At 39.1% G+C, this 115,343-nt stretch carries 109 protein-coding genes, 1 pseudogene, 1 riboswitch and 1 other annotated feature (2 of these 112 only partly in view); of the genes and pseudogenes, 43 read left to right on the forward strand and 67 right to left on the reverse strand.

Annotated elements, in window-relative coordinates; genetic code table 11:
- A protein-coding gene (locus tag ACWM35_RS09140) for a spore germination protein (RefSeq protein WP_454818158.1) crosses the window boundary here: on the reverse strand, positions 1-996 show its 5' portion. Its footprint begins 627 nt before the window's first position; only the first 996 of its 1,623 coding nucleotides appear in the window; its start codon is at positions 994-996; its stop codon lies beyond the left edge, outside the window.
- A 245-nt stretch (positions 997-1,241) separates the two neighbouring features.
- Between ACWM35_RS09140 and ACWM35_RS09145 the strand changes: the two genes are divergently transcribed.
- The 5 genes from ACWM35_RS09145 (at position 1,242) to ACWM35_RS09165 (ending at position 6,359) form a co-directional block, all read left to right on the forward strand.
- Complete coding sequence (locus ACWM35_RS09145) at positions 1,242-2,141, forward strand: putative selenate ABC transporter substrate-binding protein (protein ID WP_454817542.1); 900 nt, start codon at positions 1,242-1,244, stop codon at positions 2,139-2,141.
- A gap of 13 nt (positions 2,142-2,154) precedes the next feature.
- Complete coding sequence (locus ACWM35_RS09150) at positions 2,155-2,907, forward strand: phosphonate ABC transporter ATP-binding protein (protein WP_454817544.1); 753 nt, start codon at positions 2,155-2,157, stop codon at positions 2,905-2,907.
- 1 nt (position 2,908) lies between these two features.
- A complete protein-coding gene (locus ACWM35_RS09155) occupies positions 2,909-4,546 on the forward strand; it encodes a PhnE/PtxC family ABC transporter permease (RefSeq protein WP_454817546.1) in 1,638 nt (545 codons plus the stop codon).
- Between the two features lie 240 nt (positions 4,547-4,786).
- Complete coding sequence (locus tag ACWM35_RS09160) at positions 4,787-5,953, forward strand: MFS transporter (RefSeq protein WP_454817547.1); 1,167 nt, start codon at positions 4,787-4,789, stop codon at positions 5,951-5,953.
- A gap of 64 nt (positions 5,954-6,017) precedes the next feature.
- Positions 6,018-6,359, forward strand: a complete 342-nt coding sequence (locus tag ACWM35_RS09165; protein ID WP_454817549.1) for a hypothetical protein — start codon at positions 6,018-6,020, stop codon at positions 6,357-6,359.
- A 44-nt stretch (positions 6,360-6,403) separates the two neighbouring features.
- On the opposite strand, the gene ACWM35_RS09170 is transcribed toward ACWM35_RS09165, so the two are convergent.
- Positions 6,404-7,873, reverse strand: coding sequence for a protein adenylyltransferase SelO (locus tag ACWM35_RS09170; RefSeq protein WP_454817551.1), 1,470 nt, complete (start codon positions 7,871-7,873; stop codon positions 6,404-6,406).
- 184 nt (positions 7,874-8,057) lie between these two features.
- On the opposite strand from ACWM35_RS09170, the gene ACWM35_RS09175 reads away from it, so the two are divergent.
- Positions 8,058-8,675: a DUF47 domain-containing protein gene (locus tag ACWM35_RS09175; protein ID WP_454817553.1), complete on the forward strand. Its 618-nt coding sequence runs from the start codon at positions 8,058-8,060 to the stop codon at positions 8,673-8,675.
- Between the two features lie 55 nt (positions 8,676-8,730).
- On the opposite strand, the gene ACWM35_RS09180 is transcribed toward ACWM35_RS09175, so the two are convergent.
- The 5 genes from ACWM35_RS09180 to ACWM35_RS09200 form a co-directional block, all read right to left on the reverse strand.
- A complete protein-coding gene (locus ACWM35_RS09180) occupies positions 8,731-10,209 on the reverse strand; it encodes a SulP family inorganic anion transporter (RefSeq protein WP_454817555.1) in 1,479 nt (492 codons plus the stop codon).
- 215 nt (positions 10,210-10,424) lie between these two features.
- Complete coding sequence (locus ACWM35_RS09185; RefSeq protein ID WP_454817557.1) at positions 10,425-11,144, reverse strand: YebC/PmpR family DNA-binding transcriptional regulator; 720 nt, start codon at positions 11,142-11,144, stop codon at positions 10,425-10,427.
- 184 nt (positions 11,145-11,328) lie between these two features.
- A complete protein-coding gene (locus ACWM35_RS09190) occupies positions 11,329-12,126 on the reverse strand; it encodes a hypothetical protein (RefSeq protein ID WP_454817558.1) in 798 nt (265 codons plus the stop codon).
- Between the two features lie 108 nt (positions 12,127-12,234).
- Positions 12,235-13,590 carry an arsenic transporter gene (locus ACWM35_RS09195; protein ID WP_454817560.1) on the reverse strand — a complete coding sequence of 452 codons (1,356 nt, stop codon included), beginning with the start codon at positions 13,588-13,590 and terminating at the stop codon, positions 12,235-12,237.
- Between the two features lie 236 nt (positions 13,591-13,826).
- Positions 13,827-14,990, reverse strand: a complete 1,164-nt coding sequence (locus tag ACWM35_RS09200; protein ID WP_454817562.1) for a hypothetical protein — start codon at positions 14,988-14,990, stop codon at positions 13,827-13,829.
- A 332-nt stretch (positions 14,991-15,322) separates the two neighbouring features.
- Between ACWM35_RS09200 and ACWM35_RS09205 the strand changes: the two genes are divergently transcribed.
- From ACWM35_RS09205 to ACWM35_RS09270, 14 genes are all read left to right on the forward strand, one after another.
- Positions 15,323-16,402 (forward strand): CotH kinase family protein, encoded by a 1,080-nt coding sequence (locus ACWM35_RS09205; RefSeq protein WP_454817564.1) that lies wholly within the window; start codon positions 15,323-15,325, stop codon positions 16,400-16,402.
- Positions 16,403-16,549: 147 nt separating this feature from the next.
- Positions 16,550-17,092 (forward strand): hypothetical protein, encoded by a 543-nt coding sequence (locus ACWM35_RS09210; protein ID WP_454817566.1) that lies wholly within the window; start codon positions 16,550-16,552, stop codon positions 17,090-17,092.
- A gap of 64 nt (positions 17,093-17,156) precedes the next feature.
- A complete protein-coding gene (locus ACWM35_RS09215; RefSeq protein WP_454817568.1) occupies positions 17,157-18,203 on the forward strand; it encodes a hypothetical protein in 1,047 nt (348 codons plus the stop codon).
- Positions 18,204-18,387: 184 nt separating this feature from the next.
- Positions 18,388-19,059 carry a DUF2642 domain-containing protein gene (locus tag ACWM35_RS09220; RefSeq protein ID WP_454817570.1) on the forward strand — a complete coding sequence of 224 codons (672 nt, stop codon included), beginning with the start codon at positions 18,388-18,390 and terminating at the stop codon, positions 19,057-19,059.
- Between the two features lie 181 nt (positions 19,060-19,240).
- Entirely contained in the window at positions 19,241-20,431 is a 1,191-nt protein-coding gene (locus tag ACWM35_RS09225; RefSeq protein WP_454817571.1) for a M14 family metallopeptidase, read from the forward strand.
- Positions 20,432-20,594: 163 nt separating this feature from the next.
- On the forward strand, positions 20,595-20,987 hold the full coding sequence (locus ACWM35_RS09230) for a thiol-disulfide oxidoreductase DCC family protein (protein WP_454817573.1): 393 nt from the start codon (positions 20,595-20,597) through the stop codon (positions 20,985-20,987).
- A gap of 573 nt (positions 20,988-21,560) precedes the next feature.
- A complete protein-coding gene (gene treP / locus ACWM35_RS09235; RefSeq protein ID WP_454817575.1) occupies positions 21,561-22,985 on the forward strand; it encodes a PTS system trehalose-specific EIIBC component in 1,425 nt (474 codons plus the stop codon).
- A gap of 72 nt (positions 22,986-23,057) precedes the next feature.
- Positions 23,058-24,725: an alpha,alpha-phosphotrehalase gene (gene treC / locus ACWM35_RS09240; protein WP_454817577.1), complete on the forward strand. Its 1,668-nt coding sequence runs from the start codon at positions 23,058-23,060 to the stop codon at positions 24,723-24,725.
- Between the two features lie 12 nt (positions 24,726-24,737).
- Positions 24,738-25,454 (forward strand): trehalose operon repressor, encoded by a 717-nt coding sequence (gene treR, locus ACWM35_RS09245; RefSeq protein WP_454817579.1) that lies wholly within the window; start codon positions 24,738-24,740, stop codon positions 25,452-25,454.
- Positions 25,455-25,614: 160 nt separating this feature from the next.
- Positions 25,615-25,806, forward strand: a complete 192-nt coding sequence (locus ACWM35_RS09250; RefSeq protein WP_454817581.1) for a Spo0E family sporulation regulatory protein-aspartic acid phosphatase — start codon at positions 25,615-25,617, stop codon at positions 25,804-25,806.
- Positions 25,807-25,899: 93 nt separating this feature from the next.
- Positions 25,900-27,168, forward strand: coding sequence for an S-adenosylmethionine decarboxylase related protein (locus tag ACWM35_RS09255; RefSeq protein ID WP_454817583.1), 1,269 nt, complete (start codon positions 25,900-25,902; stop codon positions 27,166-27,168).
- 146 nt (positions 27,169-27,314) lie between these two features.
- Positions 27,315-27,932 (forward strand): RraA family protein, encoded by a 618-nt coding sequence (locus tag ACWM35_RS09260; RefSeq protein WP_454817585.1) that lies wholly within the window; start codon positions 27,315-27,317, stop codon positions 27,930-27,932.
- A 182-nt stretch (positions 27,933-28,114) separates the two neighbouring features.
- Positions 28,115-28,519, forward strand: a complete 405-nt coding sequence (locus ACWM35_RS09265) for a hypothetical protein (RefSeq protein ID WP_454817587.1) — start codon at positions 28,115-28,117, stop codon at positions 28,517-28,519.
- 136 nt (positions 28,520-28,655) lie between these two features.
- On the forward strand, positions 28,656-29,567 hold the full coding sequence (locus ACWM35_RS09270) for a DMT family transporter (RefSeq protein WP_454817589.1): 912 nt from the start codon (positions 28,656-28,658) through the stop codon (positions 29,565-29,567).
- A 35-nt stretch (positions 29,568-29,602) separates the two neighbouring features.
- Here the strand turns inward: ACWM35_RS09270 and ACWM35_RS09275 are convergent, their stop codons facing one another.
- Positions 29,603-29,833, reverse strand: a complete 231-nt coding sequence (locus ACWM35_RS09275; RefSeq protein ID WP_454817590.1) for a hypothetical protein — start codon at positions 29,831-29,833, stop codon at positions 29,603-29,605.
- 81 nt (positions 29,834-29,914) lie between these two features.
- The gene (locus ACWM35_RS09280) at positions 29,915-30,376 is read right to left on the reverse strand and encodes a flavin reductase family protein (RefSeq protein WP_454817592.1); all 462 of its coding nucleotides are present in this window, start codon (positions 30,374-30,376) and stop codon (positions 29,915-29,917) included.
- A 195-nt stretch (positions 30,377-30,571) separates the two neighbouring features.
- Between ACWM35_RS09280 and ACWM35_RS09285 the strand changes: the two genes are divergently transcribed.
- From ACWM35_RS09285 to ACWM35_RS09295, 3 genes are all read left to right on the forward strand, one after another.
- Positions 30,572-32,227: an FAD-binding dehydrogenase gene (locus ACWM35_RS09285; protein ID WP_454817594.1), complete on the forward strand. Its 1,656-nt coding sequence runs from the start codon at positions 30,572-30,574 to the stop codon at positions 32,225-32,227.
- A 114-nt stretch (positions 32,228-32,341) separates the two neighbouring features.
- The gene (locus ACWM35_RS09290) at positions 32,342-32,485 is read left to right on the forward strand and encodes a hypothetical protein (protein WP_454817596.1); all 144 of its coding nucleotides are present in this window, start codon (positions 32,342-32,344) and stop codon (positions 32,483-32,485) included.
- A gap of 114 nt (positions 32,486-32,599) precedes the next feature.
- Positions 32,600-33,235, forward strand: a complete 636-nt coding sequence (locus ACWM35_RS09295) for an FMN-dependent NADH-azoreductase (RefSeq protein ID WP_454817598.1) — start codon at positions 32,600-32,602, stop codon at positions 33,233-33,235.
- Positions 33,236-33,422: 187 nt separating this feature from the next.
- Here the strand turns inward: ACWM35_RS09295 and ACWM35_RS09300 are convergent, their stop codons facing one another.
- Positions 33,423-35,012, reverse strand: coding sequence for an amidohydrolase (locus ACWM35_RS09300; protein ID WP_454817600.1), 1,590 nt, complete (start codon positions 35,010-35,012; stop codon positions 33,423-33,425).
- Between the two features lie 183 nt (positions 35,013-35,195).
- On the opposite strand from ACWM35_RS09300, the gene ACWM35_RS09305 reads away from it, so the two are divergent.
- Positions 35,196-35,918 carry a toast rack family protein gene (locus ACWM35_RS09305; RefSeq protein WP_454817602.1) on the forward strand — a complete coding sequence of 241 codons (723 nt, stop codon included), beginning with the start codon at positions 35,196-35,198 and terminating at the stop codon, positions 35,916-35,918.
- Positions 35,919-35,963: 45 nt separating this feature from the next.
- On the opposite strand, the gene ilvA is transcribed toward ACWM35_RS09305, so the two are convergent.
- Positions 35,964-37,235 (reverse strand): threonine ammonia-lyase IlvA, encoded by a 1,272-nt coding sequence (ilvA, locus tag ACWM35_RS09310; RefSeq protein WP_454817604.1) that lies wholly within the window; start codon positions 37,233-37,235, stop codon positions 35,964-35,966.
- A gap of 85 nt (positions 37,236-37,320) precedes the next feature.
- Positions 37,321-37,569: a binding site (T-box leader), on the reverse strand.
- Positions 37,570-37,790: 221 nt separating this feature from the next.
- Between ilvA and ACWM35_RS09315 the strand changes: the two genes are divergently transcribed.
- Entirely contained in the window at positions 37,791-38,408 is a 618-nt protein-coding gene (locus ACWM35_RS09315; RefSeq protein ID WP_454818160.1) for a YitT family protein, read from the forward strand.
- Between the two features lie 8 nt (positions 38,409-38,416).
- Here the strand turns inward: ACWM35_RS09315 and cysC are convergent, their stop codons facing one another.
- Genes cysC through ACWM35_RS09340 form a run of 5 tightly spaced genes read right to left on the reverse strand, consistent with a single transcriptional unit; the run spans position 38,417 to position 42,227 of the window.
- A complete protein-coding gene (gene cysC / locus ACWM35_RS09320) occupies positions 38,417-39,016 on the reverse strand; it encodes an adenylyl-sulfate kinase (RefSeq protein ID WP_454817606.1) in 600 nt (199 codons plus the stop codon).
- 3 nt (positions 39,017-39,019) lie between these two features.
- Positions 39,020-40,210: a sulfate adenylyltransferase gene (sat, locus tag ACWM35_RS09325; protein ID WP_454817608.1), complete on the reverse strand. Its 1,191-nt coding sequence runs from the start codon at positions 40,208-40,210 to the stop codon at positions 39,020-39,022.
- A 21-nt stretch (positions 40,211-40,231) separates the two neighbouring features.
- Complete coding sequence (locus ACWM35_RS09330) at positions 40,232-40,936, reverse strand: phosphoadenylyl-sulfate reductase (protein ID WP_454817610.1); 705 nt, start codon at positions 40,934-40,936, stop codon at positions 40,232-40,234.
- On the reverse strand, positions 40,930-41,475 hold the full coding sequence (locus ACWM35_RS09335; RefSeq protein WP_454817612.1) for a histidine phosphatase family protein: 546 nt from the start codon (positions 41,473-41,475) through the stop codon (positions 40,930-40,932). Before ACWM35_RS09335 ends, ACWM35_RS09330 begins: the two co-directional genes overlap by 7 nt.
- Positions 41,460-42,227: a phosphosulfolactate synthase gene (locus ACWM35_RS09340; RefSeq protein ID WP_454817614.1), complete on the reverse strand. Its 768-nt coding sequence runs from the start codon at positions 42,225-42,227 to the stop codon at positions 41,460-41,462. Before ACWM35_RS09340 ends, ACWM35_RS09335 begins: the two co-directional genes overlap by 16 nt.
- Positions 42,228-42,416: 189 nt before the next feature.
- On the opposite strand from ACWM35_RS09340, the gene ACWM35_RS09345 reads away from it, so the two are divergent.
- The 3 genes from ACWM35_RS09345 (at position 42,417) to ACWM35_RS09355 (ending at position 44,381) form a co-directional block, all read left to right on the forward strand.
- Positions 42,417-43,643 (forward strand): MFS transporter, encoded by a 1,227-nt coding sequence (locus ACWM35_RS09345; protein WP_454818162.1) that lies wholly within the window; start codon positions 42,417-42,419, stop codon positions 43,641-43,643.
- Positions 43,644-43,695: 52 nt separating this feature from the next.
- Positions 43,696-43,983 carry a hypothetical protein gene (locus ACWM35_RS09350; protein ID WP_454817616.1) on the forward strand — a complete coding sequence of 96 codons (288 nt, stop codon included), beginning with the start codon at positions 43,696-43,698 and terminating at the stop codon, positions 43,981-43,983.
- Positions 43,984-44,108: 125 nt separating this feature from the next.
- Positions 44,109-44,381, forward strand: a complete 273-nt coding sequence (locus ACWM35_RS09355) for a YqhV family protein (protein WP_454817617.1) — start codon at positions 44,109-44,111, stop codon at positions 44,379-44,381.
- A 33-nt stretch (positions 44,382-44,414) separates the two neighbouring features.
- Here the strand turns inward: ACWM35_RS09355 and ACWM35_RS09360 are convergent, their stop codons facing one another.
- Positions 44,415-45,890: a spore germination protein gene (locus ACWM35_RS09360; protein WP_454817619.1), complete on the reverse strand. Its 1,476-nt coding sequence runs from the start codon at positions 45,888-45,890 to the stop codon at positions 44,415-44,417.
- Positions 45,891-46,053: 163 nt separating this feature from the next.
- Positions 46,054-48,048 (reverse strand): acetoacetate--CoA ligase, encoded by a 1,995-nt coding sequence (locus ACWM35_RS09365; protein ID WP_454817621.1) that lies wholly within the window; start codon positions 48,046-48,048, stop codon positions 46,054-46,056.
- A 310-nt stretch (positions 48,049-48,358) separates the two neighbouring features.
- On the opposite strand from ACWM35_RS09365, the gene ACWM35_RS09370 reads away from it, so the two are divergent.
- Positions 48,359-48,877: a gamma carbonic anhydrase family protein gene (locus tag ACWM35_RS09370; protein WP_454817623.1), complete on the forward strand. Its 519-nt coding sequence runs from the start codon at positions 48,359-48,361 to the stop codon at positions 48,875-48,877.
- 81 nt (positions 48,878-48,958) lie between these two features.
- On the opposite strand, the gene ACWM35_RS09375 is transcribed toward ACWM35_RS09370, so the two are convergent.
- The 3 genes from ACWM35_RS09375 to ACWM35_RS09385 form a co-directional block, all read right to left on the reverse strand.
- Positions 48,959-50,437 (reverse strand): sensor domain-containing diguanylate cyclase, encoded by a 1,479-nt coding sequence (locus ACWM35_RS09375; RefSeq protein WP_454817625.1) that lies wholly within the window; start codon positions 50,435-50,437, stop codon positions 48,959-48,961.
- Positions 50,438-50,722: 285 nt separating this feature from the next.
- Entirely contained in the window at positions 50,723-52,060 is a 1,338-nt protein-coding gene (locus ACWM35_RS09380; protein ID WP_454817627.1) for an MDR family MFS transporter, read from the reverse strand.
- 66 nt (positions 52,061-52,126) lie between these two features.
- Positions 52,127-53,011 (reverse strand): proline iminopeptidase-family hydrolase, encoded by an 885-nt coding sequence (locus ACWM35_RS09385; protein ID WP_454817629.1) that lies wholly within the window; start codon positions 53,009-53,011, stop codon positions 52,127-52,129.
- Between the two features lie 154 nt (positions 53,012-53,165).
- Between ACWM35_RS09385 and ACWM35_RS09390 the strand changes: the two genes are divergently transcribed.
- Complete coding sequence (locus ACWM35_RS09390) at positions 53,166-53,300, forward strand: hypothetical protein (RefSeq protein WP_454817631.1); 135 nt, start codon at positions 53,166-53,168, stop codon at positions 53,298-53,300.
- Positions 53,301-53,340: 40 nt separating this feature from the next.
- On the opposite strand, the gene ACWM35_RS09395 is transcribed toward ACWM35_RS09390, so the two are convergent.
- Positions 53,341-54,060, reverse strand: coding sequence for a TerC family protein (locus tag ACWM35_RS09395; RefSeq protein ID WP_454817633.1), 720 nt, complete (start codon positions 54,058-54,060; stop codon positions 53,341-53,343).
- Between the two features lie 172 nt (positions 54,061-54,232).
- Between ACWM35_RS09395 and ACWM35_RS09400 the strand changes: the two genes are divergently transcribed.
- Positions 54,233-54,475 (forward strand): glutaredoxin family protein, encoded by a 243-nt coding sequence (locus ACWM35_RS09400; protein WP_454817635.1) that lies wholly within the window; start codon positions 54,233-54,235, stop codon positions 54,473-54,475.
- A 39-nt stretch (positions 54,476-54,514) separates the two neighbouring features.
- Here ACWM35_RS09400 and queE read toward each other — a convergent pair whose 3' ends face one another.
- The 3 genes from queE to queC are packed head-to-tail and all read right to left on the reverse strand — an operon-like array spanning position 54,515 to position 56,382.
- Positions 54,515-55,243 (reverse strand): 7-carboxy-7-deazaguanine synthase QueE, encoded by a 729-nt coding sequence (gene queE / locus ACWM35_RS09405; protein ID WP_454817637.1) that lies wholly within the window; start codon positions 55,241-55,243, stop codon positions 54,515-54,517.
- On the reverse strand, positions 55,236-55,718 hold the full coding sequence (queD, locus tag ACWM35_RS09410; RefSeq protein WP_454817639.1) for a 6-carboxytetrahydropterin synthase QueD: 483 nt from the start codon (positions 55,716-55,718) through the stop codon (positions 55,236-55,238). The genes queE and queD overlap by 8 nt, the downstream gene beginning before the upstream one ends.
- A 4-nt stretch (positions 55,719-55,722) precedes the next feature.
- Positions 55,723-56,382, reverse strand: a complete 660-nt coding sequence (gene queC, locus ACWM35_RS09415) for a 7-cyano-7-deazaguanine synthase QueC (protein ID WP_454817641.1) — start codon at positions 56,380-56,382, stop codon at positions 55,723-55,725.
- A 55-nt stretch (positions 56,383-56,437) separates the two neighbouring features.
- Positions 56,438-56,480: riboswitch (PreQ1 riboswitch) on the reverse strand.
- 153 nt (positions 56,481-56,633) lie between these two features.
- On the opposite strand from queC, the gene ACWM35_RS09420 reads away from it, so the two are divergent.
- The 3 genes from ACWM35_RS09420 to ACWM35_RS09430 all read left to right on the forward strand — a co-directional run bounded on the left by ACWM35_RS09420 (position 56,634) and on the right by ACWM35_RS09430 (position 57,828).
- Positions 56,634-57,017, forward strand: a complete 384-nt coding sequence (locus tag ACWM35_RS09420) for a GtrA family protein (protein WP_454817643.1) — start codon at positions 56,634-56,636, stop codon at positions 57,015-57,017.
- A 93-nt stretch (positions 57,018-57,110) separates the two neighbouring features.
- Positions 57,111-57,293 carry a YolD-like family protein gene (locus tag ACWM35_RS09425; protein ID WP_454817645.1) on the forward strand — a complete coding sequence of 61 codons (183 nt, stop codon included), beginning with the start codon at positions 57,111-57,113 and terminating at the stop codon, positions 57,291-57,293.
- Positions 57,294-57,357: 64 nt separating this feature from the next.
- Positions 57,358-57,828, forward strand: coding sequence for a divergent PAP2 family protein (locus ACWM35_RS09430; protein WP_454817647.1), 471 nt, complete (start codon positions 57,358-57,360; stop codon positions 57,826-57,828).
- Positions 57,829-57,830: 2 nt separating this feature from the next.
- On the opposite strand, the gene ACWM35_RS09435 is transcribed toward ACWM35_RS09430, so the two are convergent.
- From ACWM35_RS09435 to ACWM35_RS09455, 5 genes are all read right to left on the reverse strand, one after another.
- Positions 57,831-59,039 (reverse strand): MFS transporter, encoded by a 1,209-nt coding sequence (locus ACWM35_RS09435; RefSeq protein WP_454817649.1) that lies wholly within the window; start codon positions 59,037-59,039, stop codon positions 57,831-57,833.
- 147 nt (positions 59,040-59,186) lie between these two features.
- Positions 59,187-59,513, reverse strand: a complete 327-nt coding sequence (locus ACWM35_RS09440) for an antibiotic biosynthesis monooxygenase family protein (RefSeq protein ID WP_454817651.1) — start codon at positions 59,511-59,513, stop codon at positions 59,187-59,189.
- A 95-nt stretch (positions 59,514-59,608) separates the two neighbouring features.
- Positions 59,609-60,598 (reverse strand): quinone oxidoreductase family protein, encoded by a 990-nt coding sequence (locus tag ACWM35_RS09445; protein ID WP_454817653.1) that lies wholly within the window; start codon positions 60,596-60,598, stop codon positions 59,609-59,611.
- Positions 60,599-60,820: 222 nt separating this feature from the next.
- Positions 60,821-62,284 carry an Msr family ABC-F type ribosomal protection protein gene (locus ACWM35_RS09450; protein WP_454817655.1) on the reverse strand — a complete coding sequence of 488 codons (1,464 nt, stop codon included), beginning with the start codon at positions 62,282-62,284 and terminating at the stop codon, positions 60,821-60,823.
- 287 nt (positions 62,285-62,571) lie between these two features.
- Entirely contained in the window at positions 62,572-62,616 is a 45-nt protein-coding gene (locus ACWM35_RS09455) for an erythromycin resistance leader peptide (RefSeq protein ID WP_142301762.1), read from the reverse strand.
- 160 nt (positions 62,617-62,776) lie between these two features.
- Here ACWM35_RS09455 and ACWM35_RS09460 point away from each other — a divergent pair, with 160 nt between their 5' ends.
- Positions 62,777-63,157, forward strand: coding sequence for a hypothetical protein (locus ACWM35_RS09460; RefSeq protein WP_454817657.1), 381 nt, complete (start codon positions 62,777-62,779; stop codon positions 63,155-63,157).
- Positions 63,158-63,200: 43 nt separating this feature from the next.
- Here the strand turns inward: ACWM35_RS09460 and ACWM35_RS09465 are convergent, their stop codons facing one another.
- Positions 63,201-65,009, reverse strand: a complete 1,809-nt coding sequence (locus ACWM35_RS09465; protein WP_454817659.1) for a PAS domain S-box protein — start codon at positions 65,007-65,009, stop codon at positions 63,201-63,203.
- A gap of 278 nt (positions 65,010-65,287) precedes the next feature.
- Here ACWM35_RS09465 and ACWM35_RS09470 point away from each other — a divergent pair, with 278 nt between their 5' ends.
- From ACWM35_RS09470 to ACWM35_RS09480, 3 genes are all read left to right on the forward strand, one after another.
- Positions 65,288-66,124, forward strand: coding sequence for an RMD1 family protein (locus tag ACWM35_RS09470; protein WP_454817660.1), 837 nt, complete (start codon positions 65,288-65,290; stop codon positions 66,122-66,124).
- Positions 66,125-66,275: 151 nt separating this feature from the next.
- Positions 66,276-66,623 (forward strand): PadR family transcriptional regulator, encoded by a 348-nt coding sequence (locus tag ACWM35_RS09475; RefSeq protein WP_454817662.1) that lies wholly within the window; start codon positions 66,276-66,278, stop codon positions 66,621-66,623.
- Positions 66,610-67,614 carry a hypothetical protein gene (locus ACWM35_RS09480; RefSeq protein WP_454817664.1) on the forward strand — a complete coding sequence of 335 codons (1,005 nt, stop codon included), beginning with the start codon at positions 66,610-66,612 and terminating at the stop codon, positions 67,612-67,614. Before ACWM35_RS09475 ends, ACWM35_RS09480 begins: the two co-directional genes overlap by 14 nt.
- Before the next feature lie 111 nt (positions 67,615-67,725).
- Here the strand turns inward: ACWM35_RS09480 and ACWM35_RS09485 are convergent, their stop codons facing one another.
- From ACWM35_RS09485 to ACWM35_RS09500, 4 genes are all read right to left on the reverse strand, one after another.
- A complete protein-coding gene (locus ACWM35_RS09485) occupies positions 67,726-68,520 on the reverse strand; it encodes a VOC family protein (RefSeq protein ID WP_454817666.1) in 795 nt (264 codons plus the stop codon).
- Positions 68,521-68,661: 141 nt separating this feature from the next.
- Positions 68,662-69,141, reverse strand: a complete 480-nt coding sequence (locus ACWM35_RS09490) for a hypothetical protein (RefSeq protein WP_454817668.1) — start codon at positions 69,139-69,141, stop codon at positions 68,662-68,664.
- A 590-nt stretch (positions 69,142-69,731) separates the two neighbouring features.
- Positions 69,732-70,700: a ribose-phosphate diphosphokinase gene (locus tag ACWM35_RS09495; RefSeq protein ID WP_454817670.1), complete on the reverse strand. Its 969-nt coding sequence runs from the start codon at positions 70,698-70,700 to the stop codon at positions 69,732-69,734.
- Positions 70,701-70,814: 114 nt separating this feature from the next.
- Positions 70,815-73,190 (reverse strand): polyprenyl synthetase family protein, encoded by a 2,376-nt coding sequence (locus ACWM35_RS09500; protein WP_454817673.1) that lies wholly within the window; start codon positions 73,188-73,190, stop codon positions 70,815-70,817.
- Between the two features lie 194 nt (positions 73,191-73,384).
- Here ACWM35_RS09500 and ACWM35_RS09505 point away from each other — a divergent pair, with 194 nt between their 5' ends.
- Positions 73,385-74,002: a DUF47 domain-containing protein gene (locus ACWM35_RS09505; protein WP_454817675.1), complete on the forward strand. Its 618-nt coding sequence runs from the start codon at positions 73,385-73,387 to the stop codon at positions 74,000-74,002.
- 218 nt (positions 74,003-74,220) lie between these two features.
- Positions 74,221-74,544 carry a hypothetical protein gene (locus ACWM35_RS09510; RefSeq protein ID WP_454817677.1) on the forward strand — a complete coding sequence of 108 codons (324 nt, stop codon included), beginning with the start codon at positions 74,221-74,223 and terminating at the stop codon, positions 74,542-74,544.
- 44 nt (positions 74,545-74,588) lie between these two features.
- Here ACWM35_RS09510 and ACWM35_RS09515 read toward each other — a convergent pair whose 3' ends face one another.
- The 7 genes from ACWM35_RS09515 to ACWM35_RS09545 form a co-directional block, all read right to left on the reverse strand.
- Complete coding sequence (locus tag ACWM35_RS09515; RefSeq protein WP_454817679.1) at positions 74,589-75,050, reverse strand: hypothetical protein; 462 nt, start codon at positions 75,048-75,050, stop codon at positions 74,589-74,591.
- 239 nt (positions 75,051-75,289) lie between these two features.
- Complete coding sequence (fabF, locus tag ACWM35_RS09520; RefSeq protein WP_454817681.1) at positions 75,290-76,519, reverse strand: beta-ketoacyl-ACP synthase II; 1,230 nt, start codon at positions 76,517-76,519, stop codon at positions 75,290-75,292.
- A gap of 21 nt (positions 76,520-76,540) precedes the next feature.
- A complete protein-coding gene (locus ACWM35_RS09525; protein WP_454817683.1) occupies positions 76,541-76,975 on the reverse strand; it encodes a PaaI family thioesterase in 435 nt (144 codons plus the stop codon).
- Between the two features lie 55 nt (positions 76,976-77,030).
- Positions 77,031-77,612: a TetR/AcrR family transcriptional regulator gene (locus ACWM35_RS09530; protein ID WP_454817685.1), complete on the reverse strand. Its 582-nt coding sequence runs from the start codon at positions 77,610-77,612 to the stop codon at positions 77,031-77,033.
- 125 nt (positions 77,613-77,737) lie between these two features.
- Entirely contained in the window at positions 77,738-78,349 is a 612-nt protein-coding gene (wrbA, locus tag ACWM35_RS09535; protein ID WP_454817687.1) for an NAD(P)H:quinone oxidoreductase, read from the reverse strand.
- Positions 78,350-78,506: 157 nt separating this feature from the next.
- Entirely contained in the window at positions 78,507-80,276 is a 1,770-nt protein-coding gene (locus ACWM35_RS09540; protein ID WP_454817689.1) for an acyltransferase family protein, read from the reverse strand.
- A gap of 223 nt (positions 80,277-80,499) precedes the next feature.
- Complete coding sequence (locus ACWM35_RS09545; protein WP_454817691.1) at positions 80,500-80,937, reverse strand: universal stress protein; 438 nt, start codon at positions 80,935-80,937, stop codon at positions 80,500-80,502.
- Positions 80,938-81,247: 310 nt separating this feature from the next.
- Here ACWM35_RS09545 and ACWM35_RS09550 point away from each other — a divergent pair, with 310 nt between their 5' ends.
- Complete coding sequence (locus tag ACWM35_RS09550) at positions 81,248-81,958, forward strand: gamma-glutamyl-gamma-aminobutyrate hydrolase family protein (protein ID WP_454817693.1); 711 nt, start codon at positions 81,248-81,250, stop codon at positions 81,956-81,958.
- 41 nt (positions 81,959-81,999) lie between these two features.
- Here the strand turns inward: ACWM35_RS09550 and ACWM35_RS09555 are convergent, their stop codons facing one another.
- The 5 genes and pseudogenes from ACWM35_RS09555 to ACWM35_RS09575 all read right to left on the reverse strand — a co-directional run bounded on the left by ACWM35_RS09555 (position 82,000) and on the right by ACWM35_RS09575 (position 87,683).
- Positions 82,000-83,802: an ABC transporter ATP-binding protein gene (locus ACWM35_RS09555; RefSeq protein WP_454818164.1), complete on the reverse strand. Its 1,803-nt coding sequence runs from the start codon at positions 83,800-83,802 to the stop codon at positions 82,000-82,002.
- A 28-nt stretch (positions 83,803-83,830) separates the two neighbouring features.
- Positions 83,831-85,572: pseudogene (locus ACWM35_RS09560) on the reverse strand (ABC transporter ATP-binding protein).
- Positions 85,573-85,586: 14 nt separating this feature from the next.
- Entirely contained in the window at positions 85,587-86,051 is a 465-nt protein-coding gene (locus ACWM35_RS09565) for a PadR family transcriptional regulator (RefSeq protein ID WP_454817695.1), read from the reverse strand.
- 225 nt (positions 86,052-86,276) lie between these two features.
- On the reverse strand, positions 86,277-86,507 hold the full coding sequence (locus ACWM35_RS09570) for a hypothetical protein (protein WP_454817697.1): 231 nt from the start codon (positions 86,505-86,507) through the stop codon (positions 86,277-86,279).
- Positions 86,508-87,008: 501 nt separating this feature from the next.
- Positions 87,009-87,683: a phosphatase PAP2 family protein gene (locus ACWM35_RS09575; protein WP_454817699.1), complete on the reverse strand. Its 675-nt coding sequence runs from the start codon at positions 87,681-87,683 to the stop codon at positions 87,009-87,011.
- A gap of 165 nt (positions 87,684-87,848) precedes the next feature.
- On the opposite strand from ACWM35_RS09575, the gene ACWM35_RS09580 reads away from it, so the two are divergent.
- Positions 87,849-89,339 (forward strand): MHYT domain-containing protein, encoded by a 1,491-nt coding sequence (locus tag ACWM35_RS09580; RefSeq protein ID WP_454817700.1) that lies wholly within the window; start codon positions 87,849-87,851, stop codon positions 89,337-89,339.
- A gap of 5 nt (positions 89,340-89,344) precedes the next feature.
- On the opposite strand, the gene ACWM35_RS09585 is transcribed toward ACWM35_RS09580, so the two are convergent.
- From ACWM35_RS09585 to ACWM35_RS09670, 18 genes are all read right to left on the reverse strand, one after another.
- On the reverse strand, positions 89,345-89,764 hold the full coding sequence (locus ACWM35_RS09585) for a hypothetical protein (RefSeq protein ID WP_454817702.1): 420 nt from the start codon (positions 89,762-89,764) through the stop codon (positions 89,345-89,347).
- Positions 89,765-89,899: 135 nt separating this feature from the next.
- Positions 89,900-91,138: a serine/threonine transporter SstT gene (sstT, locus tag ACWM35_RS09590; protein WP_454817704.1), complete on the reverse strand. Its 1,239-nt coding sequence runs from the start codon at positions 91,136-91,138 to the stop codon at positions 89,900-89,902.
- 299 nt (positions 91,139-91,437) lie between these two features.
- On the reverse strand, positions 91,438-92,181 hold the full coding sequence (locus tag ACWM35_RS09595; RefSeq protein ID WP_454817706.1) for an SDR family NAD(P)-dependent oxidoreductase: 744 nt from the start codon (positions 92,179-92,181) through the stop codon (positions 91,438-91,440).
- Between the two features lie 36 nt (positions 92,182-92,217).
- Positions 92,218-93,294: a phosphotransferase family protein gene (locus tag ACWM35_RS09600; protein WP_454817708.1), complete on the reverse strand. Its 1,077-nt coding sequence runs from the start codon at positions 93,292-93,294 to the stop codon at positions 92,218-92,220.
- Positions 93,295-93,392: 98 nt separating this feature from the next.
- Complete coding sequence (locus ACWM35_RS09605; protein ID WP_454817710.1) at positions 93,393-94,625, reverse strand: acyl-CoA dehydrogenase; 1,233 nt, start codon at positions 94,623-94,625, stop codon at positions 93,393-93,395.
- Positions 94,626-94,655: 30 nt separating this feature from the next.
- Entirely contained in the window at positions 94,656-95,636 is a 981-nt protein-coding gene (locus tag ACWM35_RS09610; RefSeq protein ID WP_454817712.1) for an NADPH:quinone oxidoreductase family protein, read from the reverse strand.
- Between the two features lie 29 nt (positions 95,637-95,665).
- Complete coding sequence (locus tag ACWM35_RS09615) at positions 95,666-96,448, reverse strand: enoyl-CoA hydratase (protein WP_454817713.1); 783 nt, start codon at positions 96,446-96,448, stop codon at positions 95,666-95,668.
- 60 nt (positions 96,449-96,508) lie between these two features.
- Complete coding sequence (locus tag ACWM35_RS09620) at positions 96,509-97,684, reverse strand: thiolase family protein (RefSeq protein WP_454817715.1); 1,176 nt, start codon at positions 97,682-97,684, stop codon at positions 96,509-96,511.
- 41 nt (positions 97,685-97,725) lie between these two features.
- Complete coding sequence (locus ACWM35_RS09625; RefSeq protein WP_454817717.1) at positions 97,726-99,288, reverse strand: acyl-CoA carboxylase subunit beta; 1,563 nt, start codon at positions 99,286-99,288, stop codon at positions 97,726-97,728.
- 1 nt (position 99,289) lies between these two features.
- On the reverse strand, positions 99,290-100,960 hold the full coding sequence (locus ACWM35_RS09630) for an AMP-binding protein (protein WP_454817719.1): 1,671 nt from the start codon (positions 100,958-100,960) through the stop codon (positions 99,290-99,292).
- Positions 100,961-101,555: 595 nt separating this feature from the next.
- Positions 101,556-103,280, reverse strand: a complete 1,725-nt coding sequence (locus tag ACWM35_RS09635; protein ID WP_454817721.1) for an AMP-binding protein — start codon at positions 103,278-103,280, stop codon at positions 101,556-101,558.
- Positions 103,281-103,305: 25 nt separating this feature from the next.
- Complete coding sequence (locus tag ACWM35_RS09640) at positions 103,306-104,862, reverse strand: acyl-CoA carboxylase subunit beta (RefSeq protein ID WP_454817723.1); 1,557 nt, start codon at positions 104,860-104,862, stop codon at positions 103,306-103,308.
- A 38-nt stretch (positions 104,863-104,900) separates the two neighbouring features.
- A complete protein-coding gene (locus ACWM35_RS09645; protein WP_454817725.1) occupies positions 104,901-105,866 on the reverse strand; it encodes an ABC transporter ATP-binding protein in 966 nt (321 codons plus the stop codon).
- Positions 105,859-106,863, reverse strand: coding sequence for an ABC transporter ATP-binding protein (locus ACWM35_RS09650; RefSeq protein WP_454817727.1), 1,005 nt, complete (start codon positions 106,861-106,863; stop codon positions 105,859-105,861). Before ACWM35_RS09650 ends, ACWM35_RS09645 begins: the two co-directional genes overlap by 8 nt.
- A gap of 11 nt (positions 106,864-106,874) precedes the next feature.
- Positions 106,875-107,714, reverse strand: coding sequence for an ABC transporter permease (locus ACWM35_RS09655; protein WP_454817729.1), 840 nt, complete (start codon positions 107,712-107,714; stop codon positions 106,875-106,877).
- 15 nt (positions 107,715-107,729) lie between these two features.
- Positions 107,730-108,677, reverse strand: a complete 948-nt coding sequence (locus tag ACWM35_RS09660) for an ABC transporter permease (protein ID WP_454817731.1) — start codon at positions 108,675-108,677, stop codon at positions 107,730-107,732.
- Positions 108,678-108,702: 25 nt separating this feature from the next.
- On the reverse strand, positions 108,703-110,259 hold the full coding sequence (locus ACWM35_RS09665) for an ABC transporter substrate-binding protein (protein WP_454817733.1): 1,557 nt from the start codon (positions 110,257-110,259) through the stop codon (positions 108,703-108,705).
- A gap of 41 nt (positions 110,260-110,300) precedes the next feature.
- Complete coding sequence (locus ACWM35_RS09670; protein ID WP_454817735.1) at positions 110,301-110,513, reverse strand: acetyl-CoA carboxylase biotin carboxyl carrier protein subunit; 213 nt, start codon at positions 110,511-110,513, stop codon at positions 110,301-110,303.
- A gap of 197 nt (positions 110,514-110,710) precedes the next feature.
- Between ACWM35_RS09670 and ACWM35_RS09675 the strand changes: the two genes are divergently transcribed.
- Positions 110,711-112,747 (forward strand): helix-turn-helix domain-containing protein, encoded by a 2,037-nt coding sequence (locus ACWM35_RS09675; protein ID WP_454817737.1) that lies wholly within the window; start codon positions 110,711-110,713, stop codon positions 112,745-112,747.
- Positions 112,748-113,306: 559 nt separating this feature from the next.
- Here the strand turns inward: ACWM35_RS09675 and ACWM35_RS09680 are convergent.
- Together ACWM35_RS09680 and ACWM35_RS09685 are read right to left on the reverse strand one after the other, a co-directional pair.
- A complete protein-coding gene (locus ACWM35_RS09680; protein WP_454817739.1) occupies positions 113,307-113,450 on the reverse strand; it encodes a hypothetical protein in 144 nt (47 codons plus the stop codon).
- A 69-nt stretch (positions 113,451-113,519) separates the two neighbouring features.
- Positions 113,520-115,343, reverse strand: the 3' portion of a protein-coding gene (locus tag ACWM35_RS09685; protein ID WP_454817741.1) for an ATP-binding cassette domain-containing protein. Its footprint extends 1,347 nt past the window's final position; only the last 1,824 of its 3,171 coding nucleotides appear in the window; the start codon falls outside the window, past its right edge; its stop codon occupies positions 113,520-113,522.

Consider the following 115,343-nt stretch of genomic DNA (forward strand, 5'->3'; position numbering starts at 1 on the left):
TTCAGTTGGCAGCAGCTCAGGGTTAAAGGAAATGAATGAAACGTAAAGAGACGGAAATATAAGTGAAAATACCAGGGCCAACATACGGGCTATCCGAGCAAAGCTCCCCATCAAAAACCTCGACGAATAATCCTCTGTTGTTTGATAAAATTGATTGAAAACAACGGGGACCATCAGAGCAAAAGGCGATCCATCAACAAGAATGGCCACTCTTCCCTCTACTAAATTAGCTACAGTTCTATCTGGCCTCTCTGTACTTTGCGTTTGAGGAAATGGTGAAAACGGGTTATCCTCAATAAACTGTTCTAAATAGCCGACATCCATTATGGCATCAATATCAATTTCTGAGAGTCTTTTTTCGACTTCCTGAATCACTGTCTCACTGGCGATCCCCTTAATATAACAAAATGCTACAGTTGATTTTGTTATCCGGCCGATTTTCAATGTTTTCACTTGGAAATCAGCCGTTGGAAGGCGATATCTAAGCAAGGCGATATTCGTAGAGATATTCTCGATAAATCCTTCACGAGGTCCTAATATTACTTGTTCCGTCTCTGGCTGAGCGATGGATCGCTTCTCCACGCTTCTCGTTCCTATGTGGATGGTTTCACTGATCCCATCGATTAATATGACAGATTCACCTCTTAACAGGAACTCAATTAATTGTTCGATACTTTCTTCAAGCCTTGCTTGACTATGATAAAGCGTTTCATTAATAAGAATGTCCATGATTTGATCAAGAGGGATATCTCTTCCGCTTAAATGCTCAGGTATATACATCAATGGCTTTAAAACATCCTTATTAATGGTTTCCTGATTAATTAAATTGGAAAAATAGATAATGGCAGCATGGAATTTTCCGAAAATCTTAAAGTGCTTAATGGCAAGGTCATCATTTTGGCCTAGGATACCTTTAATTAATTCCTCTTTATCTTTAAGTGAACTAGAAGTAGGTGTGTCCCCTTGTTCCTCCAGCACTTTACTTGGAATTAACATTTTGGGTTTTTTGGTATTTTTCTTACTTAACAAGGACACAGTCCCACCTCCTTACCTTTAACATTTACCAATTTTTTCATTCTATTCCTAATATCCCTATGATTTAAAGCTATTCCCCCAATTATTAACTATAGGTAAAATCGATTAAGTATCATCGTGCGAATAGATAAAATGAATTTATAAAAACAGTTCACTTTTCTATAATCAATTAGATGAGTACAAAATCCTTGAGGTGAGAAATTTATATGAAGAATTGGTTTACTGCTATTATTTTATTTATGCTTGTTATCTCTTTAGCCGCTTGTGGCCAAACAGAAGAAAAAACCACGGGTGGTGAAAAAGAAATAAAGACTGACGCCGTTCTAAAAATTGGGGCGCTGCCAGATCAGAATGCTGCTTTTATTGAAAAAGGGATGACAGCAGTTGCTGAGCATCTTAGTGAAAAAACAGGATTAAAAGTAGAGTTTGTCCCATCTGTGGATAATGCTGCATTAGTAACGGGATTTGGGCGTGGTGAGCTTCATTTAGTTTGGTTTGGTGGGTTAACTAGTGTTCAAGCAAGAAACCTTGTACCAGATGCAGAGTCTATTGTTCAAAGACCACGTGACGCTGAGTTCCAATCGGTATTTATTACCCAAGAAGGATCAGGGATTAAATCACTTGAGGATTTAAAAGGCAAAACCTTTACCTTTGGAAGTGAAACATCCACATCTGGACGGTTAATGCCTCATTATTTCATGATTGAAAACGGTATTGACCCTAGCAAGGATTTAAATGGTAAGGCGAATTTTTCTGGTAATCATGACACAACTTATAAATTAGTAGAATCTGGATCATTTCAAGCAGGTGCGTTAAATATCTCAGTTTGGGAAGCGGCTGTAAAAGAAGGAAAAGTAGATGCAAGCAAAGTCAAAGCTTTTTATACTACTCCTGCTTATTACGACTATAACTGGACGATAAATAGCAATATTGATAAGGAATTTGGTAAAGGAACAGCTGAAAAACTAAAAGATGCCCTTCTCTCTATGCCAGGTGGAAAACAAGAAATCGCCGAACTGTTCCAAACAGATAAGTTTATCGAAACAAAAAATGAAAACTATGGAAAAATCGAGAAAGTTGCAAAAGAATTAGAGATTATTAAGTAGTAGGTGTGGAGACATGTCTTCAAAAAGAATGATTGAAGCAAAAAACATAATAAAGTACTTTGAGAGGAAGATAGCTTTATCTTCCCTTTCTTTTTCTATTAAACAAGGCGAAATAGTGGCGCTTATTGGACCCAGCGGCGCCGGAAAAACAACTTTATTAAATATAATTGCCGGTTTAATCCCCCTTGAACAGGGAGAATTATTGATTGACGAAAAGCCCCTTTCCAGCTATAAGAAAGGGAAACAATTTGCGAAAAAAGTCGGTGTGATCCGCCAGCAATTTGATTTAATTGGGCCGTTAGCGGTTATCCATAATGTCCTTGCTGGCAAATTGTCTGAATGGAATCTTTTTAAATCGCTTTTTTCTCTGTTAGTTCCTCAAGAAAAAGAAGTGGCTGTTGCAGCATTAAAAAGGGTTGGTCTTGAAGATAAGATTTTTGAGTTGACCAAAAATCTTTCTGGGGGTGAGCAGCAGCGGGTGGCAATGGCACGCTTAATGGTGCAAAGTCCAGAGATCATCTTGGCCGATGAACCGGTCGCCTCCCTTGACCCGGCAAGGGCTGAAGATGTTTTAGCAATGTTGACAAAAATTGTGTTAGAGGAGCATCAGACATTAATCGCCTCCCTTCATTCGGTAGAATATGCTCGAAAGTATTTTACAAGAATCATTGCCCTTAAGAACGGAGAAATCTTATTTGATTTACCAACGGAAAAAGTGACAGATCCACTTTTAGCTGAATTGTATCAACTAAAGGAGCAGGATTAGAATGAAAACGCACATCCCCTTTTTCCGTTTACACAATCGTTTCATTCTTACAGTATTGTTGTTAGCTGTTTTCGGATGGAGCCTGTTTTCGGTTTCGTGGAGCTCGGACCTTTTTTCATCAGGTGGCATACCTACGATGCTGCAAATATTTGAAGGGTTAATAAAGCCGGATTTATCAGCGAACACTTTTATGGTTGGTCTTAAAGCTTCAGGTATCACCCTTGCCTATGCGATTACCGGAATGTCCTTAGCGGTTGTTTATGCCTTCATTGTTGGTATATTAGCCTCTGGTGTCTTAACTACCGAAAAATTTTCACGAACCATTTCCAAAATCTTTTTCCGTGGCTTATTAGGTTTTACGCGATCGATTCATGAACTGATTTGGGCATGGCTGTTCGTAGCAGCAATTGGATTATCTCCATTTGCGGCCATTTTTGCCCTAGCAATTCCCTATGGTGGAATACTTGGAAGAATTTTTGCAGATATGTTAACCGACGTTCCCGAGCAGCCGATCCTCGCGTTACGATCAGCGGGTGCTTCCCGATTACAAACCTTAATTTATGGCTATCTTCCACTTGTATGGGCAGATATGATCAGTTATACGATGTATCGTTTTGAATGTGCGATTCGTTCCAGTGCAATCATGAGTTTTGTTGGACTGGGCGGCTTAGGTTTTCAAATTCAACTATCATTGTCTGACCTTAAATATAACCAAGTTTGGACATATGTATTTTTTCTAATCGTGATTGTGATATTAGTTGATGTATGGAGTAAATTTGTTCGTGAGGGCTTAACCAGTCATAATCAAAGAAAAAGTATTAAGTCAGGATGGAGTTCCACCCTCCTTGCAATCCTATTAATCGCCAGTTCCTGGTTACACATTACCTTCGGTGAAAAAGCAAACTTATTTGCCTTATTAACAGAACAAAATCTGGAGTATGCAAAAAGGTTTTTCGCTGGACTGATAGGGATTGATCAGGAAAATCCTGCATTTTTCGATGCAGGCAGCTGGGCTTCTGCCCTGAGGTTAACGTATGAGACCTTGATTATGAGTATCATGGCGATTGGTTTTGCAGCGGTTACTGCATTTTTTACTGTGATTCCTGCAACTGGAAATATCGCCAATGGGAGTTTGACTTTATCAAAAAAATGGTATAACTGGTTTTTATACGGTTTGGTTCGAATTTTATATGTTTTTTCCCGCGCAGTCCCAGAATTAGTCTGGGCAATGATGATAATATTTATTTTTAAGCCAGGAATACTGCCAGGAGCACTCGCCTTAGCTCTTCATAACTTTGGGATACTTGGTAAGCTTTGGGCAGAAGCAATTGAAGATATGGATCCAAGACCGATCCGTAACCTAGCAACTGCAGGTGCGGCGAAAATAGAAATTTTGTTTTACGGGATTCTTCCAATCGTTTTACCGAGATTCCTAACCTATTTGCTTTATCGATGGGAAGTCATCATGCGAACAACAATTGTTGTAGGCTTTGTAGGTGCTGGGGGCCTCGGAATGGAGTTTAAATTGGCGATGAGCTACTTTAAATATACGGAAATCACATTGCTATTAATCTGCTACATGATTCTCGTCATCCTTGCAGACCTAGCTTCAGAAACGACAAGAAAAGCAGTAAAATAGTGAGCACGCTTTCCTCTTGGATGTGTGCTTTTTTCTTGCTGATTAATTGCTAGCAGGCGCTAGAAAGTTGCTATTCATTCCGTATAATCAATATATCTTTGTCGAATCATCGCGATTTTATGACTTAAATGCTTGTATTAGCAAGATGTTTTCTATTATCCTAAGCATAGTGGTTGAAATTGTTAAAGATATTTTATAGAAAGATTTGAACTGGTTCGAATCATTAGGAGTGGAAATTCTTTGGAAACAAAACGAGCATTACCCATTTTATTTTTGGTCATGTTTTTAGTGATGATTGGCTTTGGAATCATAATTCCTGTCCTGCCTTTTTATGCTGAAAAGATGGGGGCTAATCCTACACAACTTGGATTACTAATGGCTGTTTATTCTCTGATGCAGCTCATCTTCGCCCCGATTTGGGGGCGTTTATCAGATCGGATAGGACGTAAGCCAGTTATGATGATTGGTATTGCTGGTTTAGCATTATCATTCTTTCTTCAGGCGCTAGCATCCCAGCTTTGGGTCCTATTTGCTGCCCGGATTATTGGAGGAATGCTTTCTGCAGCGAACATGCCTACAGCGATGGCCTATGTTGCTGACATTACGACACCTGAAAATCGAGGGAAAGGCATGGGGATAGTAGGTGCTGCTGTAGGCCTTGGATTCGTTTTTGGTCCAGCGATTGGCGGGGTTTTCTCTAAATCAAGCATGAGCATGCCGTTTTATTTAGCTGGAGCATCTTCATTGATTACGTTAATTTTAGTATTTTTCCTATTAAAAGAATCCTTGCAAAAAGGTGATGAAGGGATTGATCCAAGTAATAACCCATCACGGTGGGCAGCATTCACTGGACCATCTACCATTCTGTTTTTATTGCAGCTCTTTATCTCTTTATCCCTTTCTGGTTTAGAGGCCACCTTTGCTTATTTTGCTGCTAAGAGAGCTGGATTAGGAGCAACACAGCTTGGTTACATATTTATGATCATGGGCTTTGCTGGAGCAATGGTGCAAGGCGGCTTAGTCGGAAAGCTAACAAAGAAATATGGTGAAGGCGCCGTCATTCAAGGAGGAATTATTGTATCGATTATTGGCTTTAGCTTAATACTGTTAGTGGATAGTTTTGCTACAGCTGCCATTTATTTATCCATCTTTGGGATTGGGAATGGTGTCATTCGTCCAAGTGTTTCCTCCCTGCTGACGAAAACATCTACTTCTGGCCATGGGAATGCTACAGGTCTTCTATCTTCGTTTGATTCCCTTGGTAGAATTATTGGACCGCCACTAGGCGGCTGGCTGTTTTCATTATCGATGGGACTGCCTTATATATCTGGTGCGATTATTTCCGTCCTTGCTTTCATTCTTTATCAGGTTTATCGTTCACAGGCAAAACTCTTTAAAACAAATTAGCATTAGGGTTATTGGACATGCATAAGATAGGTTACGAAGATGTAAAAAAAGGAGCCAATAATGGATGAAGACAATTTCTCATTTTTCAACATTTTTAATCCTTTGTTTCTTAATCGCTCTAGTTGCCTATCTTGATTCGCCCTATTCTTTCATTCATAAAAACTATTCCTATATGACAAGTGAACAAACCGCAGCACAACCTGTAGATGTGGAGCCTCCTACTGAAGTGCCCGTTTTAGAACAAAGACTTGTCCATACGGAAAAAACAAATGGATATATCGTCGAGACGTATCAGGAATATGAGGTTTATTACGATGAAGAAGGTACGATCATTAAAAGTGTTCCAACATCGAAAACGGAAACGGTAAAATATTGGGATAAGGACTTAATAAAAGATGAAAGATAAAACAGCTGGCAATGAATCATTGCCAGCTGTTTTATGCATATAGATTATGTTCCGCAATAGGTACGATAAGGTTGACTGGATGGTTCAGGTTGTTTACAGTATTCATCCTTATCATCCGTGTAGGTGTAGGGGCTTGATAGCACGTTTAGAAGTCTTTCCATTACGTGATAGTCCCCGTGTTCTACAGCAGCCTCTAGTGCCTCTTCTACCCGGTGATTTCGAGGAATAACCACAGGATTACTTTTTCTCATTAACTCATGGGAAGACACTTCCGCTTCTGGTTGTCTACTTAGCCTCTCTTGCCATAGCTTCTTCCATTCGGTAAATTCAGTTGTGCCAAACAAGTCACTGCCCTCCTGCCTATCATAAGTTAACGCGGTGAAGGTATTGGTATAATCCGCCTGATACTTCTGCATGATCTTAAGTAGCTGATCAATCAGTGTTCGATCGTCCTCTTCTCTCGTATATAATCCTAATTTTCCTTTCATTCCCTCAAGCCAATTATTTTTATAAATGTGAGCAAAATCGGAGAGTTTATCTTGGGCTAATGTTACAGCCTTTTCTTCATTATCATCCAATAGTGGCAAAAGAGCTTCAGCTAAACGTGCAAGATTCCATACACCAATATTCGGCTGATTACCGTAGGCATAACGGCCTTCGCGGTCAATGGAACTAAAAACGGTCGCTGGATCATACGTATCCATAAAAGCACACGGCCCGTAATCGATCGTTTCACCGCTAATGGTCATATTATCGGTATTCATGACTCCATGAATAAAGCCAATGAGCTGCCACTTAGCAATCAGCATGGCCTGACGCTTGATTACTTCCTGGAGCAGTGTAAGGTAAGGGTTCTCCTCCCCTTCAATTTCTGGAAAATGGCGTTTAATGGTATAGTCAGCAAGAATTCTTAAATCGTCACCCTTCCCCCATTGTGCCGCAAATTGAAAGGTTCCTACACGTAAATGACTGGATGACACACGGGTCAAAATAGCACCAGGTAATTCAGTTTCTCGGATGATTGTTTCACCTGTAGACACAACAGCCAAACTGCGGCTAGTGGGAATCCCAAGGCCATGCATCGCTTCACTAATAATATATTCACGAAGCATGGGACCCAGTGCAGCCCGTCCATCTCCCCCACGGGAGTACGGCGTTCTACCTGGTCCCTTGAGTTGAATATCAAAACGGCCACCATTTGGTGTAATCTGTTCACCAAGCAATATCGCACGCCCATCCCCTAACATGTTGAAATACCCAAATTGATGTCCAGCATAGGCTTGAGCAAGTGGGGCAGCACCCTCAGGTACTTGGTTACCAGCCAGTACAGCTACTCCCTGATCACTTTGAAGCGACTGGAGGTTGATCCCAAGTGAGTTTGCCAATGGTTCATTGAGTATGATTAATTTTGGGGACTTTACGGGAGTTGGATTGACTTTTGAAAAAAAAGATTTAGGCAGTCGTGCATAACTATTATCGAAATTCCATCCCGGTTTTAATCTTTGATTCGTCATCGTATCTCCTCTTCTTTATGAATGTTTCACTGCGCACATTAGTTTTTCCTCGAACATTTGATAATACCCTACCACAATTAGGCTCCAATATCATTCAATAAGAATTTTATCATTGTTTTTGGAAATATTAAGGTTGGTTTTATCATTCCAATTTTATACTTAGTGTATCACTGGAGGTAATTGTATGGCGATGCGAAAGAATGATAAATTTGCAGAGTATTTAATTAATATTTCTTTGAATTTAAAAGAAAGTGCCAATTATTTTGCAGATTACAAATTAAAAGATGTCAGTGACCTTAAAATTTTCTCGGAAACAATGAAGGAATTTGAATCTAAGGGTGATTCTATGGTCCATAATGTGATAAAAGATTTACATAATGCATTTATCACTTCCATAGAACGGGAGGATATTTTAACGCTTACGATGAGCATGGATGATGTTTTAGATGGGTTAGAGCATACAGCCGCCCTTTTTGAAATGTATTCAGTGGTAAATGCTGATGATTATATGCTTCAATTCGTTGATGCGATCCGTAAATGTTCCGAAGAAATTGTAACCGCTGTTGAGATGATCTCCACTAAGAAATTACTAAATATCAGGGAGCATGCCATCAAAATAAAAGACTTAGAATCGAAATGTGATGCAATTTTGCGTGAATCGATAAAGCATTTGTTTACAAATGAAAAAGATGCAATACGGATTATTCAGTATAAAGAAATCTATGAAGAACTAGAGAACATTGCAGACGATTGCCAAGCAGTTGCCAATATATTAGAAAGCATTATCATGAAAAATGCTTAGAATGAATGAATCAAAATTCGCGAGTAATAAAAAAACACGCAAATTGCGTGTTTTTTTAGTGTCCAACAGCCTTTTTTAAACTGCCTTGTTTAGGATGTGAGGTAAGCTTTTCCAATAATTTGTTACTCTCTTTATTTAGTCCAATTAAATGAACAAGCACACCATTTTGCTGATATTTTATTACAACCTTATCAATGGCTCCAACAGCTGAATCATCCCATAAATGAGCATGTGAAAGGTCCAGCGTTACATCATTCACTTTTTCACTGAAATCAAAACCTTCGACAAATTCAGTGACAGAAGCGAAGAATAATTGACCAGAAACCTGATAGGTTTTGTTTCTTGACCCTTTAGCATCTAAGGTGGTTACTTCTACCTTAGAAATTTTCGATGCAAAGAAAATCGCACTTAAGATAATTCCAACTAATACTCCCTTAGATAAATCATGAGTCATTAGAACCGTGATGACCGTCGCGACCATGACAATGGTATCGGTTAATGGAGTCTTGTGTATGTTTTTCAAGGCTGACCAATCAAATGTTCCAACCGACACCATGATCATCACTCCAACTAATGCAGCCATAGGAATCAACACTAAATATTCATTTAAGACAACAATTAAAATCATTAAAAAACTACCAGCAACGAAGGTTGAGAGTCTGCCTCGTCCGCCGGATTTAACATTTATAACCGATTGACCAATCATCGCACAGCCAGCCATTCCACCGAAGAAGCCTGATACAATATTTGCGATCCCTTGTCCTCTAGCTTCCTTATTCTTATCACTGGTTGTGTCAGTCATATCATCGACAATAGAGGCCGTTAATAATGATTCCACTAAACCAACAATGGCAATCGATAAAGAATATGGGAAAATGATTTGTAATGTGTCAAAATTAAAAGGAATTTCAGGTATTAAGAAAATTGGTAATGTTTGCGTAAGATTGCCCATATCACCAATGGTTCGCACTCCGCTACCCGTTAGTACTGAGATGATCGTAATGACGATTATTGCAACTAAAGGTGATGGCACAGCTTTTGTAAAACGTGGAAGAATATAGATGATGGCTAAGGCACCTGCAACCATTGTGTACATAACCCATGTTTCACCGACAAAATGAGTTAATTGAGCAGTAAAAATCAAAATAGCTAGTGCATTGACAAATCCTATCATAACGGAACGAGGAACAAATTTCATTAATCGCCCTAATTTTAGGGCACCCATCACGATTTGAATGACACCTGTTAGAATCGTTGCAGCTAGCAGGTACTGTAATCCATGATCTTTTACCAAGGTTGTCATTAATAAAGCGGTCGCACCGGTTGCAGCCGAAATCATCCCTGGTCTTCCGCCAACAAAGGCAATGACCACGGCAATACAAAAGGATGCATATAACCCAACCATTGGGTCCACTCCGGCAATAATTGAAAAAGCGATTGCTTCTGGAATTAACGCCATCGCAACGACTAAGCCAGCTAAAACATCTCCCCTGATATTTCCAAACCATTCATATTTAATTGTGTTTATGTTCATGAAGCACCTCTTTCAAATGTAATATGACTTTCAACTCTCATGAAAGTCGGGTCCGTTGGTCACAAAAATAGAGTATATATGAATGTGACAAATTTGTGAAATGTCATGTAAACGCAATCATCTATTAAATTCTTTAACTTCCTCTCTTTCTCGCTTTTTTTCTATAAATCCATAAAAAAAGAAGGCCGTTGACGACAACGGCCTTCTTTTTTATATTATTCACCTAAGTCAACATTGTGGAACACTTGTTGTACATCTTCTAAATCTTCTAGGGCATCAATCATTTTCTCAAATTTGGCTTGAGCATCTTCTGGCAGTGTCACATCATTTTGAGCAAGCATTGTTAATTCTGCTACCGTAAATTCACTGATACCAGCACTTTTTAATGATTCTTGGACGGCATGGAATTGGTCAGGCTCCGCATACACAATCACAGACTCTTCTTCTTCTACGATGTCACGAACATCAACATCTGCCTCCATTAAAATTTCAAGCACTTCATCAGCTGTTTTTCCTTCTAAACCAATAACGGCAGTGGCATCGAACATATAGGCTACGGATCCACTGACCCCCATATTTCCACCGTTTTTACCAAATGCAGCACGAACATCAGATGCTGTTCGGTTGACGTTATTTGTAAGGGCATCGACGATTACCATGGATCCATTAGGCCCAAAACCTTCATAGCGGAGCTCTGAATAGCTTTCCTCGGAACCGCCCTTCGCTTTTTCAATCGCACGATCAATAATATGCTTCGGTACATTGTACGTTTTAGCACGTTCTAGGACAAATTTTAATGCTTGGTTTGATTCTGGATTTGGCTCACCACGTCTAGCTGCTACGTAAATTTCAACACCAAATTTTGCATAAATACGACTCGTATTTGCATCTTTTGATGCTTTCTTTTCCTTAATGTTATTCCACTTACGGCCCATAATGAACACTCTCTTTCCGCTTTAAATCTATACAAAAATAGTAATAGAAATCAACTGCATCTTCAACACTTTTCGATTTTATTATGAAATGAGCCTGAAGGTACAATTATTCACCACATAATATTATACCTTAATTGTTTCATTTGTTAAGTGTTCTTTAGCGGTCCGAATATGTTTTTTAACATTAGACTTTAAGTTTGGATATAAATGTGAGTTCCGTTTGAAATCTTTCTAATATTTCTTTGAATGGGGAATGAATCAAAAGTGGAAAAAGGGTCTCTAATGCTTCAAAATAATTTTGCCCTAGAGCCTCGCGAAGAAGAACATATTCATGGAAAAGCAGCGCTTTCTCAAAATCAATTCCTAATTCATATAAGCCTCGATACAAATAATCTCTCGGAATTTGCTTAATTTTTTTGTATACGACTTCGTTTTTTTCAATTAATTTCGTTTCTAGATAGCGAGTTACGTAATCCGTGTAGACCATTTGACCAATTTCATTGGTTTCCTTTTTCGTATGATTAAAACCAATGACCCGATCTTCTTTATTTTCTCGGATGATATATGTCTTATTGCCCTTGATATGTGTGATAAAATTCTTGATATTCTTATCAAAAATTTTATTGAATTGTATGATTTGATGGAGCTTGACAGCAAATTCAGTATGCTCCTCCCCTACCACAAATAGTCTGTCGACAATTGGCAAAAGTTTTAATACTCCTTCTGAGAGCTGACTAGATGCATCATAAATAATAATATCGAATTCCTTTTTCATCTGTTTTACTTTTCTTTTTTGATCCGCTAACGACAATTTTGAAAATTCATGAATCAATTCATTGGAATTCTCTTCATTTTCTAGAGTCCCGTAGGATATGAACGCAGCTGACAAAGTGGTATTCATTTTTAGCCAATAATAGATAGACAATGATAGTTCTGTTACACCCGATTTTGCTTTTGGTGAATAGAAACCAACCAAATACATATCACTCACCTGCCTTTTATTATTATCATATTTAGACAAGCCATGAATGGTTAACGGAATTGACAATAGAAATAAGATAAAAACCCTTTCAAGTCGAAAGGGTCATTTTTATACAAAAATAAGAAGCAGCCATAAGTATAAACATAGTAGAGTAAAAATGAGGGTTGGCGGGATGACGATGATGGTCACCTTGATATATTCTAGCCATGATATTTTGATATTATTTTTCTTTAGAATATCCATCCAGATCAATGTTGCCAAGGTTCCGATCGGTAAAATTAACGAACCGATATCGCTTCCAATAATGTTGGCTAGATAAACAGTTTTGGTAAGTAAAGGATTTAGTCCCATTTCAGTTAGCGCTAATGTCGACACCATCAGGGCAGGATGATTATTGAAAATATTAGATAAGAATGCAGTAATGATTCCCATCGTAACACTCGCATGTAGTAAACTGTCATTTACGATCGAACTTAGACTTTTCAGTAATAATTCTGTCAAACCAATATTATGCAAGCCAAAAATGATGACATACATGCTGAAAGCAAAGATTAATATATGCCATGGGATTTTGGTAATAAGGTCTTTGGGATTTTTCTTAAGATGGACCCATCTCCAAATTAATAAAACAATCGAACCGATAACAGCAACCAGAGACACTGAAATATCGAAGAATGATGCAACAAAAAGGCTAATCCTCACGATAAAAACAAAGATAAGCATTTTGATCATTAGTTTCTTATGATTTTCAAACATTTCCTCGTTTTTTCTCTGTAATGGATGAAATCGATGATGATTTTGCAATGGGAGGGTGTAGGAATGGAGATAGATTTCTTTAGGGATTTCTTTTTTGAATACAAGGAGTAGTAAAAGGGCTAAAAATAAGAGACCAATTGTACTTGGTACAAACATCATCGCCGTTTGCAGATAGAGATCCATTCCAATAATTTTTAGGGCAATTAAGTTAACGATATTACTTACACCTATAGGGGCACTTGAAGCGGTTGCAATCAAGGCGCCGCTTAACAAAAACGGGATCTTTTGCCGGTTCTTCAACCCAATATTTTTAAAAATCAAGATGAGAATCGGTGTCGTGATCAAAATACTGCCATCATTGTTAAAAAATAAAGTCATTAAAAAACATAGTAGTAAAGTATACCAGAATAAGCGGATCCCTGATCCTTTTGATAGTTTTAACATCAATGCAGCCGTCCAACGAAAGAAGCCAAAACTTTCAAGGACGATTGCCATGACGATCGTTGCAATGATGGTGATGGCTGCCCCTGTCACTTTCGAGCTAATATCGAGGAGGTCAGCAGGTGAAACGCTCCCGCTAATAAAAACGATAATGGCTCCAATTGTTGCTGGGATTGCTTCGTTCATATTTTTCGGACGGATAAATATCATCACCATGGTTAGCAGAAATGCAAGGATTGTAATGATCACCGTCGATTGATGATACATAAAATATCTTTCTCTCCTTTCGTCCTTTTGAAAACATAATTAGGAATATCAATTTCTGTCTTGTCATTTCTTGTCCTGTGCTTTATCATACGTCGATTAATAGAGGCTTGAACTAAACGAATATCCTGTTTTTACTTAAATCAGCAAGTATCTATAAATTTTTGTAAAATAACTTATGGATATTAACCTAGTTTTTTTCTACTTAATGTTAATCAATGTATGATACCGGATCTATTTCAAAAAATAAGACCAGTACTTTTGTGTACTGGCCTAAAATATTCTCTATTTTCACGCACCTGATTCTTCTTTTTACTTTTTCTTACCCTTTCCATGACGTCCTTTTGGACCTTTTCCTTTACCTTTTCCCTTTCCTTTTCCTTTTCCTTTTCCTTTACCTTTGGAGCCCTTGCTTCCTTTAGAGCCACAGCTGCCCTTGCTTCCACTGGAACCTTTACTTCCTTTAGAGCCACAACTTCCTTTGGAGCCATTGCTTCCTTTAGAACCGCAGCTGCCTTTGCTTCCACTAGACCCTTTACTGCCCATAGAGCCACAACTTCCTTTGGAGCCATTGCTTCCTTTAGAACCGCAGCTGCCTTTACTTCCACTTGAGCCTTTACTTCCATGAGAACCGCAACTTCCCTTGGAGCCGTAGCTTTGCATCGGTTGTCCGCAGCCGCAGCCACATTTTTTTTCTTTCTTATTGTCATCTTTGTACGAATGATCGCCACCGCAGCCGCATTTTTTAGAGTTTTTATTGTTTTCTTGGTTCGAATGTCCTCGATCACCCCAGAAGATATTGCCGTAACCATATCCTGTATAACTGCTTCCACTTGAATGGTGGTCACCATGAGATCCTTTGCTTCCACCTTTAGAACCTTTTCCCTTGCCTTTTCCTTTTCCTTTAGAGCCTTTACTGCCGCCTTTGGAGCCTTTACTGCCGCCTTTGGAGCCTTTACTGCCGCCTTTGGAGCCTTTACTGCCGCCTTTGGAGCCTTTGCTTCCACCTTTAGATCCTTTGCTTCCACCTTTAGATCCTTTGCTTCCGCCTTTAGAACCTTTGCTTCCGCCTTTAGAACCTTTGCTTCCGCCTTTAGAACCTTTGCCTCCGCCTTTGGAGCCCTTGCCTCCGCCTTTGGAGCCCTTGCCTCCGCCTTTGGAGCCCTTGCCTCCGCCTTTGGAGCCCTTGCCTCCGCCTTTGGAGCCCTTGCCTCCGCCTTTGGAGCCCTTACCTCCGCCTTTGGAGCCCTTGCCTCCGCCTTTGGAGCCCTTACCTCCACCTTTAGAGCCCTTACTGCCGCCTTTAGAACCTTTGCTGCTATCGCCGTGAGATCCTTTACTACCGCCTTTAGATCCTTTTCCTTTTCCTTTAGACCCCTTACCTTTAGAACCTTTGCCGTCACTTGCTTTTGCCTGGACGTCCCAGCATTTTTGCTTATCAGAATGATCTACTGGATTATTATCTAGAAATAATAGAACGCCATTTTCTTTCGCTTTTGACAGCAATTGAGTCATTTCAGTCCTCATTACGGTTTTCCACCACTTTCATAATTAGTTATTTTCTATATCTAATTTATGGAAATGTAGTGGTCCTTGATATAGACAAACATTGATTTTTCAAAAATTACCTAACCATTCATGAACGATACACATTAGCCCACGATAATAATCCTAGTTGTTTGTACGGCACATTCAGTCTCAAATATGCATACAATCTAGAAAAAAGTATAGGGGAATGAAATTGTTAAAATATGAAATTATCATTAATCCAAAATGGCTGCAGAAACTGGAAAAGGATATTTGGATGGATGAACATGTACCGGCCGTTTTAAAAATCGATAATCATCGCTACAAAATTGGTTTGCGCTATCGGGGAAATGTAATTCGAAAAAAGAAGAAGAAATCCTATGATATTGTGTTTCAAAAACCGTATCTTGTAAATGGGGCTCATGAAATTCACTTAAATGCAGAATACGAGGATATTTCACTTAGTCGCAACAAGCTATCTCTCGATTTTTTTGATCGAATAGGTATCATCTCACCTCACTCCAAATATGTCCTCCTCTATATAAATGGTTTTTTAAAAGGTATCTATCTAGAACTAGAATCCTTCGATCAATACCTGTTGCAAAAACGAAAACTTCCAGATGGCCCCATCATATATGCCACGAATTATCATGCGAATTTCTCTCTAATGAATCCCGAAAACGAGTTGAAAACCAATTTAGATGAAGGCTATACAATGAAATACGGTGATCAAAATGAATTAGCGAAATTGGAAAACTTTATAGCCAAGATCAATACCCTAAGTAATGATGAATTTGAAATCGAAGTTGAGAAAATCCTCAATGTTGAACAATATTTGACTTGGCTTTCAGGTGTTGTCTGCACACAAAACTTTGATGGTTTTATTCACAATTACGCCTTATACCTAAATAGTCAGACAAACCTTTATGAAATTACCCCTTGGGATTATGATGGGACATGGGGTAGAGATCTCCATGGCCGGCTTCTTGACCATGATTTTGTACCGATTAGCGGCTATAATACACTGACAGCAAGATTACTCCACTATTACCCATTTAAAAACAAGTACAAAGAAATATTATCCTCTATTTTGGACAATCATTTTTGCCTAAGTAAGTTGGAAACGATTGTTGAGGATCAATTTCACCTGTTAAAACCTTATATCAGGATAGATCCCTATTTATCTGTCAGTGAAGAAAAATTTGAGAAAGAGAAACAGGTTATTTTGGAATTTATCGATAAAAGAAATTCTTATCTTAATAAAGAATTATCTACTTTGATCAACTGACAACCTTTATTATGGATAACCTTCTTTTTTTTTGCCTATTTTTTCAAAAAGATAAGAAAAAAGGCGTCTATATTAGTACAACATCACACCGTGATACATATAGATGCAGTGTAAAAGTTTATTTATTTAAAGGAGGATAATTGTTGTATGAATAAAGACATGTGGAAGTCTTTGGTGGGGAAAACGATCAAGGTGGATAGAGGTGGGCCAGAATCTCGTGTGGGGAAATTAATGGATGTTCTAGACGACCATCTAGTTCTACTTACTGCGGACGATGGCGTTGTTTATTACAATACCCAACATATTAAGAGTGTCACAGAAAACTCAAAAGACCTCATCAATTTAGGGATTGTGGTACCTGAAAACTTCGAATATAAAACAGCTGGAAGCTTCCAGGCCCTGTTAGACTCACTAAAATTTCAATGGGTTAAAATCAATCGTGGCGGACCAGAGAAATTAGAAGGTGTTCTAAGCGAAAGTAATCAAGATTTTGTATCCCTCATTAACAAAGAAGAAGTTGTTCGTTTATCAACCTTCCATATTCGTAACATTAGCTATGGTTTAAAGGTTGAAAAAGCAAATAACGAACAAAGTGAGGATCAAAGCAATCAAGCAAATATGAGTCAATCCGAGCAACAAGCATTGAGACAGCGTGTGGTACGCAGTGAAGATTCACAGGTTAGACAATAAAAAAGATTTCCTTGTCGCTTCTCTTTAGGGAAGCGACAAATTTAACCAAAGGAGGAACGTGTTCATGGGAGAAGGTAATTTTTCATCCACGTTAGATTCACTTAAAGGCTTTTACGTGAATTTATATGTTGGAGAAGAAATTATTAAAGGTAAGTTAATGGGGGTAGAAACAGATCACATCGTCCTCGAAGACGAAAATAAATATATCTTTTACTATAACATTGATAAAATTCAAGCCATCACGAAAAATACAAAGCAGTTTAAAAGTGCAGAAATCACTGATTATACGAAAACACAGAGTTTAAAAGATTTATTACTTTCCTTAAAGAATTCATGGGTAACGATACTTTGTGTAAATAACAAAACCTTCAGTGGAGTTCTAAGCATCGTCGATACAGACTTTGTTACCTTAATAAGTGGTGAAGAAAGAATTTTAGTGAAAATCTCACACATCTCTAATATATTAAAAGGATATAAAAAACAAGAGAATTCTAACACAACAAATAATTCAGCAAGTAATAACGAAGTAGCAGCAGACGACAAAAACCAAGAAATTGAGTCGTCAAATGTAATCGTCAATGAATCTAAAAATGAAAAAAAGGTTTGGTCAGAGCCAATTAAAAATACCTCTGAAAAAACCGTCATTGTAGCTTCATCCAATACTAATACTGAAATGAAAAAATCAAAATCAGAAAAATCACGCTCTGTTAATAAACAGCAAAAATCAGATAAGAAGCAAGTACAGGCGAAAGAAACAAAAATACAGAAAAATGAAGTGATTCATTCAGTAAATAACCGTGAAAAAGAGAATCATGTTACAGTAATTGACAACTCTCGCGAAGCTCCACCAATGCTAATGAACAATATTGCACCTAAAGAAGAACAACCTAAAAAGATGGTTAAAAACGTTCAAAAGCAACAAGATACTCCATCCGTGGTGAAAATGGAAAGTACGAAAAAGACTGTGACCGAAAACAAAAAGATGGAAGAGAAACCAAAGGCACAAGAAGTTGGAGTAGCTAGATTTGCTGGAGAGCCTGCACGAAACTTAGACCGCAGATCTATTTTCTCAGGCTGGCCAAATAGAAAACCTGCAGCACGACGTTTTTAGTGAGCATTCTATGACTGATTGTTACAAATGATTCCTCTCCTAAATCAATACTTTAATTCCTGTGCCGATCAATACCCATTGAAATTTTTCAAAAAGAACTGGGCAACTACTATATATTTACGTGATTCAATCACGATTGCCCTCCCCTTTTTGAAAAAAATTTAAAAGGAAAGGATGTGATGGAATGAAATTAAAGGAAAAAATCGGAAATTATATGAAGCTAGAAATTTCAGGTAATAAGCTGGTAAAAGGAATTTTAATTGACATAGGCAGTGATTTATGGGTCATTTACAATGGGCATGATTACTTATATATTCCCACCGTTCATATTCAAAATTGGAAGTTTTTACGAAATGATGAAATTGAAGAAATCATTACCGTATCCGATGACCAAACTCCCATATTTAATCATAATGAAGAAATTTCGCTGCGGAAAACACTTACGGCTGCTAAGGGGATTTTTACAGAAATTTACGTAACCAGTAAACAGGCTTTACATGGTTATGTCATCAGCATCATGAATAATTATTTCGTGTTTTACTCCCCTATTTATAAAACAATGTTTATCTCCCTCAATCACCTAAAGTGGTTAATTCCTTACACAAATAACCAGCGGCCATATGGTCTTGGCAATGCAAATTTCCCTGTCAATCCATCCAATATTACATTTGCAAGATCTTTTGAAGTACAAATCGATAAGCTGGTCGGAGAACTCATTGTTTTTAATATTGGAGAGAATGAAAATGTTATCGGTAAAATTCAGGGAATTAAAAATAATTTCGTAGAATTAGTAACGGCAAAAGGCGATACCGTTTATGTAAACCTACAACATATCAAAACAGTCCATATGACATAAATGACATTATAGTATTTGCTGTTTGACAATTGGATCAGGAAAATAAACCCAGAGTGTCTAAGGCGGCACTCTTTTATTTATCCAATATCATACATAATGCAAGTGTTAGAAAACCTGAAAATATTTTAGACTTACCCGCATACAATCTATTGATACCATTATTAGCATCAGGAGGTTGCTCATGGATATCATTGTTAGACGCGGTGATTCTTTTTGGTACTTCAGTCAGTTATTTGGATTAAATCTTCAACTTATTTTAGACTCTAATCGTGACATTCAAGCGAACCAGCTCGCTCCTGGTCAACGTATTAGAATTCCCGGTTTCGTATCCCAACAATATACTATTAGGAAAAATGACTCCTTTTGGAGTATTGCACAAGCCAGAAACTTATCACTTGATGCCCTGCTTTTGGTAAATCCCAATGTAAATCCTAATCGTCTCCGTGTTGGTCAAGAAATCCATGTACCACTACGAATTACTTGGCGGCTTGTCCAAGGTAGGCAGGATTACGATTACAGCAAAATGATGCGTGATATTAGGCGTTTACAAACTGTTTATCCATTTTTAAGACTTTCAACGATAGGAAATTCCGTGCTTGGAAATGGGATTCCTGAAATTCTACTTGGCCGTGGGTCGAAAAGAGTCCATTATAATGGCTCCTTTCACGCCAATGAGTGGATTACGACCCCTGTAATAATGACCTTTATCAATGATTATTGTTTGTCATTAACAAATCAGAATGCTATTCGCGGGCTATCAACCGCCCCACTTTACCAACAAACTACTTTATCGCTCGTTCCGATGGTCAACCCTGATGGTGTTAGTCTTGTATTGAACGGACCGCCTGATCATGAACCGTGGAGAAATCGAGTGCTTGAACTCAATAATGGCAGTACTGATTTTTCCGGTTGGAAAGCCAATATACGTGGAGTAGATTTAAATGATCAATTCCCCGCAAAGTGGGAATTGGAAAAGGCTCGTAATCCAAGTCAGCCAGGGCCTAGAGATTATGTAGGTGAAAGACCATTGTCAGAGCCAGAAGCCATTGCGATGGCCGTTTTAACAAAAAGACGAGATTTTGCCAGAGTACTAGCCTTTCATACTCAGGGTGAGGTCATTTACTGGGGCTTTGAAAACCTCGAACCACCAGAATCTCAAATCATTGTCAACGAATTTAGCCGCGTCAGCGGTTACGAACCAGTCAAAACCATCGAAAGCTACGCCGGTTACAAAGACTGGTTCATTCAAGACTGGCGAAGACCTGGCTTCACCGTCGAACTCGGCAGCGGCATCAACCCCCTCCCACTCAGCCAATTCGACGAAATCTACCAAGAAACACTTGGTATCTTCCTCGCTGGGCTGTATATGTAATTGTTGGGTGCCACCGCTCGTGGACACTATCCACCTCAGGCGAACAGTTAATTATGTTTAGGAAGAGAAAAGGCACGTTGTGTGCTTTTTCTTTTTGTCCTTTCATAAGATTGTGCTATGGTAAATGTATCAATGGTTGCAATAAATCAAGAGTTGGTGGAGTATGGAACGGATTGTCTTGTTTGATGGTGTATGTAATCTTTGCAATAGCAGCGTCCAATTTATTATCAAAAGAGATCCGAAAGGGTATTTTAAATTTGCTTCCCTTCAAAGTGTAGTTGGTAATGATTTATTAACGCAGTACGGCCTGAATCAAGAAATAGATAGTTTAGTATTAATTGAAAACAAAACGATTTATATGAGATCTACTGCTGCACTACGAATAGGTATGAAATTACATGGTTTTTGGAAATTCCTTGCGATTTTTCTAATCGTCCCTCCCACTATTCGCGATTTTCTTTATAAAATCGTAGCCAAGAATCGCTATAATTGGTTTGGCAAAAGAGAAAGCTGTATGCTTCCCACTCCAGAAATGAAAAACAGATTTATAAATTAATTGAAAAAAATTCTTATGAAATGGACATGTTCACTACATGCCTGTACAACAAGTACATATATTAAAGTAACCCATGATACAATACCTCCTTTAGAAAGTGGTCCCCGCCACTTTCTCTTTTTTATTTATCCCTCATTTAATTAAAACAAAAAAATACCTTTGAACACTGTTCAAAGGTCAAGGTGAGCTTAGTGGTCAAGGCTAAGCCCATATTTTAGGAGGTCTAAACTCAGAAGAATTTAAACATCTTTATTGTACCATTTTCGAAATTTTCCATCAATATTGCGATGGTTTAAAGTGTAAAAGTTAGTAAAAAAGACCTACAAACGAGTCAATGATCACTTCTGCATCTTCATTTATTTCTAAACTTAAACCTTCATAACAATAATTTTTCCATACAATTTATTGTTGACACTCTTGTATATACAAGTTAAAATGAAAACGTAATCATAAACTTGTATATACAGGTTGTCCGCTTCGGTGAAAACGCACACATTTACCTGTACATATAAGGCATATTTTATTTGATCAGGATTGGATCACTTTTCCAATTCTAAACAGGGGGAAAAATAGATGACAAAGTTCACAGAGTCTGCAAAAGAACTACTGGAACACGTTGGGGGTAAGGATAATATTGCAGCCGTCACCCATTGTGTGACGAGAATGCGGTTCGTTTTGAACGATCCGAGTAAAGCAGATGTAAAAAAAATCGAAGCAATTAAACCTGTAAAAGGCACCTTCACTCAAGCAGGTCAATTCCAGGTTATCATTGGGAACGACGTACCGAGCTTTTATCAAGAATTTGTTAAAATGGCTGGAGTCGATGAAACGACAAAAGAAGAAGCAAAAGTAGCAGCAAAGCAAAATATGAACTGGCTGCAGCGAATGGTCGCCCATCTAGCCGATATCTTTACACCATTGATTCCTGCCCTCGTAGTCGGAGGTTTGATTCTTGGCTTTAGAAATGTGATTGGCGATATCAAAATGCTTGAAGATGGAACAAAATCCATCATTGAAGTTTCGCAATTCTGGGCTGGTGTTCATGCCTTCCTTTGGTTAATAGGTGAAGCGGTATTCCACTTCCTCCCTGTTGGTATCACCTGGTCCGTTGCGAGAAAAATGGGTGCAACACCGATTTTAGGTATCGTTCTTGGGATTACGTTAGTTTCTCCGCAATTACTAAATGCCTACGGAGTCGCAGGAGCAAAGGATATTCCTGTATGGGACTTTGGATTTGCTCAAATTGATATGATTGGTTATCAAGCTCAGGTCATCCCTGCAATATTAGCGGGAATCTTACTAGCGTTTTTAGAAACCAGATTGCGTAAAGTCATTCCTAACTCGATTTCTATGATCGTAGTTCCGTTCTTAGCGCTGCTTCCAACTGTATTAATCGCTCATACTGTTTTAGGTCCTGTTGGCTGGGCGATCGGATCTTGGGTTTCAGATGTAGTCTATTCTAGTTTAACTTCTGCCTTTGGCTGGTTGTTTGCTGCAATCTTCGGATTTGCGTATGCACCACTTGTAATCACGGGTTTACATCATATGACTAATGCCATTGACCTCCAGTTAATGAGTGAATTAGGTGGAACAAACCTTTGGCCAATGATTGCCCTATCAAATATTGCTCAAGGTTCTGCTGTACTTGCCATGATCTATATTAATCGTAAAAATGAAGAAGAAAAACAAGTATCAATTCCAGCTGCGATTTCCTGTTATTTAGGTGTAACAGAACCAGCGATGTTCGGTATCAATCTTAAATATGGCTTCCCTTTCCTTGCAGCGATGTTAGGTTCACTAACAGCAGCTGTCATTTCAGTCGGAAGTGATGTTATGGCTAACTCAATCGGTGTCGGCGGTCTTCCAGGTATCCTTTCGATCCAACCGCAGCACATGGTTATGTTTGCCATCGCCATGGTAGTAGCCATTGTCGTCCCTTTTATCTTAACCGTTGTTTTTGCAAAAACTGGAATGAACAAATTCTCTTTTAAAAAATAATGAATGAAGGAGGGAGAACGTCTCCCTCCTTTTCCGCATTAAGGTTCTCACAAAATTAGGTAGGTGTTTTTAATGTCAACAGCATGGTGGAAAAAAGCAGTCGTGTATCAAATTTACCCAAAGAGTTTTAAGGATACCAATGGTAATGGTACTGGTGATATCCGAGGCATCATTGAAAAACTCGATTACTTAAAGAAACTAGGTGTTGATGTCCTCTGGCTCACTCCAATCTATCAATCGCCCCAGCGGGATAATGGTTATGATATTAGTGATTATTACACGATCCAAAAAGAATATGGGACGATGGAAGATTTCGAAGAGCTACTTGCTGAAGCTCATCAGCGTGGAATAAAAATCATTATGGATATCGTCATCAACCATACCTCCACCGAGCATGAGTGGTTTAAGCAAGCCCGGTCCTCTAAAAATAATCCTTATCGTGACTTTTACATTTGGCGGGATGGTAGAGATGGACAGGTCCCTACTAATTGGGAGTCTAAATTTGGTGGCTCAGCATGGCAATATGATGAAACAACCGAGCAGTATTACTTACACCTTTTCGATGTTACCCAGGCGGATCTCAATTGGGAAAATGAAATGGTTCGTGCAGCTCTATATGAAATGATGCATTTCTGGCTTAAAAAAGGTGTTGATGGTTTCCGTCTTGACGTCATCAATTTAATATCAAAGGACCAAGCCTTCCCTGAGGATGATAGTGATGGCCGCAAATTTTATACGGATGGGCCGCGGATTCATGAATTTCTACATGAAATGAATGAGCAGGTTTTTTCAAAATATGACATCATGACGGTCGGAGAAATGTCTTCTACCTCTATAGATAATTGCATCCGATACACAAATCCTCATGAGGAAGAATTGAATATGGTCTTTAGCTTCCACCATTTGAAAGTCGATTACCCTAATGGAGAAAAATGGACAAAAGCCGAATTTGATTTCCAATCCTTGAAAAATATCCTTTCCAAATGGCAGGTTGAAATGAATCAAGGTGGCGGCTGGAATGCCCTCTTCTGGTGTAACCATGATCAACCAAGAGCTGTCTCCCGCTTTGGTAATGACCAAGAGTTTCATAAGGAATCTGCTAAAATGCTGGCGACAGCGATTCATATGATGCAAGGAACTCCTTATATTTATCAAGGAGAAGAATTTGGGATGACGAATCCGAATTTTAATCAGATTGAGGACTATCGAGATGTAGAGTCTCTGAACATCTTTAAATTAAAGAAAATGGAAGGTATGTCAGATTCCGAGATTATGGCGATTTTAAAACAAAAATCGCGGGATAACTCGAGAACTCCAGTCCAATGGGATGCTAGTCATAATGCAGGATTTACTTCGGGAACGCCATGGATTGAACCTGCAGCGAATTATCACGAAATTAATGCTGAAAATGCTTTAAGTGCTGGTGATTCTGTATTTTATCATTACCAAAAACTCATTCAACTTCGTAAAGAATTTGATGTGATTACCGATGGGGATTTTGAAATGATCTCAGAAAATGATCCATCGATTTTTGCTTATGTACGAACTATGGCTGATGAAAAGCTATTGGTGATTAATAATTTTTATGACAAAAAGGTCACATTTACACTCCCTGTGAAAATAGACATTGCTGATTTCGTCGGCTGTATGCTACTCTCAAATTATCAGGACTCTTCTCCTCTAGGAAAAGAATGGCAGTTACGACCATATGAGTCCATTGTTTATCACTTGAAAAAGTAATGGGAGATTTTTATGACGAACAAGTACCAAATAATCTATAACACCATTGTCGAGCAAATAAAATGTGGGCAAATTGAAGCCAATACACTTCTTCCCTCTGAAAATGAGCTGAAGGAACAATATACTACTTCAAGAGAAACGATCAGAAAGGCACTCAACCTGCTTGCTCAAAATGGCTACATTCAAAAAGTGCAAGGAAAAGGTTCGATCGTGATTGATATCAATAAATTTGATTTTCCTGTATCTGGCTTAGTAAGTTTCAAGGAACTCGCTGAAAAAATGGGTGAAAAACCGAAAACGATGGTGAATGAACTTTCCTTAATGAAGAAACCGGAAGGCTATATAAAACAGCAACTCCAGTTATCTGGAAAGGATCAGGTTTGGAAGGTAATAAGAACAAGGGAAATTGGCGGTAATAAGATCATTCTTGATAAAGATTTTTTAGTGAAAAAGTTTGTACCTGAATTAACAGAAGAGATTTGTGCAGATTCCATTTACGAATATCTTGAAAATGAATTAAACTTGAAAATTAGTTTTGCGAAAAAGGAAATTGTTGTGGTCGAACCCACCGAGGAGGACAGGTCCCTTTTAGACCTAGAAGGTTTTCATAGTATTGTTGTCATTAAAAATTATGTATATTTAGATGATGCCAGTCTTTTTCAATACACCGAATCGCGACATCGACCTGATAAATTCCGTTTTGTTGATTTTGCTCGGAGATCAAACTAATACTTGTCATAGACCTCAAGGAGTACTTGGGGTCTATTTAATTGGAAAAAAGACCTAATTATGTGAGATATTTCACAGTTTAATGATGATTTTATCCTTACAATTGACTTATGTATTTGTTACTATATTCTATAATAAGATAAATTTTGGAAGTGATCGGATGATATTTAAACCTGGCCTATACGAACTGAAAACTCAAATTGAACTTCTTCGAGAAGAAATGATTTCAACCGCGTTAGCTGAAGGACTAAACAGTGAACAAACGATCATGCTTAGTCAGAAGCTGGATGATTATATAACTACCTATATTTCTATGGAATATCAGGATGGTAATGGGTGCAACCGAAGTTAAATGGCCCCTTTCTTTCTTTATATCAGGATACGCACACAAACCATAATTCCCTCGTTTACATAAACTATTAAAAATTGCGGACGAGGTGTTGAAATGAAAGAACAACAAACAGTAATTTCCCTACTTGGGAGTGCTGGAGGAGTCGCAAAATCAGTTTTATCCCTTTTAAATAAATCAGTTATGGATCAAAATGATCCTATTCACCACATCATCAAGAATAGTAAAATCCACTTAATTGACTTGAAGCAAAAAAATTCCCAATACTACCAAACGCTATTCCCCCATTTATCTCAGTACTTAACTCTTCATCAATTTGATCTAAAAGATAAGTCGAAATTGATCCACCATCTTAAATACTCCAATACTAAAATTCTAATCGATGTTTCTTGGGCAGATACGGTCGAAATGCTTGAATGCTGTGACCAACTAGGAATTAAATATGTGAATTCTGCTTTAGAAAATACCTTCATTGATGATCATGAAGAACAGTTTCTCGGTTTTCCTCTCATTGAAAGAATCATTCATTTTGAAAAACATAAGGACAAGTTCACTCATACAACAGCGATTGTTTGCTCTGGTATGAATCCAGGTGTTGTTCAATGGATGGCAATAGAATTGATGAAGCAGCATCCCAATGAAATTCCTCTTGGCTGTTATATCGTTGAACATGATAATTCCTTTTTTAAAAATAAGGAGGTAGCAAAAAACAATGTGATCTACACCACGTGGTCGCCTGAATGTTTTCTAGATGAAGCGATTCTTTGCTATCCAATGTTTATGAAACAACATACACCCCTCTTTTTATACGATAATGTCTATGATGTGGAATTTAAAGTAACTTTAGGTGATAAGGAATTTTATGGGTGTTTAATGCCCCACGAGGAAGTCTATACACTTGGTAAATGGTTTAACATGGAAAGTGGATTTTTATATAAAGTGAATGACCATACGACAAATATCATTCGTAATAATCTCGATGATGTAGATGTTTTATGGGACTTTGAAATGAAGGTGCTTGACCCGCTTGACACTCCTCTTATTGGCGAAGATTTAGTTGGAGTGCTCCTGGTCTATCCTGACAAGGAAAGGTACATGTATAACATCATGGATAACGAAACCATTTACTCAGAGTTTAAAACGAACGCCACCTATTTTCAGGTTGCATGTGGTATTTATGCGGCATTCTCCGTATTACTTCTCGACCTCATCCCAAACGGTGTTTATTATGTCGATAACCTTTTACTTAAAACGACGAATCGATATGGTGAATTTTTAACCTATCATATGAAAAATTTTGTAATTGGAGAAAATTTGAAGACGGATGGACTACTTTTAGATAGAATGCGAGAATTTCTAGATTGATAAAAGGCTTGGAGAAATATTTAATCTCTTTTTACGACCATCTCCCTTTTTCTATTAATTTGCTAGGAATGAATTTAGAAAAATTTAGCAGTATTTCAGTCTTCCATGTATAATAATAGTAAAAAAAATAGAAAAGGAGAATTTCAGTGGATCATTTTGTGAGTGAGTTTCGAAATATTCCGACGACCTGTATTTCCGATGCATTGGAAGGACTTAATAATTTACACCCTGCGATAAAACCTTTAAAGGAAGAGTACAAGCTTGCTGGCAGAGCGTTAACAGTCAAAATTCCAGTTGGTGATAATTTGGCAGTACTAAAAGCAATACGCGCTGCTAATCCAGGGGATATTTTAGTTGTCGATGCAAAAGGGGATGAATACCGTGCTATTGCCGGTGATTTTGTGGTCGGAATGGCACAAACACTAGGCGTTGGGGGTATCGTGGTTGATGGTGTGATCCGTGACATAGTCGGGATTAAAGCGTTACACTTCCCTGTATTCTCTAGAGGCACAACCGTCGCAGCGAGTGGCAAAGCCGGTGTCGGAGAAATCAATGTTCCAGTTTCATGTGGCGGTGTCTCAATAAATCCAGGAGATATCATTGTTGGTGATGCGGATGGTGTCGTTGTCATCCCTCAATCAATTGAACAAGAGGTATTAACAAAATCTCTGGAGAAATTAGAAAAAGACCAAATCAGAGAAGCTGGTATCTCTGGAAATCGTGAAGCGATTATGAAACATCTAGATCAACTACTCGCAAAATAATCCCCAATTGGGGTGCCATTTTTTAACTCATAGCAGTTAAAAGAAAAAATATAAGTGGAGCTTGGGATTAATCCGAGCCCCACTTTTTTTCTTTTAACTGCAGAAATTGTAGTTTATATATCGTACTATTTCTTTTCAAAAACCATACAATGGAATATACGTTCGATGAGGAGGAGAGAATCGTGACCAAGAAGACGGATTCTTTCGTAACAGCTGAGATGGTTGGTAAATATTATGAGTTGAACAAGAGGAGAAAAGAAATTGAATTGGAAATGAATGAATTAAAAGATGTATTTAATGACTACTTTAATAATCTAGTTGGCCCTAATGATAAAGGTGAAATTACTGTCAATGGCTATAAACTTCAAAGACAGGTTCGAAAAACGGAAAGGTTTAATGAGGAAGTAACCGTAAAAAGGCTCGAGGATTTACTAATGAATGATCTGATCCAAGTCGTAAAGAAACCGGATGATGTCAAAATAAAAGCGGCGCTTCAACTCGGATTAATAAATGAACAGCAATTAGAGGGCTGTATTTCGACAACTTACTCCCCTGCTATCTCGATAAAAACCTTAACTCCCAAATAAATATAAAATTCAGAGCCGCTAGCTAATAGACCAGTGGCTCTTTTTAATTTTTGAAAAATTATCCTTCTAAAATTCATTTTTTTCTGTTAAATTTAGAGAATGATATTTTCAGATTGTTGGTTATGGAGGGATAAAGATGAATTCTCTAGGAGCAGTTTTGCCCTATCCTAGAGCGAAGGGCATAATTTTGGTACTTATAGCCGCTACCTCTTGGGGGGTATCTGGAACAGTCGCACAATTTTTGTTTCATCAGCAAGGCTTCAGTACAAATTGGCTGGTAGTCATTCGCATGATTTTAGCAGGAATTGGTTTGTTATTCTTTTCTCATACAGTAGGAAAGCAAAACATTTGGAGTATTTGGAAGAATAAAAAGGATCTTCTCCAACTCTGTATCTTTGGGATCATTGGCATGCTTGGCGTTCAATATACCTTTTTTGCCGCAATCAACCACAGTAATGCAGCGACAGCAACCGTTATCCAGTACCTTGCACCGGTAATGATTGCTGTATATATATGTGTCAAAGCGAAAAAATTACCCGTTAAAAATGAGGTCATTGCAATTGTATTAGCCTTAGTGGGAACCTTTCTACTTGTCACGAAAGGAAATATTCATTCCCTGTCCATATCGGGACCTGCCTTTATATGGGGAATCCTTTCTGCATTTGCCCTTGCCTTCTATACCCTTTACCCGGCAAATTTGCTTTCAAAATGGGGAACGTTATTAACTGTTGGCTGGGGAATGATGATTGGCGGAGTTGGTTTTAGTTTTATACATCCACCATGGAAGTTTGAAGGTGATTGGTCGCTGCCTGCTTTTTTGGCCGTTGTCTTCGTTGTACTTTTTGGAACGATCATCGCTTTTTTATGTTATATGGAAAGCTTGAAATACATCAAAGCCTCAGAAGCAAGTCTATTAGCTTGTGTTGAGCCATTATCAGCGGCATTTCTTGCAGTAGCTTGGCTTCATGTTCCATTCAGTCCAATCGAATGGATAGGTGCACTTTTCATCATTGCAACCATATTTATTTTATCGATGGTTAAAAAATAGACAGAAAAAAGGTGACAAACTTTTGTCACCTTTTTTTAGAATATGAAGGATTGAACTAATATAAACAATACAAATGCTGCAAGAAAGAGATTTAAATAGCCACGGCGTTTTTGCCCTTCTTTAAGCTCAGATACTCCCCCAACTAGGATAAAGGCACATAACCCCAGCATCATGAACGGCTGAGCGACAAAATTTTTTGTGATTAATCCATATCCTGCTAATAGCAGAACAATGATTCCTAATACGATTCTAGTCTTTTTCAACAAGTAGATCCCTCCTCCCCTTATTGTACAATAATAGCTTGTTTGCACAATAGAAAAAGCTGCCATTATGACAGCTTTTGTTACTTAATTGGTTAATTTTCTATACTGACCAGCGAAGTATATTAACGGGTCTCCTTCATTTACTTTTAGGTCGGTCACCTCACCAATAAATAAAATGTGGTCTCCTGCCTCAACTTCGTTGTATAGATTACACACGAGATTGGCTAGGGCATCTTTGATAACGGGCAATTCCCCGAATTGTTCAAATGAATATGGCGCTGCATCCTTTATCTGACCAGCGAAACGCATCGACTCCTCCTGCTGTTCACCAGAAAGAAAGCTGACGGCAAATCTTTTCGCTTTTTGAATACTTGTAAGCATTTTTGCCCTTTTATCAATAGAGATCAACACAAGTTTCGGATTTAATGAGACTGACATAAAGGCATTGGCGGTCATGCCGTGTGCATCCCCGTCCATTTCCGTTGTTACGACAGTAATCCCTGTTGCAAACTTCCCCATTGCATTTCGAAAAAAACGATCATCCATTCTACTCCACTCCTGTTCTGCCTTTTTTCTTTAGGATAATTCAATTTTATTACACTTCTTTCTTCTATTCTGAAATCATCCTATGAAGTAAGTTTTCTAGTATTCCTCTTCATTTTCCTTCCACCAATTCTAATTGACTTTTTTGAAAATTTAAAATACTATCGGAATATAATACATATATTTGGGGGAAAAAAGATGGATATCGATGTGGTTGTCGTTGGAGCTGGACTTGCAGGCTTAGTTGCAACAGCAGAACTTGCAGAAGCTGGTAAGAAAGTACTGCTTCTCGATCAGGAACCGGAGGCATCTTTTGGTGGACAAGCCTGGTGGTCCTTTGGTGGTTTATTTCTAGTCGATTCACCAGAACAGCGTAGAATGGGAATTAAGGATTCCCGGGAACTTGCCTGGCAGGATTGGTTAGGTTCTGCTGGATTTGACCGTGAGAATGACGAGGATTATTGGGGGAAAAAATGGGCGGAGGCTTATGTTGACTTTGCTTCAGGTGAAAAACGAGAATGGTTATACACGATGGGAGTTCGATTTTTCCCTGTAGTCGGCTGGGCAGAACGTGGCGGTTATTTAGCTGAAGGACATGGTAATTCCGTGCCTCGCTTTCACATCGTCTGGGGAACAGGTCCTGGGATTGTGAAACCTTTTGAGGACAGAGTTCGGAAAGCAATCGAAGCTGGTCTGGTCGACTATCGGCCGCGTCATCGAGTGAATGAACTTATTACAGAAAACGGTGCTGTTATCGGTGTTAAGGGGTCGATTCTTGTTCCGAGTTCAGCTTCCCGTGGTGAAGAAAGCTCCCGTGAAGTCATTGGAGATTTTGAATTCCAGGGAAAGGCTGTGATGATCACAAGCGGTGGGATTGGAGCAAACTTTGACCTCATTCGAAAAAATTGGCCGGAACGACTTGGTGAAGCACCTAAAAGGATGATTTCCGGAGTCCCAGCCCATGTAGACGGGAGAATGCTTGAGATTACTGAGAGAGCCGGTGGCCGAATTGTGAATCGTGATAGGATGTGGCATTACACCGAAGGAATTAAAAATTGGAATCCGGTTTGGCCTCAGCACGGAATCAGAATCCTCCCTGGTCCCTCTTCTATTTGGTTAGATGCCAAAGGACAACGCTTTGGTGCACCGAATTTCCCGGGGTTTGATACGTTAGGTACACTTGAAGCGATACAAAAGACGGGATATGATTACTCATGGTTTATTTTAACCCAGAAAATAATTGAAAAAGAATTTGCCTTATCAGGATCAGAGCAAAATCCCGATTTGACAGGGAAAAGTATTAAAAAAGTATTATCACGTGTTCTCCCTGGACCGACAGCCCCAGTGAAAGCTTTCATGGATGAGGGTGAGGATTTTGTAATTGCAAATACATTGCCGGACCTCGTTGTTGGAATGAATAAGCTCACTGGGGAAAATTTACTTAATCTTGAAGATATCGAACGGCAAATTACTGCCAGAGATCGTGAGATGGATAATAAGTTTACGAAGGATTTGCAAATTACTGCAATCAGAGGAGTGAGAAATTATCTAGGTGATAAACTGATTCGAGTTGCCTCCCCACATAAAATTCTTGATCCTAAAAATGGTCCCTTAATTGCTGTTCGCCTAAACATTGTAAGCCGAAAAACTTTGGGTGGCCTACAAACAGATTTAGCGGGCCGGGTTTTGAATGATACTGGTAATCCTGTTCCTGGTTTATATGCAGCTGGAGAGGTTTCGGGTTTTGGCGGCGGTGGGGTTCATGGCTATCGTGCTTTGGAAGGAACCTTCGTCGGAGGTTGTCTGTTTACTGGAAGACAAGCAGGTCGCGCCCTGGCAAAGGAACTTGGTTAATAACTAGCAATTTCTTCCTCCAATTCTCTTGAAATTTATACCATATATATGAAATAAATAGTATAATTGGAGTATATACTACAACATGAGTCAGTCTTTGGAGGTGAATATACAATGTCAGAAAAACCAATTCATTATGACGGAAGTATTCAGAATAGTGAATCTTCAAATGATGAAGGAACCGTAAATGAGCAGTTTCAATTAACAGATGAAATGAGATTGAACATTTCTGGAAACCCTTACATGTTCGAAAAATAGCTAATGCTTTAAGGATTTGTTATCGCTGATAACGGATCCTTTTTTTGCTAGAATGATTTTTCAAATATTGCACAAACTAAACTGACCATCTTTAAAAAAGGAAGGAAAGAACTTATGACAAAAGTTTTGTACATTACTGCCCATCCACATGATGATACTCAGTCCTATAGTATGGCTGTTGGAAAAGCATTTATTGACGCCTATAAAGAAGTAAATCCTAGCCACGAAATTATTCCGGTGGATCTTTATACGGAAAATATTCCTCAGCTGGATGTTGATATTTTTAGCGGCTGGGGAAAGCTTCGATCTGGGGAGAGTTTTGAAACCCTATCAGGAGAAGAAAAAGCGAAAGTCGGTCGACTCTCTGAGCTATCTGAACAGTTTATTGGCGCAGATAAATATATCTTTGTAACGCCATTATGGAATTTCTCATTTCCTCCTGTGATAAAGGCGTATATTGATGCTGTTGCTGTCGCGGGCAAGACTTTTAAATATACGGAAAAAGGCCCAGTAGGCCTATTAACCGATAAGAAAGCATTACATATTCAAGCCCGCGGCGGAATTTACTCAGAAGGACCAGCTGCGCAATTGGAGATGGGTCACCGCTTTCTTGAAATTATCATGCAATTCTTTGGGGTGCCTTCGTTTGAAGGGCTATTCGTAGAGGGACATAACGCTATGCCAGACAAAGCACAGGAAATCAAAGAAAATGCCATTGCACGTGCTAAGGATTTAGCACATACTTTTTAGTTTTTTAAGGGTCTTTTCATGACCTCAGATATTGATTCAGATGGAGTTTGGGGTCATGAAAAGTGAATTCATGACCCCAAATTTTTATTATGACCAGATTCAGGTCATGAAAAGAGGTTTCATGACCTGAAAATTTTATATAGCCTCAATTTAATGTCATGAACGGCTAGTTCATGACACGACTCTTTTAATACACTTTCCCATCGATGATTGTCATTTCAATCTTAGTTTCTAACAATTCATCAGGGTCTGTGATAGTAAAAAGATCCTTCGAATAAACGGTCATATCGGCGAGTTTACCGCGTGTAATCGTACCTTTTTGCTTTTCCTCATTCGTTGCGTAGGCTCCACCGATGGTAAATAGTTTTACCGCCTCAAGCATCGATAATTTCTCCGCAGAATTCCAGCCTCCGTGAGTTTGTCCAGGAGCACGACGGGTTACAGCCGCATGAATTCCAAGAAGCGGATCCACTGGCTCAACAGGTGCATCTGAGCCGCCTGCACATAATACTCCATTTTCCAGCAATGTTTTCCAGGCATATAAATACCGCTCGCGGGTCCCTCCTACTCTCTCCTTTACCCAAGGATAATCCCCTACGACAAATCTTGGTTGTATGTCAGCAATTCTGCTTGGATGCGCTAAACGCTTTATTAAATCCCCGCGGGTTAGTGAAGCATGAATAATTCGATCGCGAAATTCTACATTAGGAAATAGATCCAGTACATTTAATACGTTTTCTAAAGCTTGATCCCCTATCGTATGTACCGCAATCGGCATCGAAAACTCCCTTGCTTCTTTCACCATTTGGGTCAGAACATTTAGTTCCTGCATCGCATCGCCAAATTGTCCAGGAGCATCATGATAAGATTCAGAAAGCAGCGCTGTTCTCCGACCAAAGGCACCATCAGCAAAGATTTTCATCGCCCCAATTTGCAATCTCTCATTTCCAAAGCCTGCATGCATTCCACTACTTTTCAATTCCTTAAGAAATGGGTAATCAATCAAAAGATTGCATCTTATACCCAATTGCTTTTGATTAAGCAATTCATCATACATTCGATAGGTTTGTTCGAAACCGCCAAGATAGGCAGGATCATTTGTATGAGCACTTGTTAACCCTTTTTTAACCGCAAATTTCATCGCTTGTTCTAAGCCCAGTTTTAACTCTTCATATGTTCGTTCAGGTATGTATTTCGTAATGAGATTAGATGCAGATTCTAACAACAATCCTGTTGGTTTTTTCGTATAAGGATCTAGAACGACTGTTCCTCCCTTTGGAACATCAATCATTGGATGATATTTACTTATTTCGAGTGCCTTACTATTCACTAAAAAAGCATGATGGCAAATCCTTTTTAAATAAATAGGACAATGTGGTGAAACATAATCTAATTCCTCGATCGTGGGTAGGGTGCTGTCAGTAAATAGATTTTCATCCCAGCCCATTCCAATTAACCACTTGCCTGGGGCGATGGTATTTGCTTTATCCTTTATTTTTTCAAGCATTTCGGATTTCGTTTGAACCCCTGTTAAGTCTAGGTCTAAAAAGTTGAAAGCCACACCAGATAGATGTAAATGGCTGTCAATTAGCCCTGGTGTGACCATTTTACCCTGTAAATCTATGATCTTTGTATCCCCACTCCCCCATTGCAGCCTCATATCTGAATGCGAGCCGACTTCTAATATCCTGCCATTTTCAACAACGACTGCTTCTGCGATTGGATGATTTGTGTCCAAAGTATAGATTTTTCCTTTTGTATAAATTGTTTTTGCCACAATCCTTCCCCCTTTTTCCCTATTATAAACAAAATAAAGAAATAGAGTCAGATTATTTCGTTACTTTAAGCTGACGATTCTATACGCCTCTGGTCTTACTATAGATTCAAACTTCAGCCGTTTTTTCAACATAATTGGATCTTATAAAATGAGAGTAAGATAAGAAAACGGAGGAGAATGAAAATGAAAAAAGTTTTATTAGGTGTAATGGCAGCGAGTGTAATGGTTTTTGCATCAGGATGTGGAATATTTGCCAAAGGAAATGAAGATAGCTCCAATGTCAACATTGATAAAGATAAAGCGAAAGAATTGCAACTGGAACTTAATATTGGAGCTGGAGAATTAAATGTCAGTCAAGGTGCAGATGAATGGGTAGAAGGTTCTATCGTTTATACCAATAAGAAATGGGAGCCAGTAGTATCTTATGAACGTAAAGGTAAGAAAGGAATTGCAGTAATTGAACAAGAGCATGAAGGTATTTTTAACAATGTTAAGATAGGAGAAATTAAAAATACATGGGATCTTAAGTTAAATGATCAAGTTCCAATCGATCTACAGGTTAATTCTGGGGCTTCTGAAACAAAGTTAGATTTAAACGGTTTAAAGATTAAAGACCTTGAAGTAAATGCGGGTGTTGGTGACATCACCATTGATCTTAGCGGAAAGTGGAAAGAAAGCTTTGATGTATCCTTAGATATGGGAGTGGGGCAATCAACAATCATCCTTCCATCTGATGTAGGGGTAAAAATCGAAATTTCCAAAGGTATTGGTGAAGCTGAATTATCTGGATTTATTTCCAAAGGTAATGGAGTTTACGTCAATGAAGCCTTTGAAGACGCAGATGTAGTCATTAATGTAAGTACGGAATTAGGAGTTGGCGAAGCCGAATTCAAACTAGAAAAATAAAAGAGGAAACAGAGAGCCGTTGACTACAGCTCTCTGTTTTCTTAGTTACACTAGCATTTGGAATAAGGTGCTGTCCTTGTTTACTTCCCGATATAAAAACCCTTTGGCTTTGATCCGTTCGACGAGTGGAGAATAATCTTCTTTATCCTTCAGTTCAATTCCAACTAGCGCTGGACCCGTTTCACGATTATTCTTTTTCGTGTATTCAAAATGGCTGATGTCGTCGTTTGGACCGAGTACATCATCGATAAATTCACGTAAGGCTCCGGGACGCTGTGGAAATTGAACGATAAAATAATGCTGCAATCCTTCATAAATCATGGAGCGTTCTTTGATTTCCTGCATTCTGCTAATATCGTTGTTTCCGCCGCTGACGATACAGACAACGGTCTTCCCTTTAATTTCATCGGCAAATTGATCTAAAGCTGCTATTGACAGTGCACCCGTTGGTTCAACAACGATTGCATTTTCATTGTATAACGATAGTAAGGTCGTACAAACCTTGCCTTCCGGCACAACGACAATCTCATCAACGATATCTTTACATAATGAGAAAGTCAAAGAACCGACTGTTTTGACCGCAGCTCCATCGACAAATGGATCAATATGCGTGAGGGAGGTAACCTCTCCTTTTGCCATTGATTCTTTCATCCCTGGCGCTCCCTCTGGCTCAACACCGATTAACTGGGTTTGCGGTGAAAAATGTCGTAAGTATGTACCTACGCCAGACAATAATCCACCCCCGCCTATCGCAGCAAATAGGTAATCAATGTTTTCCGGACAATCATTTAAAAGCTCAACGGCAACCGTCCCTTGTCCCGCAATCACATCAGGATCGTCAAATGGATGGATAAAGGTACGATTTTCGGCGAGGCTGCATTCAATCGCTTTTTCATAGGCATCATCAAAAGTATCGCCTACTAAAACAATTTCCACATGCTCTTTTCCCCAGAATTTAACTTGATTGACCTTCTGCTTGGGTGTCGTACTCGGCATAAACACTTTACCGTTGATTTTTAAATGATGACAAGAGTAAGCCACTCCTTGAGCATGGTTTCCAGCGCTGGCACAAATAATTCCGTTCGTTAATTCTTCCTCGCTAAGTTTTTTGATTCGATTGTAGGCACCGCGGATTTTAAACGAACGGACACTTTGCATATCCTCTCGCTTTAAATAAATTTGGCAGTCATATCGCTCGGACAGTAAATGATTATACTGCAGAGGAGTAGGTGAAATGACGTCCTTAATCGTATGACTTGCAATAATAATATCCTCTACCTGAAAAACTCGTTCCTTTTGATCGACTGGCTGATTCATCACTAATGTCCTCCTCTTTTTCTATAACTCTTCGCCTTTTCATGGCATTACAAGTATTTTTGAACAACAAAAAACTCGCCCCTAGTATAGGGACGAGTTAGCTCGCGTTACCACCCTACTTCCGCAGAAAATCCTACTCCTGCGGCTCTCGATTAACGTATTTGACAATACGTATTCCCTGTAACGGTGGGCTATACCGGTATAGCTTACTATTAGTTTTTCAGCTGCACATCTCAGAGATGATCTTCAGATAAGCCCTGCCATCGACTTCCAGCAACCGTCGACTCTCTATAGGTCATGGGGCAAACCTTACTCTTCTCGTCATAGATTCATCTTAAATTATTACTTAGAGTACCACTGTCCATCGGACTCGTCAATATTTTTTGATTATTTTAATTATTATGTTAATTTGTAAGCGCTTTAATAGGAAGACACATTGAAATCATTCAACATATTACGAGTTTATTGCTCATAAAATGGACAAGTAGGGGTGGTCCATAAAGGGGGAATCAGAAGGATGGAAAACAAAAGTTGGAGAATCGTTTTCGATTTTATATGAAAAAGACAATAATGACTTATTTTTGTTTATTATTTGGAGCGTTGCTGCAAGGTTTTGCGATGTCGATCTTTTTGTTTCCCCATTCCATTCCTTCTGGCGGTGCAGCTGGGCTTGCGATTTTATTCAATCACTTTTTTCATTTGTCTCTTGGATTTTCCTTATGGCTGGCCAATATTGTTTTTTTACTGTTTGCGATTAAATATTTTGGTTTTACATGGACGTTTAAAACCATTATTGCGGTTGCCACCACCTCGATGACGGTTGGTTACTTAACCGCTCACTACCCCCATCCCCATGTAAATATATGGATTTGCATCCTATGTGGAAGTCTCTTTTTCGGCATTGGAGTCGGTTTGCTCATTCGGGCTGGAGCCTCAAGCGGTGGTATGGTTATTCCTGCCTTAATAATCGCCAATTATAAACAATGGAGCCCTGGTAAAGTCATGATGGGTATTAACTTGTTCATCTTTCTTTTAACAGCAGTTGTGATTGATTATAATATTGTGATTTACGCCATCATCTGTCAGTTTTTTTCTACCAATATAATAGATTTTATTTACGACCTAAGGCTTCAGCACATCCGAGTTTTTACCGCCAATTGGAGAAAAAGATAAGAAGATCCTTAGAGAATCTTCTTATCTTTAAGAAAACGGATGATTTTTTCTACAGATTCACCTATCGTCATTTTATCTGTATCAATAAGTATTTCTGGGTTTTTTGGGGCTTCATAAGGAGACGAAATTCCGGTGAATTCTGGAATTTCCCCATTTCTAGCTTTTTTATATAATCCCTTTGGATCACGATTCTCACATACTTGGATTGGACAATGGACATAGATTTCGATGAATTCCCCTGGCGCAAACATCTCTCGGACAATGGCGCGGTCTTCGAGAAAAGGCGAAATGAAAGCTGTGGAAACAATTTGGCCACTTTCGACAAATAACTTTGCTACTTCCCCAATTCTACGAATATTTTCAGTCCGATCTTCAGGACTAAACCGCAAATCCTTGTTCAGACCATGACGAATATTATCTCCATCAAGTACATAACTCTGAACGCCTTCATGATACAAGGCAGAATCAACGGCATTGGCCAAGGTAGATTTTCCGGATCCTGATAATCCTGTAAACCATAGGACACAACTTTTATGTTGATTTAGGATTTGGCGATCATTTTTTGAAATGGTTGAATGATGCCAGGTGATATTTTGACTATTTCCCATAACCTACGCCTCTTTCCCAGCCCTAAGGGGTCCGACTGAGGGAAATTTCTCGGAAGTAAAGTGTTCTTGCATCCCTTGAATCAAAATTTCCACAACCTCAGGACGGCTGAATTCTTTTGGTGGGTGCTCACCGTTCTTTAACATTCCACGTACCTTTGTACCTGATAAAATCACATGATGCTTTGAATCGTGAGGACATGTTTTTGCCGACGCCATGTTTTCACACATTTTGCAGTAAAAACTATGTTCAAAAAATAAAGGTTTAATCCCTATCTCCGCTTCGGTAAAATGACTAAAAATTTTCTGAGCGTCATAGGTTCCATAATAATTTCCAACACCTGCATGATCTCGGCCAACGATAAAATGAGTACAGCCAAAGTTTTTCCTCACAAGTGCATGGAAAATGGCCTCCCTTGGACCCGCATAGCGCATGGAAGCAGGGAATACGGAAAAGAATACTCTATCTTTTGGATAATAATTGTCAAGCAGCACTTCGTAGCTTTTCATCCTAATTTCACTCGGGATATCATCTGCCTTTGTTTCACCTACAAGTGGATTCAAAAAAAGTCCATCGACGATTTCTAGAGCTGTCTTTTGAATATACTCATGTGCACGGTGTACAGGATTTCTTGTTTGGAAACCTACAACGGTCACCCAACCATTATTTTTAAATATTTCCCGAGTTTGTGCTGGGTCTAGATAGTAATACTCAAACTGACTCTTTTTCGGTCGCTTGATCATCGTAATTGGACCTGCGAGATAGAGTTCCTCTCGTTCAAACAATTTTTTTACGCCTGGGTGGGCCAGCTCTGTTGTTTGATAGACCATTTCCGCCTCGACCAATTTATCAGGGATAAAGATTTCTTCCACTTTCATCAAACCATAGATGCCCCCGTTATAAACAAGGTTTATCGTTTCCCCGGATTTTAGTTCCATTGCTTTATTTTTGTCAATCGCTAAGGTAATAGGTATCGACCAAGGAAGTCCATTGGCTAATTTCATATTTTGTAAGACGCTGTCATAATCAGCTTTTCCCATAAATCCTTTCAGTGGACTATAAGCGCCATTGGCAATCAGCTCTAAATCACTTAATTCCAACTTATCAAGTTCAACGAAATTAGCTGTTGTGTCTATAGGACTGCTAAGATTCATCCGATTGATTAATTCCCCGCCATGAGGGACACTCTCACTCACAATTACTCCTCCTCAGAAAATTTATCTATTATTGTGCAGGCCGCATTCTGTTTTGGAATGTCCTTTCCAGCGGCCAGAGCGTGAGTCACCGTTCTCTGCAACAGGCAGCGTACATGGTGCACAGCCGATACTTGGATAGCCCTGATCATGTAATGGATTATATGGTAATTGATTCAATTGGATATAAGTCATAACATCCTCCCATGTCCAATGAATGATCGGGCAAATTTTGATGTTTTGAAATTTTTCATCTTTATTGATATATTGCGTATTACTCCGTATGGGGGATTGTTCTCTTCTTAAACCGGAGATCCAAGCCTTGACGTCTTTTAAGGCTTCCTGAAGGGGTACGACCTTTCTCATATGACAGCAAAGATTCGGATTTACTTTCCATAGATCATCACCGTACCATTTTTCTTGTTCAGCCAATGAGATTTTTGACTTTAGCAATGTAATTTGCAATGTGGGATAACGTTTTTTCACTTTTTCAATTAATTCATACGTCTCTGGAAAATGAAGCCCTGTATCGAGGAAAATGATTTTTGCTTGCTTATTTACTTTTGAAATTAAGTCTGTTAACACAATTCCCTCTGCTCCAAAACTGCAGGCATAAACAATTTCTTCCCCATATTCGCGGTATGCCCATTTTAAAACATCTAAAAAATCAGGTTGGTTCTCCAAAAGGGCTGCAATATCGGTCTCATCCCATTTGTCATACGTTAACATCCTTTCCCCTCCCTTATTTGTACGGTTATACAAGCATTATTAGGGACTTCAATTTTATTCATGTTGTTGATATGCCCGAATTGTGAAAAAGAAAGGAATGCTCGAATCCACGAACCATGTCCAAACACCAACAGCTTCGGACAAGACCTGTATTTGTTTAAGAATGTCACGATCCGTTTTTCTAGATTTTGAATACTCTCTCCTAAAATCAACTCTCTTGGATTTTCGAGCCATTCTGCTCCATATGTTTCCATCAGTTTTTCCTTTGGCTGTCCTTCATATGGTCCGAAGTCTAATTCGTCCAGTAAACTTTCTGTTTCACATTGAAACCCATAATGTTGTGCTGTTTGGTGTGTTCTTTTTAAGGTGCTTGCTAAAACCTTGTCAAATGGGAACTCGAGCCCAAGAATCCTTTGATTTTCTTCCATTTCCGCTAGATATGTGTCAGCAAGTGGTGAAATATCAATATCCCTTCGACCTTGAAGCCAGGTTTTTCGATTCCACTCGGTTGGCAGATGTCTGATCAGGGTAATTCGCATGGAAGTTCCTCCAAATAAAACGTTTCACTCCTTAAACCACAGCGTTGTGCTTCCAACACCAAAACATCCTGAAGCCTTACATTCCCTAAATTAACATTCGGCCCAATTTCTTTTATAAAATACATTTGATGTTTAGCTGAAGGTGCCTCAAAAATTAATTTTTTGCTGTCTAAATTTTCTAGTAGCTCACGAATAAGCTGAGATTTGATGGTTCCGCATTGTTGATAAATTCCAGAAGTACCTGAATCTCGCCCTTCTGTAATGACATATTCACAACCGGCTTTTAGTAAAAGCTGTATTTCTTCCTTCCATTCAGAAATCGGCATCTCTTTATTTCCGTCCTTCGATCCAACCTCAGCGATAACATGAAATTCATTGGTTAGTTGTGAGATGAGCTGCAGGCGTTCTTCTAGTGGAATATCAAGTGTTCCATTTGATACCTCAATCCAGTCGATACCTAAGCGGCGTAAATACGTTAAGTATTCTGGAATTTTATTTTGATAGTAGCATTTTTCAAATAAAGTTCCGCCACAATAGGGCTTAATATCAAACTTTTTATAAAGGTCAATTTTCTCCTTTAAGTTTGGCGTTACATAGGCTGATCCAATACCAATCTTAGCGATATCTATGATACAGCCATAGTCGGCTAATATATTTCTCAATTCTCCTATCGGCGTTCCGAAATCTACAACAGAAGTCAAACCGTAGGTTCTGAGTCCTGAAGTTCTTTCCGGTATGGTTAAAAAATCCATAGGGAATCCGCCTCCTCTATTTTTCTAGGATAGATTATTCAAAAATAGACGCTATGTGTAAATAATGGGCTTCTCCCCAAGGAAATAGGCATTTGTCTCTGAATAAACAGCGGAAACACATCAAACAATATAAAGGCTTATTTATATAGATTGGGGTGTCATATTTTGGCAAAGCAAAAGCATAAAGGAATGATGATCTTCGCCATTGGGTCCATCCCGTTAATCCTAGTCTTAGGAAATTCCATGTTGATTCCGATCCTACCCAAAATGAAAACAGAACTAGAAATAAGCCAATTTAAGGTTAGCTTAGTGATTTCCGCCTTTTCCATCGCTGCGGCCATTTCGATTCCGGTTCTAGGATATCTTTCTGACAGATTTACCCGTAAAGCAATTATTATTCCATCCCTTATATTATATGGTTTGGGCGGGTTATTAGCTGGCGCTGCAGCTGCCTGGTTTGGTAATTCCTATACATGGATTCTTGCCGGTAGAATCATGCAGGGAATTGGAGCTGCTGGAACCGCGCCAATTGCCATGGCATTAACAGGCGACCTCTTTAAAGGCGGAGAACAAAGTAAGGTGTTAGGCTTAGTGGAAGCCTCCAATGGATTCGGAAAAGTCATTAGTCCGATTATCGGCTCCCTTCTCGCCCTGTTGTTTTGGTATGCCGCGTTTTTTGCGTTTCCACTATTTTGTCTTATTTCGGCCCTATTAACGATCTTTTTTATTAAGGAAAAGAAAAAAGAAAAAGAGCCGCCTCCAGTTGGGAAATATGTAAAAGGGCTTGTGTCTGTTTTTAAAACAGAAGGACGCTGGTTATTTGCCGCTTATTTAACAGGGTCAACATGTTTATTTACCTTGTTTGGGATCTTGTTTTACATTTCCGATATTCTTGAAAAGGATCATCATATTGATGGGGTTTTGAAAGGTGCTATTTTAGCAATTCCACTCTTGTTTATGACGACGACATCTTATATCACCGGGAGTAAAATTGGCAAAAAGATGAAGCTTATGAAAACGCTAATTATCTTAGGACTTCTCTTAATGACTTCATCCTTTGCTGCCTTAGTGTTCTTTAAAAATTTAGTTCCCTTCTTTTCCGTTCTGGTCATCAGCAGTATTGGTACCGGACTCGTCCTTCCATGTATCAATAGCTTTATTACTGGGTCTGTCCCTACCGACAGGAGAGGTTTTGTTACCTCATTATATGGTTCTGTCCGGTTCTTAGGCGTTGCGATTGGTCCGCCAATTTTTAGTACGTTAATGGAGTGGTCGCGGACAGGAATGTTTTTTATCACTGCGGGTCTAACGCTTTTATGTGCCCTGCTTTGTATGATACTGATCCATATTGCTAAAAAGGAATCATCGAAAGAGAAAGAAAACGATTCACTGTTTGAAAAATTACAATTTACTTAGAAAGCTGAAGGCCCAAGTCGTGTTGGAGCTAGACATACCAATAAAGGAGTAGGTGTTTTTGCAAATTTATTTTTCACCTGAGGTGATTACCCCAGAGTATCAAGTCTTAAACGTTGTTAATTCTAATAATAAAGCTGTTGGGAATGTAGCCTTTTTATTCGCCGAAAAGAAACTATATGTATACGGCATATTAGAGGATGAAGAAGTGGGAGCAGATTTTAAAGATTTGGTTACACCTTACATAAAGGGAATGGCTAAGGCGAAACCAGGTTTAGATGTCCTTTCCTGCTTATATGTTGGTTGTAAAAAAATTAAACTCAAAGAGGATGAAGAAGACTAACAATTAATCAGAGGGATGACTCATTGGAATGAGCATCCTCTTTTTGTGGTTTTGAAAAAAACTTGTCCTTCTAAATGGATCATCGACATATACTGTTGATGGAATGGTTATCTTAGGAGGCAGATATGTTTAATATGTTTGAAAAAGTGGTCTTAGGAATGGCATTATTAAGAATCCTTTCTGGCAGTATTGAGTTGTTTGCCGCGATATTGATGATGAAATTTAATTCAATTGAAAAGGCACTTATGATTAATACTTCACTAGCACTTGTTGGCCCGATAATTTTAGTACTAACGACTACGATTGGGCTATTAGGGATTGTCGGGAACATATCCTTTGCAAAAATTTCATGGATTTTCCTTGGTATAGGTTTTATTTTTATTGGAATAAAATCTTAGAAACATAAAGAAAACTCGCAAAACGGCGAGTTTTCATTTATGTGCTTGTGTAGTTTTGTCTTGTGGGTGTAGCATATTGGCCCGTGAATTTTTTAGCGGTATTGGCGTGCGGGCCAGCATGATCCGAAAATCTTTGGGATGGAACGGTATAAATGGATACAAAAAAGGTGTATTCATACTCTTTGTTGCAGCAAGAAGGATGATCCATAATGTGATCCCAATGATCAGCCCTGGAACTTTGAACAAGGCGACCATGATTAAAAAGAAAATACGGACAAGTCGATTCGCTAGTCCCAATTCATAACTAGGGGTTGCAAAGTTTCCAATCGCTGCGACAGCAACATAAAGGACAACTTCATGTGTAAAGATTCCTACCTGAACCGCCACATCACCAATGATAATGGCAGATACGATACCAAGTGCAGTAGCCAAGGCGTTCGGTGTATGGATAGCAGCCATCCGCAAAATCTCAATCCCGACTTCGGCTATTAGAAATTGCCAAATTAGCCCGATCTCCCCATGATCCTTCACGCCAATAAATTTCCAACGTTCTGAAAGTAATTGTTCATTTGTTGCGTATGTATACCACAATGGTAATAGAAAAAGTGATGCCAAAACCGCAAGATAGCGAGCCCATCTTAAAAAGACGCCAATTAGAGGTTTTTGACGGTATTCTTCTGCATGCTGCAAATGATGCCAGAAAGTGGATGGACAAATCATCACACTAGGCGAACCATCGACAACGATCAACACATGGCCCTCCATTAAATGAACGGCACTTGTATCGGCCCTTTCTGTGTATCGGACTAACGGGTATGGATTATAATTTCTGCCAAAAACGAATTCTTCTATCGTTTTTTCCCCCATAGCCACACCATCGATGGAAATTGTATCAAGCTGATCCCGTAACATCTTTACATGGTCCATATCGACAATGCTGTCAATATAAACCAACGCGATATCGGTTTTCGATCGTTCACCAACCTGTATATATTCCATGACGAGTGAACGGTCACGTACCCGCCTCCGAATTAATGCCATATTAAAGACAATCGTTTCAACAAAACCATCGCGAGGTCCACGGACAACTCGTTCAATATCTGGTTCTTGAGGAGAACGAATCGGATACTCACGAGAGTCAATGAGAATGACTTCTTTTCCACCTTCAACTACGACGGCTGTTTGCCCGGCAAGAACCTGTGCGATGACTTCTTCTAAGTCCTCTGATGTATTAACCTCTACATGCGGAATAAACGTTTTAAACAGCTTTTCAATTGGCTGATCATCAAAATCTTCCGGTTTCCGCTTCTCTATCTCCTTCATGATTAAGAGCAAGATATTAGCAGCTGCAAAACCATCAATAAGAAACATAGCAAATTTGAGTCCGCCATATTCCAATGGCCGGTGGATGACATCAAAGCTTTTCCCAATCCGGAGTTCTTTAATTAAATAATCAATATTATCCTCAAACTTGTCCTTTACAGGAATTTGTGTACCCTTTTTTCCCAAACTGGCCAACTCCTAGAAAATTTCATTATCGGTATTTTGCAGCAAGTTTGGAATTAATATACTTCATGTATTGGATTCATTTCATTATTTTCCAACCAGAGAGGTTAATGCAGTTATCTATATAATACAAAAGCTGCCCACATGGAGTGAGCAGCTAAGAATACTAAATGGTTTTTTCGTCGATTTTCTTCTGGAATTCAATAAAATATTGAATGGATTGAGGGTTTAATAATGACCCGAGATTGACGGCTTTATCGGCAGGTGTTCCCATTAAAATTTTCTTGATTGGAACTTCTAACTTCTTGCCGTTCAATGTTTTGGGAAGTTCTTCGACTTGAAGAATTTCATTCGGAATATGCCTTGGAGAGCAGTTCTCTCTAATAGATTTGTTGATCCTCGTTTTTACCTTATCTGTTAGCTCAGCTTCTTCTTTAATAACCACAAATAAAGGCATATAGGATTGTTCGCTTGTGATCGGAATATCCACCACTAAACTATCCACCACTTCTGGAATTTTTTCTAGAGCGCTGTAAATCTCACTCGTACCCATTCGGATTCCTCCGCGGTTTATCGTTGCATCCGAACGACCGTAAATAATTCCGCTTCCTTTTGTGGTAATTTTGATAAAGTCCCCGTGCCGCCAAATTCCTGGATAAACATCAAAGTAACTATCCTTATATCGCTCTCTATTTTCATCATTCCAAAAATAAATTGGCATCGATGGCATTGGTTGGGTAATAACTAGTTCACCAATCTCATCGATGACTTCCTCCCCGTGTGGATCAAAGGCTCGTACCGCGGCACCAAGTGATCGTGCTTGCAATTCCCCAGCGTGGACAGGTAACAATGGAGAAGCACCGACAAACGCAGTACATAAATCTGTTCCCCCGCTTGTCGAAAACAGCCAAATGTCATCCTTTACTTGGTCATAAACCCATTCAAATCCACTGATAGGCAGCGGGGATCCGGTAGAACCGATACTCTTTAAGTGAGATAGATCAAACCTTACTTTCGGTGTGACATCAGCCTTCATACATGCCGTTAGGTAGCTGGCACTTGTCCCAAATACCGTCATTTTTGTGTCTTCTGCAAACTTCCAAAGCGTATCATAGGTTGGGTACGCTGGGTTTCCATCATATAAAAGAATCGTAGACCCAGTCAATAAAGCGCTTACAACTACATTCCACATCATCCATCCGGTAGTAGTATACCAAAAGAAATGATCATCTTCTTTTAAGTCATTTTGAAGTCCACCCATTTTTAATTGTTCGAGCAAGATTCCTCCTTGACTATGTACGATCGCTTTTGGCTTTCCAGTCGTACCGGAAGAATATAAGATCCAAAGTGGATGTTGAAATGGCACAGCCTCAAAATGTAATTGAGCATCTGGATATTGTTTGATAAGCTCATTCCATACGACCGTATCCTTTAATTCGCTAATGTTAGGTTGGTCCCTTAAGTAAGGAATAATAATGGTCGTTTGTAACGATGGAAGCTCTGCTTGAATTTTCTTCACGACCTCAAGCCGATCAAAGTCCTTGCCCCCATAGCGATAGCCATCAACTGCCAACAACACCTTCGGTTCAATTTGTTTAAAACGGTCAATGACGCTCATCAGGCCGAATTCTGGTGCACAGCTTGACCAAACTGCCCCAATACTAGCGCAGGCTAAAAAGGCAGTAACCGTTTCGTGGATATTCGAAACATAGGCAGCGACACGGTCACCCGGCTTCACCCCTTGCGACTTTAAATATTCTGCAATCGCTGCTGTATCTTTTTTCAATTTCCCCCACGTTATTTCCCCGAGTGGACGAACTTCTGTTTGGTAAATGATGGCGTTTTTTTGTGATTGCGCTTGACGGAAAACATGCTCAGCAAAATTAATCGAGGCTCCTGGAAACCATTGTGCCCCTGGCATGCTTCGATCTTCTAACACACGTTCATAAGGCGTTTTCGATTCGATTTGATAAAAATGCCAAATTGCTGACCAAAATCCCTCAATATCCGACACCGACCAATTCCATAGTTCGTCATAGGTTTGGAAGGACAAACCTTGTGTTTCATCTAACCAGTTAATAAAATGTTTCATATTCGATTTTTCCATTAAAGTTTGTGATGGTTCCCACAATAACTTTCCTGCAGTTTTTTCAACGGTCATTCCCATTCCCCCAAATGAACATGATCTAAGATATACTTTTACCTTATACGTGTTTAAGAGGATATTTTCCTTCTTGATTTCATAAAAAAATTAATATTCAGATACTTTTGTATTAAAAAAATGCTGTCATAGCGACAGCATAAAAGTTATTTTATTAATTTGGATAAGTTTTTATCGGTATCATTTTTAGGCTATCCACTGCCTTAATCCCTCCTCAAGAATTATGATATAGATAGCTTTAAATTAATGTGTATCCACTTGCGAATAATGGTATAATTTAGATTATTCTGAATTATAAGGAGAGATTGATATGCAGATTCCCTATAATGGTAAGTCACCAGAATTGGATCAAAGTGTGTTTGTAGCACCGGGTGCTTATTTAATTGGAGATGTTCAAGTGGGTGAAGGCTCAACGATTTGGTTTAATGCAGTACTTCGTGCTGATGATGGCCCTATTATTATTGGAAAAAGATGCAGTATTCAAGATAACTCTACGATTCACTTGTATGAAGGGTTTCCTGTTGTCATCGAAGATGATGTAACGGTGGGTCATAACGTCATTTTACATGGTTGTAAAGTTGGCAGAAGCTCGATTATTGGGATGGGATCCACTCTGTTAGATAATGTCGAAGTTGGAGAGGAATGTATTATTGGTGCTAACACGCTGCTATCAGGAGGAATCAAAATCCCACCTCGCTCTCTTGTGCTTGGGTCACCAGGAAGAGTCGTTCGTGAACTTACAGAAAAGGATCTGCAAATGTTGAAAATGTCTAGCGAACATTATGTCGATAAAGGAAAAGAATTTAAACAAATCTTAAATGGAAAATAGTAAAAGAGCTTGGTTTCCCAAGCTCTTTTACTATTTGATATCTATTTGCTAGCATTTGGTTATCATCTAGTAGCTGCTTGCTTACTGAGAATTAAAAGATGTATGTTCTAATGTTTTCACTTGGTTTTTACCACTTTTTTTAGCTCGGTATAATTCTAGATCCGCGAACCTAATTAAGTCTTCGGGCTGCAAATCTTGATTCGGGATCAAAGAAGCGCAGCCGATACTAATGGTTATAAATTCATCGATTTTGGATCCTTCATTTTTTATTTTGCGTTTTCTTACTTTGTCTAGAATGAACTGGGCAACAGCAGCAGCACCTTTTGCATTGGTTTCAGGAAGCAAGACGACGAACTCTTCCCCTCCATATCTGGCTGCAAAATCACCAGGACGCTTCAAGGTTGCACTCAAGATTTTTGCAATTTCTTTAATACATTCATCTCCTGCGAGATGCCCATAATGGTCATTGTATTTTTTAAAATAGTCGATATCCATCATTAGTGCGGACAATGGCAACCGATTTCTCTGTGTTCGATTCCATTCTTCTTGAAGTTTATCTTCAAAATACCGGCGATTGGGTATTCCTGTTAACCCATCCATATTCGAAAGATAACGAAGCATCGCGTTGGTATCTTTAAGCTCATTTTCTTTTTCTACTCGTTCGGTAATATCTCGTGTAACCGCAACAATGGCTTCTAGTTTTCCACCAGAATTACGAATTGCACGAGCATTCGTCTCTACCCAAATATAGGATCCATCCTTTCTTCGATAACGATGTGAAAAGGAAGTGAAATCCAATTCTGCTTTTGCGGCGGAAACCAATTCTTCTATATCTTCCATCTCGAATTCATGGAAAAAATAAAACATATTTTGACCGATTAATTCTTCTTGTTGATAGCCAAATACCTTTTCGCAGGATGGTGAAATATACTCATAAATACCATCTGGATTAACGTAGGAAATGATATCTGTGGAATTTTCCGTAACAAAACGATAGAGCTGCTCATTCTTCCTTAATTCTTCTTCTAATTGCTTTTGCACGGTTACGTCTCTTAAAATGACTTCAATAGCAGGTTTATTTTCATAAGTGATTAAGGCAGAAGAGATATCAATATCAATGATGTGCCTTTTACTCACATATATTTTAAGTTCAAGACGATTCTGAAAAGTTTTTCCTTCTAAAATTTCTTGGACACGTTCCTTAACTAGCGCGTGGTAGTTAGGCAGGATCATGTCAAAAATGGATGTACCGATAATTCTATCAGCAGATGATTGGACTAATTCCTCAAATTTATTGTTAATAAACACAATCTTCTCGTCTTGGTAGACCATGATGGGTTCTGGAGAGTTTTCAATTAAACTAAAAATCATTTTCCCGTTCGCTTCTGCCTGACTTCGATAAAATTGGGCTTTATCTGTATACCACCCTGCAAAAAAGGCGACGGCAATAAATATAGCTCTCTGAAGAATCGATGATTGGATTGTATCCGAAAAAAAGGATTCAATGAAAATAAAAATGAATGTATAAATAAGAAACTTGATTCTACCGTTGTATTTCATGTTGCACCCCAAAGAATTAAGTTAAAGCAAAGGACGTGTTAATCTAAATTAGAATTTTATTATTTCCACTATAAAAAGATTGTTATTATGTATAAAATATCATATTTGAAGCATGTGAGGACGATCATACATGAACATTTTGTGACGTATTAACACTTCAAAACTAGTCGCTACCATTTCTTCCTTTTCCCGTTCTTCCAGATACAGGTTTCTACATATCGTCACCCTTTTTAAATGATTGTATCCAAAATCAAAAATGAAAAGGCCTTTGTAAAAGGCCTTTTGTTATGATACTTGTATTTCTGCACTAATGGCTGTAGTTTTAGCGGGGAATAAAAATCCTAATAAAATGGTGATGAAACTTAAGCTTAACGCATAGAGAAAGATATTCTTCATTCCGAGATGGATATTGGCTGCATGATTGATGATCAGTCCCATGATTGTTACCCCAATAGAGGTTCCGATATTCCTTAGAAACATTTGTAGAGAGGTAGAGACGCCTTTAATATTGGGTTCTGCGAATTCTTGGGAGGCAATTGTTCCAACTGCAAACAGTAAACCAAAGGAAAATCCTTGAATCGTCAAGATGATGAATAAGCTTGTGTAGGAAAGATCGTTTATATAAATATATAGAACAAGCCCTGAAAGAAACGTAATAAAACTACCTGCAAGCATTAATGGTTTATAACCAAAACGAATGATCCATTTGCCTGCTGGAGTGCTTCCGAACATCCAGCCGATAGCAATGCTAAGCAAAATCAGCCCACTTTTATAGATGCTCATCCCGTTTCCTTCCTGTAAGTACAAAGGAATAAAATTTGATGTCCCAAAAAAGGACAAGCAGTAGAATAACATAAACAGATTGGTCATCAATATCCCCCTGTTTTTAAACAATGAAACAGGCAGGAATGGATGTGGTTCTTTTCTCTCAATCAAAACAAATAAGATCATACCAATGATTCCAGCCACAACATACCAAAGCCCTTTACTGACATTTGTTGCCAACAACAGGAGCGTGATCGAAATTCCAAATAAGAAGAAACCTTTGAAGTCGATATGCGATTTCTTAAATTCTAGTTGTTCTTTAAAAGGGATTAGGCAAAGTACGGTTGCGATACCGATCGGAATATTGATAAAGAAAATCCATCTCCACGTTAACACTTCGACGAAAAATGACCCAAGTACAGGACCAATAATGGAGGAGATTGCCCAGATACTGCTGAATACGGCTTGGATCTTTCCCCTTTTTTCAATCGAAAACAAATCACCAACGATAATCATCGATAGAGGAATCATCCCACCTGCCCCAAGTCCTTGTATCCCACGGTAAATAACCAGGGTTACCATCGAATTTGCCATGCCACAAAGAATCGATCCTAGGGTAAAGATTCCGACAGCAATCATTAATAAATTTTTTCGACCATACATATCAGCTAATTTACCGTAAAGTGGAACAGTTACCGTACTAGCAAGCATATAAACAGAAAAGATCCATGCAAATAGCTCCATTTTACCTAGCTGCTCTACAATGGTTGGACTAGCGGTTTGCATAATATTAGCATCCAGTGCAGATATCAGCGTTGTAATGACCAGCCCCCAAAATACATACTTATTTCTCTTCATTCCAGACCTCCCTTTTGCAAAAACAATTAATACTGGTCTATTTTAGCAAAATCTAATTTTAGTAAGCTATCTTTTTGTATTATGAGAGTCAATAGAGCTTAAAAAATCTCCAATGATATTCATATATTCTTCAGGTTCTTCGATATAGGGCATATGGGCACTGTTTTCAAATACATGAAAACGAGAATTTGGGGTAAGACCACTGAAAAATATGGTTGATTCTGGAGTAGCCTCATCAAATCTGCCACATGTATAAAGCGTTGGACATGTGATTTCTTTTAATTGGTCCGTGCAATCAAATGTTTTCAAATTTCCCTTCACAGTAAATTCTGATGGTCCCCACATGATATTGTATACTTCGTCATTTCTGAATTTTAATCCTTTATTTAACCATTCTGGACGTGGATTTAATCGACAGACAAAATGATTATTGAAAACCTTAATTGCCTCTTCAAATTCTGGTGAATTGGTCATTCCATCTTCTTCACAGCGCTTTATTGTTTCTTGTACTTCTTTTGACAGTATTGTAAGATTTCTTCTTTGGTCTTTTTCCCAAATTGGAGCACTTAGACATGGACTTGAAAAAATAACACTTTTAACTCCTGTCGGCTGTGTAAAACAATAGGCAGCTGCAAGTGTGGTTCCCCAAGAATGCCCAAGTATATGTACCTCATTGAGGTTTAGTGCCGTTCTGATCAGACTTAATTCCTCAACAAATCGATCAATTTTCCAGAGACTCGTGTCTGTTGGGCGGTCGGATCTTCCACATCCTAATTGGTCATATAGAATAACAGGACGGTCTTCAGAGAGTGCTTTTAATTCCTGTAAGGAGTAGCTTGAGGAACCTGGTCCTCCATGTAAAATAATAACGGGTACACCCCCATTCCCTTTATCATGTTTCTGATACCAGACCTTTCCTCCCGTTACCTCAATAAATCCTTCTTCTATCATGATTGATCCCCTCAATTCCCCAATATTGTCATGACATTATTCTATCATTTTCTAGTGGAGAATGAATATTCTATTTAATTTCACCAAGCCTTAGCTTACCCAATCATAAAAAGGAATTTTCTGCCCATAATAAATTTGAAAAGGGGTGAATGGAATGGATCAAAAATATAATACAAATGATGATGCTACGGTAGAATTGAAGAAAGCACTTAGTAAATCTACTCCTAATAGAAATCCGAATATGAGCGAAGCAGAAAACAAATTGAAATACCAAGGAAAGAAAAGTTAGTAACAAATAACCCCCATTGTCCGACACAATGGGGGTTTGTCTACATGGTTGTTTCCTTTCCTTTGATGGCATGGATGATGAAGGTTCCAAGAAATATCACAATTAACATACCAAAGAATACAAATTGGTCTAGGTGAAAGCCGAAGGCAGAGGCAATCATCTTTATTCCTATTACGGCGATCAACAAAAATGCCGTAGTTTCGAATTCAGGTACTTTTTCAATCAATTTAATGAATAATTGGGCGACTCCCCGCATCATCAAAATCCCCAATACACCACCTAAAAACAGAACCCAAACTTGATTGGATACCCCGAAGGCTGCGATTACACTATCAATACTGAAGGCGATATCTAAAAGTTCTACAGCAAGAACCGTTCTCCAAAATCCCATCGGTTTGGCAGGGACTTCTTCCTCATCACTATCTTTGGTGAAATTTTGTAAAACAATCCATAATAGATAGAAACCGCCAACAATTCTGATCCAGCCTATATTGATTAAGGAAACCCCAACACCAATGGCGATGATTCGAAAGAAATAGGCGCCAAATATCCCGTAAAAAAGTGCTTTTTTGCGTTGCTCCTTTGGCAGATGTTTCACCATTACTGCTAGAACAAGGGCGTTATCTGCTGATAGCAACCCTTCAAGTATAATCAGAGTTCCGATCACACCCCAGTTGGCAGGTTCAGTTAATACTTGTTGGAAAGTCTCGAATGAAAAAAATGAACGATAACTAGAAATGATTTCTTGTAATAACTCCATCCCTTTCTCCTTTTCATATTTTTGCACTTGTCCTTTGCATCTTAATTTAAATGTATGTACAGTCTTAAGATATATGATTCAAATGACATACTAATAGGAAGAAAGCATAAAATGAGACTTTTCAATACCTAATGATTTAAAATAAAGCTAACCTTATAATGGAGGGATTTAGATGAAGAAGGTAATTGTTTATACCCAAGAAGGCTGTGGACCATGTACAGCAGAAAAGCTCTGGTTAAAGGATAAAGGTATTGCATTCGAAGAAAGAAATATTCGTGAGAATTCACAATATTTGAATGAAATCGTGGAATTAGGGGCTTCAGCGACTCCAGCAACCGTTGTCGAAGATGAAAATGGATCAGAGGTTATTCTTGGTTTTAATCAAGAACAATTGGAAAAAGTTTTAGGGCTATAAAAGGTAAAAAACCTCCAAACAATGGAGGTTTTTTACCTTTTATACCCCCCGTTTATTGCCCCAAAGTAAGGTGTGGAGCTGAGGTAGAACTTTTACATGATTAAGCTCCTGATCGAGCATGACTTTGTCGATTAGGCTTTCGTATTTTTTTAACAGATGAATGAGGAGCTCTTGATCATTTACTGTTGTGGTATCATCATTTCCTACCTGGAGGAAGAAAGGTATGTTTGGATAACGAAGATGAACCTTCTTGGCATACTCGTAATCATGGTCATCAAATACGACAACCTTTAAACTAATGTTTTGTGGAGCTTCACTTTTTTCAAGCTTTCCAATAATATCGTCTAACACATCAAATTCAGTTACCATTCCCGATGACGGAGGTTTTGGTGAGATGGTTAATTCATCAATCTCATAAAACCATTCCTGCCACCTGCTCCCCTGTGTTTCCAAACCAATCTTAATCTGATTCGCTTTTAGGATTTCGGTCAACTCATTTAAATTTTTCAATAAGGCCGGATTCCCGCCAGAAATCGTCACAAAGGAAAAATGATTGCCGCCAATTGTCTTTAGCTCTTGCCAAATTTCTTCTGCGTCCATCATACAAATATCATTTTTTCCAGAACCATCCCAGGTGAAGGAAGAGTCACACCAGCTACAGGAATAATCACAGCCGGCTGTTCGTACAAACATCGTCTTTTGACCAATCACCATTCCTTCACCTTGAATCGTTGGTCCAAAAATTTCCAATACGGGCAGCTTACTCAAGTTCCATCCACTCCCGTCTTGCTTCGGCATAGCTTGTTGGGGTTTCGTATAAGCGAACAAATTCTACCCTAGCCCCATGGAATTGTTCCTGTCTTTCTTCCTGCTCCAACGCCTCTGTCATTTTTTCATAAATCCAGACGACCATGTTTTCTGCGGTCGTATTCATCGGCGGTAGTGTTTCATTCAGGTATCGGTGGTCAAGGTGAATTTCAATTTCATTTTTCCAAATGTCCTTAATATCGCCAAAATCCATCATTAAGCCACGTTCATCGACAAATCCACTTATGCCAAAGATCACCTTATACGTGTGCCCATGAAGATTCTTGCATTTCCCTTCATAACAATGTAAATGGTGTGCTGCATCAAAGGTAAATTCTTTACTGACAAGTACTCTTTTAGCATGATATTTCAACTGATTACGGTTGATACCTTCATCTATTTTCTGGAGTTTATCGACAATTCGAAATCCATACATATGCTTACAACCCCTTCCGAGAAGCTAAATATTGGTCGAGGCCTCTTTTTCTTAAGACACAAGATGGGCATTCACCGCAGCCGTCCGCAATAATCCCGTTATAACAGGTTAATGTCTTTTCTCTCACAAAATCTAAGGCATTCAACTCATCAGCTAGCTGCCAAGTTTCAGCTTTATTTAACCACATTAATGGTGTGTGAATCACAAAGTGCTGATCCATGGATAGATTTAAAGTGACATTTAAGGATTTGATAAAAATATCACGGCAATCAGGATAACCGCTAAAGTCGGTTTCACAAACACCCGTAACGATATGCTTTGCCCCAACCTGACTAGCTAACACACCGGCAAATGACATGAATAATAGGTTACGACCTGGAACAAACGTAGATGGTAACTCACCATCTTCCCCATCTTTTACTTCGATGTCTTGACGCGTTAAGGCATTAGGAGCAAGCTGGTTTAACAATGACATATCTAAAATATGATGCTCTACGCCAAGTTGACTTGCGATATTTTTGGCACACTCGATTTCAGCGGCGTGCCTTTGATTGTAATCAAATGTTACGGCAATGACTTCCTCAAAACGTTCCTTTGCCCAAAATAGACAAGTTGTACTATCCTGTCCCCCGCTAAAAACGACGACAGCCTTTTCTTTTTTCACAATGAAACTCTCCTTTTAAACAGAAAAAACAGCACTACTAAAGAAAGCAGTCCTGTCCTCCTTAGTTTTTTTCAGAGGGTAGCTAGAACCTCTACCGCATATCGCGGAATTTTTTATAAATTTCCTCCATCATTCTACCCTTTTTTATTGTTTTTGTCGACAAATGATTTCTGTTTCATCTATCATTTTCGAATTTAGCAATTTTAGATATAATATTGTTTATATCATTTGCATCAAGAAAGGTAGCCTATATGCTTTTAAATAAAGATATTTTGATGAAGTTTATCACGTATAGTTTCGTCGGTTTTATTTGTACACTTATCTATTTTATTTCCGTCTTTATATTTGTAGAACTATTCGACAAAGACCCTGTTTATGGATCAACCATGGCGTTTATGATCATGACCGTTTTCTCGTTTCTGTTAAACATCAAGTATACCTTTGGGGGGTATTTCACCTTTAATAAGTTATTCCGCTTTATCATTGTTTCTATAATCGGATTTATCCTAAATTTTGGAATTATGTACACAGTCTGTGAAGTACTGTCATTTCATTATTCAATTGGTGAATTGGTTACCATTTTGGTGATCCCGCTCGTCAATTTCACGTTAAATAATTTTTGGACATTTAAATAGATCTTAATGGATGCTTTACATCCCCTTCATACTATCTTAAAGTTCCTCACTTATGATGAGTAGGTAAGAATAATAAAAAAAGGGATGATAAACATGTATTTAAAGAAGCTTTCCGAAAATAGATTAATAACGATTGAATATTTTTCCAATGGTGCTTTACAACGCTTCAAAGGTCGTGTGTTTCGCTTGAATTTATTGGATCAGATTCTTTGGTTAAGAGATGAAAAACAAAAATCCATTGCGATCCATTTATCCTGTATTCGGCAAATACAGTAATGATCCAGATTAAAAATCTCTGTTTTTCATATTCTAAAAACAGATTAAATTTTGGAGGGTATCTATGTTTTTATCCGGTCCTATTTTGGCTGCACTTTTAGGAATGCTGATTGCACAATTTGTAAAAATTCCGATTCATTTTTTGACCACTCGGGAATTAGATTGGAAGCTGATGTTTAGCACAGGAGGAATGCCAAGCTCGCATACAGCAACGATAACTTCCTTAACCACTGTGATAGGAATGTTAGCGGGCTTTAAATCAAATGAGTTTGCGATTTGCGTCGTGGTTTCTGCCATTGTCATGCATGATGCCATGGGTGTCCGCAGACATGCCGGCTATCATGCAGAAATATTAAATACTTTATTAGCGGATTTTAATCAGCTGATTGAAACATTAAAAGACCCGAATTTGAAGAAACCCGAGTCTAGAGAAAAATTAAAAGAATTGTTGGGCCATCAGCCGACGGAAGTATTTTTCGGAGCAATTACCGGTATTATTGTTGGCATATGTACCTACTATCTTTATCCGTTTTAACCCTACTTACCTGCAATGACTTTCTGTTTGAAGGAATGATTTAACACGCTGGAATTCCAATACGCCATTCCCATTGCGCCTAACAATAATAATCCTGTGACAATAAACACCATTTGGACGGGGAAAATTCCACCAAGATAGCCGCCGATCATCGGACCAATCATCCCGCCAAGCTGGGTAGCGCTTTGGTTTAAACCAAAGGCACGTCCTCGAAAATCTTCTGCTGTCGTCTTAACTACAAGACCATTTAATGCCGGGAAGACAGCACAGAAAAAGATTCCAAAAATAAAGCGAGTAATCGAGAATCCCCAAATATTACTGAAAATTACCTGGGCGATCATGCCGATCCCACCGCCCAATAAGCCGATGAAAAGAACACGTTGAAAACCAACTTTATCTGACCATTTCCCCCAATAAGGGGCAAAGATGGCACTGGCAATCCCGGGCAGTGAGAAGACAATCCCCGCTAATAAGGATGCATGTGCGGTTGAACCGCCCAAATCAACGATATATAGCGGTAGAACAGGTTCAATTGTCAGGATTGAGCATGCGGTCACACAGGTTAGAGCTAGGACTAGCATGAAGGGTCGATTGGCTAAGGCTAGCTTGAAGTCATTTCGGATTGAACCAGGGTCCTTACTTGGCGTGAAGTTTTCCTCTTTTACCCAAAATATGACGAGGAGAGTTGACACGAGCACAATGATGCCGGCACTGGCAAAGGCCCAGCGATTCCCCACTAAAGTCGCAATTCCCCCACCTAATAACGGACCTAAAATTCCTCCTGATGCCGAAGCTGTTGAAATAAGCGATAAGGCATAGCCTACCTTGTGATTTGGTGTATTCGTGCCAATTAAGGCGATAGCACCTGGAATAAATCCGCTTAACAAACCTTGTGTGATGCGTAGGGCTAATAGTTGATAAGGATTGGTGACAAACGCTGTTAAAGTATAGACAAACACGAGGACAAAGCCCGCCCTGATTAACAATGGTTTTCTCCCGTATTTATCTGCCACTCTGCCCCAGAATGGTGAGGCAATCGCTCCGGCAAAAAAAGCCGCACTAAATAATAAACCTGACCACAATTCGGTATGATCATGAACCCCAATTTGCAACAGAAAAATCGGCAGAAACGGGATAACCATGGAAAAGCTGGCGGAAGTAAAAAACACGCCAATCCAAAGTACCCATAAATTACGTTTCCATGTTTCCAAGATGTCCATCTCCTAATGATAACGACCATTTTTTAATATTGTAATAGTATCACAATTCTAAATTATTTTCATTCCCGAAATATTAGATTATAGAAATAAATGAAAGTAAAAAAATGACCAGTCATACCCGGTCATTTTTCATATAAGCTATTGATCAAAAAAACTATGTCTTTCTACTTTACAAACCCGTAAGGAGAAATTTTTGTACCACTCCGTTTTACCTCGTTGTTGTGCAACTTGATGGGCAGCGTTTTGCTTCCAATACGTTATGGCTTCAAGTGATTTCCAATAGGAAACGGTGATTCCTAATTCTTCATCACGGGCACTTTCCACCCCTAGAAAACCTTCCTGTTGGGCGGCTAACTCCACCATTTTATCAGCCATTTTGGCATATCCGTTGTCGCCTTCGGTTCTTTGTGATGCAAAAATCACTGCGTAATATGGCGGCTCAGGAGTTATGACAAGGTTGCTCATTTTTCTTCCTCCTTCCATTAATGTCGAAACATCGATTGGTCTCCGATTCTTCCATTCTGTTCTCTATCTGTAACCATTTCCCCTTTATTCCAAATTTAAAAAGTTTCTTTGGAAACATCTAATACAATTTTACCTGTACTTTGTCTGCTCTCGATTAATTGGTGTGCTAATATGGCATCTTTTAGTGGGAATTGCTTGCCAATATGTAATTTTAAGGAATCTTCACTAATCAGTTTTAGTACTTTCGCAGCCGTATTTATTAAAATTTCGGGTCTATTTTTTCTTGTTGTCCCTAAACTGAATCCGAGAACGGAGCGACAGCTAGAATGTAAATCACTCGTTTTGAAGGTACCTTGCTTTCCACTTGAATTTCCAAATTGAACTAACCGGCCATATTGGGCTAAACAGGAAAGGCTTTTTTCTGTTGTCGCCCCTGCAACAGAATCCAATACCACATCTACCCCTCTGCTGTCTGTTATCTCATTGACGATATTCGGAAAGTCTTCTGTTTCGTAGCAAATAACTTCGTCTGCCCCGGCCTGTATGGCTATTGCTTCTTTTTCCTTAGAGCCAACTGTTCCAATAATTTTCTTGGCTCCGAGGCTTTTTGCTATTTGAATCGCAGTAGTTCCGACACCCCCTGCAGCAGAATGTATTAAAATCGTTTCACCTCTTTCTAATCTTGCAATATCGACTAGTAGTTTATAAGAAAGAAAAGAAACAGTTGGACAGGCAGCTGCAACATCGAATTGTATGTTATTTGGAAGTAAGTAAGTTAAATTGGCATCTGCGGCAACATATTCTGCATAAGAGCCAGTCGATGGAAAAGCGATGACTCGATCACCTAGCTTGATATCTTTCACATCTTTGCCAATCTCCACAATAACCCCTGCACAATCAAGACCAGGGATAAATGGAAAAGTTTGATTACCCTTATTTCCATACCTGGATTTAACATCGGCAAAATTCACACTGCATTTTTCAACCTTTATTAACACTTGGCTATTTTTTATTATAGGCATTTCTATATCGGTATATTTCATCACTTCTGGCGGTCCAAACTTAGGGATAATGATGGCTTTCATAATAGTCCTCCTTTTTTTATAGTTGAAACATCTACTATTTCTCTACATAATTGGAATTTCCTTTTTATTTGCATAAGTAGGTTTATAAAGGTCATTTTATCTGTTTCTTCATAAAGGATGTCCTTTATCATGCAATGGAAGGAATGAAATGACCTTCAGCTGCTTCTGAAGGTCATTTTCTCTTGTTTAACTATTAAAATTTATTCATCATTGTATTTGAAATTAGGTTGTTCGTTTCAGTTGTTGATCTTCAATTGTATAGACACAATCAGCAACTCGCTCGATAAACCTTCGATCATGGGAGACAAGGATGACGGTTCCTTCGTATCCCTTTAAAAAACGTTCCAAGGCTTCGATACAAAATACATCTAAGAAGTTGGTTGGCTCATCTAAAATAATGACGTTGTATCTGCCAAGAAATAGTTGACATAATACGAGACGAATGGCCTCTCCGCCGCTTAACTCACGGACATTTTTACGAATATCATTTCCTGTAAAATTCATAGCATGGAGCACAGAGCGGATCATTCTTTCTTCATAGTCACTTCTCTCTTTCATATAGTCGATCAAAGATTCATCTTTATCAAATTGATAGCCCAATTGTCCATAAGTTCCGATAACCGCTTTAGGAGAGACGACCAGCCCATCTCCTTGCTGAATGATATGGTGTAGGAGTGTGGTTTTCCCTGAACCATTATTCCCGGTAATGGAAATTGTCTTACCTAATGGGAATTGGAAACTAACCTCCTTGAGAAGTGTTTTTTCTCCGGCTTTTAATGTTAAGCGGTCAGCCATAATCGGAAACTTATTGTGGAGTTGAAGGGCATTTGACTGTGGAAAATGTAAGCTCCTCTCCACTTCTGGTGCCTCTGCCTCTTCCAGCTGTTTTACCCGTTGTTCAATCGCCTTGGCCGCACGTTGAACGGCTTTTTGACTCGTTTCCTTTGATTTGGTCATAAACATTTTATTGGCCTTCGCCTTAGTTTCCTTTTTTGAAATATGACCATTGGCCTGTGTGATTTTATCCGCCTTTTTCATCTTATCTTCTGCGGCTTTTAAAAGTCGAGTTTTTTCCTTTATATACTTTTCATGTTGTACTTGTTGTTGTTTTCGTTCTAGTTCTTTTTGGGCCGTATAATCGGAATAGTTGCCTGTATATTCCACTACCTTGCCGTTTTCCACTTCCCAAATCTTTGTCACGAGTTGATCTAATACAAAGCGGTCATGGCTGATAAGCACTAGTGCACCATAGTAATACCTCATTTCTTCAATGAAAAACTGTGTACCTGCTGCATCTAGATGAGTGGTAGGTTCATCCAGTATTATTGCTTCATGATAGCTTGAAAAAATACAAGCTAACTTTAAGCGTGTTTGTTCACCGCCGCTATAATTTTCTATTTCTGTCTGTGGGATCGATAGTTTTCCTACTAAATCATAATTTATTTCACTTTCCACTGGCACGGAAAGTTGGTCGAAATAGGCAAAGTCCGTAAAGCGATGAACTTGCCCTTTATCAGGAGTGATTTGACCATTTATCACCTTTAATAACGTACTTTTTCCAGCTCCATTTTTCCCGACTATCCCGATACGATCAAACTGATGAACGGCTAACCTCGGGATTTCTAATACCACTTGATCTAAAAATGATAGTTCTATATTTTCTAATTCTATGCAAACTTTTTCCATTTTTCATTTCCCTCCAAATATAAAAAATCACAGGCGTTCTGCCTGTGATGGAGAGTAAAGGGAAATAGACCCGGACCTTTTTATTAGGGGGCGATTAGGAGCCGTCACTAAATAAACCTTCATATCACTTAATAGGTGAAGGTAAATTAACAAATTAATAAAGAAAGGCAGAACCATCTGCCTTTCTTCACATAACATATATTCTATGAAAAATGAAGATTATTAAAAAAGGACAGACTTATCCCGTTTACTCTGCAAACACAAACAGAGCCTTTGAACGTATTCAATTACTGGTTCAAAGTTGGGAATCGAAGTCTCATTGCGTGTGTCATTTTTTAATAATCCTCCTGCATTATTTATATTACAAGATTTATGGTAATGACTGTTGTAAAGAAAGTCAAGCTTTATTTACCTATTCATTTTGTTTATAATTTTTAATTAGGTAGGATTATTCATAAAATATCATTAAATGGCTAAAAGGAGATAAAAATAATGTTTTTAGCAGAGCTCCAACAAGAGGAGAAAGAAGCATTTCTTGAGCTAGCAGCGTTGATAGCCAAGATTGATGGAAATAACTCAATTTTTGAAAATTCACTTCTGGCAGAATATAAAAAAGAAATGGGAATTGAAAATTACCACATTTGTGGACTAACAATGGAAGAAATGATCATGGTATTTAAGAGTGAACGCTCAAAGAATATTGTCTTAACAGAACTCCTTCGCCTCGTCTTTTCTGATGGAGTCTATCATGATCATGAACGAGAATCGATCCGCTTAATTAAGAAATATTTTGGTTTTCAAGCAGATGAATACGACAGTTTTAAGGATTGGATTCTTAAAATTAAAGAATTAGAGAGTTATCCAGAGTATTAATTATAAAATCAGGAACCCTTCATAGAAAGGTTCCTGATTCTATTTATAAAGTCTTCGCGTGCGCAACTGGTAAGCTCATTTCAATGGTCGTTCCACTTTGATTACTTGAAAAAGAAATCGTGCCTTGATGATTTTCTATAATTTGCATACTAATCATCAGCCCTAATCCCGTCCCATTCTCCTTCGTAGTAAAAAAAGGCTGGCCGAGCCGTTCCAAATTGGCTTTGGGTATTCCACAGCCCTGGTCAATAATCCGAATAATAATTTTTTCCTCTTCCCTGCCCTCCACTTCAATTCTAATTTTTCCGAAATCCAGCATTGCTTCGAGGGCGTTTTTTAATAAATTGATAAAAACCTGTTTTAATTGATTTTCATCACAAATAATCTCAGGAATTTCTGATAAATAATCGATTTCAATTTCAATATTATTCATAATCGCTTGGGTATCGATAAGTGTTTTAATATGATTTAGAATCTTTTTAAGGTTTTCCTTTCTAAATTTCATATTCTGTGGCTTCGATAGTAATAATAATTCACTTAAAATATCTTCAATTCGATTCATTTCAGTTTTAATGATGTTCATGTAGCTGGGATCGTTCTCATTTTTTTCGATTAATTGAAGAAAGCCTTTGATTGCAGTCAGTGGATTCCTTATTTCATGAGCGATTCCTGCTGCAAGCTGCCCTGCCACCGAAAGTTTTTCAGAATGAAGAAGCAGTTGCTGTGTTCGCTTTTTCTCCGTTACATCTCTGATGATGATGTGTCTGGCTGGTTCGTTCTCATAGATGGCAGGAATCGTGGTTACTTCGACTTCGATTGTTTTTCCATCAAAGCCAATAAGCTTTTCCTCGATAAAGTCTGCTTTGTTACCACCTTCTGACACTTTCGCATGCTGTTTAACGATATCAATATAATCAGGGTGAACAAACTCAAAGATATTTTTCCCGATGAGATCATCCTTATTGTTCGCACCTAATAGATTTATAGCGGTTTGATTTGAAAAGACAATTTGATCGTGTTTGGCGATAACAACCGCATCTGGTGAGTGTTCCACAATATCTCTGTAAGTTTTTTCACGGTTCTCAATCTCGACTTCTGCTTTTTTTCTCTCCGAAATATCTCGAAAAACGCTGATAATCTCAGAGACCTCGTTGTTCTCATCGAAAATCGGTCTGCATAGCGTTTCGAACCAAATATAATAGCCAAACCGATGCTTAATACGGAAAGAAACACGTCCGTTCCCCTCGCCGTTGATCACAATTTTTCTCGTCTCCATTACACGATCAAGATCTTCGGCATGGATGATATCATTTATATCATTTTCAATTAACTCATCTGAAGTATAGCCAAGGAGTTCCTCACAATAGGAAGAAACAAATAGGAATTTCCCCTCGATAGTAGAACGGGTTAAAATATCTAATGAATTTTCGGTGAGAAGTTGATAATAGGACTCTTTCTCCTGCATATTTCTTCGATTTTGTTTTATTTCTGTTATATCTTTAGCTACTCCATAAACACCAACAATTTCATCCTTCACTACGATGGGATAGTTGGTGATATTTAAATCGATCAATTCACCGTACTTATGGAAGACTTGACAATCGAAATTCTGTAACTTCCCTTCAAGAGCTTTATAGAAGAAGGAAAGCCCCCTATCTAAATGCTCTAAAGTTAGGAGTTTCATATAAGTAAATTTAGCTAGTTGTTCAGGTGAATAACCGAATATTCTCTCACAAGCTGGATTTAAAGCAATCATGTAACCGTCTAAATCCATCACATAAATAGCATCCGCATCACTGGCAAACAAAAAGTCGTATTGCCTCATGCTTTCGTTGATATAATTCTCTAACAAAATTCTTTTATCTCTTTTTATTTTAGTGGTTGAACTATTCATATCTCTCGATTAGTTCCTTTCAGTTGTTAAATAGAATGCTAAATTCAGGATTGGTTACCTATCTATCAAAAAAAAGTTTGCTTAAATAGTAAAAAAGCTATATATCTATTATCCCATTTATATTTTAAATCTAATTGTGAATATTTTCAAATTCACACTGAAAAAAATGCATGATATTGAAAAAGCTAAAATAAATTAGATTAATAATATGACACAATTCTGAAAGAGTGAAGAAAATGGACGCTATTACTTTTAAAGCATATGCCCTCGCAAATGAAATTGATTTAAACAAAATTGCCGTTCACTGTGGGATCCCGAAGAAGTTCACTTGGGAAGAGCCGTTAATACTCAAAGGTAAAATCTTAACATCCATTCTCAAGAAAAAGGTCGACGAGTCGCAAATGGTTCTCGTTTTTTCTTTTGGCAGCGTAGTTTTCATTAATCACTCACAAGTAGAATACATGAACGACATTTTTCAATACCTTCAAACCTTCGAGTCTGATATTGATTTAAAAAATGTGAATCGTTATAGCGATGATTACAGCCTTCATGTCAAAGAAACAGAAAACATCGAATTGACCGATGAATACGTTGTTGTTCCCAATTACGAGCCATTCTATCCTGAATTAATTTCGACCGTTCTGGCAAAATCTGTAGCCCTCGAGAAAACCGAAGAGCAACTTGGGAAAATTCATGATAAGCTGGAACATATGATTGATCGGCTGGAAAAAGGAAAATTACGGATTGGCAACAAAGAGCTGGCAAGAACGACGGCAACAATCGTTCGGCACGAATATAACACGCTTGCTTATATCATGATTCTCGATAAACCGGATATTACCTGGACAAGCAGTTGTGCTGGAGAATTTTATGATCGAATGATGGAATTTTTTGAACTAAATGATCGTTATAAAATTCTCAAAAGCAAAACAGAAATTTTATATAATATTATGGATGGTTTTTCAACCATCAGCCATTCGATTCGGGGGCTTTTTGTGGAATGGATTATCGTCTCACTAATTGTGTTTGAGATTATCTTAACCATTTTACAAATCATTGGCTGGATTCCTTAATCCCTAACTCGTATAAGAACTGCAATAAGCAGTTCTTATTTTTTTATGGTTGTCATTGAAAAATAATTTAAATTTTCAATTGTTGTGGTATCAATAATAGTGTATGATACATAGTATAGAACGTATAGTATGGTAAGAATGGAGGTGCAAAATGAGTAATTTACTTAATTCATTACTGACAGAGCTTAGACGAGGAACATTGACATTAGCTGTTTTAAGTCAATTACGAACACCACAATATGGCTATTCACTGGTCCAGCTATTGGAAGAATCGGGAATCGTAATCGATCAAAGCACCTTATATCCATTGTTGAGAAGATTAGAAAAACAGGAGTTAGTCATGAGTCATTGGGATACATCTGAGAGCAGGCCCCGTAAGTATTATGTTTTGAGTGAATTCGGTGTAGAAATCTTTTTGCAGTTAAAAAAAGAATGGATAAAAAATTCAAAACAACTATTTGAATTATTAAAAGGAGAGGATGAAGATGAAACTGATTGAGATTTATATTCAAGAAGTAACAAGGAGGATACCTGAAAAAAGTCGTGAGGATATTGGACTTGAGTTGCGGTCAACGATTGAGGATATGCTGCCGGATGACTATACGGAGGCGGATGTGAAATCTGTATTAGAAAAACTAGGAAATCCAGCGATTTTAGCCAGCAGTTATCGAGATGAACCAATGCACCTCATTGGTCCCCGTTATTTTGATGTGTATGTAACGTTATTAAAAATGATCCTCCCCATTGCGGTTGTCATTTCATTGATCTCGATGATTGCGGATAATTTCTTTAGTTATTCTGGTGAGGAAGCGGTATTGAATGTGGTTCTTACTATTATTGGTGAAGGAATCTGGAATATAATTAGTGTAGGTATCCAAGTCTTTTTCTGGCTAACAGTCGTTTTCGCCATCATTGAGAGAACCGATCAAAAAAATGATGATAAACCACTAACTATTTTCTTTGAAAAATGGACCCCTGATGACTTGAAAAACATTCCCGATATATCAAAGCAAAATTCAATCTCAAAGTTTGAAGTGTTTGGAAGCTTAATGTGGACGGCGATTTGGGCATCGGTTTATTTTTATGCCAATCATCTTTTGGGGGTTTACGAAGGAAATGGAAACGGAGAAGGACTTGTCTTCATAACTCCTGCGCTAAATCAAGAAGTTTTAAACCATTATTGGCCAATCGTTGTTGTTGTCATCGGGTTAGAAATCGTGTTGGCACTCTATAAAACATTTAAATGGCGCTGGACGAAAAAAATGGCCATTTTCAATACCGTGGTAGAGCTAGTGGGCACCATCGTATTTATTGTCATTTTTATGAATCCCAACCTGCTGCTGCCTCCATTCACAACGTACATGGGTGATTTATTTTCGATCAGCGCTGAGGACTTTAAAGTATGGTTTATTTCGGGAATCATCACAATCTTCATTGTATCCACAGTCATCTCCATCTTTGACGGCTGGCGCAAATCTAGAATTCGCTAATTCATTTTCTATCTTCCGAGAGCTCTTTTTGAGTTCTCGGAAGATGAATCTGGATAATTACTCTACTTTAAGCAAATCCTTCAAAGCCATTTACTTTAATTGTTTATACAGTTACTGTAATCTCCAGTACCCATTCATCATTTCAAAAAATTTATTTTGCTTCGTTTTGGTCAGGTTGACTAAAAATAGACCTTCTCCCCTATTTTTCAGTACCTTTTCAGCTGGTCCAGTCCCAATTGGTGAACAAAATACCAGCTTTGTTCCAGATAATTCGAGTGTTTGGCACCGAGCATTTAAATTTGAATCGATGTATTCCTCTCCCGTTTTAAGATTAAAGAGTTTGCTCCATGATTCTACCGCTTGTTCTAAATTTTGCATCACAAATCCCACAGTTTCAAATGTAGGATTTAATGAGGACTGATCCAATAATTGTACAGAACGTTCCTCATCTGATTTTTCCCATTGAATAAAAAATGGCAGTCTTAACTCATCAGATGGGTTTTCAACGAATAGCAATGACCAACGAATTTCTACACCGTCGGTTCGGACTCGGTTTCCGGGTAATGGACCATAAATGGTCAGCCCTTCTCCCTTTAGCTTATTGGCTAACTTCTCAATATTGTCTGTGCGAATGGCAATGGTCGCTGGACCTTCCCGACCTTCCCTGGCTAATTGCTCCACAATTTGTACGACTAGCCGATTGTCCTCGTGTTCTTTTGCAATGGCTAGATCTTCAATTCCTAAAAACTCGATATAGCTTAAACCGAAATAAGCAAGTGTATTATAGGTGCCCCAATTTTTGTGTCGCCCGCCAGGAACTGCGTGTATTCCCGCTTGATGAAGTAGAGGAATGGCAGCTTCTGGTTGCTTAGAAAAACAAACTAAGTGATCAAAAGATAATCTCATTGCGAACTCCTTTCTAAGTGGTTTGTATCCATGCGTTTTTTTTGTATTATTATGATAATAACAAGTATCCTTCTATATTAATAGAAATAAAATAAGCAGTAGTGTCTTTTGTTGAGGCACTACTGCTGCTTTTGTATGCTATCAACTATTTTTTTCAATGCTTAGTATCTCATTTACCGTTGTTTTCATTGAATGTATTACTGTTTTTTTGTAGCGGACTGCGATGATAAGGACTCGAATTTGTTGGGTTCGGGAGAGTTTTTTAAAACGGGGTTCTTGTTTTAGAAAAGAGCGAACGATAGTCCAACTAGTGGGCATTAATGGAAAGTCATCCAGTGGTTGTTTTCTGCGAAAACGATAAAACCATGATGATATTTTGGAGGAACTGCTTCTATCGATAATACACGGAGCATAAATGTTTTTTGTATGTTTTTTCAGCGATTCAAAACGATCCTGCCCACTGACAATAACGTAATGATCATCTTTTCGGTTTGGTTTGACCACCAAAACAAACATACAATCCCACATTAGACGTTGAAGTTTCTTGATACGCTCGGTTATTTTGACAGTTAGATCAGGCTTGATTTTCTCTAGCGGGATATACTGAATCGTAAATTTCATGTTCAGACCCTCCTTATGAATGAAGATCCCTCTTTGGAAATCACTGAAAGTCTTTTTAAAAATATATGTATAAGTTTCAATCGTATTACATAAGCAAGTTATTATGTTTTTTTGACTAATGTAACGAAACGGCTCTTCCATTTAGAATGCAGTCATAATGAAGCGTTCATAATGTCCGATTCTGCTCTTTCAAGAATTAAACGGTCATTATGAGGTGTTCATAATGCCCGATTCTGCTCTTTCACGAATTAAACAGTCATTATAAGGTGTTCATTAATGCCCGAATCATCTCTTTCACGAGTTAAACGGTCATTATAAGGTGTTCATAATGCCCGAATCATCTCTTTCACGAGTTAAACGGTCATTATAAGGCGTTCATAATGCCCGAATCATCTCTTTCATGAATTAAACGGTCATTATGAGGCGTTCATAATGCCAAAACCTTCTGTTTCACGAGTTAAACGGTCGTTATAAAACGATCATATTTCCCGAAACCTCTCCCCATTATGGTCAGCAGTCATTATGAAAACAAGAAGAGTCTGAAACCTTAAGATTGATAAGGAGTTCAGACTCAAAAAACAGACTCTCTTCTATTCGAACAACGGACTAACCGCTTTTTCATTATGAATACGGTCAATCGCCTCTGCGAGCAATGGCGCAACAGATAATGACGTGATTTTGGGTAACATTTTTTCTTTCGGCAGCTCAATCGTGTTCGTTATCACCAATTCTTGAATCGGTGATGCTTCAATTTTTTCGATTGATTGTCCGGTGAACACTGGATGAGTGCAGCCGGCATAAATGGATTTTGCGCCGTTTTCGGCTAAAGCCTTTGCTGCAGATGTAAGGGTTGTTGCAGTATCAATTAAATCATCGATAATAATTACATTTTTCCCTTCAACATTCCCAATCACATTAATCGTTTCTTCCTTATTGTCTTCCAGGTTTCTTTTATCAATTAGGGCGATTGGAGCATGTAAAATGCTAGCCATTTTTCTTGCTCTCCCAATACTTCCGTTATGAGGCGCAACAATCACCATATCCTCTAATCCTTTATCAGCAAAATACTGGGTAAGGATTGGAACCCCGATGAGATGGTCAACCGGGATATCAAAGAACCCTTGAAGCTGCGGAGTATGCAGGTCCATCGTCAGAACTCTGCTTGCACCTGCTGCTTCTAAAAGATTAGCTACGAGTTTCGCAGTAATTGGTTCCCTTGAACGTGCCTTTCGGTCTTGCCGCCCGTAACCATAGTAAGGAATGACAACATTAATGACACTGGCGGATGCTCTCTTTAAGGCATCAATCATAATGAGAAGCTCTAAAATATTATCATTAACCGGGTATGAGGTGGATTGAACAACATAGACCTCACTACCGCGAACACTTTCATCAATTCGAATTTGAATTTCTCCATCACTAAATTGCGTGACCGTACATTTACCTAACTCACAACCCAAAAGTTCGGCCATTTCTGTTGCTAACTTTTGATTGGAATTCAAAGAAAACATTTTAAATCGATTTTTTAAATGATAACTCACCTTAAAGCCTCCACACATTTTGGATTTCAGCAGCTAGTAGCGTGTTCAAATCTAATTACTCTTATATTTTACTATATTAAATCATACAGTGGTAGGAAATATACGAAATCGACAAAATCTAGATCGTGCCTGTCACCGGTCGCGATGGACGATATAGTTCATCAATTGTTTTAAAAAGGTAGTCTTTGTTGGCAACTGTTGCAGGGTTTCGATGGCTAAACAGTAATGTTCCCACATTCTTTTACTAGCATTATCAACTCCAAGGATGGAAACAAAGGTTGTATTGTTGTTGGTCGAATCTTTGCCAATTTCTTTCCCCAATATACTTTGTTCTCCTTCTACATCTAACAAATCATCCTTAATCTGAAAGGCAACCCCGGCATGATGGGCAAATTTTTTCAAAGCTTCGATTTCAGACTCCTTTTCATGAGCGAGGATGGCAGGCATGACCAGAGCAGCTTCGAAGGCAATTCCGGTTTTATAAAAGCACATTGAATTTAATTGTTCCAGAGTCAATGGCTTGCCTTTGGAATTCAAATCCATCGCCTGCCCCTGACACATTACCTCGGTCACTTTCGCTGAATATTGAATTAAACGGAGGACTGTTTTTGCATCAAAACCATCTAGTGATGCTTGTTCCTCAATTGCCTTCTGTGTCAGAAACAATCCCGTTAATTCCGCCACCGCACTGTTATAGACGCGATGTAAAGTCGGTTGTCCTCTTCGAATCGAGGCATTATCCTGGGATGGGAGATCATCAAAGATCAGTGAGGCAGTGTGCATATATTCCAATGATCTCAGCAGTGGCACGATCGCCTCCTGATTTAATCGATATTCATAAACGGCCATTACCCAAGTAATGATGGGACGCAACCGTTTCCCGCCAATCTGCAGGCTGTAATTAGCCGCATCAATGATAGGTTGCGCTAACAGATGATCATTTTGCTTTTTCGGAATGTCTAAAATATTGTTAATCTGATTTCGGACAGATTTTATCGTCTCCAAAAATTCCTCCTGCTCCATACGATCCTTTTTAAAGGTAGCGATCATATGGTCGCGAAGGAGTTTATCAAAGAAATCTACATCATCCGCTTTTTTTACCATTTGTTGAACAACACGGTCAAGTGCAGGGATTCCTGAAGCAAACAAATCCATTACTTTACGGTATTGGTCTAAACCTGCTCGTTTCTTGAAACGCTTAAGACCATTAATAACCCGGTCGAGGATGACCTCACGTGTTTTTGGATCGGAGTGATATACATGATGGATCAGGTGAGAAATAACCGTCCAATATAATTCAAATGGGTTAATGAGATCCTTTCGCTGGTGATGATATTTCAAATAATAGGTATAAGGGGTAACGGCGCCATCCTCGCTATCCGCAAACATATCTGCAAAATCATCCGCCAACTGATTATAAATTCCATAATAGAAGGTTCGGTGGTCGAAGCCCTTATCCTCAGTTGCACCAATGACCGAACGGACAATCAATCGAGAAGAGGAAGATTTTAAGATGATTGGGATATAAAGCTCCTCATTGGTGTAACTTGGATTAGAAAGTTCCTTGATACGATCGACCTCCTGAGATTGAAAAAACACATAGGATTGCTCCATAAATGCTTGCATCGTCTCTGGCAGCTGATGGCCCTTTATGTACTCAAAGGCCTCTCGAAGTTCTGAATGAATGTACTGAATCAAGTCCAGGTTATTTTGAGCCCACTCCCCTAATTCCGGTACAGTTCCGGTCATCAGTGTATTTCGAATCATATCAGAATGATGCTTTTTCTCATTGTCGGATAGAACGTTAGCATCGAGAATATCATCAATAAAGGGATAAGTTAGGCCGTAGGAATAGCCTAGTCTGATCGCTTCATCCAGCTTTTGGCTTCGGCCATCAGGTGATAGGTTTTCATCCATTTCCTCGATCACGTTCATGAGGACACCAGCAATGATTTTGATCAACTTCCGCTTCGCTTGCTCAGCATCCATTCCTTCGGGAAGATGGGAAGAAACCGTCTTTAGTTTTTCGAACAGCCAAATGATCGTCGTTTCAATGCCTTCTTTCTGGGCCCATCGATAAATGCGGTCCATGCTGAAGTCAAACAGATGATCCGACGAGTTTGATCGAGTAAGCTGTCCTTTTAAACTTTCGATGACGGTTCGGATTCTATTCTGTGTATCAGGCTCGTCCAGTGCTTTACCTAAATCTCGCATGAACAAATAGGATACACTTCGGTCCAAATAATCATCCAGTTTGCCGGCGGAATCTAACCAGCGAATATAACTGTTATAGTTTTTGGAATCAGGCTCACTCTTGCTAAAAAGGGACAAGAGTGGGTGCTGGATATGGTTTTGTTTCCATGATTGTATATCCTTTATTAAGGATGGAACAAAACTCTTTTCTAAGACTTGTTGTTCCAGTATTTTGAAATAATCGGCAGCTCTCTGCTCAGCCTTCCGGTAACAAGTATCCGTATTTACATATAACTCAGTATTCTTACTATCCATATCGTACCTCAATTAGCATATTTGCACTTCACTTACTATATTACTAGATTTGCCATAGTGAGCAAGCAGAAAGAAAATCACCTTCGTTCAATCCACTTTTTTGCGGTTTAATCTGAAAAAATTTGTTGTTCGCCGTTTCGGATGGTCCAAGCATCGCATTTAATAAAGTAATTGGACCGTGTGGGGGTAATGGAATGATGGCAAAAAAGAAAAACAATATCTTAAATGATTTGAACCGTATTTCCTTGAATTTAAAAGAAAGTGCCAACTACTTTGCTGATTATAAAATGAATAATATTAGTGATCTTAAAGTATTTTCAGGGCAGTTGAAGGAATATGAATTACATGGAGATAACCTGGTACATGATCTGATTGTCGAACTCAATAATGTATTCATCACTCCGATTGAACGAGAAGATATTTTAGCACTTGTAATTAGTATGGATGATATTTTGGACGGTTTATACCATACGGCTGAACTATTTGATATGTATTCCATGGTAGAAACGGATGATTATATGCGGCAATTTGTGGCTGCCATTAAAAATTGTGCAGACGAAATTGTTATCGCAATTGAACTGCTTTCAACCAAGAAGCTGCTCAATATGAGAGAGCATGCGATGAAAATTAAGGAAATTGAATCTGATTGTGACCACATTCTTCGTGAATCCATCAAACAATTATTTGCGGTTGAAACAGATCCTATTCGGATCATTAAATATAAACAAGTCTATGAAGGATTGGAAGAAGTAGCTGATTGCTGTAAAGCTGTGGCGAATACTTTTGAAACAATCATAATGAAGAATGCCTGACAGGAGAAAAGGACTTATCAAAAGGTAGAAAGAATCTTCTACCTTTTTTTACTATTTTGTTAAGCATAAAATTAACACGAATAAATATAATTAGCCGAAGACATTTAGGGTAAAACATAGAGTTATTTTTATAGTGGTAGGCATTATTTCCTAAGGGAGTATCGACGCATTTACTTTTAGGCTTAATCTTCTAAAATACAAAAAGGAGGTTGTGTATCATGTTCAAAAGAGTGATCATCCTTGTTTTACTCTCATCATTTTTAGTAGGTTTGCTTTTCTTTAAGTCTCATTTTTCTGAGCCAGTTAACAATCTCAGCAAAACCGATGATTCATCAGAATTCATAACGCATGAATATAGGATTACAAAAATTGAAAACAATCAGTACCACGGAGTGAATGAAGAAGGAAAAGAAATTATTTTTTCGGCAAAAACCATCTCTACTAGCGAAACCACAATCCAAGTCGACGATGAGGTTATTTGTTATTTTGAAAAAGGAAACATTGGCAAGGGAATTGTAAAAGTGGAAAAGAAGGAAAAATAAATAAACTAATCGGAAGCTTCTTCCGATTAGTGACGACAATTCTATTACGTGGAGCAATTTTTTTGGACGAAATCCGAGAAATATAGCCTTCGATAAAATAATATGACCAAAAATAAGTTAGTGATAAAGAATGGAATATGTAATGGGACATGAAACAAAACCCAGTCAAAGAACTTTGGATAAAAGTAAAAGGCAATAAAAAATTGAAAATTGTAATAGCCAATAATGGCCGTTATGTAAGTGATTAGTTCTTTTAGTAACAGATTCTCTTCTCCGGATTCATCATCGGTATACATATCTCTTCCCGACGATTCCATAAATCTTTTATAGACAGGTGCTGTCAATAGAGTCAAACAAATGATGCTAGGAATGGTAATGACTTTTGGTAACACAAAATTTGACTCTTGTTCTGCTAGTTCTATAGTAAAATCAAGATAACCATAGGTAATTAAGTGAATGATAACACTACGGAAGCGCAGCTCCCATACGATTAATTTATTTTTCATGATGATCGTTCCTTCAATACTAGAATATTCCACTTAATTACGATGGTCAAAAAATGGGGATATTTTCTTGGATTTTCATTGTTGCTCTCTCCTTGTTGACTAGTAAAAATGAAGTAGTACTTATGTATTGGTACTTTAGTAAGTATATGATGAAATACCATTTTTTTCTATTGGTAATTTAGTCCAAGTCAAAAAAAGATAAGTCCTATAAGAGACTTATCTTTTTTGGGGGTTCTCATCTAAAATTTCTTAAATAGTAACACGGCGTTATGTCCTCCAAAGCCAAATCCGTTGGACATCGCCACCTCTACCTTCCTCTCAATCGCTTCGTTTGGAACATAATCGAGATCACACTCTTGATCAGGCTGTTCAAAGTTAATCGTTGGAGGAATGATGTCCTCTAATATACTTTTCAGGGTGATAATTGCCTCTACTCCTCCAGCAGCACCAAAAAGATGACCCGTCATGGATTTAGTGGAACTTACTTTTAATTGATAGGCATGATCATGAAAAACACTTTTAATGGCTTTCGTCTCAGATTTGTCTCCTTCTGGAGTACTCGTGCCATGAGCATTAATGTAGTCAACAGCTTCAGGCTGAATCTTTGCCATCTCAAGCGCAAGTTTCATCGCTCTTTCTGCCCCGTGAAAATCAGGAGAGGTTATGTGATAGGCATCGGTTGTAGAACCATAGCCGATGATCTCTCCTAAAATATTTGCACCTCTTTTAATGGCATGTTCATATTCCTCAAGGAATAAGATACCAGATCCCTCGGACATCACAAACCCATCTCGTTGAGAATCAAATGGTCGGCTGGCTTTCTCGGGTTCGTTATTGGAAGTGGACATGGCTTTCATTTTTGAAAATCCTGCATAGGCCAAAGGGTTGATGGGTGCCTCCGTCCCACCTGCGAGAATTCCATCCAAATAGCCATGGCGAATTTGCAGGAAGGCTTCTCCTATTGCGTGATTCCCGGTGGCACAAGCCGAAGTTGGAGAAAAACTAGATCCTTTAAATCCTGTCTTAATCGCCACGATACCAGCTGCCATATTGCTGATCATCATTGGTACCATAAAGGGAGATACTCTTTTGGAACCTTTCTCTAAAAAAGTTTTATGATTGGTTAAAACCGTATCCAGTCCGCCAATTCCTGAGCCGATATAAACGCCAAATCGATGAGGATCCATGCCGTTCATATCAAAATTTGCTTGCTTCAATGCTTGGTTAGCCGCAGCATAAGCATATTGGATAAATAAATCATATTTCCCTAGTTCTTTTTGATCAAAATATTCCGATGGGTTAAAATCCTCGATACATCCCCCAATTTTCGTTGGAATATCATCATAACCCTCAAATTCAACTTTCCTAATCCCGGATTTTCCTAGCTTAATATTATTCCAAAATGTTTCGACGTCATTTCCTAAAGGTGTTACCGCACCATATCCTGTTACGACTACTCTTCTATACACAGCAAAATCCTCCTAAAAAGTTTAGCGATTAATCGCTTTTTCACCTTTTAATGTCATGCAGGTTGAGCTAGCTTTCGCAACCAATGATTCATTCACATCATAGATGGAGCAATCAATAAGCCCGATCGTATTCCCCTTTTTAACAACATGGGCATGGGCTTTTAAGGTCGTTTTCCACACTGGTTTCAAATAATTGATTTTTAACTCTACGGTTGTAAAAGTTTCTCCTTCGTCCAATAATGATGCGAAAGCAACACCCATGGCAGCATCTGCCAAATCGCAAAGAATTCCTCCATGAACAGTTCCCATAGGATTGAAATGATCCTCGCGCGTTTCTAATTCAAATACCGCTTCACCGCTTTTTATCTCGATTAATTGAAACCCAATGAGCTTCGCCACTGGTGGAATGGGAATATTCTTTTTGTCATTTAAGATAATCTCTTTCTCCATCTTCATTTTCCTCTCCTCAACTTCAACATAAGACCAATCGGTCCTTTTTTGTATAAAAAAATTATCGAAAAAGTATTGAGTTTATTTGCTCCAGTATCATATCTAAATATCTTTTATCTTTGTATAATCGGCTAAAAACCAATGCGCCTTCCATGGAAGATAAAATAAACACAGACATTTGCTCTGCATCGACTTGGTTGTCAATTTCCTTTTGATTTTTTCCAAATTCAATCATCGCTTTAATCAAGCTTATTAATCCTGAAAACCCTTCCCTTACGGAGTCCTCAATGACAATATTGGCATCGTCTGCTTCAATGGCTGCATTCATTAAGGGACAGCCCCCATTGATAATTTCATCATTATACAAGGTCAAAAAAATAGAAGTAAAGGCCTGGAATTGCTCTTTTGCTGTTTTTTGGGCTTTAATGGCATTCAAATAATTCTCTTTCAATGTCTCAACTAAATGAGAAAATGAAGCCTTTGCCAAATCTTCCTTACTTTCAAAATGATTATAAATACCTCCCTTTTTTAATCCGGTGGCGGTCATGATTTCCGAAATCGAGGTGGATTTATAACCGAAAGTATTGAATAGGGTTGATGATCGCTCAATAATGTGCTTTTTGGTGCGTTCTCCTTTATTCATCGTAAGCCTCCTAGTTAAAAAGGAACAATCGGTCTCTTTTATTTATATGTCATTAGCTATAGTTTTGTCAACAATCTTCATTTTTCAAAAAAAGAACTAACCGCGTGGATTAGTTCTTTTGAATATTATTGATTGGCTTTTTTTACCCACTCAGCAACGGTGACAGTACGTTTTGCTTGATGTTTAACGGCTGCTTGAACATCTTCAATCATTTTTCCATCTTGACCTACAGTTACACTTGTTCCGTATGGGTTACCTCCTGCACCAAATGTTACAGGGTCTGTATATCCAGGTGAGGCAACGAGGGCTCCCCAATGATGCATGGTGGTATAAAGGGACAATATTGTTGCCTCCTGACCACCATGAGAGTTCTGAGCTGAAGTCATCGCACTTACTACTTTATTTACTAATTTCCCATTGAACCAAAGACCGCCTGTCGTATCTAAGAATTGTTTCATTTGAGATGGCATATTACCAAACCGAGTAGGCACGCTGAAAATTATCGCATCTGCCCATTCTAAGTCACTCAATGTAACCTCAGGTACATCCTTGGTTGCTTCAACATGGGCTTTCCAAACTGGATTTCCTTCGATGGCTGATTGTGGAGCGAGCTCAGGTACTTTTAATACTTTTACTTCTGCCCCTACTTCTTTTGCTCCTTCTTCCGCCCATTTCGAAAGTTGATAGTTGGTTCCGCCCATGCTGTAATAGATAACGGCTAATTTTACATTTGTCATTTTTACTTGCTCCTTTTTGTTTATTTTCCAGATTATTTAAAACTCTACATTTTAATACAAGTTCTATTGTTTCTTTCATTGTTGTTCTATATTCAAGGAGATTAATAATTTTCGATTCAAAAAAATTAGCTGCCAAAATGGCAGCTAATTTGATGAATTATTTTTCTAAACTTTTTTCTAAAAGGTTGGCATAGGTTTCCCCGCCAAGCTTCGTTAGGTGGACGCCGTCCCCTACAAAGTATTCTGCATGACCAGCACTGGCACTATACCAATCAATAAGGACGGTATTGGGGAGAGTATCCACCACCTCTTTTAAGGTTTGGTTCACCGTACTTTCCCATGGCCTCGGAACACGGCAATTGACTAAAAATACTTTCTTCCCCTCTAATCCTTCAATCACACTGATCAACTCGTTTTTAGGAAAAGGTCCATTCGTGCCGATTTGTAAGATGATCTTTTCCCCTAGTTGATTATTTCCCTTTAAATGTTGGATGACTTCAGGAACTTCAGACATTTGCCGCCCAACACGATAATCACTGATCATGTCGGGATAGAAGTTTTTTAAAAAAGGAATAACATCATGAATAATCGAATCACCGATGATCGTAACAGAGACTGGTTCTGGTGCAGGGGGAGGTTTGGCTGTTTTTTCTTGGTCCTCTGTCCCTTTTTGTTCTCCTGCTTCGAGAGATGCTTTTTTCAACAGTTCGATTTCATTGATAGGTTCGGCAGCTACTGGAGCGACAGCAGAGATGGTTGTGGAAGGTGCTTTGGTTACAAAAGACACCATGACGACGATACTAAATACGATCATCGCTGCGCTGCTTCCTAAGACAATTCTCCTATAAAATAATGGGAGACCTTTCAATAAGGTGATGAACTTTCCTGTCCGAATCGGAACCTCGACAAATCGATAGGATATAGCTGACAAGATTAGTGTTGCTATGATTTGGATCGTGACCCTCCAGATATTGATTCCGTCAGTATTTACGATCGGAGTGGTTAGAATAATGATTGGATAATGCCATAAATAAATCCCGTAGGAACGCACACCAATCCAGCGAAGAGGTTTGAAGCTTAACGCTTTTCCTAGGATGCTTGCTGGATGCGCAATGGCTGCAACTGTTACCATAGTCAGAATCGATAGAATGAACATACCTCCACGATAGAGGAACGAACTATATTGTGATGTAAGAAAGAACATCACCACCATGAGCAATAACCCCGAGGCCCCAACCGTTTCTAAGACAATACTAGCTTGCTTTGGTAAAGATCTCGATAACCTTTGACTTGGCCAAACAAAGGCAAGGGCTGCCCCTAGAAGGAGTGAGTATGCTCTTGTATCCGTCCCATAGTAAACACGAGATGGATCTGTTCCAGGTATGTAGAGAAACGCCATTAAACCAGCAGAGAGGATGACTCCTAACAGAATAGCTAAGACACGAAAACGATTCTTTTTGAAAAGGGTAAAAACAAGGATCACCAGCACTGGCCAAGTAAGATAAAATTGTTCTTCAATCGCTAGCGACCATATATGAGTTAGCGGTGAAGGTGCTCCAAATGTACTAAAGTAAGAATAATCATGGAAAATGTACCACCAATTAGAAAAATATAGAAGTGACGGCAAAAGATCTGCCTTGATTTTATCCAATGTCGAATGATTGGTGAATGTCACCCATGCGGTGATAAAGAAGATCATCACAATCAATGCAGGAGCTAATCGGCGAAAACGACGTATCATAAAAGGAATAAAAAGTATTTTATTCTTTTGATTCCATTCGTCAATAAGGATGTCCGTGATCAAGTAGCCTGATAATACAAAGAAAACCGTTACACCTAAAAAACCCCCAGGTATCCACGGGAAATTCAGATGGTAAAGCATGACACCGATGACGGCAATCGCCCGGAGCCCATCCATTCCCAGCATGTATCTACGTTTATCTCTACTTGGGACTAACCAAATGGATCTCCTCCCCTCTGTTTTTTGGTGTAGGATTTATTGCTTTTAATCATTATTATAATGAATATAGTTTATAAGTTTGACAAAAATCTTAATTTCTTTTTTGACATATCTCGACAATTAGAGTTTTTTCAAAATAAAAGAACCCAATTCCTAATGGAATCAGGTTCATCATTTGAAATGGAATATACTATTTCACTATAAACACAGGGCATGATGCTTTTTGGACTACATAGTGGCTGACGCTTCCCAGGAACAGCTCCTTCAAACCGCTTAATCCTCTGCTTCCCATGACGATAAGATCTCCATCATTTTGCTTGACGAAATCAATGATGATATGACCTGGGTCCCCATCCAAAATAAAGGATCTTGTTTTATTGGGGATTTTGGCTAATTCTTGCTCCACTTCATCGCGAATCTTTTTGAATTGTTCATCTTGTGCTTCTCGGTTACCAGGGATGGCATAACCATATGCGTAAAGGATAGGTTTTTCTGGCTGCATGACCATGACGACGTATAATTGAATGACTTCATCTTGTTTTGCCAAATTCATTGCCATCTTTAAGGCCTTTTTACTTAATTCCGAATCATCATACGCTACTACGATTCTAGAATAATCTGTTAACATGATTGTCATCCTCTCTATAAAACGAATATCTTTCTACTATCATTATACGCCTGGTGCTTATCGTGAGAGCCTTGAGATTATGACAACTTTGTTATAGATTCCGTTTAAGGATGCATCACCATTGATTGCAGGTGTATTCAGTAAAGGCGATCATGTCCTTCAGTTTGATGACCTTTCCATCATCTAAAATCGCCTTTTGGGTAAAGGCTGGATGACTTTGGTGAAATAAAAACTTTCATCTAGTTCATTAAACATCTAATAAGCTATTATATTATTAATAAAATGATTTATCGGGAAGGAATGAACTCCAATGAAACCAATAATCGGCGTAACGGCTCCACTGATTCAAGGCAAGGTGACTCTCGACCAGGATGTGGCGAATTCCATCCTTTTGGCCGGAGGAATCCCGTATATACTTCCATATACACAGGATTCCACCACCTTGGATGAAGTAATTTCAAAAATGGATGGGCTACTATTAAGTGGCGGCGTGGATATTGATCCAACTCTTTTTGGAGAGGAGCCGATTCCAGGCTTAGGGGAAATTATGCCAGAAAGAGATGCACTGGAATCAGCCCTGATAATAAGGTCACTAAAGTTAGACCTTCCCATCTTGGCGATATGCCGAGGTATTCAAATGCTGAATGTGGCGGCGGGTGGAAATATGTATCAAGATATTTACAATCAAAAAAGTAATCTCTTGCAGCACTCGCAACGAGCCACGCGGACTCATTTATCCCATTTTGTCCAAATAAAGAAGGACTCACTATTGCACTCCATTACGGGAACAGACAATTTTAAGGTAAATAGTTTCCACCATCAAGCGGTAAAAGATCCTGCGCCGGGTTTTATCATTAGTGCTATTTCAAGTGATGGAGTGGTCGAGGCAATCGAAAGCCAGCAGCATAAATATGTCGTTGGCGTTCAATGGCATCCTGAATTCTTAACAACGATTGATGAAGTTTCAAAGAAGATTTTTGAATCATTTGTTCATGCTTCAATTGTGACCCTGAATGATTAATAAGTATCCCGCCAATCTTATTGATTAGCGGGATTTATTTTTCATGACTGAAGCTGGCGGTTATTTAGTACAAATTGACTTACATACATACGATGGTAAAATCCTTTGTTTTGCAGAAGTTCTTCATGTGTCCCCATTTCAATAATTTGTCCGTTTTGAATCACGAGTATTTTATCCGCACTTTCGATGGTTTTTAGACGGTGAGCGATGACAAAGCTGGTACGTCCTTTCGTTAGATGGTTGATTCCACGTTGAATTTCCACTTCTGTTCTTGTATCGATACTCGAAGTGGCTTCATCGAGAATGAGAATATCGGTATCCGCAAGAATCGCCCGCGCAATCGCGATCAGTTGGCGCTGTCCCTGACTTAAATTCGAACCGCCCGATGCTAGCTTCGTTCGATAGCCACTTGGCAAATGCTTGATAAAATGATGAGCGGAGGCCATTTTTGCCGCCTGAATCACTTCTTCATCGCTTGCTTCAAGACGGCCATAACGAATATTTTCCATAATTGTCTCGGAAAACAAGAAAGTATCTTGGAGAACAATGCCGATTTTTTTTCGTAAATTTTGGATTTTATAATCGGTAATATTCCGGCCATCGATGGTAATTTCACCAGCGCTCATATCATAAAACCTCATTAATAAATTGATAATCGTTGTTTTCCCTGATCCGGTAGGACCGACTAAGGCAATTTTTTCTCCAGCCCTTGCTTGAAAATCAATGTTTTTCAAAATCGGCTTTTTACTTTCATAGCTGAAGTCAACTTTTGAAAATTTCACTTCTCCTTTAAAAGAATCAACCGTTAGGCAATCATTTCGATCGACGATATCAGGGGTTTCGTCCATGACTTCAAATACTCGCTCCGCACCTGCGATCGCTGACTGAAAAATATTAATGAGGCTTGAAAGCTGGTTGATCGGACGGAAAAATTGTCGAGAATAAGTTACAAAGGCAGCAATGACCCCAACTGTCGTCATTCCATGAACCGCCATCACCGCCCCCACCCCAATCACTAAGCCTAAACCGATATTATTAATAAAGTTATTGGTTGGGCCGACAAAACCAGAGGCAATATCGGCACTCATCGCTGAATGGCGCAATCTTTCATTGACTTCAGAGAATTTTTCAATCATCTTGTCTTCTTTGCCAAAAAGTGTGACAACTTCATTTCCGGAAATCGTTTCTTGGACAAAGCCATTGAGTTCTCCCAAATCCCGTTGTCGTTTGATAAAATAACTACTGCTATATTTAATGATTTTCTTCGTCGTAAACATCATTAATGGCAGAATCAGTAATGTGACGATTGCGAGGATCCAATTGAGTGAAAACATCGCAATCGTAACACCTGTTGCCATTAATATTGTGGAGATGATTTGAACAACACTTTGACTAAGCGCACTATTTAAACTGTCTAAATCATTAGTTACCCGGCTCATCAAATCCCCGTGAGAACGCTTATCGAAAAACTTTAACGATAAGGTGTGGAACTTTACAAATAGATCCTGACGTAAATGGCGGATCGTTTGCAGTGAAACTCTTACCATCATGAAGGTTTGAAGCCAGGTAAACAAGGCAACAGCCGAATAAATTAAAGCTAGAACCACGAGAAGTCGAAATGTCCCAGCTAAATCTTTTGGAATGATATATTTATCGACAATGATACCGATTAAATAAGGTCCGGCAAGACTTAACAAAGTGGTGAAGATGACAAAAATAATCGAAGCAATCAATGTCTGCTTTTGCTTCTCCATATACTGCCAAATCCGTTTCAGGGTTCCTTTGCGATCCTTCGCTTTTTCAACGGGTCCTTTGAACCCATGTGGGCCACGGGCACGATTCATAATATTGGGTGAGGATGGTGAGCTATGTTTACTCATTGAAAGCCGCCTCCTTCCCGCTTTGAAAGGTGTAAATATCCTGATATAATTTACTTTTTCTTAATAATTCATCATGGGTGCCAAGGGCCACGATCATCCCATCCTCCATCACTAGAATTTTATCAGCATTGATAATGGATGAAATTTTTAAAGAAATAATGAATACCGTTGTATTCGGGTAGCTTTGTTTTAATGCTTGCTGAATCTTTGCTTCCGAAATTGCGTCGATGGCTGACGTTGAATCATCAAGGACCAGAATTCTAGGTTCACGAATAAAAGCACGTGCCATCGATAATCGTTGTTTCTGACCGCCAGACAAATTCGTTGCCCCCTGCATAAGAGAATGAGAGAATCCATCTTCCAACTTGTCGATAAACTCGCTAGCGGCCGCCGCTTCAGACGCCGCACTCATATCTGAGGTTGAAGCCTCATCTTTCCCATAACGTAAATTTTCTTCAATACTCCCTGAAAATAACATCGCTTTTGAGGAACAACGCTCATCGCTTCCCGCAGATTCTGAAGAGAATACATTCTACTATCGATTCCATCGAGCAGAATCGTTCCTGAATCCGGATCAAAAAGCCTTGGGATTAGCTTGATTAAAGTGGATTTTCCACTTCCTGTTGGACCAATGATTCCAATGGTTTCACCAGCTTTTACTGTAAAAGATAAATCCTTTAATACATATTCGCCATTTTTACTATAGCTAAAATATACGTCTTTAAACTCTATGTCACCCCGGACTTCGCATGGCGAAATTGGCTTGTCTGGTTCCGTTATCGCAATCTCTGTTTCTAGTACTTGATTAATTCGATCGGCGGATGAAAAAGCGCGGGCAATTTGCATCAGAACATTACTGCTGCTCATTAAGCCGTTCAACATGATATTTAAGTAATTGATAAACGCCAAAATCACCCCGACTTGGAGCGTCCCTTCGTTTACTTTGATGGCTCCAAACCACAAACCAAAGACAATCCCCAAATTCACGATGAACAGCATCAGCGGCATCAGGGTGAAAACGACCTGTTCCGAAGACAAATTTCGTTTGGTCAATAACTCATTGATTTGAAGGAATTGTTTTTTTTCAAAATCTTGACGATCAAATGCTTTGATTACGCGAATGCCAGCTAATGTTTCCTGAAGCTTTGTGTTAACCTTATCGACCGCATTTTGCACATTTGTAAATAGAGCACTTGATTTTTTTGAAAAATAATAGATTAGTAGGATGAGAATCGGGATGCTAAAGAGTAAAATCGGAAACAACTCGCGCGCAGTGATCCAAACAATTGCCACAGATCCGATAAATAAAAGTGGTCCGCGGACAAAAACACGCAACGTCATCGTGATGGCGGATTGAATCGCGGCAATATCGTTGGTTACAATCGTGATTAATTTACCTGTGCCAAAGGAATCAGTATTTTGATTGGAAAACTGTTCAACTTTTTTAAAGACGTCCAGGCGGACATCGGTGGAAAAATGAACAGCTGCTCTCGATGCATAGATTCCACTACCAGCTCCGCCAATTAACCCAATAATGGCGCTTATCAGCATGAATAGTCCAAACTGGATGACATATCCATGATCTTGATTGGCAATTCCCTCATCAATGATTTTTTGCATGAGCGATGGCTGCAGCAAATCCATCGTTACTTCGATGCACATTAGGAATGGCCCAAGCAATGCAAACCATGTGTAGGGCTTCATGTATGGAAGAAGCTTCTTTGCAGACTTCATGAAATTTCTCCTGTCTATCTGAATTCTTTCTGTAAACGTTCCGTCAGTTCTTCTAGTAATCCAACGAATTGATGAGTTTTTTCCGGGTGTTGACGGATATGCTTAATCGTTTTTCTAAGTTCTTGCTCCCATTGTTTAATGCTATGTTTTAGTAGGACAGATTCTTTGGAATTCCTCCATTTCAGATGTTCTTTCCAATCAGACCAGAAATCTCCCTCTTCTTCCTGTGAAAATTCCTTTAATCGTTTCTCCCCACCTTCAGTGATGGAGTATACCTTTTTATCTATACCATCATCGTCCAATTTTATCGTGCCATGATCGAGAAGCTCCTGAAGGGCAGGATACACAGTACCGGCACTTGCATTGTATTGCCCGTCCGAACGCTCCTCTAATTCTTTCATAATTTGATAACCATGCATCGAAGTTTCACGTAGCAAGTGCAATATCGCGATTTGGATAAAGCCTCTTTTTTTTCTCATTCTGATCCTCCTTGAATTTCGATATATCGTTAATTTTAATCGATATATCGATTAATAGTAAATTAAGAAAACTTGGCTAGCGCCAAGCCGTTAGGCACAGGCGATTGCCTATACTTCATTCCTAAAAATTTTAACTACATCGAAAAATCTTCAGTGCTAAAATTTTATACTTTCTTAACGTACAAAAAAACATCGGAGGTGGTTCTTCCGATGCTTTTTCAAATATTAATGTATTCGATTTTTGACCTCTTCTCTTATCGATTCAATCATAGATTCAGATAGGTTAGCGGGTATTGATGTCCCATTCTCAAATTTCCAGGCATTAATCACTTCGAGGTCTGCTTTTTTAAAAGTGATACTGAAATCCTTTTGTTCATTCGTAAAATCAACAGTAACATATTCCTCCACAGCAAAATCATCATCGATAATCATATTTTGAATTTCAAAGGGTTTCATCGTTGTCCTCCTCTTTTTTTGAACGTGGTTAGCGATGTTCTGATGCCCGCTCCTATGAAATTTCTTGTTAAACGGTAATCAGATCACTGTCCTGATGCCTGCTCCTATGATATTTTTGGTGATTCGGTAATCAGAACCCTATTCTGATGCCCGCTCCAATGATATTTCTGGTTAAACGGTAATCAGAACCCTATTCTGATGCCCGCTCTGATGATCTTTCTGGTTAAACGGTAATCAGAACCCTATTCTGATGCCCGCTCCGATGATCTTTCTGGTTAAACGGTAATCAGAACCCTATTCTGATGCCCGCTCCGATGATCTTTCTGGTTAAACAGTAATCAGAACCCTATTCTGATGCCCGCTCCGATGATCTTTCTGGTTAAACGGTAATCAGAACCCTGTTCTGATGCCCGCTCCTATGATCTTTCTTACTAAACGGTAATCAGACGAATAAATCTATTTCCCTTTCTCCATGACAAGTCCTCTTAAACGGTAATCACATCAATCTTCAGCTACTTTTTCAGTCCTTTCCAGTAATCGTCCCTCTGGAACAGGTTGTCTGTCTTTGTACCATTGGAAAAGCCATATCGTAGCCGCGAGCCAGAAACCGCTCGCTAGATAGCCGCCAATGATATCACTTGGATAATGGACGCCTAGATAAATCCGGCTGATGCCGATGGCGAAAATCATGATGGCACTAAATAAGATTAACATCCACCGCCCTGGACGGTTAAAAATATGTCTCCAAAGTAAAAAAGTAAGGATCCCATAAACCGTGAAGGCATTCATCGCATGACCGCTTGGGAAGCTATAGCCGCTAATGTCAATTAAACGATGTAAATCCGGTCTTGCCCGTTGAAAGATTCCTTTTAAAAGATGATTTAAAATCGGTGATCCCGCAACTACGATGACAAACAAGATTAACTCTGAGCGATGATGTAAGACTTTAAATAGAAAGAAAATAATCAACAGGCAGAGCACAACGACTGCGGGTGTGGAGCCAATGAAGGTGAAAAACTCCATGATCTTTGTCAAGCGTTGATCCTCGTATCCTTGAACAATCCCAATAATCGACTGATCAAAATTCACAATTTTATCCGCTGATATTAAGAATGCCATTAGACCGAAACCTAATAATGAAATGAAACTGACAATCAGTGCAAGTGATAAATTCATGTGGAAGACTCCTATTTGGAATATACACATTAATGTCTCCAGTCATTTACAATCTCATGTACATTCTTAGGTACAATATCCCATTTTTAAGCTATTTCCTTATATTCTCGCGCTTTAAAGTCAATCATGAAGGAATGAAATAATGAAAACTGGAAGTGATACAGCATGGAACACAATCTTGGCAGTTATAACGATTACTGGTTTATTTTTTCAATTCTTATCGGGATTCTTTTTTCATATATTGCTTTAGATCTTCGGTGGAAAATAATTGTGTTTAAAGACTTTATGTACAATCTATGGCTATTGGGCTGTGCGATTGCGATGGGAATTGGGATCTGGACGATGCACTATGTTGGCATGCTTGCAATGGAAACGCCACATCCCATTTATTATGATAGTAGAATTGTTTTGCTCTCTTTGGTTATTTCTATTATTGGAACAGGGATTGCCTTCTTTCTGATGAAGTTAAACCATTTCCGGCTTCTCTTCTCTAGTATTTTTATGGGAAGTGGAATTGTTTGTATGCACTATCTCGGTGTTTGGGCGATGAAATTAAATTTTTTGATAAGCTTTAAGCTATCTATCGTCCTTCTGTCCATCTTAATTGCTTTTGTCGCCTCATTTGGCTCTTTATGGTTACTGTTTTTCTTTAATCATTGTCACTCGATGCATTTTAAATGGAGATTATTGAGCAGTGTCTTAATGGGGCTAGGAATGGCTTGTATGCATTATCTCGGGATGTGGGGAACGACTTTTCAAATGAAGTCAGATTCGTTAGCAGAGACGATCTATTCCGTTAATTCTGGTACATTAAGCTCTTTTATCAGTGTTCCGGCAACCATCGTTGTGATCATCATGTTACTGTCAAGTGGCTTCCTTGATAAGAAACTCCTTATAAAAATGCAGGATCTTAATGCGAGTGATAGAAAGTTAAGAGAGTCAGAGAAACTCTCTCTAGTGGGAGAACTCGCAGCAGGTGTGGCACATGAAATTAGGAATCCCTTAACCGCATTAAAGGGATTTACGCAAATGATAGATGAAAATACTGATAACAAGGCGAATAAGAGATATTTAAAGATTATGTATGATGAAATTAACCGGATTAATTTTATTGTTAGTGAATTTATGGTGCTTTCGAAACCACATATTGTCCATATCGGGTTAACCGATTTATCCAAAAGCATTCAGAATGTGATTGACCTGTTAAATACACATGCCATTATGAAAAATATTGAAATTCACCCGAAATTTGTGGGAGATTCCTTTATTTTAAATTGTGAAGAAAACCAAATAAAGCAAGTTTTAGCGAATATCATCAAGAATTCAATCGAAGCCATGCAAGAAGGCGGGAAAATTGAGATTCATTTGGAACAAAAAAATTCCTATTTCGTTATCAATGTATCAGACAATGGCATTGGAATTCCAGAAGAATCGATTCATTTAGTTGGTAAACCATTCTTCACCACTAAAACGGAAGGCACTGGACTCGGATTAATGGTGAGTAAAAAGATCATTCAAAACCATAAGGGTAAATTTGAAATTCAAAGCAACCCTGAAGATGGTACCACTGTTACCATCTCGTTACCAATTGAATTAAATCATTTAGAACAATTAAATATGATGAAAGAGGAAACTACTTTATCTCAGTCCTCTTAACGATATTATTGATTTTTAAAAATAATCATTCCGCAAATCATCGGGATAACCATGAGTAATCCAACCGTTAGAGTAGGTATATATAAGCGCGTGGCAAAGATTGCACCGAATTCACCAAGGACACCACCAATAAAAAAGGGAATTGCTGATTTTGTTTTATCCCCATCAGGCTTTGCGTGATACCAGGCATCCCATACGGTGTACGCATAAAATCCTGGATAAAATAATACATACTGAAAGTTGGCAGTTTCTAGGGCTTTTTGGTGAAAACCATTGAAGTCAAAATGGATAGCGGTATTAATTTTTCCAAATACATTATCATAGTGTTCTACGAATAGTAGAAAGACACCCTTTAGGAATTGTTGATTATAGATTTGTCCGAATCCAGGCATTAGCATGGAAAATAATGCAGCCATATTCCTCATGAAACTCTCCTTTGTTTTTGCTAATTGATTATAGGTTTTCCGGATATATGGAAATCACACAATATAAAAATCAACAAATATCGACATATTGTCGTAAAGAAAGCCCTCTATCCATTTGATAGAGGGCTGCTTTCATTATGCTACTTTATTGATATTTACTTTTTTGCCTTCCTGCATCCGCTTTTTATAATCTGCCGTTGCTGTGAACAGGACGTCTGTAGAGGAGTTAAGAGCTGTTTCAAACGAATCTTGTAAAACCCCAATGATAAAGCCAACGCCGACTACCTGCATCGCGACATCATTCGGGATTCCGAATAAGCTACATGCCAAAGGAATCAATAAAAGTGATCCACCGGCAACGCCTGAAGCTCCACATGCACACACAGCTGACAAAACGCTTAGGATGATTGCAGTCGGAATGTCCACTTCAATGCCTAATGTGTTAACCGCAGCCAGAGTTAAAACAGATATTGTCACTGCTGCACCAGCCATATTGACCGTTGCACCCAGCGGAATCGATACAGAATACGTATCTTTATCAAGGCCAAGTTTTTCACATAATTTCATGTTAACCGGAATGTTCGCCGCAGAGCTCCGTGTAAAGAACGCGGTGATCCCACTTTCCTTAATACACTGGATGACGAGTGGATACGGGTTTTGACGTAAACTGACGTATACAATTAGTGGATTGACAACGAAAGCCACAAATAGCATACAGCCAATCAAAACGACCAATAATTTCCCATAGCTTAAAAGTGATTCAAGTCCATTGGTTGTAATGGATTCGATCACAAGCCCCATGATACCAAATGGCGCAAACTTAATGACCCATGAAACCATTTTGGAGACAGCATCTGAAAAGTTCGTAATCAACGTTTTCGTAGAATCAGCAGCATTTTTTAATGCTAATCCAAGGACGATTGCCCATGCTAAAATCCCAATGTAATTCGCATTAAAAATCGCTTTTACTGGGTTATCGACAACATTCAATAATAATGTTTTAAGAACCTCGACCACACCGCCAGGAGCTGCTAAATCCTCCGCCCCCTTAGTAAGCGTAATACTGACAGGGAAAATAAAGCTGACGATTACAGCGATTAATCCTGCTAAGAACGTTCCTAATAAATAGAGGAAGATAATCGATTTCATGTTCGTTTGCTGACCACTTTTGTGATTGGCGATGGCGGACATGACTAAGAAAAGGACCAGTACAGGTGCAATTGCTTTTAACGCTCCAACAAATAAAGAGCCTAAAATGGTAACTGGTTTTGCTACCTCAGGGATGGTGACCGCGAGGATAATACCGATGATTAGTCCAATTGATATTTGTTTGACAAGACTGATTCGATTCCACTTGCTTAAAAAGTTTTTCATAGAAGTCCTCCCCCATTTGTTGAAGATAAGAATTATCTTCCGTTAAACTATCATTCTAATAGAATGTATTATAGAGAATATTTAGATATATTACAATAGCGTTATTATTATTTTCTATATAGTAAAAGTAAAAACCTCTTGATATATCCGCATAAAATGGCAGGAAAAATATTTCTATTAAAAAGTATCAATAAAAAAGAGAATCATGGTTATCCAATGATTCCCTACCTAATAATGAGTGGTATTTTTTAACTGTGTATTATCAATGTTATGCCTAATAGTAATCATCATCAAAGTACCTATAGATTTAGAGTACCTCCATCAATCACGATGGTTTCACCTGTAATAAAGGAAGACTCATCGGAAGCCAGGAATAGAATAGTATTTGCGATTTCTTCAGGCTGGCCAATTCGATTTAAGGCATTGGCTGTAGACAGGATCGGCCATTTTTTTGTTTGCTTCCAATCTTCTACCATATCTGTATCGATGATTCCGGGAGCAATCGCATTTACGCGGATATTCTTTTTGCCGAACTCTGTTGCTGCTGTTTTCGTAAGTGCAATAACACTGCTTTTTGATGCCGAATAAGCGGCTACCAGCTTTTGGCCTTTGATTCCTGCAATACTGGCTGTGTTAACAATCGAACCACCTGATTCCATCTTAGGAATTGCATATTTCATTCCAAGAAATACACCGGTTGTATTGATATCAAATACTTGCTGCCACTCTTCCAGCGAAACATCCGGTATTTTTTTCTCGTCACTTTTCACACCAGCATTGTTGATTAGAATGTCGATTTTGCCAAAAATATTAACCGCCCTTTGGACCATGTGCTCTACATCTTCAGCAACAGTCATATTCACACGGACAAAGGCTGCTTCCCCACCTTTTTCCTTAATCAGCTGTACAGTTTTGATCCCTGACTCTTCTCCTAAATCGGCAATTAGCACCTTTGCACCTTCTTTGGCAAATCTTACAGCAGTAGCTCGTCCTATACCGCCACCGCCCCCAGTAATGATCGCTACTTTATTCGCTAAACGCATCTAATCACCTTTTTCCTATTTTTATTCATACGACCCTTACCATGATGACACTCCCTTAGAGTAGTACAACGCATATTGAATTAAATTCGCTACGCTGTGATTCATCGTCGAGAATCTTTCATCATTTGTCTGCCCTTTAAAGTAACGCAGATAAATCTGTTGGGCAATTACGGCCAACTTAAAATACGCAAAAGTAAGATAAAAATGAATATTTGAAATATCGCGGCCGCTTTTGTTGGCATAATTTTCTAAAAATTCTTCACGTGTGAAGAATCCATCCATTGCTGTTATCGTTTGTTTACCTAACGTGTTTTTCAACTCTTCAGAGTCACCGTCTTCTACCCAATAACTTAGGGCAACGCCAACATCTGCTAGCGGATCACCAATTGTGGCCATTTCCCAATCAAATAAACCCGTCATCGCACAAAAATCATCGGAAAACATGGCATTATTTAATTTATAATCATAATGAATAATGGTGGGATTTGGGGAAACTGGAATATTCGTTTGCAGCCAAGTTGTCAGCTCATTAACACCAAAAATTTCTTCCGTTTTAGCGTTCTCATACCGCTTAATCCAGCCAGCGATTTGACGCTCCATAAATCCATTGGGACGAGAAATGTTTAATATTTCTGTTTTCGTATAATCGACCCGATGCAACTCTACTAATTTATCAACCATGATTTCTGAAATTCTTCGCCCAATAGCCCGATTATACGGAACATTAATAGGAAAGTCTTTATCTAACACGATACCTTTTCTTCTTTCCATGATAAAAAAAGGACTGCCAACGATAGAGTGGTCATCGGAAAAAATATACGGCTTTGGTACGGTTGGAAACAAGGGGTATAAATTGGACAAGATGGTATATTCCCGCTCCATATCATGGGCTTTCTTTGCAACAGGGCCATGTGGCGGCCTTCGTAACACCGCTTCCCACTCACCTATCCTTAATAAATAGGTCAAATTCGATTGACCAACACTAAATTGTTCAATTTCCAAATCACATGTTGGTGGATCCCCGACATTTACTTGAATAAATTTCAGGAGAGCCTCCTTATTGAGTTCTTCCCCTTTTCGAACCGCTATCGTATCACGAAAGGATACATTCATATATTTTTACTCCTTTCACTCAAATCTCTAAAGGGATTCAGGTAGTGGATAGGATAGCTCCCTTCCTCTACCTGAACATCTTCCTAGTCTCTTACTGGTTAACGGACGGTTGCAAATTCGGTATTTTGATATTTTTGAAGTTCTAATCTAGCAACTTGACGACGATGAACTTCATCAGGACCGTCTGCAATTCTTAACGTCCGAGCTTGGGCCCAGTGATAGGCAAGGGTGAAATCATCACTAACTCCTGCTCCACCGAATGCTTGAATGGCTCGGTCAATCACCCTTAGTGCCATATTTGGTGCAACCACTTTAATCATCGCAATCTCAGTCTTTGCTTCCTTATTTCCAACCGTGTCCATCATATAGGCTGCCTTTAAAGTCAATAAGCGCGCCTGCTCGATTTCAATTCGGGAATCGGCTATCCACTCTTGAACAACACCTTGTTCTGCAATTTTTTTACCAAAAGCAGTCCGGCTTTGAACACGCTTAGTAAGGTCCTCTAGGGCACGTTCTGCAAGACCAATTAATCTCATACAGTGATGAATTCGACCTGGTCCAAGACGCCCTTGGGCAATAGCAAATCCTTTCCCTTCTTCCCAAAGCATATTTTCAGCTGGCACTCGAACATTTTCATACACGATTTCTGCATGACCGTGAGGAGCATCATCATAGCCAAACACTGGTAAGATCCGTTCAATCTTAACGCCAGGAGTGTTTAACGGTACGAGAATCATAGATTGCTGTTCGTGCCTAGGAGCGGTTGGATCATTTTTCCCCATGACAATGGCAATCTTACAGCGTGGGTCTCCAGCTCCAGAGGACCACCATTTCCTCCCATTAATGACGTATTCATCGCCATCTCTGACAATACTGGTTTCAATATTCGTCGCATCACTGGAAGCTACATCCGGCTCTGTCATTGAGAAGCAGGAACGAATTTCACCTGCAAGAAGTGGTTCTAGCCATTGTTTTTTCTGCTGTACTGTTCCATAACGAACGAGAACTTCCATGTTTCCGGTATCTGGTGCATTACAATTAAATACTTCCGGTCCAATCACCGATCTGCCCATGATTTCACAGATTGGTGCATATTCCAAATTGGTTAGGCCGGCACCATATTCACTATCCGGTAAAAATAAATTCCAAAGTCCTTGATCTTTCGCCTTCTGTTTTAGTTCTTCCATTATGGAAGGAATATCAGACCAGCGCGTTTTCTGTTGATTTAACTGCTCATGATAAACCTTTTCATTTGGATAAACATACTCTTCCATAAAATTCATTACTTTTTTCTGCAAGTTTACTACTTTTTCAGAATACGAAAAATTCATCTTGGTCATCCCCTATCACAATTTTTAAAATTAAGGCAAAGCAACTAATTTCCCATACGTTTGACGATCAGCCAGCACATCCAATGCTGAAGGGACATCGTTAAAATCATACTCGCGGTAGATTAAAGGTTTAATTAAGCCTTGTTCGTAGAGACTCATTAGATCCTCATGGATTTCAATCACCTTATCCGGATTCAATCTCCGGAACAAGCCCCAATGGACGCCAACAATCGAATAGTTTTTGATTAACGCATGATTGGCCGGAGCATCTGGAATTCTGCCGCCTGCAAAACCGATGACCAATAGCCGTCCATCAAAAGCGATACATTTTCTTGATTTATCAAAAACATCGCCGCCCACTGGATCATAAATGACATCGGCTCCGCGTCCACCTGTTTCCTTTTTCACGATTGCAACAAAATCCTCTGTTAAATAATCAATCGCAATATCGGCTCCAAGTTCTTTACATAATTGAACCTTTTCAGGTCCGCCAGCGGTAGCAATTACTTTTGCTCCTCTTGCCTTGCCAAGCTGAATCGCTGCTGAGCCAACACCGCCAGCTCCAGCATGGACCAAAAGAACCTCTCCTTTTTGAATATTGGCACGGTGATATAAAGCATAGTAAGAGGTTTGATAGGTTATAAACATCGATGCCGCTTCACTAGCAGACATTGACTCTGAAATGACATAGACGGAATCTTCTGGAACACTAACCCATTCCGCTAATCCACCGTTTGGTAAAGGTGGAGTTGCGACAACACGCTGACCGGCCTTAAATCGGCTTCCTTCTCCTACGGCCCTAACGATTCCGGAAATTTCTGCTCCCGGCGTAAATGGAGTCGGAGGCTTTTCCTGATACTTTCCTTGGCAAAGTAAAATATCGAAAAAGTTTAGGGAGGAAGCTTCTACTTGAATTAATAATTTCCCATCTTCAAGAGAAGGAACCGTTAACTCCTTTAACTCCAGTACATCTTTTGGGTCTCCTAATTGATTAACAATCCAACTTTTCATCTTAACTTCCTCCTGAAAAAATTACTTTTTTATTTGTGGGCAAAAACAGGCTTTCTTTTTTCAATAAAGGCTGAAACCCCTTCTTTCACATCTTCGGTTAAAAAAACCTCCTCAAACAGCTCAGCTTCTCTTTCGATACCGGCCTGGAATTCCTTATCCGCCCCTTCGTCTACCGCTTTTTTAATCCGGGATAGTGCTTGTAGGGAATAGCCGCTTATTTTTTTGGCCATAGCCAGTGCTTCCTTCATTCCTTCTCCAGTGCCAACTACTTTATTCACTAATCCCATTCTTTCCGCTTGGTGAGCCGTAATCGGGTCGCCGACAAACATAAGTTCTTTCGCTTTTGCTTCTCCTACGATTCTAGGAAGGCGTTGTGTACCTCCGCCCCCTGGAAAAATTCCCAGTTTTATTTCCGGTAAGCCAAGCTGTGCGTGTTCTTCTGCAATTCTGATATCACAAGTGATCGCAAGCTCGCATCCTCCGCCAAAGGTTAACCCGTTTAAGACGGCAATCGTCGGTTTTGGCAGGAAATCGATTTGGTTAAAGACATCATGCTGCTTTAATACTCGTTCCTTCGTTCCTTTTTGACCAATCGATTGCGGGAATTCTTTAATATCAGCACCTGCCATAAATGCCCGGCTTCCCGCCCCAGTCAAAATGACAACGACAATATCGTTATCGATGGCGATTTCTTCAAAGATAGCTTTCAACTCGCTCATTACTTGTTTGCTTAAAACATTCAATGGTGGATTGTCGATGGTAACAGTAGCAATACGATCATTTTTTTCAAGCTTCACTAATTGATTATTCATTTATCCCTTCACCTCATCTACATACTAAATGGTTAGTATTTAATAAAAATGGAAACACTTTTAACCTTCGCGCTCAATAAGAGTGGCAATCCCTTGACCACCGCCAATGCACGCCGTAATAATGGCTCTTTGTTTGTTTGTTCTTTGTAATTCGTAGATGGCTTTTGTCATTAAGATTGCACCTGTTGCTCCAAGTGGATGGCCATGGGCTATCGCACCACCGTTTACATTCAATTTTTCCTCGTTAATCTCTAGCTCGCGGTTGCAGGCAATCACCTGAGAAGCAAATGCTTCGTTTATTTCTACTAAATCAATGTCTTCCAGCGTTAATCCTGTTCGATTTAATAGCTTTCTTGTTGCAGGCACAGGACCAATACCCATAATGTTTGGATCCACACCACTTACAGCATAGTCGCGCACAACGGCTAGAGGTGTTAATCCTAATTCAGCAGCCTTTTCACGAGACATCAGTACTAAAGCACTTGCTGCATCATTTAGACCTGAACTGCTTCCAGCTGTAACCGTTCCGTGTGGTAAAAAAGCTGGCGAAAGCTTTGCTAATCCATCTAATGTAGTGTTTGGTCTAGGATGTTCATCGACTGAAAAAGTAACGGGTTCGCCTTTTCTAACTGGAATTTGAATCGGAATGATTTGTTCATTAAAGAATCCCTTTTCCATAGCAGCCGCCATTCTTTGTTGGCTTCGATAGGAATAAGCATCTTGTTCTTCTCTAGTAATCTGATATTTTTTCACGAGATTCTCAGCAGTGATTCCCATTGGCGGGTCGCCAATTTCCATTGGTGAAAGCTGGGATTTACGGAAATTCGGTGGTACTTGACTATAGGCCTTCGTTGGGCGATCCATTAAATACGGCGCACGGCTCATACTTTCGGTACCACCGGCAACATAAATATCTCCTGCTCCTGCTCTAATGGCTTGCGCGGCTAAATTAACGGCATTGATTCCTGAACCACATTGGCGGTCAATCGTTAAGCCTGGAATCTCAAGGCTTAGACCCGTTTGTAATGCGGTTAACCTAGCGATGTTTCCACCACCGCTTAACACATTCCCAAAAATAACATCATCAATCTGGTTCGCATCTACTCCTGCTCTTTTTAGTGCTTCCTTAATGACAATTGCACCGAATTCATGTGCTTTTAAGCTTGCTAATGCCCCTCCTTGTCTCCCAATGGGAGTTCTCACTGCTGATACAATGACTGCATCTCTTTTCGACATTCATTTTTCCTCCCTATTATTATTAATTCACTTTTAACCTATTAAAATCCTGTAGGCCAATTGGCCAATCTTCTTTCACTCATCGATCCATTTTTCACAACCGCAAATTCTAATGTTTTGCAAAGAAACTTTCGGGTATCTCTTGGGTCAATGACATCATCAATAAGATGTTTTGCTGCTGCCTTGTATGGAGAACTATCAAAAGCCCACTTTTCAAGCAGCTCTTTTCGAACCTCTTTTGCATTTTCTATCCCTTGTAACTGCCGGCCATAAACAACATTGATTCCGACTTCGGGACCGGTGAAATTGATTTCAGCGGTTGGCCAAGCGACAACAAAGTCGGCTCCCATAGTCGGTCCGCACATGTTTCCATAGGCTGCACCGACACTTTTCCGAATAATGACCGATAATTTCGGGACGGTGGAATGAGCGAGCGCTTGGTTCCAAACCATTATTTTTGTTGGTATTTTCAGTTTTTCCGCCTCATTACTAATACGGAAACCAGGTGTATCATGAAGGAAGATCATTGGAATATTGAAGGAATCACACATACAGATGAAATCTGTGGCCTTATCGCATTCCTGAACTCCCGCTGCACCAGCGTATTTCATTGGCTGATTGGCGATAATCCCCACTGTTCTGCCGTTTAATCTTGCAAAAACCGTTAACAGTGCCGGACCAAATAGCTCTTTATACTCAAAAATATGACGATCATCGACGATTTCAGTGATGATTTTTTTCATATCATAGGCGCGATTGGTTTTGTTTGGTAAAATCTCTAATACGCGGTCGACCCTTCTGTATGGATCATCTTTCGTTTCTTTAATTGGCGTTTCATTAGTCGCATTTAACGGCATGAAACTAAAAAATTCTTTCATCTGGGCAATACAGTCTTCTTCTGTGCTTCCAAATGCGTCTGCCTGTCCTGTTTGATGAGCATGGACTTTCCAGCCCCCCAGATCTTCTGTTGATACTTCCTGACCAGTAGCCATTTCAATCATTCTTGGACCAGCAACCGCCATACAGGTTCCTTTGAGCTGGGTGACAAAATCTGAAGAAACAGCCATCCAGGTTGGTCCTCCAAAGCTATCTCCTAGGATACTTGTAATGGTAGGAACCTGCCGGCTATGTGTCAGCATTTCATTTGGAAAAAGCTTATCGCTAATGCCATCTGAACCCATGCCATCAGGCATCCTCAGCCCACCGCCTTCATGAAGGAAAAACATCGGTAAACCGCGTTTTAATGCGTATTCGTGGATGGTTTTCGCTTTTCGCATGTGGACTGCACCTTCTGTACCTGCAAAAACTGTTTTGTCACCTGCCTGCACTACAACCGGCCTGCCATCGACTTTGGCAATTCCGACAATTAGACCATCACCAGCACTTTTGTTCTCTAAGCCAGGGATGTCTGAATGGTTGAGCATACCAAATTCCATAAAGGAATCAGGATCAACTAGAAGGTCAATCCTTTCCCTGGCAGTATGAAATCCAGCATCATGCTGACGCTTAATTTTCTCGATACCTCCATTTAACAAGGCACGCTTTTTTCGATCGATTAAATCTTCGACGGATTCTTTTACGATATCCTTTTCTTGATCTATCACGTCAAACCCCCTTTCTTTCTGGTTCTTTTAACAGCCTCCTTAACACTTTCCCTGATCCTGTTGCAGGGAGCTTGTCAAGGTACTCTACAAATCTCGGATACTTATATGCAGCCATTTTTTCCTTCGCCCAAAGTATCATTTCCTCCTCAGAGATCTTTCCAACATAATCAGATTTTAAGACAATGAATGCCTTGACGCTCTCCCCTCTAATTGGATCAGGAACTCCTATTACAGCACTTTGAAGGATTCCTGGATGCTCATTAAGCAAGGCCTCCACATCCTCTGGGAAAACACTATAGCCTGAGCTTTTAATCATTTCTTTAATTCGCCCATGGAAATATAAATAGCCATCCTCATCCATGCTTCCGATGTCACCCGTATGGACCCATCCATCTCTTAATGTTTCAGCTGTTGCCTCAGGCCGATTTAAATAGCCTTTAAATACACCCGGATTTTTAAGGACAATTTCTCCTTTTTCACCCGGTGCAACTGGTTTGCCTGTTTCAAAATCTAGTATTTTCAGTTCCGTTTCATAGGTTGGAATCCCGCAGCTTCCCCACTTAATTTTGTCAACCGGCATAAAGGTATCGCAGGTATGTGTTTCGCTTAATCCAAAGGATGCTTCGTGCATAATACATCCGTTTGTTAGTTTTTTCCATTCATTTGCCAATTGTTCCGTAACAGGAATTCCAAAACTTGTAGCAGAATTGCGTTTTAATGAAGTCAAATCTCTCTTTTCTATTCCTGGTATATTTAGAATGGCCACATTCATTGGAGCGATACTATACCATGTCCTTATCTTATATTTTTCGATGGCTTCGACCGTTGTATCTGCGGCAAAGCGTGTTAATAGGACGCACTCTCCCCCGCTATAAACAGGGATATTCACTCCCATAACCATTCCTGCTATATGACATAATGGGGCAATCGATAGGAATGGTCCATCTGTGTCAAATTGATTCCCCTGTACCGTAGCAGCCGTTTTAAAAAGTGCACTTCCAAACGGTAACATCGCCGCTTTGGGTCTTCCTGTCGTTCCAGATGTAAAAACCATTAACCCGATATCGTTCCAAAGATCGATTTCAATATGATTTGTATATCGTTCATTTTCATTTAATAGATCTATGAAGTCATACGAATTATGAATATGCTGTTTTTCCAATCTTAATTCCTCTGGTAAAGGTAGCGCAGGTTCATCTGGTAGATATTCAGCATAATTCGTAGTCACTACAAATTCTATGGAAGGTGTTTTTGGGCGAACGGTATCTATTAGAGAATTTAGCTCCTGACCAACAACAACCGCTTTTATCTTTGCTTCATTTATCAAATACTCAAGCTCAGAATCTTTATACATCGGATTTAATGGGACTACAATGCCCCCTAGACGCTGAATTCCGTAATGGGCGATAATATACTGGGGACAGTTTTGCATAAATAAGGCAATTCTATCTCCTTTTTTAACTTCTTTTTCGACTAAGAATTGAGCAAATTTATCGACTGATTCATCCATCTCTTTCCAAGTCAAATTCCTCCCGTAAAAACAGTAGGCAATATGATTCGGTGTATCATTGGCATTTTGCTTGACATACTCATGCAGCGGCCGTTTGCCTAGTCGATAGGATAATGTTTTAGAGACTCCGCTTGGCCAGCTTTTTTGTAATAGTTCTTTCATTATTCTCCTGAACCTCCAAACTGAATATTGTGGCAATGGGCTAATTCCCTATATCTATGCTTGATAGAACCAAAAATGTTTTAGATTTCAGCGAAAGTGGTCTTATGAACCCTTCATAGAACCAAAAATCAAAAAGATTTTATCAGAAGTGGTCGTATGATCTTTTCATAGAACCAAATTGATTTAGATTTCAGCGAAAGTGGTCGTATAAACCTTTCATAGAACCAAAAATCATGGAGATTTCGCCAGAAGTGGTCGTATGAACACTTCATAGAACCAAAAATCATGGAGATTTCGCCAGAAGTGGTCGTATGAACCTTTCATAGAACCAAATTGATTTAGACTTCAGCGAAAGTGGTCGTATAAACCTTTCATAGAACCAAAAATCATGGAGATTTCGCCAGAAGTGGTCGTATGAACCCTTCATAGAACCAAAAATGATTTAGATTTCAGCGAAAGTGGTCGTATGAACTTTTCATAGAACCAAAAATCATGGAGATTTCGCCAAAAGTGGTCGTATGAACACTTCATAGAACCAAAAAATAAAAAGATTTTATCAGAAATGGTCGTATGATCTTTTCATAGAAAATCAATTTTATTTTGTAGGCTCTAATTTCAATTCAGCCATCAGTTCCTGACGTAACTTATATTTTTCAATTTTATTCGTTGGGGTTCTAGGTAATTCATAGACAAATCGAATATATTTTGGCCACATGTATTTAGGCAACTTATCCTTTACCCAATGATTCAACTCTTCTTCTTTCAATGCCGAATCTGTCCTCTTAACCACGTAAATGGCCACATCATCTTCGTCACCAACTTCTGCTGGTACCGGAAAAACGGCAGTAAGTTCAATGTCGGGATGTCCATTGATAATATCTTCCAATTGATAAGATGATATTTTTTCTCCCCGGCAGCGAATAACCCCACCAAGCCGGTCTACGAAATAGTAATTTCCGTCCTCTCCAAGGTATGCAGCATCACCAGTATGAAACCAGAGATTTCTAAATGATTTTACCGTTGATTCAGGTTTGTTTAAATATTCTGATAAAATGAGATGCGGCAAACGTGGACGTAAAGCAAGCTGTCCTACCTGTCCAATAGGAACCTCCAAATCATCATCGTCAAGAATAGTAATTTCAAAATATGCACGTGGGGATCCCATAAAGCCTTTCTTCAAATCCTGATCCCCATACACAATGGGAATATTATTTCGAATACATTGTTCGATGATTTCCTTTCTTGAGAGACCTTTATAAAGGATTGTCGGAGTCCCTGCACCCTCGTCTGTTTCTAAGATTATACTGCTCATTGGGTTTCCAGATTCTGTTTGGCCAAATCCTGCCGTTACAATATCGAATCCAAATCGCTTAGCGATTTCGTTATGATATTTTGGCAGTGGCTGCATATGAACCTTATTGAGCGTATTATGACGATCATTTTCACTCGGAGCTGCTTTCATTAACCAAGGAATCATTACATCCAGTAACGTAACCATTGTTGCTCCACTTTTTTCAATCCTTTTCCAAAATTGATTAGGACTGAATTTATCCCATTGAGCAACTGTACAGCCCTCATAGGCCGCCTTGGCTACATTAAAAAAAGCTCCTCCCACATGATAAAGTGGCAAATCATTATAAATGACATCTTCAGAGGACATCATTACTCTGCTGCCAATGGTATATCCATTTATCCAGCGATGTGATTGAACAACGCCTTTGGCTGGTCCAGTCGTACCTGATGTATATATGATATTGGCGGTATCCCAATAATGGATTTCCACCTCCAAATTATCTGTATCTCCTTGTAACAATCGTTTGAAGGAAATTTCATGGTAATTCGTATCCAGCGATAAATCAGCTATTTCTGCAATATAGTCGTGATCTCCGTCAATAGGATTATGGACGACTGTAGTTAATCCTTCCATTTCTGAAGCGATTTCATTTAATATAGGTACCATCGTCCGCTCTGTTATAAGCATTTTTGGCTGTGTATCCTTAATCTGATAGCTTAATAGCTTCCCACGATAATTGAAATTAATTGGACTAAACACGGCTCCGCATTTCCAAATCCCGAACATAACGAGCGTGGAAATGAAAGGATTCTTTAAAAAAACGGAAATTCGGTCTCCTTTCTGGATCCCTCTTGATTGAAGTGAATTTCCAATACTATTGGTGACTTGATGAAATTGTTGATAAGAAATATGTTTTTCATCTTCCCCGTAGTAAAGAAATGTTTTCTCTGGTGCTACATCTGCCCAGTAGGCTAGGCTCTTTGTAACGACCTCTTCTGGAAATGCCCCTTCCAATAATGGATTCAAGTTTCTTTCTCCTCCTTTATTATATTTAAGGTCTCATCCCATGACTTGAAGGCCCAAGCATTTGCGGGAGAAGCGCATATGCATCTTTTACCCATTCACATAAAAGCGGCCTAGTATCTCGAGGATCAATGATTTCTTCTATTCCGAATGCTTCTGCGGTCCGTATCGGAGACCTAACCGATTCCATCCTTTCAAGCAATTGTGTTAATAATTCCCCGGGATTTTCACTTGCTACAAGTTCGCGTCGGTAGGCAACCTGAACACCACCTTCTACTGGGAGGGAACCCCAATCCCCAGATGGCCATGCGTAGCGAAGATTTAATCCGTGACCATTTGACATTCCTGCTCCTCCGACACCAAAAACGCGGCGCATGATGATTTCAATCATTGGCACCTTCGCCTGGTAGATAGCGGCTATGGCACGCGCTCCTTTTCGTATCGTTCCCTTCAATTCATTCGGAAGTCCAATGACCATACCTGGCTGGTCAACAAGATTCACAATGGGCAAATGAAAGGTTTGACAAAGATCAACAAATCTTTCAATTTTTTCAGAGTTCTCCGCTGTCAGGCCGCCGCCATTCACATATGGATCTGAAGCTAATACCCCAACTGGATGACCATCGAGCCGAGCAAAACAGGTGAGTGTACCTCCGCCATAATAACGCCCCATCTCAAAGATGGATTCTTTATCAAAAATCAAAGGTAGTATTTCACGAATTTTATAAGGAGACCTTCTGTTTTTAGGAATGACAGAAATTAATCGCTCTTCTCTACGGTGTGGATCATCTTGACTTTCTTTTTTTTCTGGAAGCTGCCATATACTAGAAGGCAGATAGGACAAGAAAGTTCGGGTCTGCTCAAAGGCGTCCTCTTCTGAACTAGCCACATTATCGATGGCTCCACTTGTGCGATGAACTTGTATACCACCTAATTCTTCCTTAGATAAATCCTGTCCCATCCCGTATTTGACAACAGGAGGACCAGCGACAAATAATTGGGCTGTTTCTTCTACCATGACAGAAAAATGTGAAGCGACCACTCTAGCAGCGCCAAGCCCCGCTACAGAACCTAGACACAACGCGACGACAGGAACACGTTCCATATTGGCAACGACCAAATCCCAGGCAGGATTTACTGGAACATATGTATGACCCTGTGTGTCTAGAAATTTGACACTCCCGCCCCCGCCAGTACCATCAACGAGTCGGATGAGTGGCAACTGTAGATCATGGGCCAAACGCTCTGCATAGATTTGTTTTCCCATAATCGCTCCGTCAGCTGCGCCTCCGCGAACGGTAAAGTCATCGCCGCCGACGACCACCTTTCTCCCGTTAATCCGTCCTGTTCCAATAATAAAGTTCGCTGGGGTAAACTCGATTAATTCCCCATTTTCATTGTATTTTGCTTTTCCTGCAATCGCACCGGTTTCATGAAAGGTATCGTCATCTAATAAACTAGCAATCCTTTCTCTGACTGTTAGTTTTCCTCTAGATTTATGTTTTGCAACTCGTTCTTCGCCACCCATTTGTTTGGCTAACTCTTCACGCCTTCGGATTTCTTTTATTTCGGTTTCCCAGGTCATATCGCGACTCCTCTCTTTTTGATGCTCACATTTCAAATTTATCCGTGATAAAAACAGGCTACCCATCTGCCTTCAGCTACCTGTTCAAGCGGTGGTTCTTCTCTTCTGCAACGTTCATCTGCAAGTGGGCAGCGAGTATGAAATCTGCATCCCACCGGCGGGTTTGCTGGACTTGGAATATCTCCTTTTAAGATGATACGCTCCCGGTCACGAATCGTTGGGTCAGGCTCGGGGACGGCAGAAATCAATGCTTCCGTATAAGGGTGAAGCGGATGCTCAAATAGCGCATCAGTTTCTGAAATTTCCATGACCTTTCCTAAATACATCACGACTATCCGATCACTAATGTGCTTTACCGCTTGCAATCCGTGAGCAATAAAAATATAGGATAGACCCATTTCTTCCTGGATATCCTTTAAGAGGTTTAAAATTTGTGCTTGAATCGAGACATCTAATGCCGAAACAGGTTCATCGCAAACAACCAGCCTAGGATTCAGGGCTAATGCTCTTGCGATCCCGATGCGCTGACGCTGTCCTCCAGAAAATTCCTCTGGAAAACGACTTCCATGTGCAGATGTCAGTCCTACTTTCTCAAGTAGTTCATCCACACGCTTTTTCCTTTCCATTTTCGTCCCAATTTTATGAAGTACCAGTGGTTCAGCGATAATATCGAATACCGTCATCCTTGGATTCAGAGAGGAATAAGGGTCCTGAAAGACCATTTGAATTTTTTTCCCCAAATCCTTTTTTTTCTGACCATTGGTTAGTGAGGTTCCTTCAAAAATCAATTTGCCTTCCGTCGGTTCTAATAGGCCGACAACCATTCTTCCAAGTGTCGATTTTCCGCAGCCTGACTCACCAACAAGTCCAACCGTTTCACCAGGAAGTACATCAAGACTGAAACCATCTACGGCTTTTAACCATTTATCCTTCTTACCAAATAAACCGCTCCCAACAGGATAATATTTTTTCACGTCCTTAATGGATATCAATGGTTCAGGCATGTACGCTCACCTCTTCTGATTGCTGATCTACGAGATTCCAACAAGCAGCCCTTTTCTCGCCGCCAAGGTTAGTAAGCAATGGTGAATGATGAAGACATTTTTCGGTTGCACTGTTGCAGCGTGAATAAAAGTTACAACCCATTGGAAGTTCGAGCGGGTTTGGCACGGCTCCGGGAATCGTATGAAGATATTTTTCCGAAGAACCTCTCAGCTTTGGTACACTAGCCAATAACCCTTTTGTATAAGGATGTTGTGGGTTTTGGAAAAGCGAGTGGACATCCCCTTCTTCAACGATTTCTCCACAGTACATGACAAGAACACGATCCGCCATCTCTGCTACTACTCCTAAATCGTGAGTAATCATGAGAATCGAAACATTTGTCTCTTGTTGCAGCTGACGCATAGCGTTTAAAATCTGAGCTTGAATGGTCACATCCAGTGCTGTTGTCGGTTCATCAGCAATGAGTAATGATGGATTGCAAGAAAGGGCAATGGCAATCATGATTCTTTGTCTCATCCCGCCAGATAGCTGATGTGGATAGTCGTTCAGTCTGCTTTTAGGATCCGGAATTCCGACCTTAGTTAGCAACTGGATAACGGTTTCCTTCGCCTTTTTATAACTGATTCCCTGATGAATATGAATCGATTCAGCAATTTGCTTACCGATTGGATGAAGCGGATTGAGGGAGGCCATGGGGTCCTGGAAAATCATTGAGATTTCATTGCCACGTATCTTCTTCAATTGCCTCTTTTTCATCCGAAGCATGTTTTCACCTTTATAGGAAATGACACTATCTTTTCCATACTTAATCGATGGAGCATTTAATCCCATAATGGACAGAGCTGTCACACTTTTCCCGCTCCCCGATTCTCCCACTAAAGCCACAATCTCACCTTTTCCTATCGAAAAAGAAATATGGTTTACCGGTTTTATTTCTCCCTTTGACGTTGGGATATATGAAGTAAGATTTTTGACTTTTAAAACGGGTTCTCTCAATTCAATACCCCCTACGTTCTTTTTATTTTCGGATCAATGGCAACGCGGAGTCCATCGCCAAAAAAGTTTCCAGCTAAAACGGAAATGAGGATGGCAACACCAGGGAATACCATCAATAACGGATTGACAAAAATCAAACTGTACGCCTGTTGAAGCATGCCGCCCCAGCTGACCTGAGGAGATTGTGCCCCCATCCCAAGAAAGCTTAGGGAAGCTTCTACGATGATGGCCAAACTGAAGCTAAAGGAGGCCTGAACGATGATCGGCGATAAAATATTAGGGAGGATATGTTTCACCATGATCCACATTGGTCCTGCACCTGAGATTTTCGCTGCTTCTACATAAGGCTCGCGTCTTACCTGAAGCGTTTGCCCTCGTGCTAACCGAGCAAATTGCGGGGTGAAAATAATCCCGATCGCGATCATGGCATTCCACAGACTAACACCTAGTGCTCCTGTAATCCCTAATGCAAGGAGAATGGCAGGAAAGGATAAAATAGCATCTACGATTCTCATAAATAGGTCATCCACAATACCCCCAAGATACCCGGAGATAATTCCTAATGGTACACCGACCACAAGAGGAATGAGAATCGCTACAAGACCCGCTTGTAATGCGGCTTGTGCTCCTATAAGTACCCGTGAGAACACATCCCTGCCCAATTCATCCGTTCCAAACCAATGCATTCCATTTGGTGCCAACATGATATTATTTAAATCCTGTGCATCAGGATCAAAGGGTACAATCAACGACGCAAATAGGGCTAAAAGCACTAAAATAATCAGATATAGCATGCTGATGAACGCTAGACGTTCCTTCATAAGTCGTTGGAATACCAAACGAAACTGCATCTTGAGGCCTCCTTCTTAATTAAATTCAATTCTTGGATCTAAAACGCTATAAACAACATCGGTCACAAAATTGATAATGAGAACCATTACGACCATTACCAGGACAACACCTTGAAGCATCGGAAAATCTCTTTGTAAGATGGAATTCACCGCTAACTGCCCCATGCCAGGAATTGCGAATACGGTTTCGATAACCACGGTTGCCCCAAGCATATTGCCAAATAAAAGCCCAACCGTTGTAATAACAGGAAGTAAAGAATTTCTTAATGCATGCTTCCAGATAACTAGCCAACGCAATAGACCTTTTGAATAGGCAGTTCGAATATAGTCTGTATCTAGAACTTCCAACAAGGAGGACCTGAGTTGTCGAGTAATCTGAGCAGCCCCAAATGCTCCTAAACAAATGGCTGGAAGGATGGTCATTTGGATAAAACCACTTGGACTATCAAAGAAGCTGGTAAATCCTGTAGCTGGAAGCCAGCCAAGATTTACACTAAAAATGACGATCAAGAGCATTGCCAGCCAAAAATTTGGAATCGCGGTCCCTAATGTCCCTATAAATCTTGCAAGATAATCCATCCAACTATTGGGTTTAAGGATAGAAGCAATCGCAAAAATCATTCCAAAAACAAAGGAAAGTAGAATAACGGCAAGTACAAGCTGAAATGTTACACCAAACCTTGTTAAAATGGCATCACTCACAATTTCCCCAGTAAAGAGTGAACGCCCTAAATCACCTTGAATCGCGTTGACAAGCCAGTTCCAATATTGAATCATTATCGGTTGATCCAAGCCCAGTTGACTTCGCAACTGAGCCAGTTTTTCTTCTGTAGCATTATCCCCAAGTAGAGCAAGTGCAGGATCACCCGGAATGATTAGAATAAGGGAAAAGACAATCAGAGTTGTTACGATAAGCATGGGTATTACATACATCAAGCGTCGTAGCAAAAATTTAAAAAACATTGGTCTCTCCCCTCATTTCATCTTTTTATTGATCTAGCCATAGGTAGGAAAATTTCGGTTTACCCAGTAAAGTTCCTTCAAATCCTTTAACCTGAGTTTTCATTGCTCCTGTTACGGGAGTAAATACAATTGGAACGGTCAAAGCTTCGTCTAAAATAGCCATTTCATTGATTTTTCCATATAATTCCTTACGTTCCTCCTGATCATAGGACGCAGCAGCTTGTGCAACCAAGGCTTCCTTCTCAGGCGTGGTCTCGCCACCAGCATTATAGAAACCGCTTCCACTCAATAGCAAATTGACTGTCTGCTGAGGATCAGGTCTACCAGTCCAAGATGTTAGATTTGCAGGAATTTGTTTTTCATTAAAATATAAGGCAACCCCTTTTGTCAGTTCCATTGTCTGGATCTGGATGTCGAAACCAGCTTCTTTCGCCTGGCCACGAATCGCTTCAGCCACTCGTTGATATTCCGCTATCGTAGGGACAAACATATCAAATTTAACCGTATCTAATCCGATACTCTTTAATAGTTCCTTTGATTTAGCCGGATCATATTTAATTTTCATATCAGGATTGGATGCCCAATAATCCTTGGGGAATGCCTGGTATGCTGGTTCGCCATTACCTAAGTAAATAGCTTTAACAATAGCCTCCCTATCAATTGAATGTAAGAAAGCTTGTCTCACTTCCTTCTTATCGAAAGGTGCCATTTTCGTATTCAAGTAAATATTGTGGAAATAAACTCTCATTTTTGTATCTAATGTTATACTTTTATCATTTTTCAAGACTTGGAGATTATTAGCAGAGACATTCCAGTAAAAGTCTAATTGTGAGGATTTGAATGCGTTTAGGCGGGTATTTTCATCAGGCATGATTTTTGCAGTAATGCTATCGAGATATGGAAGCCCTTTCTGCCAATAATTTTCATAGGCTTGGAACTTGATTTCCCCATTACGAACCCACTCAACAAACTTAAATGGGCCTGCTCCAACTGGATTTTGGGCAAAATCTACTCCTAATTTCTCAACGGCTGTCGGTGAAACCATCATTCCTGTACGATCTGAAAGTGCGAGAATAATAGAAGAGTCTGGCTGTTTGAGGTTTAATTTTACGGTATATTGATCGACCACTTCTACCGATTCCACGTTTACTAAATCTGAAACTTTAGATACCTCAGAATTAGCACGATCCAAATTGAATTTAACGGCTTCCGCGTCTAAAGCTGTACCATCATGGAAGGTTACACCTTCTTGCAAGTGAAGAATAATCGTTTTATCATCAGGGGTTTCCCAAGATTTTGCTAGTCCTGGCTTTGGCTCTAAGTTACTATTGTAACTAATCAATGTGTCATAAACTGGATAAAGTAAAGCGTGATCATTCCCTGAGTTCCCTAAAATAGGGTCATAGTTACTAATGTCGGAATCATAGCCGATTACAAGATCTCCGCCTTTTTTAGGATCTCCCGCATTTTGGGTTCCTTCAGAGGCTTGATTGTTTGACACTGTGTTTTTCTGAGAGCAACCTGCCATAACCAATAGTATTGATAAGGTAAAAAGACTAACGAACCTACTAACCTTTTTCATGGAAAGCCTCCTATGATTGATTAAATTATTTATAGGACTTTTTACTCCAGTTCCAGAATAACGTCCCCTTCATTAACAAAATCGCCTTCATTCACTTTTATTTCCTTGATGATGGCTTGTGTCTCAACGGCGATAGGGATCTCCATTTTCATAGATTCAAGGATTACAACTTCTACATCAGACTCCACTCGGTCACCTGGTTTGACTAAAACTTTATAGACATTGCCCGCCATCGATGATAATAATTTACTCATTCCTCTATCTCCCCTCGTATTTTATAAAAACACAATAAAACGCTTTCAATTTATTTGGTATCCACCACCTTATTCGGAATTTTTAAAATATTCGTATTTACAAAAATAATACTAGATTGGTAAAATTACAGCAATGTCGATATGAATATTCTCATCTTAAATTCGATGTGAATTTTCACACTGAGGAGTATGTAAACATGAAAAACCTATTAATGATGCGGTCGTTATTGAAAAAGAAGTTATCAATACATGATTTTCAGATTTGGTTGTATAGTCCATTTGACCATGAATGGAAATTAATAGAACTGCAACAAAATCCACTACCTGAATCTTTAATAGAAAAATCTACATTCCCTTTAGATTATCAAAACTATTACTTATTTGATTTTCCTGAAAACTACAAAGTGGCGATTAATTTTAAAAAACAAAAGCCTATATTAGCAAAGGAAGATATGGATCTTCTGTATTATCTTTTGTATCCTGTTTATTCTGACCTTGCAACAAAAAGTAAAGAGATTAAATTGAATAAACTGATAGAAGGAGTCCAAAATATTACATCTACACTGGATATAGATGAACTCTTGCAGAATATGCTCGATAATGTGGCAGCTGTTATTCCAGAGGCAGACGTGTCATCTTTATGGTTATATAGTCCATCGATTGATCGGTTAATTTGCAGGGCTTATAAGGGATGGAATAAAACAATTGAGAAAGTTCGATTTAAAATTGGAGAATCTGCTTGCGGGCAGACTTATATCGATGGAAAACCAAGAATTTTTGCCACCTCTTTGCATGTAAAGGAATCCCTTAAGGGTACTTCTCCTGAAAATTTAAATTATCTCAAACTAGCATTCCCCTATTCAAAAGTCTTTGCATATGTGACGGTGCCTGTCAGTTTTCGAAATGAAGTCATGGGTGTTCTAAGTATTCAAATAGGGAAGCGAGTCCCCCACATCGCAAAATGGGATTTGCAAATCCTTAAAGGTTTATCCGCGCAAATAGCGATTGCCATTGAAAATGCACGATTATTTTCTGAAATTAATCGAAAAAATCTTGTCTTGGTGAAGCAAAATGAAGTGCATAGTACTTTGACACAGCTCTCCATTCAAAATAAGGGGATCGAGACGATAACGATGGAGCTGGATCGAATGCTGGGATTGCCTGTTACGTTCGTTGATTTTTATGAAAATAAATACTATCAGACCAATAAGATGAAACAGCCGATTTTAAGTATGGATGAAATTTCAAAGATATGTGGCGACAAAAACGAATCCATGTATGTGGATGTTATAGATAATGATAAAAAATCAATGTTTATTTATCCAATTCTTGTGAATCAGATCAGTTATGCTTGTATTGTAGTTCATGTTCCAAGGCAATTAACCCAGATGGAACAGGTCATTGTCGAAAGAGGCGGATCTGTATTAGCTCTGGAACTTGCTAAACGGCAGCTGCTCAATGAGGTGCATAATAAAAAAATCCATGATTTTTATAATGATCTATTGAAACAAGAGAATCCTGAGCTTCTTTATCTAGAGGGGCTTGAACATGGCATTCTTTTAAAAAATAATCTTTTCATTATTAAAGTTGAATTACCAAATCATAATGACCTTCAAACACTCAATACGACCGTTCATCGTTTTGTTGCCCGCATGAATAATCGATTTCAAGAAGAGGAAAAAATTATTTTCGGCAATCACAACAAGGTAACCATCCTTTTTTCCGTCCATCATCCTTCGAATCGAGAAAGGATCATTAAGAAATTAAATTCGCTTTTAACGGAGTGGGAGCTTAATGATGGCCAAAAACTGTATGCCGGAATTGGGATGATGTATAAAGGGATTGAATCTATTAAGAAGATGGATACCGAGGCAAACAAAGCATTAACTTATCTTTCCTCGCGCAAGCGTTCTGGTTCCATTCAGTTTTCTGAAATAGGAATAAATCGACTTTTCTTAAATCTATCGAATGAGGAGGTAGATGAGTTCCTTCAGGAAATCTTTTCTCCATTAGCAACACAAGGGTTACGCAATAGCGAACTTGAACAAACGCTACTTTCTTATATTAAATGTAATCGGAATGCAGCAAAAACTGCTGAGGATCTCCATATTCATATCAATACCCTTTATCAAAGAATTAGAAAAATCGAAGAAGCACTTGAAATCTCATTAGAAAAGCCTGAAGATCTATTAAAAATGCAGCTAGCGTATCATCTTAGGGGAACTTTAGAGTAAAAGGAAAAAACTCATTTGCAAATCAAAGTGCAAATGAGTTTTTGAATTAGGCTGTTTTAGCTAACTTTTTTGTTTTTCCTATCTACCATTCACATTAGTGTTTCTGCACTTAGTAGGATTGATTTATTAGGTTTAATTGGTATTTATACGTGACCTCTGATGACCGTGCCCATGTTTTTTCTTGTACAACGGGAAACAGATGTCTTCTCTGATGCCCGCGCACGTGCTTTTTCTTTTACTACGGGAATCAGATCTCTTCTCTGATGCCCACTCACATTCTTTTTCTTGTGAAACGGGAATCATATGCCTTATCTGATGCTCGTCCACGTGCTTTTTCTTGTGAAACGGGCATCAGATCTCTTCTCTGATGCCCGCCCACATGCTTTTTCTTGTAAAACGGGCTTTAGATCTCTTCTCTGATGCCCGCCCACATGCTTTTTCTTGTGAAACGGGAATCAGATCTCTTCTCTGATGCCCATTCACATGCTTTTACCTGTGAAACGGGAATCAGATGTCTTCTCTGATGCCCGTGCAAATGCTTTTTCTTGTGAAACGGAAATCAGATTTCATCTCTGATGCCCGTCCACCTGCTTTTACTTGTGAAACGGGAATCAGATCTCTTCTCTGATGCCCATGCACGTGCTTTTCCTTGTACAACGGGAATCACTTGGTGCGCTCTCCAAAAACGTGATATTTTTTGCATTTATCAGGTCACTCCACAAGAAATAGTGATAACAAATTTCTTTTAGAAAAGAGCCTTGTATTATAAAAGTTATCTATTTTGCTCCAGGGATTGATATACTGCCATCATATCGCGTTTATTCAACTCACGTATGCGATTGAAAATCGGAATATCCCGAACAGCTTCAGTCAATATACTTTCTTCTACAACGTCCTTTACTTTGCCTGTCAGCCAGGTTTCCACATCCACCCCATCAACGAATTCCTTACGTCCTTCGTCATTGATCCCACTGGCATGACAGTTCACACAAGGGATCGATAATTTATTCACTCCATCGTGCAAACCGTCTTCAGAAATGACTTTCTTCCCATTACAGAAAGGACATGGGTGCTTGGCTTTGATTTTATTAATCTGGGTGACAATTTTTTTATAACCAAACGCTTCGTATACATACGTTAATTTTTTATATTTGCCATTGGTGAAATACTTGTCGATGATGGTTTCACGTGTTTCAGTAATGGCAGGGAAATCACAGATGGTCACACGATTTTTGCTGCTAATCGCTTCCATGTGGCCATTTATCTCTTTCCAAAATGGCTGGGCATTTTGCAAGACAATCTCGTAGCCAGCAAAGCTTGCCAGCTCCAATTCCAGCAATTTCAAACGAACTTGCGTTTCCCGTGGTAGCAGTGAAACTTCCTCTGTTAGGACCATTTCGCCGCCAACCATGTTCTTCAGTTTCACAAGTTCAGGTAGTTCCCCTACCACTTTTATTACAAGATTAACTGGCATTTGAATGATATCGCGAATATCGGTTTCACCGAATTTCAGCTTTTTATGATGATTAAGCACAGTACCCTCACAGACAGGACAGGTAATCATCTTTTTTGACTCTTTCATCTTTTCTTTAATGATCGATTTCGAAATAAACATATAGCGCCCAATGATTAAATTAAATCCTTCCCATGTTCTGGATGCCTTGCCAGCTTTATCATAAAAGGATTTTTCCCAATAGCCATACAAAAAGGTGTGTTTCTCGGCTTCGGTCATTTCATTATAGCTTTTACTAATATCTAGGCCAAGCTCATTCTTGATCTCATCAAAGAGGAATTGCAGCTTTGGATATTGATACCATTTTAAAACCTCCATCACGTCTGGATGTAATAATCCATCCCAGAATGGCACGGTCTTGTCTTGTATAACGACATCGAAATCAAAGGTTTCAATCACTCGGCGGCCGTTACAGCTCGGACAATGGTTATCTTGATGGTAAAAATCAAAGCTTCTCGTATCTTTATTGGTCGGATGGGCCGCAACAATATGGTTGATCAGTCCGCCAATTTCATAAAGAAAGCTATATTGGCTATATAAATGTCTTTCGAGATCAATTGCGATAACAGGGGCGATGGTGTCGGATTCATATTCCCCATAAATCAGACGAGCCATGGAGGATAAGCTCTTTAAGATTCCGCCTTTATAGATGTTCTCTGCTTTTTTAAAATAGTCCAAATGATTTTCTTCTAAATAGTGTATCCCGGTTTGTCGTTTAAGTGTAGAGGAAATATGCGTTGAAGCTGACTCCTCTTCCCTATTTTTATTGTGATAGTAATCCTCATGGGAGACAACGTCCAAATGCTGTACTGGTTCTGGCTTCCTTTTCCCAAAATCAACAATGTAATCAGAGCTTTCGAGCATATAAGCATTATGTTCAATCATCAAGATCGAGACCGATTCATCCTGTAAAATAACCCTGATACTATCGATAAATTGGTTTAATATATTTTGAGACAACCCTTTGGAAGGCTCATCAAAAATAAACAACGTATGCGGGTTTCTAGTATTTGAGAATAACTCAGAAACTAAATGAACACATTGAAACTCACCCGTTGATAGTGTTTGTGTTTTCCGTTCCAA

The sequence above is a fragment of the Neobacillus sp. K501 genome (assembly GCF_053749995.1).

Coding starts and splice junctions, on each gene's coding strand:
- ACWM35_RS09175 (WP_454817553.1), top strand. CDS start 8,058: ATGGCGATGCGAAAGAATGATAAATTTGCAGAGTATTTAATTAATATT.
- ACWM35_RS09670 (WP_454817735.1), bottom strand. CDS start 110,513: ATGAGTAAATTATTATCATCGATGGCGGGCAATGTCTATAAAGTTTTA.
- ACWM35_RS09385 (WP_454817629.1), bottom strand. CDS start 53,011: ATGATAGAAGAAGGATTTATTGAGGTAACGGGAGGAAAGGTCTGGTAT.
- ACWM35_RS09460 (WP_454817657.1), top strand. CDS start 62,777: ATGTTTTTAGCAGAGCTCCAACAAGAGGAGAAAGAAGCATTTCTTGAG.
- ACWM35_RS09195 (WP_454817560.1), bottom strand. CDS start 13,590: ATGTATCATCAATCGACGGTGATCATTACAATCCTTGCATTTCTGCTA.
- ACWM35_RS09190 (WP_454817558.1), bottom strand. CDS start 12,126: ATGTATTTGGTTGGTTTCTATTCACCAAAAGCAAAATCGGGTGTAACA.
- ACWM35_RS09605 (WP_454817710.1), bottom strand. CDS start 94,625: ATGAATTTTTCGTATTCTGAAAAAGTAGTAAACTTGCAGAAAAAAGTA.
- ACWM35_RS09675 (WP_454817737.1), top strand. CDS start 110,711: ATGAAAAACCTATTAATGATGCGGTCGTTATTGAAAAAGAAGTTATCA.
- ACWM35_RS09500 (WP_454817673.1), bottom strand. CDS start 73,190: ATGGATAGTAAGAATACTGAGTTATATGTAAATACGGATACTTGTTAC.
- ACWM35_RS09250 (WP_454817581.1), top strand. CDS start 25,615: ATGATATTTAAACCTGGCCTATACGAACTGAAAACTCAAATTGAACTT.
- ACWM35_RS09390 (WP_454817631.1), top strand. CDS start 53,166: ATGGATCAAAAATATAATACAAATGATGATGCTACGGTAGAATTGAAG.
- ACWM35_RS09375 (WP_454817625.1), bottom strand. CDS start 50,437: ATGAAATACAACGGTAGAATCAAGTTTCTTATTTATACATTCATTTTT.
- ACWM35_RS09525 (WP_454817683.1), bottom strand. CDS start 76,975: ATGAAGATGGAGAAAGAGATTATCTTAAATGACAAAAAGAATATTCCC.
- ACWM35_RS09470 (WP_454817660.1), top strand. CDS start 65,288: ATGGACGCTATTACTTTTAAAGCATATGCCCTCGCAAATGAAATTGAT.
- ACWM35_RS09340 (WP_454817614.1), bottom strand. CDS start 42,227: ATGGATTTTTTAACCATACCGGAAAGAACTTCAGGACTCAGAACCTAC.
- ACWM35_RS09145 (WP_454817542.1), top strand. CDS start 1,242: ATGAAGAATTGGTTTACTGCTATTATTTTATTTATGCTTGTTATCTCT.
- ACWM35_RS09510 (WP_454817677.1), top strand. CDS start 74,221: ATGTTCAAAAGAGTGATCATCCTTGTTTTACTCTCATCATTTTTAGTA.
- ACWM35_RS09550 (WP_454817693.1), top strand. CDS start 81,248: ATGAAACCAATAATCGGCGTAACGGCTCCACTGATTCAAGGCAAGGTG.
- cysC (WP_454817606.1), bottom strand. CDS start 39,016: ATGGGAAATAGTCAAAATATCACCTGGCATCATTCAACCATTTCAAAA.
- ACWM35_RS09155 (WP_454817546.1), top strand. CDS start 2,909: ATGAAAACGCACATCCCCTTTTTCCGTTTACACAATCGTTTCATTCTT.
- ACWM35_RS09640 (WP_454817723.1), bottom strand. CDS start 104,862: ATGACCTGGGAAACCGAAATAAAAGAAATCCGAAGGCGTGAAGAGTTA.
- ACWM35_RS09185 (WP_454817557.1), bottom strand. CDS start 11,144: ATGGGCCGTAAGTGGAATAACATTAAGGAAAAGAAAGCATCAAAAGAT.
- ACWM35_RS09330 (WP_454817610.1), bottom strand. CDS start 40,936: ATGTTAACGTATGACAAATGGGATGAGACCGATATTGCAGCCCTTTTG.
- ACWM35_RS09595 (WP_454817706.1), bottom strand. CDS start 92,181: ATGCGTTTAGCGAATAAAGTAGCGATCATTACTGGGGGCGGTGGCGGT.
- ACWM35_RS09540 (WP_454817689.1), bottom strand. CDS start 80,276: ATGCTGGGAATGGATGGGCTCCGGGCGATTGCCGTCATCGGTGTCATG.
- ACWM35_RS09545 (WP_454817691.1), bottom strand. CDS start 80,937: ATGTTAACAGATTATTCTAGAATCGTAGTAGCGTATGATGATTCGGAA.
- ACWM35_RS09575 (WP_454817699.1), bottom strand. CDS start 87,683: ATGAATTTATCACTTGCACTGATTGTCAGTTTCATTTCATTATTAGGT.
- ACWM35_RS09495 (WP_454817670.1), bottom strand. CDS start 70,700: ATGTGTGGAGGCTTTAAGGTGAGTTATCATTTAAAAAATCGATTTAAA.
- ACWM35_RS09600 (WP_454817708.1), bottom strand. CDS start 93,294: ATGAATGTATCCTTTCGTGATACGATAGCGGTTCGAAAAGGGGAAGAA.
- ACWM35_RS09505 (WP_454817675.1), top strand. CDS start 73,385: ATGATGGCAAAAAAGAAAAACAATATCTTAAATGATTTGAACCGTATT.
- ACWM35_RS09655 (WP_454817729.1), bottom strand. CDS start 107,714: ATGCAGTTTCGTTTGGTATTCCAACGACTTATGAAGGAACGTCTAGCG.
- ACWM35_RS09620 (WP_454817715.1), bottom strand. CDS start 97,684: ATGTCGAAAAGAGATGCAGTCATTGTATCAGCAGTGAGAACTCCCATT.
- ACWM35_RS09530 (WP_454817685.1), bottom strand. CDS start 77,612: ATGAATAAAGGAGAACGCACCAAAAAGCACATTATTGAGCGATCATCA.
- ACWM35_RS09370 (WP_454817623.1), top strand. CDS start 48,359: ATGCAGATTCCCTATAATGGTAAGTCACCAGAATTGGATCAAAGTGTG.
- treC (WP_454817577.1), top strand. CDS start 23,058: ATGTCAACAGCATGGTGGAAAAAAGCAGTCGTGTATCAAATTTACCCA.
- ACWM35_RS09580 (WP_454817700.1), top strand. CDS start 87,849: ATGGAACACAATCTTGGCAGTTATAACGATTACTGGTTTATTTTTTCA.
- treR (WP_454817579.1), top strand. CDS start 24,738: ATGACGAACAAGTACCAAATAATCTATAACACCATTGTCGAGCAAATA.
- ACWM35_RS09490 (WP_454817668.1), bottom strand. CDS start 69,141: ATGAAATTTACGATTCAGTATATCCCGCTAGAGAAAATCAAGCCTGAT.
- ACWM35_RS09485 (WP_454817666.1), bottom strand. CDS start 68,520: ATGAGATTATCTTTTGATCACTTAGTTTGTTTTTCTAAGCAACCAGAA.
- ACWM35_RS09255 (WP_454817583.1), top strand. CDS start 25,900: ATGAAAGAACAACAAACAGTAATTTCCCTACTTGGGAGTGCTGGAGGA.
- ACWM35_RS09365 (WP_454817621.1), bottom strand. CDS start 48,048: ATGACCGTTGAAAAAACTGCAGGAAAGTTATTGTGGGAACCATCACAA.
- ACWM35_RS09205 (WP_454817564.1), top strand. CDS start 15,323: ATGAAATTGTTAAAATATGAAATTATCATTAATCCAAAATGGCTGCAG.
- ACWM35_RS09480 (WP_454817664.1), top strand. CDS start 66,610: ATGAAACTGATTGAGATTTATATTCAAGAAGTAACAAGGAGGATACCT.
- ACWM35_RS09680 (WP_454817739.1), bottom strand. CDS start 113,450: ATGCAAAAAATATCACGTTTTTGGAGAGCGCACCAAGTGATTCCCGTT.
- ACWM35_RS09630 (WP_454817719.1), bottom strand. CDS start 100,960: ATGAAAGAACTATTACAAAAAAGCTGGCCAAGCGGAGTCTCTAAAACA.
- ACWM35_RS09445 (WP_454817653.1), bottom strand. CDS start 60,598: ATGAAAGCCATCATTATCCCTAAGTTTGGACCGCCAGAAGTGATGAAA.
- ACWM35_RS09305 (WP_454817602.1), top strand. CDS start 35,196: ATGAAAAAAGTTTTATTAGGTGTAATGGCAGCGAGTGTAATGGTTTTT.
- ACWM35_RS09220 (WP_454817570.1), top strand. CDS start 18,388: ATGAAATTAAAGGAAAAAATCGGAAATTATATGAAGCTAGAAATTTCA.
- ACWM35_RS09450 (WP_454817655.1), bottom strand. CDS start 62,284: ATGGAAAAAGTTTGCATAGAATTAGAAAATATAGAACTATCATTTTTA.
- ACWM35_RS09170 (WP_454817551.1), bottom strand. CDS start 7,873: ATGACGAATCAAAGATTAAAACCGGGATGGAATTTCGATAATAGTTAT.
- ACWM35_RS09315 (WP_454818160.1), top strand. CDS start 37,791: ATGAAAAAGACAATAATGACTTATTTTTGTTTATTATTTGGAGCGTTG.
- sstT (WP_454817704.1), bottom strand. CDS start 91,138: ATGAAAAACTTTTTAAGCAAGTGGAATCGAATCAGTCTTGTCAAACAA.
- ACWM35_RS09565 (WP_454817695.1), bottom strand. CDS start 86,051: ATGAGAAAAAAAAGAGGCTTTATCCAAATCGCGATATTGCACTTGCTA.
- ACWM35_RS09515 (WP_454817679.1), bottom strand. CDS start 75,050: ATGAAAAATAAATTAATCGTATGGGAGCTGCGCTTCCGTAGTGTTATC.
- ACWM35_RS09345 (WP_454818162.1), top strand. CDS start 42,417: ATGATGATCTTCGCCATTGGGTCCATCCCGTTAATCCTAGTCTTAGGA.
- queD (WP_454817639.1), bottom strand. CDS start 55,718: ATGTATGGATTTCGAATTGTCGATAAACTCCAGAAAATAGATGAAGGT.
- ACWM35_RS09570 (WP_454817697.1), bottom strand. CDS start 86,507: ATGAAACCCTTTGAAATTCAAAATATGATTATCGATGATGATTTTGCT.
- ACWM35_RS09230 (WP_454817573.1), top strand. CDS start 20,595: ATGGAACGGATTGTCTTGTTTGATGGTGTATGTAATCTTTGCAATAGC.
- ACWM35_RS09395 (WP_454817633.1), bottom strand. CDS start 54,060: ATGGAGTTATTACAAGAAATCATTTCTAGTTATCGTTCATTTTTTTCA.
- ACWM35_RS09610 (WP_454817712.1), bottom strand. CDS start 95,636: ATGAAAAGTTGGATTGTTAATCAATTAGGAGACCCAAAAGATGTACTG.
- ACWM35_RS09430 (WP_454817647.1), top strand. CDS start 57,358: ATGTTTTTATCCGGTCCTATTTTGGCTGCACTTTTAGGAATGCTGATT.
- ACWM35_RS09380 (WP_454817627.1), bottom strand. CDS start 52,060: ATGAAGAGAAATAAGTATGTATTTTGGGGGCTGGTCATTACAACGCTG.
- ACWM35_RS09210 (WP_454817566.1), top strand. CDS start 16,550: ATGAATAAAGACATGTGGAAGTCTTTGGTGGGGAAAACGATCAAGGTG.
- ACWM35_RS09400 (WP_454817635.1), top strand. CDS start 54,233: ATGAAGAAGGTAATTGTTTATACCCAAGAAGGCTGTGGACCATGTACA.
- ACWM35_RS09280 (WP_454817592.1), bottom strand. CDS start 30,376: ATGGATGATCGTTTTTTTCGAAATGCAATGGGGAAGTTTGCAACAGGG.
- wrbA (WP_454817687.1), bottom strand. CDS start 78,349: ATGACAAATGTAAAATTAGCCGTTATCTATTACAGCATGGGCGGAACC.
- ilvA (WP_454817604.1), bottom strand. CDS start 37,235: ATGAATCAGCCAGTCGATCAAAAGGAACGAGTTTTTCAGGTAGAGGAT.
- ACWM35_RS09475 (WP_454817662.1), top strand. CDS start 66,276: ATGAGTAATTTACTTAATTCATTACTGACAGAGCTTAGACGAGGAACA.
- ACWM35_RS09215 (WP_454817568.1), top strand. CDS start 17,157: ATGGGAGAAGGTAATTTTTCATCCACGTTAGATTCACTTAAAGGCTTT.
- ACWM35_RS09270 (WP_454817589.1), top strand. CDS start 28,656: ATGAATTCTCTAGGAGCAGTTTTGCCCTATCCTAGAGCGAAGGGCATA.
- ACWM35_RS09665 (WP_454817733.1), bottom strand. CDS start 110,259: ATGAAAAAGGTTAGTAGGTTCGTTAGTCTTTTTACCTTATCAATACTA.
- ACWM35_RS09180 (WP_454817555.1), bottom strand. CDS start 10,209: ATGAACATAAACACAATTAAATATGAATGGTTTGGAAATATCAGGGGA.
- ACWM35_RS09645 (WP_454817725.1), bottom strand. CDS start 105,866: ATGCCTGAACCATTGATATCCATTAAGGACGTGAAAAAATATTATCCT.
- ACWM35_RS09355 (WP_454817617.1), top strand. CDS start 44,109: ATGTTTAATATGTTTGAAAAAGTGGTCTTAGGAATGGCATTATTAAGA.
- ACWM35_RS09290 (WP_454817596.1), top strand. CDS start 32,342: ATGTCAGAAAAACCAATTCATTATGACGGAAGTATTCAGAATAGTGAA.
- ACWM35_RS09165 (WP_454817549.1), top strand. CDS start 6,018: ATGAAGACAATTTCTCATTTTTCAACATTTTTAATCCTTTGTTTCTTA.
- ACWM35_RS09335 (WP_454817612.1), bottom strand. CDS start 41,475: ATGCGAATTACCCTGATCAGACATCTGCCAACCGAGTGGAATCGAAAA.
- ACWM35_RS09425 (WP_454817645.1), top strand. CDS start 57,111: ATGTATTTAAAGAAGCTTTCCGAAAATAGATTAATAACGATTGAATAT.
- ACWM35_RS09555 (WP_454818164.1), bottom strand. CDS start 83,802: ATGAATCGTGCCCGTGGCCCACATGGGTTCAAAGGACCCGTTGAAAAA.
- ACWM35_RS09585 (WP_454817702.1), bottom strand. CDS start 89,764: ATGAGGAATATGGCTGCATTATTTTCCATGCTAATGCCTGGATTCGGA.
- treP (WP_454817575.1), top strand. CDS start 21,561: ATGACAAAGTTCACAGAGTCTGCAAAAGAACTACTGGAACACGTTGGG.
- ACWM35_RS09285 (WP_454817594.1), top strand. CDS start 30,572: ATGGATATCGATGTGGTTGTCGTTGGAGCTGGACTTGCAGGCTTAGTT.
- ACWM35_RS09615 (WP_454817713.1), bottom strand. CDS start 96,448: ATGAATAATCAATTAGTGAAGCTTGAAAAAAATGATCGTATTGCTACT.
- ACWM35_RS09150 (WP_454817544.1), top strand. CDS start 2,155: ATGTCTTCAAAAAGAATGATTGAAGCAAAAAACATAATAAAGTACTTT.
- ACWM35_RS09440 (WP_454817651.1), bottom strand. CDS start 59,513: ATGAGCAACCTTGTCATAACTCCTGAGCCGCCATATTACGCAGTGATT.
- ACWM35_RS09420 (WP_454817643.1), top strand. CDS start 56,634: ATGCTTTTAAATAAAGATATTTTGATGAAGTTTATCACGTATAGTTTC.
- ACWM35_RS09660 (WP_454817731.1), bottom strand. CDS start 108,677: ATGTTTTTTAAATTTTTGCTACGACGCTTGATGTATGTAATACCCATG.
- ACWM35_RS09295 (WP_454817598.1), top strand. CDS start 32,600: ATGACAAAAGTTTTGTACATTACTGCCCATCCACATGATGATACTCAG.
- ACWM35_RS09225 (WP_454817571.1), top strand. CDS start 19,241: ATGGATATCATTGTTAGACGCGGTGATTCTTTTTGGTACTTCAGTCAG.